Origin of the sequence: Rhodococcus ruber (assembly GCF_016804345.1) — a bacterium.
Lineage (GTDB): Bacteria > Actinomycetota > Actinomycetes > Mycobacteriales > Mycobacteriaceae > Rhodococcus > Rhodococcus ruber.
The window spans coordinates 5,328,505-5,439,673 of record NZ_CP044211.1 but is presented as its reverse complement, the minus strand read 5'-3'; the positions used below and the strand labels follow the sequence as shown (position 1 = coordinate 5,439,673).

The 111,169-nt window shown below is 69.7% G+C and carries 118 protein-coding genes, 1 tRNA gene and 1 pseudogene (2 of these 120 running past the window's edge); 61 read left to right on the top strand and 59 right to left on the bottom strand.

What is annotated here, in order from left to right; translation table 11 throughout:
• The 6 genes from F1734_RS24980 to F1734_RS24955 all read right to left on the bottom strand — a co-directional run.
• On the bottom strand, positions 1-337 hold the 5' portion of the coding sequence (locus tag F1734_RS24980) for a 1,6-dihydroxycyclohexa-2,4-diene-1-carboxylate dehydrogenase (protein WP_040271018.1). It extends 473 nt beyond the left edge of the window; 337 of the gene's 810 nt are visible here — the first part of the coding sequence; the start codon lies at positions 335-337; the stop codon falls past the left edge of the window.
• On the bottom strand, positions 334-1,941 hold the full coding sequence (gene benC, locus F1734_RS24975) for a benzoate 1,2-dioxygenase electron transfer component BenC (RefSeq protein WP_017679773.1): 1,608 nt from the start codon (positions 1,939-1,941) through the stop codon (positions 334-336). The genes F1734_RS24980 and benC overlap by 4 nt, the downstream gene beginning before the upstream one ends.
• 33 nt (positions 1,942-1,974) lie before the next feature.
• Positions 1,975-2,478, bottom strand: coding sequence for a benzoate 1,2-dioxygenase small subunit (gene benB, locus F1734_RS24970; protein WP_003934529.1), 504 nt, complete (start codon positions 2,476-2,478; stop codon positions 1,975-1,977).
• Positions 2,479-2,491: 13 nt separating this feature from the next.
• Positions 2,492-3,871: a benzoate 1,2-dioxygenase large subunit gene (gene benA / locus F1734_RS24965; RefSeq protein ID WP_203011195.1), complete on the bottom strand. Its 1,380-nt coding sequence runs from the start codon at positions 3,869-3,871 to the stop codon at positions 2,492-2,494.
• Between the two features lie 207 nt (positions 3,872-4,078).
• On the bottom strand, positions 4,079-5,077 hold the full coding sequence (locus tag F1734_RS24960) for a 2Fe-2S iron-sulfur cluster-binding protein (protein WP_010596894.1): 999 nt from the start codon (positions 5,075-5,077) through the stop codon (positions 4,079-4,081).
• Between the two features lie 26 nt (positions 5,078-5,103).
• Positions 5,104-6,315 carry a cytochrome P450 gene (locus F1734_RS24955; RefSeq protein WP_203011194.1) on the bottom strand — a complete coding sequence of 404 codons (1,212 nt, stop codon included), beginning with the start codon at positions 6,313-6,315 and terminating at the stop codon, positions 5,104-5,106.
• Between the two features lie 171 nt (positions 6,316-6,486).
• Between F1734_RS24955 and F1734_RS24950 the strand changes: the two genes are divergently transcribed.
• Positions 6,487-7,419, top strand: a complete 933-nt coding sequence (locus F1734_RS24950) for an AraC family transcriptional regulator (protein WP_454297260.1) — start codon at positions 6,487-6,489, stop codon at positions 7,417-7,419.
• A 69-nt stretch (positions 7,420-7,488) separates the two neighbouring features.
• Here the strand turns inward: F1734_RS24950 and F1734_RS24945 are convergent, their stop codons facing one another.
• The 3 genes from F1734_RS24945 to F1734_RS24935 form a co-directional block, all read right to left on the bottom strand.
• Positions 7,489-7,980, bottom strand: coding sequence for a hypothetical protein (locus F1734_RS24945; protein ID WP_010596897.1), 492 nt, complete (start codon positions 7,978-7,980; stop codon positions 7,489-7,491).
• A gap of 70 nt (positions 7,981-8,050) precedes the next feature.
• The gene (locus tag F1734_RS24940; RefSeq protein WP_203011193.1) at positions 8,051-9,670 is read right to left on the bottom strand and encodes a 4-hydroxyphenylacetate 3-hydroxylase family protein; all 1,620 of its coding nucleotides are present in this window, start codon (positions 9,668-9,670) and stop codon (positions 8,051-8,053) included.
• A gap of 47 nt (positions 9,671-9,717) precedes the next feature.
• Complete coding sequence (locus tag F1734_RS24935; RefSeq protein ID WP_010595767.1) at positions 9,718-10,281, bottom strand: flavin reductase family protein; 564 nt, start codon at positions 10,279-10,281, stop codon at positions 9,718-9,720.
• 317 nt (positions 10,282-10,598) lie between these two features.
• On the opposite strand from F1734_RS24935, the gene F1734_RS24930 reads away from it, so the two are divergent.
• Complete coding sequence (locus F1734_RS24930) at positions 10,599-11,549, top strand: AraC family transcriptional regulator (protein ID WP_064065619.1); 951 nt, start codon at positions 10,599-10,601, stop codon at positions 11,547-11,549.
• 6 nt (positions 11,550-11,555) lie between these two features.
• Here F1734_RS24930 and F1734_RS24925 read toward each other — a convergent pair whose 3' ends face one another.
• Positions 11,556-12,326: an IclR family transcriptional regulator domain-containing protein gene (locus F1734_RS24925; RefSeq protein WP_010595764.1), complete on the bottom strand. Its 771-nt coding sequence runs from the start codon at positions 12,324-12,326 to the stop codon at positions 11,556-11,558.
• A 197-nt stretch (positions 12,327-12,523) separates the two neighbouring features.
• Between F1734_RS24925 and catA the strand changes: the two genes are divergently transcribed.
• From catA to F1734_RS24900, 5 genes are all read left to right on the top strand, one after another.
• Positions 12,524-13,375: a catechol 1,2-dioxygenase gene (catA, locus tag F1734_RS24920; protein WP_010595763.1), complete on the top strand. Its 852-nt coding sequence runs from the start codon at positions 12,524-12,526 to the stop codon at positions 13,373-13,375.
• A 127-nt stretch (positions 13,376-13,502) separates the two neighbouring features.
• Complete coding sequence (locus tag F1734_RS24915) at positions 13,503-14,630, top strand: muconate/chloromuconate family cycloisomerase (protein WP_040271007.1); 1,128 nt, start codon at positions 13,503-13,505, stop codon at positions 14,628-14,630.
• A gap of 70 nt (positions 14,631-14,700) precedes the next feature.
• The gene (gene catC / locus F1734_RS24910; RefSeq protein WP_010595761.1) at positions 14,701-14,988 is read left to right on the top strand and encodes a muconolactone Delta-isomerase; all 288 of its coding nucleotides are present in this window, start codon (positions 14,701-14,703) and stop codon (positions 14,986-14,988) included.
• A gap of 24 nt (positions 14,989-15,012) precedes the next feature.
• Complete coding sequence (locus tag F1734_RS24905; protein WP_010595760.1) at positions 15,013-16,146, top strand: alkaline phosphatase family protein; 1,134 nt, start codon at positions 15,013-15,015, stop codon at positions 16,144-16,146.
• Positions 16,147-16,211: 65 nt separating this feature from the next.
• Complete coding sequence (locus tag F1734_RS24900; protein WP_026137545.1) at positions 16,212-17,189, top strand: alpha/beta hydrolase; 978 nt, start codon at positions 16,212-16,214, stop codon at positions 17,187-17,189.
• A 145-nt stretch (positions 17,190-17,334) separates the two neighbouring features.
• On the opposite strand, the gene ygiD is transcribed toward F1734_RS24900, so the two are convergent.
• From ygiD to F1734_RS24885, 3 genes are all read right to left on the bottom strand, one after another.
• Complete coding sequence (ygiD, locus tag F1734_RS24895; RefSeq protein WP_010595757.1) at positions 17,335-18,177, bottom strand: 4,5-DOPA-extradiol-dioxygenase; 843 nt, start codon at positions 18,175-18,177, stop codon at positions 17,335-17,337.
• A 25-nt stretch (positions 18,178-18,202) separates the two neighbouring features.
• Positions 18,203-19,039 (bottom strand): alpha/beta hydrolase, encoded by an 837-nt coding sequence (locus tag F1734_RS24890; protein ID WP_010595756.1) that lies wholly within the window; start codon positions 19,037-19,039, stop codon positions 18,203-18,205.
• Between the two features lie 97 nt (positions 19,040-19,136).
• Positions 19,137-20,039 (bottom strand): LysR family transcriptional regulator, encoded by a 903-nt coding sequence (locus F1734_RS24885; RefSeq protein WP_119700131.1) that lies wholly within the window; start codon positions 20,037-20,039, stop codon positions 19,137-19,139.
• A 142-nt stretch (positions 20,040-20,181) separates the two neighbouring features.
• Here F1734_RS24885 and F1734_RS24880 point away from each other — a divergent pair, with 142 nt between their 5' ends.
• The 18 genes from F1734_RS24880 to F1734_RS24795 all read left to right on the top strand — a co-directional run bounded on the left by F1734_RS24880 (position 20,182) and on the right by F1734_RS24795 (position 35,651).
• Positions 20,182-21,552: an NAD(P)/FAD-dependent oxidoreductase gene (locus F1734_RS24880; protein ID WP_010595754.1), complete on the top strand. Its 1,371-nt coding sequence runs from the start codon at positions 20,182-20,184 to the stop codon at positions 21,550-21,552.
• Positions 21,553-21,675: 123 nt separating this feature from the next.
• Complete coding sequence (locus F1734_RS24875; protein WP_010595753.1) at positions 21,676-22,428, top strand: isocitrate lyase/PEP mutase family protein; 753 nt, start codon at positions 21,676-21,678, stop codon at positions 22,426-22,428.
• 80 nt (positions 22,429-22,508) lie between these two features.
• Entirely contained in the window at positions 22,509-23,030 is a 522-nt protein-coding gene (locus tag F1734_RS24870; protein WP_017679763.1) for a MarR family winged helix-turn-helix transcriptional regulator, read from the top strand.
• 241 nt (positions 23,031-23,271) lie between these two features.
• On the top strand, positions 23,272-24,831 hold the full coding sequence (locus tag F1734_RS24865; protein WP_203011192.1) for an aldehyde dehydrogenase: 1,560 nt from the start codon (positions 23,272-23,274) through the stop codon (positions 24,829-24,831).
• A complete protein-coding gene (locus F1734_RS24860) occupies positions 24,828-25,199 on the top strand; it encodes a RidA family protein (RefSeq protein ID WP_010595750.1) in 372 nt (123 codons plus the stop codon). The genes F1734_RS24865 and F1734_RS24860 overlap by 4 nt, the downstream gene beginning before the upstream one ends.
• Before the next feature lie 29 nt (positions 25,200-25,228).
• The gene (locus F1734_RS24855; RefSeq protein WP_010595749.1) at positions 25,229-25,741 is read left to right on the top strand and encodes a cupin domain-containing protein; all 513 of its coding nucleotides are present in this window, start codon (positions 25,229-25,231) and stop codon (positions 25,739-25,741) included.
• Between the two features lie 105 nt (positions 25,742-25,846).
• Entirely contained in the window at positions 25,847-26,734 is an 888-nt protein-coding gene (locus F1734_RS24850; RefSeq protein WP_238424063.1) for a PDR/VanB family oxidoreductase, read from the top strand.
• Between the two features lie 17 nt (positions 26,735-26,751).
• On the top strand, positions 26,752-27,753 hold the full coding sequence (locus F1734_RS24845; RefSeq protein ID WP_010595747.1) for a VOC family protein: 1,002 nt from the start codon (positions 26,752-26,754) through the stop codon (positions 27,751-27,753).
• The gene (locus tag F1734_RS24840) at positions 27,750-28,520 is read left to right on the top strand and encodes an alpha/beta fold hydrolase (protein WP_119700128.1); all 771 of its coding nucleotides are present in this window, start codon (positions 27,750-27,752) and stop codon (positions 28,518-28,520) included. Before F1734_RS24845 ends, F1734_RS24840 begins: the two co-directional genes overlap by 4 nt.
• A complete protein-coding gene (locus F1734_RS24835; protein WP_119700127.1) occupies positions 28,520-29,257 on the top strand; it encodes an SDR family oxidoreductase in 738 nt (245 codons plus the stop codon). Before F1734_RS24840 ends, F1734_RS24835 begins: the two co-directional genes overlap by 1 nt.
• Positions 29,258-29,296: 39 nt before the next feature.
• Positions 29,297-30,082 carry an SDR family oxidoreductase gene (locus tag F1734_RS24830; RefSeq protein ID WP_048771479.1) on the top strand — a complete coding sequence of 262 codons (786 nt, stop codon included), beginning with the start codon at positions 29,297-29,299 and terminating at the stop codon, positions 30,080-30,082.
• A gap of 30 nt (positions 30,083-30,112) precedes the next feature.
• Positions 30,113-31,798 carry a thiamine pyrophosphate-binding protein gene (locus F1734_RS24825; protein ID WP_203011190.1) on the top strand — a complete coding sequence of 562 codons (1,686 nt, stop codon included), beginning with the start codon at positions 30,113-30,115 and terminating at the stop codon, positions 31,796-31,798.
• Entirely contained in the window at positions 31,795-32,259 is a 465-nt protein-coding gene (locus F1734_RS24820; protein WP_010595741.1) for an alpha/beta fold hydrolase, read from the top strand. The genes F1734_RS24825 and F1734_RS24820 overlap by 4 nt, the downstream gene beginning before the upstream one ends.
• Complete coding sequence (locus F1734_RS24815; protein ID WP_003934497.1) at positions 32,256-32,498, top strand: recombinase-like helix-turn-helix domain-containing protein; 243 nt, start codon at positions 32,256-32,258, stop codon at positions 32,496-32,498. The genes F1734_RS24820 and F1734_RS24815 overlap by 4 nt, the downstream gene beginning before the upstream one ends.
• Position 32,499: 1 nt before the next feature.
• Positions 32,500-33,594 (top strand): Rieske 2Fe-2S domain-containing protein, encoded by a 1,095-nt coding sequence (locus F1734_RS24810; protein WP_010595740.1) that lies wholly within the window; start codon positions 32,500-32,502, stop codon positions 33,592-33,594.
• The gene (locus F1734_RS24805) at positions 33,591-33,914 is read left to right on the top strand and encodes a hypothetical protein (RefSeq protein ID WP_017679754.1); all 324 of its coding nucleotides are present in this window, start codon (positions 33,591-33,593) and stop codon (positions 33,912-33,914) included. Before F1734_RS24810 ends, F1734_RS24805 begins: the two co-directional genes overlap by 4 nt.
• A complete protein-coding gene (locus tag F1734_RS24800) occupies positions 33,911-34,315 on the top strand; it encodes a RidA family protein (protein ID WP_048771485.1) in 405 nt (134 codons plus the stop codon). The genes F1734_RS24805 and F1734_RS24800 overlap by 4 nt, the downstream gene beginning before the upstream one ends.
• A gap of 52 nt (positions 34,316-34,367) precedes the next feature.
• Complete coding sequence (locus F1734_RS24795; protein WP_010595736.1) at positions 34,368-35,651, top strand: MFS transporter; 1,284 nt, start codon at positions 34,368-34,370, stop codon at positions 35,649-35,651.
• A 54-nt stretch (positions 35,652-35,705) separates the two neighbouring features.
• Here F1734_RS24795 and F1734_RS24790 read toward each other — a convergent pair whose 3' ends face one another.
• Genes F1734_RS24790 through pcaH form a run of 6 tightly spaced genes read right to left on the bottom strand, consistent with a single transcriptional unit; the run spans position 35,706 to position 41,563 of the window.
• Positions 35,706-36,917: an acetyl-CoA C-acetyltransferase gene (locus tag F1734_RS24790; protein WP_191902676.1), complete on the bottom strand. Its 1,212-nt coding sequence runs from the start codon at positions 36,915-36,917 to the stop codon at positions 35,706-35,708.
• A gap of 26 nt (positions 36,918-36,943) precedes the next feature.
• Positions 36,944-37,735: an IclR family transcriptional regulator gene (locus F1734_RS24785; protein ID WP_371851024.1), complete on the bottom strand. Its 792-nt coding sequence runs from the start codon at positions 37,733-37,735 to the stop codon at positions 36,944-36,946.
• Between the two features lie 2 nt (positions 37,736-37,737).
• Positions 37,738-38,904 (bottom strand): bifunctional 3-oxoadipate enol-lactonase/4-carboxymuconolactone decarboxylase PcaDC, encoded by a 1,167-nt coding sequence (gene pcaDC / locus F1734_RS24780; RefSeq protein WP_203011189.1) that lies wholly within the window; start codon positions 38,902-38,904, stop codon positions 37,738-37,740.
• On the bottom strand, positions 38,901-40,241 hold the full coding sequence (locus F1734_RS24775; protein WP_203011188.1) for a lyase family protein: 1,341 nt from the start codon (positions 40,239-40,241) through the stop codon (positions 38,901-38,903). Before F1734_RS24775 ends, pcaDC begins: the two co-directional genes overlap by 4 nt.
• A gap of 13 nt (positions 40,242-40,254) precedes the next feature.
• Positions 40,255-40,851, bottom strand: a complete 597-nt coding sequence (gene pcaG, locus F1734_RS24770) for a protocatechuate 3,4-dioxygenase subunit alpha (RefSeq protein WP_010595731.1) — start codon at positions 40,849-40,851, stop codon at positions 40,255-40,257.
• Positions 40,844-41,563, bottom strand: a complete 720-nt coding sequence (gene pcaH, locus F1734_RS24765) for a protocatechuate 3,4-dioxygenase subunit beta (protein ID WP_010595730.1) — start codon at positions 41,561-41,563, stop codon at positions 40,844-40,846. The genes pcaG and pcaH overlap by 8 nt, the downstream gene beginning before the upstream one ends.
• A 169-nt stretch (positions 41,564-41,732) precedes the next feature.
• Between pcaH and F1734_RS24760 the strand changes: the two genes are divergently transcribed.
• Positions 41,733-42,479: a CoA transferase subunit A gene (locus F1734_RS24760; RefSeq protein ID WP_010595729.1), complete on the top strand. Its 747-nt coding sequence runs from the start codon at positions 41,733-41,735 to the stop codon at positions 42,477-42,479.
• The gene (locus tag F1734_RS24755) at positions 42,476-43,129 is read left to right on the top strand and encodes a CoA transferase subunit B (protein WP_010595728.1); all 654 of its coding nucleotides are present in this window, start codon (positions 42,476-42,478) and stop codon (positions 43,127-43,129) included. The genes F1734_RS24760 and F1734_RS24755 overlap by 4 nt, the downstream gene beginning before the upstream one ends.
• A 49-nt stretch (positions 43,130-43,178) precedes the next feature.
• Here the strand turns inward: F1734_RS24755 and F1734_RS24750 are convergent, their stop codons facing one another.
• Complete coding sequence (locus F1734_RS24750) at positions 43,179-43,790, bottom strand: carboxymuconolactone decarboxylase family protein (protein ID WP_026137541.1); 612 nt, start codon at positions 43,788-43,790, stop codon at positions 43,179-43,181.
• A 63-nt stretch (positions 43,791-43,853) separates the two neighbouring features.
• On the opposite strand from F1734_RS24750, the gene F1734_RS24745 reads away from it, so the two are divergent.
• Positions 43,854-44,321: a MarR family winged helix-turn-helix transcriptional regulator gene (locus F1734_RS24745; RefSeq protein ID WP_010595726.1), complete on the top strand. Its 468-nt coding sequence runs from the start codon at positions 43,854-43,856 to the stop codon at positions 44,319-44,321.
• Between the two features lie 101 nt (positions 44,322-44,422).
• Positions 44,423-44,974, top strand: coding sequence for a peroxidase-related enzyme (locus tag F1734_RS24740; RefSeq protein ID WP_010595725.1), 552 nt, complete (start codon positions 44,423-44,425; stop codon positions 44,972-44,974).
• Between the two features lie 4 nt (positions 44,975-44,978).
• Here the strand turns inward: F1734_RS24740 and F1734_RS24735 are convergent, their stop codons facing one another.
• From F1734_RS24735 to F1734_RS24720, 4 genes are all read right to left on the bottom strand, one after another.
• The gene (locus F1734_RS24735) at positions 44,979-46,118 is read right to left on the bottom strand and encodes an AI-2E family transporter (protein ID WP_010595724.1); all 1,140 of its coding nucleotides are present in this window, start codon (positions 46,116-46,118) and stop codon (positions 44,979-44,981) included.
• A gap of 204 nt (positions 46,119-46,322) precedes the next feature.
• Positions 46,323-46,399 (bottom strand) — tRNA-Met (locus tag F1734_RS24730).
• Between the two features lie 12 nt (positions 46,400-46,411).
• A complete protein-coding gene (locus F1734_RS24725) occupies positions 46,412-47,164 on the bottom strand; it encodes a FadR/GntR family transcriptional regulator (protein WP_017679745.1) in 753 nt (250 codons plus the stop codon).
• A gap of 107 nt (positions 47,165-47,271) precedes the next feature.
• A complete protein-coding gene (locus F1734_RS24720) occupies positions 47,272-48,939 on the bottom strand; it encodes an L-lactate permease (RefSeq protein ID WP_203011187.1) in 1,668 nt (555 codons plus the stop codon).
• A 187-nt stretch (positions 48,940-49,126) separates the two neighbouring features.
• Between F1734_RS24720 and F1734_RS24715 the strand changes: the two genes are divergently transcribed.
• Genes F1734_RS24715 through F1734_RS24700 form a run of 4 tightly spaced genes read left to right on the top strand, consistent with a single transcriptional unit; the run spans position 49,127 to position 52,258 of the window.
• Complete coding sequence (locus F1734_RS24715; protein ID WP_010595721.1) at positions 49,127-49,891, top strand: (Fe-S)-binding protein; 765 nt, start codon at positions 49,127-49,129, stop codon at positions 49,889-49,891.
• Positions 49,888-51,390 carry a LutB/LldF family L-lactate oxidation iron-sulfur protein gene (locus F1734_RS24710; RefSeq protein WP_010595720.1) on the top strand — a complete coding sequence of 501 codons (1,503 nt, stop codon included), beginning with the start codon at positions 49,888-49,890 and terminating at the stop codon, positions 51,388-51,390. Before F1734_RS24715 ends, F1734_RS24710 begins: the two co-directional genes overlap by 4 nt.
• The gene (locus F1734_RS24705; protein WP_010595719.1) at positions 51,387-52,010 is read left to right on the top strand and encodes a LutC/YkgG family protein; all 624 of its coding nucleotides are present in this window, start codon (positions 51,387-51,389) and stop codon (positions 52,008-52,010) included. Before F1734_RS24710 ends, F1734_RS24705 begins: the two co-directional genes overlap by 4 nt.
• Positions 52,007-52,258 (top strand): WhiB family transcriptional regulator, encoded by a 252-nt coding sequence (locus tag F1734_RS24700; RefSeq protein WP_010595718.1) that lies wholly within the window; start codon positions 52,007-52,009, stop codon positions 52,256-52,258. Before F1734_RS24705 ends, F1734_RS24700 begins: the two co-directional genes overlap by 4 nt.
• Before the next feature lie 202 nt (positions 52,259-52,460).
• Here F1734_RS24700 and F1734_RS24695 read toward each other — a convergent pair whose 3' ends face one another.
• From F1734_RS24695 to F1734_RS24650, 10 genes are all read right to left on the bottom strand, one after another.
• Positions 52,461-52,829 (bottom strand): hypothetical protein, encoded by a 369-nt coding sequence (locus tag F1734_RS24695; protein WP_203011186.1) that lies wholly within the window; start codon positions 52,827-52,829, stop codon positions 52,461-52,463.
• Complete coding sequence (locus tag F1734_RS24690; RefSeq protein WP_010595716.1) at positions 52,826-54,046, bottom strand: hypothetical protein; 1,221 nt, start codon at positions 54,044-54,046, stop codon at positions 52,826-52,828. Before F1734_RS24690 ends, F1734_RS24695 begins: the two co-directional genes overlap by 4 nt.
• Complete coding sequence (locus F1734_RS26360; protein ID WP_225222978.1) at positions 54,046-54,882, bottom strand: DUF8017 domain-containing protein; 837 nt, start codon at positions 54,880-54,882, stop codon at positions 54,046-54,048. The genes F1734_RS24690 and F1734_RS26360 overlap by 1 nt, the downstream gene beginning before the upstream one ends.
• Before the next feature lie 108 nt (positions 54,883-54,990).
• The gene (locus F1734_RS24680) at positions 54,991-55,611 is read right to left on the bottom strand and encodes an LON peptidase substrate-binding domain-containing protein (RefSeq protein ID WP_010595714.1); all 621 of its coding nucleotides are present in this window, start codon (positions 55,609-55,611) and stop codon (positions 54,991-54,993) included.
• On the bottom strand, positions 55,611-56,084 hold the full coding sequence (locus F1734_RS24675) for a DUF309 domain-containing protein (RefSeq protein WP_124259077.1): 474 nt from the start codon (positions 56,082-56,084) through the stop codon (positions 55,611-55,613). Before F1734_RS24675 ends, F1734_RS24680 begins: the two co-directional genes overlap by 1 nt.
• Positions 56,077-56,835, bottom strand: a complete 759-nt coding sequence (locus F1734_RS24670; RefSeq protein WP_010595712.1) for an ESX secretion-associated protein EspG — start codon at positions 56,833-56,835, stop codon at positions 56,077-56,079. Before F1734_RS24670 ends, F1734_RS24675 begins: the two co-directional genes overlap by 8 nt.
• Positions 56,832-58,127: a WXG100 family type VII secretion target gene (locus F1734_RS24665; protein ID WP_237211308.1), complete on the bottom strand. Its 1,296-nt coding sequence runs from the start codon at positions 58,125-58,127 to the stop codon at positions 56,832-56,834. The genes F1734_RS24670 and F1734_RS24665 overlap by 4 nt, the downstream gene beginning before the upstream one ends.
• A 283-nt stretch (positions 58,128-58,410) precedes the next feature.
• Positions 58,411-58,737 carry a hypothetical protein gene (locus tag F1734_RS24660; protein WP_203011185.1) on the bottom strand — a complete coding sequence of 109 codons (327 nt, stop codon included), beginning with the start codon at positions 58,735-58,737 and terminating at the stop codon, positions 58,411-58,413.
• Between the two features lie 9 nt (positions 58,738-58,746).
• A complete protein-coding gene (locus F1734_RS24655) occupies positions 58,747-59,319 on the bottom strand; it encodes a DUF3558 domain-containing protein (RefSeq protein ID WP_228287230.1) in 573 nt (190 codons plus the stop codon).
• Positions 59,320-59,488: 169 nt separating this feature from the next.
• Positions 59,489-60,091: a TetR/AcrR family transcriptional regulator gene (locus tag F1734_RS24650; protein WP_010595708.1), complete on the bottom strand. Its 603-nt coding sequence runs from the start codon at positions 60,089-60,091 to the stop codon at positions 59,489-59,491.
• A 109-nt stretch (positions 60,092-60,200) separates the two neighbouring features.
• Between F1734_RS24650 and F1734_RS24645 the strand changes: the two genes are divergently transcribed.
• From F1734_RS24645 to fabG, 4 genes are all read left to right on the top strand, one after another.
• On the top strand, positions 60,201-61,346 hold the full coding sequence (locus F1734_RS24645; protein ID WP_003934461.1) for an acyl-CoA dehydrogenase family protein: 1,146 nt from the start codon (positions 60,201-60,203) through the stop codon (positions 61,344-61,346).
• Between the two features lie 36 nt (positions 61,347-61,382).
• The gene (locus F1734_RS24640) at positions 61,383-62,600 is read left to right on the top strand and encodes an acetyl-CoA C-acetyltransferase (protein WP_026137538.1); all 1,218 of its coding nucleotides are present in this window, start codon (positions 61,383-61,385) and stop codon (positions 62,598-62,600) included.
• Between the two features lie 148 nt (positions 62,601-62,748).
• Positions 62,749-63,510, top strand: a complete 762-nt coding sequence (locus F1734_RS24635; protein WP_017679736.1) for an SDR family NAD(P)-dependent oxidoreductase — start codon at positions 62,749-62,751, stop codon at positions 63,508-63,510.
• Between the two features lie 27 nt (positions 63,511-63,537).
• Positions 63,538-64,299: a 3-oxoacyl-ACP reductase FabG gene (fabG, locus tag F1734_RS24630; protein ID WP_203011184.1), complete on the top strand. Its 762-nt coding sequence runs from the start codon at positions 63,538-63,540 to the stop codon at positions 64,297-64,299.
• An 81-nt stretch (positions 64,300-64,380) separates the two neighbouring features.
• Here the strand turns inward: fabG and F1734_RS24625 are convergent, their stop codons facing one another.
• The 3 genes from F1734_RS24625 to F1734_RS24615 form a co-directional block, all read right to left on the bottom strand.
• Positions 64,381-65,790, bottom strand: a complete 1,410-nt coding sequence (locus tag F1734_RS24625) for an amino acid permease (protein ID WP_010595704.1) — start codon at positions 65,788-65,790, stop codon at positions 64,381-64,383.
• The gene (locus tag F1734_RS24620; RefSeq protein ID WP_203011183.1) at positions 65,783-67,048 is read right to left on the bottom strand and encodes a Glu/Leu/Phe/Val dehydrogenase dimerization domain-containing protein; all 1,266 of its coding nucleotides are present in this window, start codon (positions 67,046-67,048) and stop codon (positions 65,783-65,785) included. The genes F1734_RS24625 and F1734_RS24620 overlap by 8 nt, the downstream gene beginning before the upstream one ends.
• Positions 67,049-67,257: 209 nt before the next feature.
• The gene (locus F1734_RS24615) at positions 67,258-67,767 is read right to left on the bottom strand and encodes an Lrp/AsnC family transcriptional regulator (protein ID WP_017679733.1); all 510 of its coding nucleotides are present in this window, start codon (positions 67,765-67,767) and stop codon (positions 67,258-67,260) included.
• Between the two features lie 184 nt (positions 67,768-67,951).
• Between F1734_RS24615 and hppD the strand changes: the two genes are divergently transcribed.
• Positions 67,952-69,157: a 4-hydroxyphenylpyruvate dioxygenase gene (gene hppD / locus F1734_RS24610; RefSeq protein WP_203011182.1), complete on the top strand. Its 1,206-nt coding sequence runs from the start codon at positions 67,952-67,954 to the stop codon at positions 69,155-69,157.
• A gap of 33 nt (positions 69,158-69,190) precedes the next feature.
• On the opposite strand, the gene F1734_RS24605 is transcribed toward hppD, so the two are convergent.
• Both F1734_RS24605 and F1734_RS24600 read right to left on the bottom strand, forming a co-directional pair.
• Positions 69,191-69,634 (bottom strand): SRPBCC family protein, encoded by a 444-nt coding sequence (locus F1734_RS24605; RefSeq protein WP_017679732.1) that lies wholly within the window; start codon positions 69,632-69,634, stop codon positions 69,191-69,193.
• Positions 69,635-69,773: 139 nt separating this feature from the next.
• Positions 69,774-70,217: an SRPBCC family protein gene (locus tag F1734_RS24600; RefSeq protein ID WP_010595699.1), complete on the bottom strand. Its 444-nt coding sequence runs from the start codon at positions 70,215-70,217 to the stop codon at positions 69,774-69,776.
• Between the two features lie 142 nt (positions 70,218-70,359).
• Here F1734_RS24600 and F1734_RS24595 point away from each other — a divergent pair, with 142 nt between their 5' ends.
• Positions 70,360-71,487 carry an NDMA-dependent alcohol dehydrogenase gene (locus tag F1734_RS24595; RefSeq protein WP_026137536.1) on the top strand — a complete coding sequence of 376 codons (1,128 nt, stop codon included), beginning with the start codon at positions 70,360-70,362 and terminating at the stop codon, positions 71,485-71,487.
• Positions 71,488-71,737: 250 nt separating this feature from the next.
• On the opposite strand, the gene F1734_RS24590 is transcribed toward F1734_RS24595, so the two are convergent.
• Positions 71,738-72,802 (bottom strand): cation diffusion facilitator family transporter, encoded by a 1,065-nt coding sequence (locus F1734_RS24590; protein ID WP_010595697.1) that lies wholly within the window; start codon positions 72,800-72,802, stop codon positions 71,738-71,740.
• Positions 72,799-73,209, bottom strand: coding sequence for an ArsR/SmtB family transcription factor (locus tag F1734_RS24585; protein WP_051009397.1), 411 nt, complete (start codon positions 73,207-73,209; stop codon positions 72,799-72,801). Before F1734_RS24585 ends, F1734_RS24590 begins: the two co-directional genes overlap by 4 nt.
• A 119-nt stretch (positions 73,210-73,328) precedes the next feature.
• Here F1734_RS24585 and F1734_RS24580 point away from each other — a divergent pair, with 119 nt between their 5' ends.
• The 4 genes from F1734_RS24580 to F1734_RS24565 all read left to right on the top strand — a co-directional run bounded on the left by F1734_RS24580 (position 73,329) and on the right by F1734_RS24565 (position 77,108).
• Entirely contained in the window at positions 73,329-73,949 is a 621-nt protein-coding gene (locus F1734_RS24580; RefSeq protein ID WP_203011181.1) for a TetR/AcrR family transcriptional regulator, read from the top strand.
• A gap of 164 nt (positions 73,950-74,113) precedes the next feature.
• Positions 74,114-75,331 carry an acyl-CoA dehydrogenase family protein gene (locus F1734_RS24575; protein ID WP_203011180.1) on the top strand — a complete coding sequence of 406 codons (1,218 nt, stop codon included), beginning with the start codon at positions 74,114-74,116 and terminating at the stop codon, positions 75,329-75,331.
• Complete coding sequence (locus F1734_RS24570; RefSeq protein WP_203011179.1) at positions 75,328-76,359, top strand: phosphotransferase family protein; 1,032 nt, start codon at positions 75,328-75,330, stop codon at positions 76,357-76,359. The genes F1734_RS24575 and F1734_RS24570 overlap by 4 nt, the downstream gene beginning before the upstream one ends.
• Complete coding sequence (locus tag F1734_RS24565; RefSeq protein WP_003934447.1) at positions 76,356-77,108, top strand: SDR family NAD(P)-dependent oxidoreductase; 753 nt, start codon at positions 76,356-76,358, stop codon at positions 77,106-77,108. The genes F1734_RS24570 and F1734_RS24565 overlap by 4 nt, the downstream gene beginning before the upstream one ends.
• Before the next feature lie 4 nt (positions 77,109-77,112).
• Here F1734_RS24565 and F1734_RS24560 read toward each other — a convergent pair whose 3' ends face one another.
• Positions 77,113-78,378, bottom strand: a complete 1,266-nt coding sequence (locus F1734_RS24560; RefSeq protein WP_017679727.1) for a GAF domain-containing protein — start codon at positions 78,376-78,378, stop codon at positions 77,113-77,115.
• A gap of 220 nt (positions 78,379-78,598) precedes the next feature.
• On the opposite strand from F1734_RS24560, the gene F1734_RS24555 reads away from it, so the two are divergent.
• Entirely contained in the window at positions 78,599-79,654 is a 1,056-nt protein-coding gene (locus F1734_RS24555) for a 2,3-butanediol dehydrogenase (protein ID WP_010595688.1), read from the top strand.
• 3 nt (positions 79,655-79,657) lie between these two features.
• Here the strand turns inward: F1734_RS24555 and F1734_RS24550 are convergent, their stop codons facing one another.
• A complete protein-coding gene (locus F1734_RS24550) occupies positions 79,658-80,290 on the bottom strand; it encodes a ribulose 1,5-bisphosphate carboxylase large subunit (protein ID WP_203011178.1) in 633 nt (210 codons plus the stop codon).
• Positions 80,291-80,600: 310 nt separating this feature from the next.
• On the opposite strand from F1734_RS24550, the gene F1734_RS24545 reads away from it, so the two are divergent.
• The gene (locus tag F1734_RS24545) at positions 80,601-81,059 is read left to right on the top strand and encodes a hypothetical protein (protein ID WP_017679726.1); all 459 of its coding nucleotides are present in this window, start codon (positions 80,601-80,603) and stop codon (positions 81,057-81,059) included.
• Between the two features lie 48 nt (positions 81,060-81,107).
• On the opposite strand, the gene F1734_RS24540 is transcribed toward F1734_RS24545, so the two are convergent.
• Both F1734_RS24540 and F1734_RS24535 read right to left on the bottom strand, forming a co-directional pair.
• Entirely contained in the window at positions 81,108-81,416 is a 309-nt protein-coding gene (locus F1734_RS24540; protein WP_026137535.1) for a hypothetical protein, read from the bottom strand.
• A 134-nt stretch (positions 81,417-81,550) separates the two neighbouring features.
• Positions 81,551-82,396: a ribonuclease H family protein gene (locus F1734_RS24535; RefSeq protein WP_203011177.1), complete on the bottom strand. Its 846-nt coding sequence runs from the start codon at positions 82,394-82,396 to the stop codon at positions 81,551-81,553.
• 183 nt (positions 82,397-82,579) lie between these two features.
• On the opposite strand from F1734_RS24535, the gene F1734_RS24530 reads away from it, so the two are divergent.
• The 10 genes from F1734_RS24530 to F1734_RS24485 all read left to right on the top strand — a co-directional run bounded on the left by F1734_RS24530 (position 82,580) and on the right by F1734_RS24485 (position 94,367).
• On the top strand, positions 82,580-84,652 hold the full coding sequence (locus F1734_RS24530; RefSeq protein WP_203011176.1) for a hypothetical protein: 2,073 nt from the start codon (positions 82,580-82,582) through the stop codon (positions 84,650-84,652).
• A gap of 2 nt (positions 84,653-84,654) precedes the next feature.
• Positions 84,655-86,268 carry a class I SAM-dependent DNA methyltransferase gene (locus F1734_RS24525; RefSeq protein ID WP_203011175.1) on the top strand — a complete coding sequence of 538 codons (1,614 nt, stop codon included), beginning with the start codon at positions 84,655-84,657 and terminating at the stop codon, positions 86,266-86,268.
• Positions 86,265-87,443, top strand: a complete 1,179-nt coding sequence (locus F1734_RS24520; RefSeq protein ID WP_124258464.1) for a restriction endonuclease subunit S domain-containing protein — start codon at positions 86,265-86,267, stop codon at positions 87,441-87,443. The genes F1734_RS24525 and F1734_RS24520 overlap by 4 nt, the downstream gene beginning before the upstream one ends.
• 112 nt (positions 87,444-87,555) lie before the next feature.
• On the top strand, positions 87,556-88,359 hold the full coding sequence (locus tag F1734_RS24515) for a PASTA domain-containing protein (RefSeq protein WP_203011174.1): 804 nt from the start codon (positions 87,556-87,558) through the stop codon (positions 88,357-88,359).
• Positions 88,360-88,467: 108 nt separating this feature from the next.
• The gene (locus F1734_RS24510) at positions 88,468-88,728 is read left to right on the top strand and encodes a type II toxin-antitoxin system Phd/YefM family antitoxin (RefSeq protein ID WP_203011969.1); all 261 of its coding nucleotides are present in this window, start codon (positions 88,468-88,470) and stop codon (positions 88,726-88,728) included.
• 194 nt (positions 88,729-88,922) lie between these two features.
• Positions 88,923-90,542 carry an alpha/beta fold hydrolase gene (locus tag F1734_RS24505; RefSeq protein ID WP_203011173.1) on the top strand — a complete coding sequence of 540 codons (1,620 nt, stop codon included), beginning with the start codon at positions 88,923-88,925 and terminating at the stop codon, positions 90,540-90,542.
• Between the two features lie 750 nt (positions 90,543-91,292).
• Entirely contained in the window at positions 91,293-92,540 is a 1,248-nt protein-coding gene (locus F1734_RS24500) for a hypothetical protein (RefSeq protein WP_203011172.1), read from the top strand.
• Positions 92,541-92,576: 36 nt separating this feature from the next.
• Entirely contained in the window at positions 92,577-93,383 is an 807-nt protein-coding gene (locus F1734_RS24495; RefSeq protein ID WP_203011171.1) for an acyl-CoA thioesterase domain-containing protein, read from the top strand.
• Positions 93,384-93,538: 155 nt separating this feature from the next.
• Complete coding sequence (locus F1734_RS24490) at positions 93,539-93,997, top strand: XRE family transcriptional regulator (protein ID WP_010595666.1); 459 nt, start codon at positions 93,539-93,541, stop codon at positions 93,995-93,997.
• Positions 93,998-94,106: 109 nt separating this feature from the next.
• Positions 94,107-94,367: a HepT-like ribonuclease domain-containing protein gene (locus tag F1734_RS24485; RefSeq protein ID WP_225223308.1), complete on the top strand. Its 261-nt coding sequence runs from the start codon at positions 94,107-94,109 to the stop codon at positions 94,365-94,367.
• A 151-nt stretch (positions 94,368-94,518) separates the two neighbouring features.
• Here the strand turns inward: F1734_RS24485 and F1734_RS24480 are convergent, their stop codons facing one another.
• The 3 genes from F1734_RS24480 to F1734_RS24470 form a co-directional block, all read right to left on the bottom strand.
• Positions 94,519-95,118, bottom strand: coding sequence for a DUF2510 domain-containing protein (locus F1734_RS24480; protein WP_048771555.1), 600 nt, complete (start codon positions 95,116-95,118; stop codon positions 94,519-94,521).
• Positions 95,119-95,299: 181 nt separating this feature from the next.
• The gene (locus tag F1734_RS24475; RefSeq protein WP_040274673.1) at positions 95,300-95,971 is read right to left on the bottom strand and encodes a DUF4352 domain-containing protein; all 672 of its coding nucleotides are present in this window, start codon (positions 95,969-95,971) and stop codon (positions 95,300-95,302) included.
• A gap of 32 nt (positions 95,972-96,003) precedes the next feature.
• Complete coding sequence (locus tag F1734_RS24470) at positions 96,004-96,486, bottom strand: hypothetical protein (protein ID WP_203011170.1); 483 nt, start codon at positions 96,484-96,486, stop codon at positions 96,004-96,006.
• Between the two features lie 187 nt (positions 96,487-96,673).
• Here F1734_RS24470 and F1734_RS24465 point away from each other — a divergent pair, with 187 nt between their 5' ends.
• A complete protein-coding gene (locus tag F1734_RS24465; protein WP_203011169.1) occupies positions 96,674-99,874 on the top strand; it encodes a type I restriction endonuclease subunit R in 3,201 nt (1,066 codons plus the stop codon).
• A 36-nt stretch (positions 99,875-99,910) separates the two neighbouring features.
• Here the strand turns inward: F1734_RS24465 and F1734_RS24460 are convergent, their stop codons facing one another.
• From F1734_RS24460 to F1734_RS26475, 4 genes are all read right to left on the bottom strand, one after another.
• Positions 99,911-101,272 carry a hypothetical protein gene (locus F1734_RS24460; RefSeq protein ID WP_203011168.1) on the bottom strand — a complete coding sequence of 454 codons (1,362 nt, stop codon included), beginning with the start codon at positions 101,270-101,272 and terminating at the stop codon, positions 99,911-99,913.
• Positions 101,273-101,365: 93 nt separating this feature from the next.
• Complete coding sequence (locus tag F1734_RS24455; RefSeq protein WP_017679713.1) at positions 101,366-101,533, bottom strand: hypothetical protein; 168 nt, start codon at positions 101,531-101,533, stop codon at positions 101,366-101,368.
• Positions 101,530-101,736, bottom strand: a complete 207-nt coding sequence (locus tag F1734_RS24450) for a hypothetical protein (protein WP_017679712.1) — start codon at positions 101,734-101,736, stop codon at positions 101,530-101,532. The genes F1734_RS24455 and F1734_RS24450 overlap by 4 nt, the downstream gene beginning before the upstream one ends.
• Before the next feature lie 31 nt (positions 101,737-101,767).
• A complete protein-coding gene (locus F1734_RS26475; protein WP_255325546.1) occupies positions 101,768-101,890 on the bottom strand; it encodes a hypothetical protein in 123 nt (40 codons plus the stop codon).
• 147 nt (positions 101,891-102,037) lie between these two features.
• Between F1734_RS26475 and F1734_RS26355 the strand changes: the two are divergent.
• Positions 102,038-102,184: pseudogene (locus F1734_RS26355) on the top strand (dienelactone hydrolase family protein); the annotation flags it as partial.
• A gap of 118 nt (positions 102,185-102,302) precedes the next feature.
• On the opposite strand, the gene F1734_RS24440 reads toward F1734_RS26355, so the two are convergent.
• Entirely contained in the window at positions 102,303-102,914 is a 612-nt protein-coding gene (locus F1734_RS24440; RefSeq protein WP_010595659.1) for a TMEM175 family protein, read from the bottom strand.
• A gap of 48 nt (positions 102,915-102,962) precedes the next feature.
• Positions 102,963-103,250, bottom strand: a complete 288-nt coding sequence (locus F1734_RS24435) for a hypothetical protein (protein ID WP_010595658.1) — start codon at positions 103,248-103,250, stop codon at positions 102,963-102,965.
• A gap of 292 nt (positions 103,251-103,542) precedes the next feature.
• Here F1734_RS24435 and F1734_RS24430 point away from each other — a divergent pair, with 292 nt between their 5' ends.
• Genes F1734_RS24430 through F1734_RS24415 form a run of 4 tightly spaced genes read left to right on the top strand, consistent with a single transcriptional unit; the run spans position 103,543 to position 105,950 of the window.
• Complete coding sequence (locus F1734_RS24430) at positions 103,543-104,040, top strand: methylated-DNA--[protein]-cysteine S-methyltransferase (protein ID WP_010595657.1); 498 nt, start codon at positions 103,543-103,545, stop codon at positions 104,038-104,040.
• Positions 104,027-104,518 (top strand): RNA polymerase sigma factor, encoded by a 492-nt coding sequence (locus tag F1734_RS24425; protein WP_010595656.1) that lies wholly within the window; start codon positions 104,027-104,029, stop codon positions 104,516-104,518. Before F1734_RS24430 ends, F1734_RS24425 begins: the two co-directional genes overlap by 14 nt.
• On the top strand, positions 104,515-105,096 hold the full coding sequence (locus F1734_RS24420; RefSeq protein WP_010595655.1) for a methylated-DNA--[protein]-cysteine S-methyltransferase: 582 nt from the start codon (positions 104,515-104,517) through the stop codon (positions 105,094-105,096). The genes F1734_RS24425 and F1734_RS24420 overlap by 4 nt, the downstream gene beginning before the upstream one ends.
• Positions 105,093-105,950 carry a DNA-3-methyladenine glycosylase family protein gene (locus F1734_RS24415; protein WP_203011167.1) on the top strand — a complete coding sequence of 286 codons (858 nt, stop codon included), beginning with the start codon at positions 105,093-105,095 and terminating at the stop codon, positions 105,948-105,950. The genes F1734_RS24420 and F1734_RS24415 overlap by 4 nt, the downstream gene beginning before the upstream one ends.
• On the opposite strand, the gene F1734_RS24410 is transcribed toward F1734_RS24415, so the two are convergent.
• The 5 genes from F1734_RS24410 to F1734_RS24390 form a co-directional block, all read right to left on the bottom strand.
• A complete protein-coding gene (locus F1734_RS24410; protein WP_238424058.1) occupies positions 105,929-107,473 on the bottom strand; it encodes a bifunctional 3'-5' exonuclease/DNA polymerase in 1,545 nt (514 codons plus the stop codon). The genes F1734_RS24415 and F1734_RS24410 overlap by 22 nt on opposite strands.
• Positions 107,474-107,522: 49 nt before the next feature.
• Positions 107,523-109,286, bottom strand: coding sequence for an oleate hydratase (locus F1734_RS24405; RefSeq protein ID WP_048771572.1), 1,764 nt, complete (start codon positions 109,284-109,286; stop codon positions 107,523-107,525).
• Between the two features lie 33 nt (positions 109,287-109,319).
• Positions 109,320-110,186 (bottom strand): 3-hydroxyacyl-CoA dehydrogenase, encoded by an 867-nt coding sequence (locus F1734_RS24400; RefSeq protein WP_048771574.1) that lies wholly within the window; start codon positions 110,184-110,186, stop codon positions 109,320-109,322.
• Positions 110,183-110,848 (bottom strand): TetR/AcrR family transcriptional regulator, encoded by a 666-nt coding sequence (locus F1734_RS24395; RefSeq protein WP_140188972.1) that lies wholly within the window; start codon positions 110,846-110,848, stop codon positions 110,183-110,185. The genes F1734_RS24400 and F1734_RS24395 overlap by 4 nt, the downstream gene beginning before the upstream one ends.
• Before the next feature lie 266 nt (positions 110,849-111,114).
• Positions 111,115-111,169: the 3' end of a YhgE/Pip domain-containing protein gene (locus F1734_RS24390; protein ID WP_048771577.1), read on the bottom strand. 1,280 nt of this gene lie beyond the right edge of the window; the window shows 55 of its 1,335 coding nt (coding positions 1,281-1,335); its start codon lies beyond the right edge, outside the window; its stop codon occupies positions 111,115-111,117.

Here is a 111,169-nt window from a genome sequence, read left to right as displayed (position 1 = left end):
ACTGCTCGTACGGCTTCGCCCAGATCGTCCCGCCGACGTTGTTGACGAGCACGTCGATGCGGCCGTGCTGCTGCCGGGCCTCGTCGATCGCGGACTGCGCTCCCTCGAACACCTCGAGGTCGGCGGTGACGGAGTGCGCCTGGAAACCCTTCTCGCGCAGTTCCTTCGCCACGTCGTGCACCAGCTCGGAGCGGTCGACGAGGATCACGGATCCCCCTTCGGCCGCGATGCGGGTCGCGACCACGAGGCCGATGCCCTGCGCGGCGCCGGTGACGGTGACGACCCGGCCGTCGAAGCGGCCCGGATACACGGTGCCCACGGGCAGGAGGACGCTCACGCGATCTCCGCCTTCGCGGAGTCCTCGATGGCGCGGCGCATCGTCGCCTTGGCGTGCTCGGCATGGCTGACGATGAGATCGCGGGCCGCCGCGCGGTCCTTGCGTTCGAACGCCCGCACGATCTGCAGGTGGTCGTGCGGAACCTGCTCGTCCACCCACTGCGCGGTGCGCAGCACCTTGCGCATCAGCTGCGTCACCTCGAGCCGGTTGTACGCCTCGAGCAGCACCGGGTTGCCGCAGCAGCGGAACAGGAACTCGTGGAAGGCGGCGTTGGTGTCGGTGAACGCGCCCGCATCGGTGAAGCGGTCGTGGTCGATCGACGCGGTCGACGCCTCGGCGAGAATCCGGAACTCCACGAGCTGCGCGTCGGTGAGCCGGCCGATGGTCAGCTCCAGCGCGCCGAGCTCGAGCGCCATGCGCGCGTCGAACTGGGCGTCGGACTCGGTGACGGGCGGGTGCTCCTCGCCGATCTCGTAGTTGTCCTGTGCCACGGGGTTCGCGGGCCCGAGCGAGACCGGCAGTCCGGTTTCGGCGGCGGCCTTCTCGGCCGCGATGCGCTCCGCCTCGGTGGGCTCGGGTGCCTGCCCGGCGGCGCCCGTCGCGGAGTTGTTGAACTTCTCGAAGAAGAAGTTGGCGGGCGTGAGACCCTCGCTGTCGAAGTGCGTGCGCACCGCCTCGACCATCGGCGGCGGCCCGCACAGGTACACGTCGACATCGCCGTCGTTCAGGTGCTTCGGCTCGAACAGCGACGTGACGTAACCCTTGTTCGCGGCCGAAGTGGCCGGGTCGGAGACGCAGTACTCGAACGTGAAGTTCGGCAGCGACCGCGTGTACTCCTCGAGCTTGTCGAGTTCGACGACGTCCTGATCGAACGAGGCGCCGTAGATCAGATGCACCGGCAGGCCGCTGTCCTGCTCCTGCATCCTGGCGAGGATGGCCAGGATCGGGGCGAGCCCGGTGCCGCCGGCGAGCAGCAGCGCGGGCCGCGTGCGCTCGCGCAGGAAGAAGCTGCCGAACGGACCGGTGAACTCCAGCGTGTCGCCGACCTGGGCGCGGTCGCGCAGGTACTCCGACATCAGGCCACCCTCGGTGATCTTCACCAGGAACGACAGGTGCGGATCGTTGGGGCCGGTGCTGAACGAGTACGACCGGGTCTGCCCGGTGCCGGGCACCGTGATGTTGACGTACTGGCCCGGCAGGAACACCAGCTCGTCGCGGTTCGGGATCTCGACGGTGAACCCGACGGTGCTGTCGGAGAAGCGGCGGATGTCGGTGATCGTCGCCGTGTAGGTCGCCGCCGCGGTCTTCGCGACGTCGGAAGTCGTGGCGATCTGCAGCACGAGGTCCGACTCGGGCGTCATCTGGCACGGCAGGCAATAACCCTGCTCGGCCTCGTCGTCGGTCAGCGCCTCCTCGATGTAGTCGCCGCCGTCGTAGGTGCCGGACTCGCACAGCGCCTTGCAGGTACCGCACGCGCCGTCACGGCAGTCGAGAGGAATGTTGATGCGCGCCTTGTACGACGCGTCGGCGACCGTCTCGTTCGGTCCGCACTTGACGAAGCGGGTCACCCCGTCCTCGAAGCTCAATGCCACCTGGAAACTCACGGCACGGGCCTCCTTTCGTGAATCGGGGGTGGATCAGACGACGTAGACGTCCACGATGTGGTGGATGTAGTCGTTCTTGAGCACGATCTTCTTCTTCTTGATCACCGGCTGGGCGCCCGAGACGTCGAGCGTGACGAACGTCGTGCCGAAATAGGTGTCGGTGGTGTTGTACCGGTAGTACAGCGAGAACCAGTTGTGGCGCAGGTCGATCTCCGTGCCGCGGCGCTCGAGGATCTCGACGTTGGTGATGTTGTGGCCGGTGCGCGGTTCGGGCAGCGACGTCGCGGACGAGCGGTCGGTGCGGATGCGGAACACCCGGTCCTCGAGGCCGCCCCGGTTGGGGTAGTAGATGAGCGAGATCTCGCGCTGCGGGTCCGTGGTGAGCTCACCGTTGTCGTCCCACGCCGGCATCCAGTACTCGGCCTGCGGGTGGTAGCACTCGAGCCACTTCTCGAACTCGCGGTCGTCGAGGAGACGGGCCTCGCGGTAGAGGAACTGCTCGATGTCGTTCTGGGTCAATTCCATTGCGGTGGTCATGTTCTCGTCTTCCTCAGCGCTCGTTCGCGGCGGTGGACTCGGCGGCGGCCTCGGCCGCGACGGCCTTGCGCATACTGTCGAGCCAGAAGCCGTGCTGGATCGGGTACAGGCCCTCGTCCTCGGTCTTCACCCCGCTCGACAGCACGTTCTTCATGCCGAGGTCGAGCGCGACCTGGTCCGGTCCGTTCAGCTGGTGGGTCGCGCCGCGGCTCAGGTCGTTCCACGGTGCGGCGGTGGCCAGGTAGGTCTTCTGGCAGGACCGGAACTCCTCGAGATCGTCAGGGGTGGCCATACCGGTGGCGTTGAAGAAGTCCTCGTACTGCCGGATGCGGTTGGCGCGGGACTCGGCGCTCTCCCCCTTCGGGGCGATGCAGTAGATGGTGACCTCGGTCTTGTCCACCGAGATCGGCCGGAAATGCCGGATCTGCGACGAGAACTGGTCCATCAGGTACACGTTCGGGTACAGGCACAGGTTGCGCGACGCCCCGACCATGAACTCGGCCTTCTTCTCGCCGAACTCGGCGGCGAGTTCCGCCCGGCGCGGGTAGAGCGGACGGTCCTGCGGGTTGCCCCACCACATCCACAGCAGCAGGTGGCCGTTGTCGAACGAGTGGTAGCCGCCGCCCTGCTTGCCCCAGGTGCCGGCGTCCATCGCCTTGGTCTCGTTGGCCGACTCGCCGGCGGTGCGGCGCGCGGTGGTGGCCGCGTAGTTCCAGTGCGTGGCCGACACGTGGTAGCCGTCGGCGCCGTTCTCGGCCTGCAGCTTCCAGTTCCCGTCGTAGGTGTAGGTCGAGGAGCCGCGCAGCACCTCGAGGCCCTCGGGGGACTGGTCGACGATCATGTCGATGATCTTGGTGGTGTCGCCGAGGTGTTCCTCGAGCGACTGGACGTCGGCGTTCAGGCTGCCGAAGAGGAACCCGCGGTAGCTTTCGAAGCGGGCGACCTTGGTCAGGTCGTGGCTGCCGTCCTTGTTGAACTGTTCCGGGTAGCCGGCGTCGCGCGGGTCCTTGACCTTGAGCAGCTTGCCGTTGTTGCGGAAGGTCCAGCCGTGGAAGGGGCACGTGAACGTCGTGCGGTTGTCGGTCTTGCGGCGGCACAGCATGGCGCCGCGGTGGCTGCACGCGTTGATCAGGCAGTGCAGCTCGCCCTCCTTGTCGCGGCTGATCACGATGGGCTGGCGGCCGATGTAGGTGGTGAAGTAGTCCCCGTTGTTCGGGATCTGGCTCTCGTGCGCGAGGTAGACCCAGTTGCCTTCGAAGATGTGCTTCATCTCCAGCTCGAAGATCTCTTCGTCGGTGAAGATGTTGCGGCGCACCTGGTATCGGCCGGTCTCCGCGTCTTCGACGAGGGCGCCGTCGAGTTCGGCGCGCACGTGGTCCAGGGTCTCGGTCATGGGGATCCTCCAGAAAGGGTGTCGGTCGGCCCCGGATGGCGAGCGGGGCTGTCTCCGCGTTGCCATTCAGACTGCCAGCATGTGGCCGTAGTCACACCAGGCAAATACCTAGGCCTACCTAGGACCCTCGGCAGGAGGGTAAGAGGTCCTCAATCGCCCGGTGCGTCCTTTGGGCTGCTGGGGCAGCCCAAAGGACGCACCGGTCGACTACGCCGCCGAGACGAACTTCTCCCGGTGGATCCGCCGCGGCGACATCCGTCGCCGCTTGAACGCCTTGACGGCGCTGTCGACGAACGCCTCGGAGCCGCAGATGTAGCCGGTGTACTCCTTCGCCGACGCCACATCCTCGACGAACGCGTCGGTCGCGTAGCCCTCGCGGTCGCCGCCGGTCTCGCGACTCAGGCACGTGACCAGCCGGAAGCCCGGGTACTGGCCTTCCCATTCCCGCAGCAGTGCGACGTCGTACAGGTCCTCGGCCGTACGCACCCCGTGGTAGACGGTGATCTCCCGGTGCGGTTCGAGCGCCAGTGCGTGCCGCACGATGCTCTTCATCGGTGCGAGTCCAGTCCCGCCCGCGAGCAGAACCATCGGTCCCGTCGACTCGGCGTCGAAGGTGAAGTCGCCGAACGGTCCCGTGACGTCGACCCGGTCCCCGACCGAGACGGTCCCGAAGATCCATCCGTCGCTGGCCACCCCGCCCGGCCGGCGCCGGATGTGCAGTTCGAGCAGCTTCGGCTCGCTCGGCGGGTTCGCGAGGGAGTACTGCCGCCGGACATCCGTGCCGGGCACCGTCACCTCGACGTACTGCCCCGCCGAGAACTCGAGCGGTGTGTCCAGGGTGAGCAGGACGCGCCGGGTGTCGCGTGCGATGTCGCGGACCTCGGTCACCGTGGCGACGAGATCCCGCAGCACGTGCGTGGCCGCGGTCTGCTCGCCCGCGGGAGGTTCGACGACGGTGTCCGCACCGACGGTCGCCTGGCAGGCCAGGGCGAATCCGTCGGCCCGCTCGGTCGGCGGCAGGGTGTCCTCGGGCGAGGCGTTGTGCTCGACCGAGCCGGAACGGACGCGGATCTTGCACGTGCCGCACGTGCCCTGGTTGCAGGAGTTGGGCATCCACACGCCGCCGCGGAGGAGGGCGTCGAGGACGGTCTGATCGGGTCCGCACGGCACGGTGGTGGTGCCGACGGTGACGGTGTGCTGGGTCATGGCAGTTTCCTGATCGCTCGACGAGGTCAGATTTCCCACGTGACGTGCAGCGCGGTGGGGCCGCGGAAACCCCAGCCCCAGAACTCGACGTCGGCGTCGGTGTCCCGCTCCAGGTTGGGGATGGTCTCGAGCAGCTCCTCGAGCCCGATGCGGCACACGTGGTTGGCGAAGTAGATGCCTGCGCACGCGTGCTTGCCGGCGCCGAACGCCAGGTGCGGCAGCGGGGGACGGGTCAGGTCGTACGCGGTGGGGGCGTCGTACTTGCCGGTGTCGTGGTTGGCCGAGCCGTACGACAGGATCACCACGGTGCCCTCGGCGATGTCGATTCCGGCCACCGTCGTGTCGCGGGTCGCGATGCGCGCGGTCGCGGACCAGATCGGCGACGTCCAGCGCATGCCCTCGGCGATCGCGCGGGGAATCAGATCCGGGTCGTCGACGACGGCCTCGAACTGCTCGGGCCGGGTGAACAGGCCGGTGAGGGTCGAGCCCATCGCGTGGCCCGGCTCCTGCATGGCGCCGAGCAGGAACACGTACAGCGTCGGGTAGATGTAGTCCCGGCCGCGGGTCTGTCCTTCCGGCATGCCGTCGTGCAGCCAGTGCGAGATCGCACTGTCGTCCGGGTGCTCGATCCAATGGTCGATCAGCGGGTCCACGACGGCCTGGATCTCGGCCTTCGCACGGTCGCCGTCCGCGAACCGCTCCTGGTTGGTGAACTCGCCGTTCTCGTCGACCGCGGCATTGGTGAACGACAGCGACAGCCGGTGGAACCAGTCGCGCAGCGTGTCGGAGGAGACGTCCTTCAGGCCGAGCAGGTCGCCGAGCGCGCGGACGCTGACCGGCTCGCAGAACTGGGCCATGAGGTCGGCCCTGCCGTCGGACTCGAAGGCCTCGACGTACCGGCGGGCGATCGGCCGGACCAGGTCGTCGATCCACCGGTCCACCTCGGCCGGCTGCAGCGCCGGCTCGACCATCGAGCGCAGATCCTCGTGGATGTCGCCGTTGACGCCGATGATCGCGGGATGCCCGAAGGTGCGGCCACCGGCGGGCGTGATGACGGCCTCGAAGTCGCCGCTGGTCGCAATGGCGTGGCAGGCCTCGGTGGTCGAGGCGACGTAGGCGCCGAGCACCGGCACGTAGGCGACGGGTGCCTCGGCGCGCAGCCGCTCGTACACGGGGTACGGGTTGCGTTCGAGCTGGGTCATGGTGATCTCGTCGATCCACGAAAGGGTGCTCGTCATGGGTTCTGCTCCTGGATGTGTCGTCGGCCGCGACGCACGCCCGGGTGGGTCGTCGTCGTGTGACCGGGAACATATGACGGGGGTCACGCCGGCGCCGAGACGATGTGCGCGGCGGCTGGACACATCGCGCGACTTTGTGTGATCGGGGTCTCCGATCCGTACTCTCGGGGTGTGAGCACGGCCGAGATCGGAGACTGGGACGCCGCGTCCCGGGCGGTGGCGGACGCGTACTTCCCGCACGAGCTGACCGATCTGTCGGGTACGGACCGGCCCGCGCTGTCGTTGCGGACCGTCGACCTGGGTGGGGTGACCCTCGGACGCCTGCACTGGGGTGCCGACGTCGCGATCGCGTGCGACTATCCCGGCGCGTACGAGGTGAACATCCCGCTCACCGGCCGGCTCGAGTCGCGCGGCAGCCACGGCGAGGTCGTGTCGGCGCCCGGTCAGGCCACCGTGTTCCGGGCCGACACGCCGAGCATGATCACCCGATGGGGCGCAACGTGTTCCGTTCTCGGTGTCAAGTTCGACCGGGACCACCTGGAGCGGGAGGCCGACCGGATCCTCGGTTCGCCGGTGCGCACGAAGCTGGTGCTGCCCGACCAGCTGGACCTGACCGGCCCGGCGAGCGAATGGCACGGGCTGGTACGGGCGCTGTCCGAACAGCTCGACGGCGGCCTGGAGATGGTGAGCAACCCGATCGTCGGTGCCCAGCTCGCCGGGGCGGTCACCGCGGCGTTCGTCCTCGCCGTCTCCCCGCAGGACGGGCCGGCCGCTCCGCCGCGGCCGGGCATGGTCCGCCGCGTCCTCGACGCCCTGAACGACGATCCCGCCCGGGCGTGGACCGCGGCCGACATGGCCGAGCTGGCCGGGACCAGCGTCCGGCGCCTGCAGGAGGCGTTCGCCGACTACGTCGGGGCCAGTCCGTCGGCGTGCCTGCTCGACATCCGGCTCAGCCGCGCGCACGACGACCTGGTTGCCGGCGCCGGGGCGGTCACGGTCGCCGACGTGGCCTACCGGTGGGGTTTCGGTCACCCCGGACGGTTCGCCACGGCGTTCAAGCGGCGCTACGGGACGACGCCGGCGCAGGTGCTGCGCGGCCGGTGACACAGCAGTCCCGGATGTCGACAACCGTCGCGAAGGCTGTCGATGTCCGGGACCGGTGTCGCTGTGGGCCTACCCGACCCAGAACTGCGGGGTGGGCCGGTCGAACGACAACTCCGGGAAGTCGTCGTCGCAGATCGGTACCCGGGCGCGGCGCTCGACGTAGTCGTGGCCGTAGTCGCGCATGTGACCGAGGCACGCGACGGTGTATCCCACGGGATCGGGGTGGGCGGTGGTGGCCGGCCGGAAGAGATTGGGAAAACCGTTCTCCGTCAACGTGATTGCCGTGCACCGCGCACCGTCGCGGCCGTGCAGTGGGAGGGTGCCGTCCCCGTCGACGACGAACTTGGCGCGCGCGACGACGGTCGCTCCGTCGACGATCTCCCAGCGGTGGTCGACCTCGTCGTAGCGGGCGGCGGTGGCCTCGTCCGCCTCCAGCACGGCCAAGCGCACCTCGTCGCGCAGGCGGGTGGCCGCCCGCCGGGAGGCGAAGGAGTGCCCGAGGACCACGGCGTCGAACTCCGGGACCGGGGCGGGGACGACGAACGTCGATGCGGTGGTCATCGCGGCACTCCTTCGCGGGTGGAACGCCGCGCGCGGGCGGCAGGGGATCGCCCGCGCGCGGCAGCTGGGGTTACTTGCGGTAGTAGGCGCTGACGTCGTCGTTGCCGATCAGGTCGGGCACGGTCCAGCCGTCGAGGTCGTACTCGCTCATGAACTGCTCGGCCAGGCCCTTCATGCCGGAGACGATGCCGCGGTTCTCGGCGGCGAACAGCAGCTCGGCCTTGACGTTCTCGTGGTTGCCGGAGTAGTTGCGCTCGTAGAGTTCGTGGCGGCCGCCGAATTCGGAGCCGATCGAGTCCCACAGCGCCTTCATCACCTTGACCCGGTCCACCGCGGTGATGCCGTCCGAGCCGCGGACGTACTTGTCCAGGTACGGGCGCACCTCGGGGCTCTTGAAGTCCGCGGCGGAGGAGGGCAGGTAGATCAGGCCCGACGCGACGTCCTGCTCGATGATCTCCTTGATGCGCGGGTAGCCCTGGATCATGAACATCCGGTAGGTCAGGCCGTATTCGAGCTTCGGGATGACGGTGTCCCCGATCCAGGGCTCGGGGTCGCGGGCCATCGACTCGGTCAGCGACCAGAACAGGTTGCGCCAGCCGATGACCTCGCCGACGCGGGTCTGCACGCCGCGGAACCCGCCGGCGCCGGTCGCGTCGAGGGCCTTCATCAGCAGGCCGGCGATGAAGTCGAGCTTGACCGCCAGACGGGTGCAGCCCTGGAAGGTGAACCGGGGCAGGAAGCCGGACTGCGGGAAGAACGCGTTGATCTTCTCCACGTCGCCGTACATGAAGACGTTCTCCCACGGCACCAGCACCTTGTCGAAGATGAAGATGGCGTCGTTCTCGTCCATGCGCGAGGAGAGCGGGTAGTCGAACGGCGAGCCGACGACGGCGGCGTTCTGGCTGTAGGAGGCCCGGGAGATGAGCTTGATGCCCGGCGCGTCCATCGGCACCGTGCAGATCAGGGCGAATTCCTTCTTCTTGATCGGCAGGCCGTAGTGGGCGATGAAGTTGTAGTTGGTGATCGCCGAGCCGGTGGCGACGACCTTCGCGCCGGAGACGATCAGGCCGGCATCCGTTTCCTTCTCGACCTTCATGAACACGTCACCCACCTGGTCGGGCGGGAGCTGACGATCCACCGGGGGGTTGATGATGGCGTGGTTCCAGTACAGGACCTTCTCCTGCGATTCGCGGTACCAGCGCTCGGCGTTGTCCTGGAACGGGGCGTAGAGCTCGCTGTTGGCGTTGAGCGTGCCGAGGAAGGACGCCTTGTAGTCGGGGGACCGGCCCATCCAGCCGTAGGTCATCCGCGCCCAGGTGGCGATGGCGTCGCGGTCGGCTCGCAGGTCGTCCGCGGACTTCGGGGTGCGGAAGAACGGCATCGTCACCCCGCCGTTGCCGGTGTCGGTGGGGGTGGTGAGGGTGCCGACGTGCTCACCGGTGTGCAGCGCGTCGTACAGCCGGGCGGTCATGCGGATGGAGTTGCGGAACGCCGGGTGGTTGGTGAAGTCCTTGACGCGCTCGCCGTGCAGCCAGATCTCGCGGCCGTCCTTGATCGACTCGATGTACTCGTCGCCGGTCATCGGTCGCGTGGCGAAGTTCTGCTGCCGGTTCGCCGGGGCGTCGGCGGCGACGTTGACCTCGGAACGGTCGATCGCGTTCTCGTCGGGACGGGACTCGAGGGTGGTCATGGCTGTCTCCTTGCGAATGGGACGTGACTGGGATGGAAGATGCGGGGTCAGCGGACGGCGGTGTCGACGTGCAGCGGGGTGAACCGGGTCCGGGCGTCGAACCAGCCGCTGTGCGGGTCGTCCATCGACCCGTTCCACGCCGCGGAGGCGCTCGGTGCGCCGAGTTCGTGGAAGGTGCTGCGGTAGAACAGCAGCGGCTCGGTGTCGCGGCACTGCGCGTCGACGATCTCGCCGATGTAGATGACGTGGTCGCCGCCGTCGTACTCGCGCCACGGAACGCAGGACAGGGTTGCCGCTGCTCCGGTGAGCACCGGTGCGGTGGGGCCGTCCTCGAACACCGGGCCGGGGGTCTGCGGCCGGCCGGCGAAGTGCAGGGCGGTGTCGACCTGGTCGGCGGCGAGGATGTTCACCGCGAACGGCGCGCCGGAGAGGAAGGCGCACGCCTTGGACGTCCGGGTCAGGGTGACCTGGCACAGGCGGGGCTCGAGGGAGACCGCGGTGAACGCGGTGACCGTTGCGCCGTGCGGGGTGCCCTCGTGGTTGGCGCAGGTGATCACGGTGACGCCACTTGCGAACTGTCCGAAGATGTTTCGGAGCCGACGCTGATCCATTTCGGCGCTCCTTGCCGGTCGTTCCGTCGTGATGTGATGTAGACCATAGGAGCGGTCGGACGGCCTTCGCGATCCGCTGAGCGCGGTCGCTATCCGTTCGACGCGGTCGTCATGACGAACGACGCTGTTTGCCCGGGGACGTGTTGCTCATCACACTGGGTAGTAGTGTTCGCGGACACGGGCTGAAAGCCCTCGGACGACACGGGCTGAAAGCCCTCGGACGACACGGGCTGAAAGCCCTCGGACGACACGGGCTGAAAGCCCTCGGACGACACGGGCTGAAATGCCCCGAGGATGCAGGGCCGAAGGTCCCGAGAATGCACACGGGAGGTGCACACGTGGTGTCGACGCCGGAGCCGGTCGACTGGGACGAGGCCGAGCATGTGGTGTCCGACGCGTATTTCCCGCACACCCTGACCCCGCTCGCACGAGGTTCGGAACCCCATGTCAACGTGCGGTCGCTGCAGCTCGGTCCGCTGCGGCTCGCGCGTATCGGCTGGGGGGCCGAGGTCGCGGTGGATTCGGATCATCCGGGTGCGTACGCGGTCAACATCCCGCTGTCCGGCCACATCGAGTCGGTGGCGGCGGGACTGGAAGTGAGTTCCGCCCAGGGGCAGGCCTCGGTGTTCCGGCCCGACACGGCGGCGCGGATCACCCGGTGGACCGAGGACTGCGAGATCGTCGGAGTCAAGCTCGACCGTGACTACCTCGACCGCGAGATGCACCGGATCCTCGGTCGTCCCGACCTCGGGCTGCCCGACCAGGTGGACCTGACGAGCGAGGCGGGGCGGAGCTGGATGGCCCTGCTGCAGTCGGTGGTCGAGCAGCTGCGGGCGGACGAGGGGCTGTGGCGCAACCCCCTCGTCGCCGACCAGCTTTCCGGGGCGCTGACCTCGGCATTCGTGCTCGCCGTGATGCCGAACGCGGGTGCCGGCACGGCGGCGCGGCCACGGATCGTCAAGCGCGTTCTCGACCGCATCCACGAGGACCCGGCGCAGCCGTGGACCACCGCGGACATGGCCGAGCTGGCGGGTGTGAGTGTGCGCCGGCTGCAGGAGGGCTTCCGCGAGTACCTCGGTGTCTGTCCCCGCGACTACCTGCTCGATCTGCGGCTCGAGCGGATCCACGAGGAACTCGCGGCCGGCGACCCGGCGACGACGTCGGTCACGGACGTGGCCCTGCGCTGGGGGATGACCCACACCGGCCGATTCGCGGCCGCCTACCGCCGCAAGTACGGGGTGGCGCCGTCGGCGACCCTGCGGGGTTGACGCGCCCTATCCGCGGTATCCGAGGTCGGCGCCGAGGGCGTGCGCGGACTTCATCAGGCATTCCGCGGCGAGCTCGCGGAACTCCCCGGGTGTGTGCCGGGCCGTCGATGTCGAGCAGGCGAGCACGCCGACCACGGTGCCGGTCGCGTCCCGGACCGGCGCCGCGGCCGAGATCAGCCCCTCCTCGAGCTCGGCGGAGGTGAGCGCGTAGCCCTGGGCACGCACGCGCGCGAGCTCGGCGCGCAATTCGTCGGCGTTGCGCACGGTGGCGGTGGCGAGCTTCTCGAAGCGGGTCGCGGCGACGACCTGCTCGACGAGTTCCTCGGGTGCCCACGCCAGCAGCGCCCGGCCCATCGACGTGGCGTACGCCGGGACCCGGGTGCCGACCGAGACGTTGATGCTCATGATGCGGCGCACGGGGACGCGGGCGGCGTAGACGACCTCCGCGCCGTCGAGCACCCCGAGGGAGGCGGATTCGCCGGTGTACTCGGCGATCTCCACCAGTCGCGGCATGGCCGCCTCGACCAGGGCGTGGGAGGCGGAGTAGTGCTGGCCGATGCTGAGCACGCGCGGGGTCAGCGACCAGCGGCTGCCGGTGCTGGTCACGTAGCCGAGCTTCTGCAGGGTGAGCAGGATGCGGCGCACCGCAGGGCGGGACAGGTCGGTCTTCGCTGCCAGTTCGGCGAGGGACGGGGTGGGATGCCGCTCGTCGAACGCGAGCAGCACCGCGAAGCCCCGTTCGATGCTCTGGACGAAATCCCGGTCCTGACTAGGCATTGTGGTCTCCTACCTGCGGTTTCGGGCAATCCGGGCGCCCGGGTGTTGACAATCACCTGTGACTGGACGCACAGTGTGTGTACGCACTGCGATACGGAAGTACGCACAGCGTACAACCCGAGTGGCGAGAGCGCCAGCCCCGCGATCACCACCCACAGCTTTCGCGACCACCGTTCGAGCCTCGCCGAGGAGGACACATGACCACCACCGAAAACCCCACCGCCCACGCCTCGGGCAACGCCGCCACCGACAAGTTCAAGAGCGAGCGGGTCTCGTCGGACACGTCGGTCGAGCGCGCCGCTGCCATCTACAAGGACGTGCTCGGTGCGTTCGCCGAGATCATCCACAAGCACCAGGTCACCTACGACGAGTACCGGGTGCTCAAGCAGTGGATGATCGACGTCGGCGAGTACGGCGAGTGGCCGCTGTGGCTGGACGTCTTCGTCGAGCACGAGATCGAGGAAGTGCACTACAACCGCAAGCACTTCTCCGGCACCAAGGGCAGCATCGAGGGCCCCTACTACGTGCCGGACTCGCCGAAGCTGCCGGCCAAGTGCACCATGCCGATGCGCGAGCAGGACAAGGCCGCCGAGGCGCTGATCTTCAAGGGCCAGGTCACCGACCTCGAGGGCAAGGGCCTGCAGGGCGCCACCGTCGAGCTGTGGCACGCCGACGAGGAGGGCTACTACTCGCAGTTCGCCCCCGGCATCCCCGAGTGGAACCTGCGCGGCACCATCGAGTGCGACGACGAGGGCAACTTCGAGATCACCACGCTCAAGCCCGCGCCCTACAAGATCCCGGCCGACGGCCCGACCGGCTGGTTCATCGACTCCTACGGCGGCCACCCGTGGCGTCCCGCCCACCTGCACCTCATGGTGAAGGCTCCGGGCAAGCGCGCCATCACCACCCAGCTCTACTTCCAGGGCGGCGAGTGGGTCGAGGACGACGTCGCGACCGCGACCAAGCCCGAGCTGATCCTGGACCCGCAGCCGAACGCCGACGGCGTCGACGAGGTGACCTACAACTTCGCGCTCGACCCCGAGGCCTGAGCACTCCTGTGAACCGGGTCCACGAGTGGTGACGAATGCCGGTGTCCGCCAAGGGCACCGGCATTCGTCGTCGCGGAGGCCCGGCTGTTGCCCGCATCACCGCCGAAATCCGATTGTGAGCTGTTCGATGTCCGACCCCGACCTGAAGATCGTCTCGATCGATACGACGATCGTCGACGTACCGCTCGTGCGTCCCCACAAGTTCGCCACCACCACCGCCGAGAAGCAACCCATCCTGCTCGTGGCGATCACCACCGCGGGCGGGGTCACCGGCCACGGAGAGGGCGTCGTCCCCGGCGGTCCGTGGTGGGGCGGCGAATCCGTCGAGACCATGAAGGCGATCGTCGACCGCTACATCGCCCCCTACATCACCGGCCGCGGCGTCGACGAGATCAGCGGCATCATGGTCGACATCGAACGCGTCGTCTCCGGCGCCCGTTTCGCCAAGGCGGCCGTCGATGTCGCCCTGCACGACGCGTGGGCCCGCGCCCTCGGCGTCGGGGTGCACACCCTGCTCGGTGGCGCCTTCCGCACCGGCGTCGACGTACGGTGGGCGCTCGGCGCGGCACCGGTCGAAGAAATCCTCGAGGAGGTCGAGGAGAAGATGGCGGCACGGCTGAACTTCGCGTTCAAGCTCAAGATGGGCGCGCTCGACCCGAAGGTCGACACCGAACGCGTCGTCACGATCGCGCAGGCCCTCGAGGGCAAGGCTGGCGTGAGCATCGACGTCAACGCCCGCTGGGACCGGTTCACCGCGCTGCGATACGTTCCGCAACTCGTCGACGGCGGTGTCGAGCTCATCGAGCAGCCCACCCCCGGCGAGCAGCGTGAAGTGCTCGCCGAGATCAACCGGCTCGTGTCCGCCCCGGTGATGGCCGACGAGTCCGTGCAGACCCCGCACGACGCCCTCGAGATCGCCAAGCTCGGGGCCGCCGACGTCATCGCCCTCAAGACCACCAAGTGCGGTGGCCTGCAGCGCAGCAAGGAGGTCGTGGCGGTCGCCAAGGCTGCCGGAATCCGCTGCCACGGCGCCACTTCGATCGAAGGACCCATCGGCACCGCGGCATCCGTCCACTTCGCCTGCGCCGAGCCGGGAATCAACTACGGCACCGAACTGTTCGGGCCACAGCTGTTCGCCGTCGAACTCCTGCAGACCCCGCTGGACTACTCCGAGGGTCAGGTGCACCTGCCCCAGGGACCCGGCCTCGGCGTCGAACTCGACATGGACGTCGTCAAGCACCTCGCCCGCGACTGACCACCCCCCGTGCGCGGTTCCGGTAGCACCCGCTACCGGAACCGCGCACGGCCCGAAAGGAGTACCGACCATGGCACTGTTCCACGTTCGCATGGACGTCGACATCCCCCGCGACCTCGACCCCGAGGTGCGCGCCGAGACCGTCGCGCGGGAGAAGGCATACAGCCAGGAACTGCAGCGCGAGGGCAAGTGGCGGGAGATCTGGCGCATCGTCGGCAAGTACAGCAACATCAGCATCTTCGACGTCGACTCCGCCGACGAACTCCACGAGATCCTGTGGAACCTGCCGCTGTTCCCGTACATGAACATCGAGATCATGCCGCTGACCAAGCACGGGTCCGACATCAAGGACCAGTGACGCCCGGCAGGCCATACTCGGGTAATGGACCTGCCGCTGCACGACGTCTACGCCGAACCCACCCTCGCGGATCTGATGCCGTCCGTCCTCGCGTCCGCGGGGGTGCCCGGTGAGGCCAACCGTCTCGCTCTCCCCGAGCAGTCCCGCACCGTCGTGCTGCTCGTCGACGGCATGGGGTGGAACCTCCTGCGACGAAATGCGGCCGCCGCCCCCTTTCTCACCGGCCTCGACGGCCGGCCGATCCGCGCCGGATTTCCCACCACCACCGCGGTGAGCATCGCCTCGCTCGGCACCGGCCTGGCCTCCGGCGCTCACGCCGTGACCGGCTACCAGTCCTACGTCGAGGAGATCGACGCCCCGTTCAACTGGCTGCGCTGGACCCTCGCGGGGACCGCCGTCGATCAGCGCGAGCGATTCGTCCCCGAATGGATACAGCCCCACCCGACGGTGTTCGAACGCGCCGACGCGGCCGGGCTGACGGTGACCACCGTCGTGCCCCGCAGTTTCGACGGCAGCGGCCTCACCCGGGCCGTGCTGCGCGGCGGCAACTTCGTCGGTGTCTCCGCCTACGGTGACCTGCTCGCCCACGTCGTCGCCGCCGTCACCGCCGACGACCGCACCCTCGTCTACTGCTACCTCGGCGAGGTCGACACGGTCGGGCACCTGTACGGACCCGAGTCCCCCTCCTGGACCGCGCAGCTGACCGTCGTCGACCGGTTCGTCGAGCAGCTCGTCGCCGCCCTGCCCGCCGGGACGCGGCTGCTGATCACCGCCGATCACGGCATGATCGACGCCTCCCGGGGCCGGCGCGTCGACTTCGACCATCTCCCCGCTCTCGCGGAGGACGTCGACGTGATCGCGGGCGAACCCCGCTGCCGGCATGTGCACACCCGGCGACCCGGCGCGGTGCTCGAGCGGTGGCGCAACGAACTCGGTGACGACCTGTGGGTCGGCACCCGCGACGACGTGATCGCCGGCGGACTGTTCGGCCCGGACCCCTCGCCCGCCGCGTGCCGGCGCATCGGTGACGTCGTCGCGATCGGGCTCGGCGAGTCCACGGTGATCCGTACCGACGGCGAGCTGGTCATGTCGCAGCTGCCCGGACAGCACGGTGCGCTGACCGACGAGGAGCTCCTGGTGCCGTTGCTGCAGGTCTGAGGCGGCGGATACGTGTGACGGAGAGTACCTCGACCGGGTGCCGGACCCGTCCTATCGTGGCGTACATGCGCACCCACGGATCGACGATCTGGCACTGGACGGTGAGCCTGCGGGCCATCCTCGTCTTCTGGTTCGTGCGGATCTTCGTCAAGCCGCTGTTCGCCTACTGGCCGGCCACCGACCGCGGGATCGAGGCCCTCAGCCGGCTCGACCGTCGCGTGGACAAGATGCTGCCCCGCCCGCGCAACGTCGACATCGATCCCCTCACCCTCGGCGGGGTTCCCAGTGAACGCATCGAACCGCCGCGTCCCGCCGCGGACTCCCTCGCCGGTGCGACGATCCTCTACTTCCACGGTGGCGCTTTCGTCTTCTGCGGGCTCGCCACGCACCGCACGGTGTGTTCGCTGCTCGCCACCGAATCGGGGGTGCCGGTGTACTCCGTCGCCTACCGGCAGCTACCTGTCGGTTCGATCGGGACGTCCGTCATCGACGCGATGGCCGCGTACACCGGGCTGCTCGAGACGGCCGAGGACCCCACGCGCATCGTCGTCGCCGGCGACTCGGCCGGAGGTTACCTGGCGATGAAGGTCGCCGAGATCGCCGCGCTGCGCGGCATGATCCGCCCGGCCGCGGTGATCGGCTACTCGCCGCTGCTCAACCTCGATCTCGAGGAGCACGATCCCGACTTCATGAAGCGCGACGCGTACCTGCCGATGCGGCAGGTGGAGAAGCTGCGCGACCGCTGGCTCGCCGGCCCCGATCACATCGAAGGCGCCCAGTCCCCGGTCCGCGCCGATCCGGCACTGTTCCCGCCCACGTTCTTCTCCGTCGCCGAATACGAGATCACCCGCCCCGACGTCGAGATCATGACCGAGGCGTTCGACGAGGTGGGCACGACGGTCGAGACGCACCTGTGGGCCGGTCAGGTGCACGCCTTCCCCGTCATCGGGCAGGTGCTGCCCGAGGCGCGGACACTGCTGCAGCACAGCATCGACTTCGCGCGGCGCACCGTCGTTGCGGAGGAGCGTCGCCACACGGCGTGATCCTGGGTGGCCGACCCCCTGGGTGGCCGACCCCCTGGGTGGCCGACCCCCTGGGTGGCCGACCCCCTGGGTGGCCGAATGTCACATTCGGTCGACTGCATCGACGCGATGTGACATTCGGCCACATCCACAACCACAACCACAATCACGCATTGGTGTTCACCGGGTCCGGGGTTGTGGGGAACCCAGCGGACGGGGGACCGTCGTCACCGGCCGCGCACGTGAGACCGAGGGTGTAGGCGCTCATCGACAGCGACCCGTACGCGAAGCCGTCGATCAGCGGTTCGACGAGGTCCTCGCCCACGCCCGCCAGGCCCGCGAAGTACAGCAGCGGCAGGAAGTGGTCCGGGGTGGGAACCGCGTGGTCGAAGTCCGCGTGCCCGTCGAGGGCTGCGACTCCCTCGGGGCGGTCCATGACCATGACCCGCGCGGCGGCGTCGAACCGGTGCGCCCAGTCGAACCCCTCGTCCGGGCGGCGACGATCCATGCCGGCCAGGTTGTGCACGATGTTCCCGCTGCCGACGATCAGCACGCCGCGGTCGCGCAGTGGGGCGAGCTTCGCGCCGAGCTCGAGGTGGTAGTCGAAGTCGCGGTAGGCGTTCAGGCTCAACTGCACCACCGGCACGTCCGCCTCGGGGAAGGCGTGGGTGAGCACCGACCAGGTACCGTGGTCGACACCCCACGAGTCGACGTCCGCACCCACCCACGTCGGATGGACGACGTCGGCGATCTCCTCGGCCAGCTCCGGCAGCCCGGCCGCGGGGTAGTCGACGTCGAACAGCTCCTGCGGGAATCCGTAGAAGTCGTGGATGGTGCGCGGGTTCGGCATCGCGGTCACCGCGGTGGCGTTGATGTACCAGTGCGCCGAGATCGCGAGTATCGCCCGGGGCGTCGGCACCGCGGAACCGAACGCCCGCCACGCCCTGGTGTAGCGATTCGACTCGAGCGCGTTCATCGGGCTGCCGTGGCCGACGAACGCGGCCGGCATGCGCGCGGACGGAGCGGCTGTCACCTCAGCCGAGCCTCGGTCGGAGCCATTCCACCAGGTCGTCGAGTACCTGCTTCTTCTCCGGCTCGTTGAACACCTCGTGGTAGAGGCCCTCGTACAACTTGAGCGTCACGTCCTGCGACCCGACCAGGTCGGCGACGAGCCGGCTGCCGGACGGCGCGGTGAGCCGGTCCTCGGTGCCGTGCTGCAGCAGGATCGGCAGATCCAGCGCGGGGAGCCGGGCCGGCAGGCTCTCTCCCGTGGTGACCAGTGCGCGGGCGATGCCGGCGGGTACGAGACCGTGGTGCACGAGCGGATCGGCTTCGTACGCGGCGACGACGTCGGGGTCGCGCGAGATGCCCGCCGAGTCGAGCTTCTGCACCGGCAGCTGCGGTAGGACGCGCCCGATCACCTTGCCGAGTGCGACGACGGGCCGCGGCGTGCCGGAGGTGACGTCGACGGCGGGACCGGACAGTGCGAGGGCCGTGAGCTCGTCGGGGTGCTCGAGCGCATAGGCCAGGGCGATGGCTCCGCCCATCGAATGGCCCAGCAGGACCCGCGGCAGGCCGGGCTGATCGAACGCGGCGATGCCGACCAGGCGATGCACGTCGCCGGTGAACTGGTCCATGTCCCGCACGAACACCCGTCGGCCGCCCGAGCGGCCGTGCCCGCGGTGGTCGAGGGCGTAGACGACGAGACCCAGCTCGCCGAGGCGCTCGACCACGTGGTCGTACCGGCGGGCGTGCTCACCGAAGCCGTGGCAGAGCACCAGCACGCCTGCGGGGTCGCCGTCGGGCGACCACACGTCGTACACGACGCGGGTGCCGTCGGCACTGGTGAACGAGGTCTCGGTTCGCTGCATGATCGCTCCTCACCGCGTGGGTCCGCCGCCGGCTCGGGCCATCCTTCCACGAAACGGCACCGGATCGGTACGCATTGCGACGACCGCGCGGCGGTGTTCAGCTCTCCGGTCCCGGTGGTGTCCGGCTGGTCATCGACTGGTGCAGCGCGTGGATCAGGCTCGACATGGCTGACGATCGGGGCGCGTCGTTGCGGAGTACCCCGCACACGGGGATGCTGAGCCGGTTGCGCGCCTCGCGCATGTAGGCCAGGCCGGTCCGGGGGGTCTCCGCGGCGGTGCTCGGGTACAGAACCGTCCACGCCCGCGGATTGGTGATGACGTCGAGGGTGGCGGTGTGGTCGCTCGCGATCGACGGCCCGAGCTGCACCCGGCGTCCCACCGCCCGGAAGGCGTCCTCGATCACCGTGTGGATGAGCACCTGGCTGTGCCGGGGCGGCAGGAGCAGCGGGTAGGGCGCGAGATCGCCGAGGTCGACGGTGGAGAACGCGGAGAGCGGGTGCCGGCTCGACGTGACGATGACCAGATCCTCGATGCCCAGGTCCACGGTCTCGAGTCCGGGGCGGTCGACGCCGCCCCTGATCAGGGCGATGTCGGCGTCGCCGCCGGCGACGGCGTCGATCCGGTCGGCGAAGCTCTTGATGACGAACTCGATGTCGACCGCCGGGTACTGCTCCCGGACATGCGCGATGGCGTCGAGGCTCTGGGACGCGAAGGTCATGTTCGCGGCGATCCGGATGCGGTTGCGCGGCTCGCGCGCCACCGAGAACGCCTGCGCTTCGAGGCTCAGCACCTGCTGGGCGATGGGGACCAGGCGCGAGCCGGCCGGGGTCAGCCGCACCATCCGCGTCGACCGCTCGAACAGCGACGCACCGAGTTCCTTCTCGAGCCGAGTGATCTGATGGCTGATCGCGGACTGGGAGATGAAGCACTTCTGGGCGGCCTTGCTGAAGCTCAGCTCCTCGCTGACGGCGAGGAAGTACCGCAGCTGCCGGAAATCCATACCCCCATCCTACTTATGAGCGATCGAGATAAGAGCTCCCCGAATTCGGCAGGTTGGTGGCCTCGACGGCCCCCCGTCCATACGGTGGGTGTCATACATCGACTTCAGTGTGGAGGTAGAGGTAATCGTGAGTAGCACAGCAGTGACCGACCGGACCGAGGTCGTCGTCGTCGGTTCGGGCTTCGGCGCGCTGGCGACGGCGAAGAAGCTCGCCAAGGCCGGGACGCCGTTCGTCCTGATCTCCGAGACCACCGAACATCTCTTCCAGCCCCTGCTGTACCAGGTCGCCACCGGTGTCCTCTCGGCCGGGGAGATCGCTCCGTCGATCCGCTCCATTCTCGCGAAGTACCCGAACGCGGACGTGCGGCTCGGCCGCGTCGTCGACGTACGGCCCGACGAGCACGAGGTCGACTACGTCGCCGGTGGCACCGTGCACACGGTCGGCTACCGGTCGCTCGTCGCAGCGACGGGCGCCCGGCAGGCGTACTTCGGCCGCGACGAGTTCGAGAAGGTCACCTACGCCCTCAAGACCGTGGAGGACGCCGAGCGGCTCCGCCGGCAGATCCTGCGGTGCTTCGAGGAGGCGCACACCACCACCGACCCGGAGCGCCGCCGCAACCTGCTGAGCTTCGTGGTCATCGGTGCCGGCGCGACGGGCGTCGAGCTCGCCGGCCAGATCAAGGAACTCGCGGGCCGCTACTTCGAGCAGTCGTTCCACGACATCAGCGCCGACGACGTGTCCGTCACCCTCGTCGAGGGCGCGGGCGAGGCCCTCCCGGCCTTCGGTGGCAAGCTCAGCGAGTACACCAAGCAGTCGCTGCAGAAGTCGGGCGTCGACGTCGTGCTCGACACGTTCGTCACCGACATCGACGAGCACGGTGCCACCCTGAAGGCGAAGAACGACGAGGAGCGCCGGATCACCGCCGAGACCATCATCTGGTCGGCCGGGGTGCGTGCCAACGACTTCGCCGGCGTCCTCGCCGAGCGCACCGGCTGCGCCACCGACCGCGCGGGCCGGCTGCTGGTCAACCCGGATCTCACCGTGGGCGGCTACGCCGACGTGTACGCCATCGGCGACATGACGTCGCTGAACAACCTGCCGGGGCAGTCGCCCGTCGCGATGCAGGGCGGCCGCCACGTCGCCCGGACCATCCTCGGCAAGCAGGGCAAGGGCACCCCGTTCAAGTACCGGGACAAGGGCAGCATGGCCATCATCAACCGCTTCCGCGCGATCACCCGCGTCGGAAAGATCGAGCTGAGCGGCTTCGTCGCCTGGGTGCTGTGGCTGGCCGTGCACCTGGTCTACATGGTGGGCTTCCGCAACCGCTACGTCGCAGTGATGTCGTGGTTCGGATCCTTCCTCGGTCACCGTCGCCCCCACTTCCACTACGCGCAGGAAGCGGTGAGGCTCGACGCGGACGTCCCCGACGACATGACCGTCTCCGCTGTACCGACCCGGGTGGACCGCGCTCCCGAGAAGAAGCCGGAACCCGAGAAGGTCAGCGTCCGGTAGGACGACTCGACGAGACACCGGGCCCCGTGCCGTTCACCACGAACGGCACGGGGCCCGGTCTTCTCGCGCCCGGGAGTGGTCCGTTCGCCGGAAAGGCGGCGGGTGGATGTGGTTGGATGCGGCATGACGACTCTCGCCGAGAAGGCCGTAGCGCTGAAGTCCCTGCACGTCCCGGGTGACCCGGTGGTGCTGCCGACCGTGTGGGACGCCTGGTCGGCGAATCTGGCCGTGCAGGCCGGTTTTTCCGCGTTGACGATGGGCAGTCATCCGGTCGCCGACTCGGTCGGCAAGCCGGACAACGAGGGGATGACGTTCGAGGAGCTGCTGACCCGGGTCCGGCAGGTCACTGCGGCGGTCGACGTCCCGATCTCGGTGGACGTGGAGGCCGGCTACGGTGAGGTCCCTGCTCGCATCGTCGAGGGGCTGCTGGGTGCGGGTGCTGTCGGGTTGAACATCGAGGACACCGTGCACAGTGAGGGCGGCCGGCTGCGCGAGCCGGCCGAGCACGCCGAGTACGTGGCTGGGTTGCGTGCCGCCGCCGACGCCGCGGGGGTGCACCTGGTGGTCAATGCCCGCACCGATCTGTTCGTCAAGAAGGTCGGGGCCGAGTCGGACCGGGTGGACCGGGCGATCGACCGTCTGAAGCTGGCCGCCGACGCAGGCGCCGATGTGCTCTATCCGGTCGGCTTCCACAGCGACGAGATACAGCGGCGCCTGACGTCGGAACTGCCGTTGCCGGTCAATGCGATCGCCCACCCGGCGAAGAACGATCTCGCGTCGTTCGCTGCTCTCGGCGTTGGCCGGATCAGCTTCGGGCCGTTGCTGCAGGCCACTTTGGCCGAGCGGACGGGCGAGCTGCTGGGGCGGTGGCGCTGACCGGTTCCGCAGCGCGCGTTCACCGACCGCGCCGCGGGTAGACTCCCGGCATTGTGGGAGAGCCTGGAGAACGCGACGCCGTGGACGCCATCGTCGCGCACTGGGCGGTGGCCCGTCCCGAACTCGACGTCTCGGGGCTGAAGGTCTTCGGGCGTCTGCATCGGAGTTTCCTCGTCTACAAGGCCCGGATCGCGCCCACCTTCGAGGAGCACGGGATCAACGATTCGGGATTCGACGTCCTCGCCTGCCTGCGCCGCGCAGTGCCCCATCATCGGCTCACCGCGGGGGAGCTCGCCGAGCAGACGCTGGTCACCACCGGTGGGCTGTCGCTGCGGGTGAACCGGCTCGAGGAGGCGGGCCTGGTGACCCGATCGAAGGACAGCCAGGACGCCCGCGTCGTGTACGTCGAGCTCACCTCTGCCGGCGCCGCGCTCGTCGACTCGGTCGCCGACGCGCACTTCGCCAAACTGCGCGCGATGCTCGGCGACCTCGACGCGAGCGAGCGCGAGACGCTGGCGCGTCTGCTCGCCCGTCTGGAGCGCTCTGCCCGCGCGGCCGAGTTCGATGCTCCTGCCGATTCGGGTGCCGATCGTCGGGTCTGACGGTCCGGCCGACAAAAAATTTCGAGAAGGGCTATGACGCCCGCCACACCGCTGTGACCTGCGTCTCCTTCGTTTCGAGGCCGTGAATGCGGCGTAACGACCGGCTGATCTGGGCGTTCGAGCCTTGACCTCTTTGCGCTAAGACGCTACAAATCTCTTAGTGCAAAGATATCGATTCGGCGCGCACCACCCACCGCGAGCACCGTGGTCCGCGTCCCTCCCCACCGAACGGACCTCCCTCATGCCCATTGCGTACGCGTCCCCCCTCCAGGCGGGAACCGCCGAGCACGCCGAGTCCGTCGACACGGTCGACGAGATCCTCGTCGCCGGCCGCTGGCGACGCGGCCTCGGAGAGCGCCTCGACTCCGTCGACCCCGCGACGGGCCGGGTCTTCGCCGGCTTGCACACGGCGACCGTCGACGACGTCGACCGGGCTGTCACCGAGGGACTTCGGGCCGCGCACGGCGGATGGTCGTCGCTGCTCCCGCACGAACGGGCCCGGGTGCTGCACCGCATCGGCAACGCCCTCGACGACGAGGCCGATCGCGTCGCCCGGTTGCAGACCCTCGACACGGGCAAGACCCTGGCCGAGACCCGGGCACTGGTTGCCAGCGCCGCCAACACCTTTCGCTACACGGCGGCCGCCCTCGAGACGATGGACTCGGCCGTGACCACGCCCCGGGGGCCGTGGCTGACCATGTCGACGTACCAGCCGATGGGTGTCGTCGCCGCGATCACGCCGTGGAACTCCCCGATCGCGTCCGACGCACAGAAGATCGCCCCCGCGCTCGCCGCCGGCAACGCCGTCGTGAGCAAGCCGCCGGTGTGGGCCCCGTGGGTGACCCTGCTCCTCGCCCGCATCTGCGAGTCGGCCGGTCTGCCCGCCGGCGTCCTCTCGGTCCTGCCAGGTTCGGGGCGCACGGTCGGCGAGGCGCTGGTCCGGCATCCCGATGTCGCCAAGGTCAGTTTCACCGGCGGCACCGACACCGGTCGCCACCTCGCGCACCTGGCCGCCGACAAGCTCATGCCGATCACGCTCGAACTCGGCGGCAAGTCCCCGACGATCGTGTTCGAGGACGCCGACCCCGAACAGGCCGTCGCCGGCGTGCTCTACGGCATCTTCTCCTCGACCGGGCAGAGCTGCATCGCCGGATCGCGGATCTTCGTGCACCGCAGCATCGCCGAGACCTTCACCGCCGAACTCGTCCGGCGCGCAGCGGCGCTGCGCCTCGGACCCGGCACCGACCCGCGCACCCGGGTGGCCCCGCTGGTCACCTTCGCCCACCGGGACCGGGTGGCCGCCATGGTCGACGACGCCGTCGCCGACGGGGCCCGGGTGCTGTGCGGGGGCGCGATCCCGACCGACGAACGGCTCACCTGCGGTGCGTACTACCCGCCCACGGTGCTCACCGGGGTCGACAACGCCGCGACGATCTGCCGCGAGGAGGTCTTCGGCCCGGTGGCCGTCGTGCTGCCCTTCGACGACGAGGAGGACCTGATCGCGCAGGCGAACGACTCGGTGTACGGGCTGGCCTGCGGCATCTGGACCGCGGACTACCGACGGGCGTGGCGCGTGGCCGGCGCGGTGAAGGCGGGCACCGTCTGGATCAACACCTACAAGCAGTTCAGCATCTCGACTCCCTTCACCGGTCTCGGCGACAGCGGTCTCGGCACCGAGAAGGGACGCGAGGGCATCCGTCAGTACTGCGACCAGAAGAGCATCTACCTCGACCTGTCCGGCGAACCGATCGCCTGGGCCACCCCCGACCCGACAGAAACCCGAAAGGACCCCTCCCGGTGACCGATTCGACGACCGCGACCCACGACCGCACCGCTCACCCGTACAGTCCCGCCTACGCCGCCGCCGGCTTCGGGTTCGTCTCCGGCGCCCTGTCGGTCGACGAACACGGCATCGCCGTCGACGGCACGACCGCCGCCCTCGACGCCGCGATCGCCCGCCTCGGCGAGCGCCTGGCGACCATCGGCATGACCCTGTCCGACGTCGTCAAGACGACGTACTTCGTGACCGACGTGACGCTCCGCGACCAGGCGAACCGCCACTACGAGAAGATCTTCGCCGCTCCCCGCCCAGCCCGCTCGTTCGTCGAGGTCGCCGCCCTGCCCTACGGCGCCACCGTCGAGATCGAAGCCGTCGCGTACCGCGCCTGAACCACCCACCGCACGAAAGGACCACCGACATGGCCGCACCCGAGAAGACCGATCTCGAAACCCTCATCGACTCCTGCATCGCCAGCCGTGACAGCCGCTACGAGGACTGGGACACCCTCGGCTTCCAGGCCGCCAAGGGCGGAGACCGCTTCAAGCGCGCCCAGATCCGCTACATCGGGTCCGGTGCCACCGGCAACCACGAGGGCGACGCCCGCACGCTGCCCGCCGAGCACTTCACCCTGTCCAACATGCGGCTGCCCGCCGGCGCGGTGGGGCCCGAGCACACCCACCACGACGTCGAAGAGGTGTTCTTCGTGCTCGAGGGCGAGCTCGAGGTCGCGGTCCACGACGTCGAGGACGGCACCCGCAAGGCCGTCCGCCGGCTCGGTTACCGCGACATGATCCGCGTGCCCGCCGGAGTGCCGCGCAGCCTCGCGAACGTCGGCGACACCGACGCGCTGTTCTGCGTGATCATCGGCGCCGCCAAGCCGCAGCTGCCCACCTACCCGCCGAGCTCGGAGATGTACGGCGTCACCCGCTGACGCCACCGAGAAGACCCGCCGACAGGGAGATCCCCGATGGAGCAGTCCGTCCGACGTCGCCTCCGCGTCCACCAGAAAACCTGGGAGGCAGACGGAGTCACCAGCGTGACGTTCGTCGATCCGACCGGCGCCGCGTTGCCGCAGTGGCAGCCGGGTGCGCATCTCGCCCTGCACCTGCCGAACGGGGTGGTGCGCGAGTACTCGCTGTGCTCGGATCCGCAGGACACCACGCGCTGGTCGGTCGCGGTGCTGCGCGCCGAGCGTTCCCGCGGCGGCAGCGCCTACGTGCACGAATCGTTGCAGATCGGCGCGGAGATCGACGTCGACGGACCGCGCAGCGCCTTCGCCCTCGACGACGCCGCGACCGAACACGTCCTCGTGGCCGGCGGTATCGGCATCACCCCGATCGTCGCGATGATGCGGCAACTGCGGGCCGAGGGACGGCCGTGGCGCCTGCTCTACGCCGGACGCTCCCGGGCGGCGATGGCGTTCGTCGACGAGATCGCCGCCGGACCCACCGGGCAGGTGACCGTCCACGCCGACGACGAGGCCGGTGGTCTGCCGGACCTCGCGGGGACGCTGTCGGGTCTCGCCCCGACCGCCGTCGTCTACTGCTGCGGACCGGCACCGCTCATCGATGCGGTCACCGCCGCGGTCCCGGACCCCGGCCAGGTCCGCACCGAGCGGTTCGCGGCCCCGGAACCGGCGCCGTGCACGGGGGAGGACACCGCCTTCGACGTGATCGTCGAGAGCACCGGCCGGCGCATCCCGGTGCCGCCGACCGTGTCGGTGCTCGACGCCCTCACCGCCGCCGGTGTGCCCGTGCCGAACTCGTGCACCGAAGGTATCTGCGGGACGTGCGAAGTCGGGGTGATCAAAGGCGACGTGGACCACCGCGACTTCCTGCTCACCGAGTCCGAGCACGCCGCCGGATCGACGATGTTTCCGTGCGTGTCCCGGTGCCGCTCTGCCGAACTCGTGCTGGATCTGTGAGAAGGGAACCGGAACGCATGTATCACCACCAACTTCCGCGCTACAGCGACTCGCCCGTCTGCCGGCTGCGCGCCCTGCGCTCGGTCACCCTGTCGGTGCCGGATCCGGCCGCCTCGCGGGACTTCTACCACGAGGCCTGGGGGCTGACGACCGTCGAGGCCGACGGGGATCGATTCTGGTTGCGCGCCACCGGCCCCGAGCACCACGTGCTGACGGTCGAACGGGGGGAGACCAACGCCCTCGGGCGCATCAGCCTCGCCGTCGCCACCCCGCGTGAGATCGACGACGCCGCACTGGCCCTCGACCGGCTCGGCATCCCGATGCTGCGCACACCGGGCCCCCTCGACGACGCCGGCGGCGGCTACGGGCTGCAACTGGTCGATCCGGAGGGACGCTGCCTCGAGCTGTCGGCCGATACCCACGCCGTCACCGAGCAGGAACCGGCGGGACGCCGCGCCGTTCCCCGCAAGATCGCCCACGTCGTGCTCAACACGACCGACATCGAACGCACCACCGCCTTCTACACCCAGGTGCTCGGCATGCGGGTCTCCGACTGGTCGGAGCGGCAGATGTCCTTCCTCCGCTGCAACTCCGACCACCACGTCATCGCGCTCAACCGGGCGCCGTGGCCCTCACTCAACCACGTGGCGTACGAGATGCAGAGCCTCGATCACTTCATGCGCGGCATCGGCAGCCTGAAGGCCCACGGCATCGCGCCGCAGTGGGGCCCGGGCCGGCACGGTCCCGGCGACAACACCTTCTCCTACTTCACCGACCCTGCAGGCCTGGTGTGCGAGTACACCTCCGAGGTCGCCCAGATCGACGAGGACGCCTGGCTGTGCCGCACCTGGAAGCGCACCCCGGAACTGTCCGACCAGTGGGGGACGGCCGGACCGCCCACCACGACCGTGCGTTCCGCCATGGCGGGCAGCCCCGACCCGGGGCACCGCGACCGTGTCGAGGCCCGCGACGCCGGCTACTTCTACGGGGCCGCCGTCGCGGCCGGGGCGCTGTCGTGACCCCCGCGCACCTGCACGTCGAGCGTCTCGGGACGGGAGATCCGGTGCTGCTGTTGCACGGCATCGGCGGGAACGCGAACTCCTGTGCACCGCTCGCGGCGGAACTCGCGGCCCGCGGACATGCGACCTACCGGCTCGATGCCGCGGGGTACGGTCGCTCCGCCGACCCGGCCGACGTCCACCACGACCACGCGAGGGACGTCCTGACCGTCCTCGACGACATCGACCCGGACCGGCCCGTTCACCTCGTCGGAACGTCCTGGGGTGGTGTCGTCGCGCTCGAGGTCGCGCGCCGCCGGCCCGGCCGGGTCCGCACGCTCGTCCTCGCCGACAGCACCCGGGGCTCGGGCACGTCGCCCGCCCGCGCCGCCGCCATGCGCGACCGTGTCCCGGCGCTGCGCGCCGCCGGCCCCGAGCGCTTCGCGGCCGAACGCGCACCGAAACTGACCGCACCGGACGCGGCCGAGCACGTGCGGGCTCGCGTCGCCGCCGACATGGCGGCCGTCCGCCCCGCCGGGTACGCGGCCGCCGCCGAATGCATGGCGTCGACCGACCACGGGCCGATCCTGCACACGTTGGCCGTCCCCACCCTCGTGGTGGTCGGCGAGCACGACCGCGTCACCGGCGTCGTCGAATCGCAACTCCTGGCGGACGCCATTCCCGGGGCGCGGCTCACCGTCGTCACCGGTGCGGGTCACGCCGCGATCCAGGAGCAGCCCCGCGTGGTCGCCGGCGAACTCGTCCGATTCTGGGAAGAGGTGGCGTGATGAGCGGAACCGTCGTGGTGACCGGTGCCGGGCGCGGACTCGGCTACTGCATCGCCGAACGGCTGTGCGCCGAGGGACGGCGCGTGGTGATCGCCGAGCGCAACGCGGCGAACGCCGAAGCCGCCGCCACCGCCCTGCGCGACCGCGGCGGCGAGGCGATCGCGGTGGTCACGGACATCGCGGACGCCGCGTCCGTGCGCGCTCTGGCGGCGCGCGTCGCCGAGGAGGGGCCGCTGGTGGGCCTGGTCAACAACGCCGCCGTCGCCGACGGTGTCGGCGGGGACGCCTTCTGGGAACTGCCCGAACCCGAGTTCGACCGGATCACCTCGGTCAACGTGCGCGGCACCTGGCTCGTGACCAAACACCTGTGGCCGCTGCTCGCCGCCGCCGGCGGCGCGATCGTGAACATGGCATCCGACGTGGCGTTCTACGGATCACCGCGGCTCGTCCACTACGTCGCCTCCAAGGGCGCAGTCGTCGCGATGACCCGTTCGATGGCCCGGGACGCCGGCCCCCACGGGGTGCGGGTCAACGCCGTCGCCCCCGGGCTCGTCCGGGTCGAGGCCACCGAGTCCGTTCCCGCCGCCCGCTACGCCACCTACGCGCAGGGCCGCGCCCTCCCGCGCGACCAGACCCCCGAGGACGTCGCCGGGGTCGTCCGGTTCCTCCTGTCGGAGGACGCCGCCTTCGTCACCGGCCAGACCGTCGTCGTCGACGGCGGATTCGTCCTGAACTGACCTGCTCGCCCGGCGAGCACCCGAACCCACGGAGAACCCATGGACCTGCACCTCACCGGACGCACGGTGATCGTCACCGGCGCGAGTTCCGGGGTCGGCCTCGCCACCGCCCGGATGCTCGCCGCCGAAGGCGCCCGCGTCGCACTCTGCGCCCGCGACCTCGCACGCCTGCGCCGCGCCGCCGCCACCCTGGCGGCCGACCCGGCCGACGTCCTGACCGCCGCGTGCGATGTCACCGACCGGAACTCCGTGCAGGCCTTCGCCGATGCGGTCGTCGACCGGTTCGGCGGCATCGACGGAGTGGTGTGCAACGCCGGGCGTTCACTGATGTCGACACTCACCGACACCACCGACGAGCAGATCCGGGACGAGTTCGAGCTCAAGATCTTCGGCGCGCTGCATCTGATCCGCGCGGCCCGGCCGGCGCTCGCGAAGTCCGATGCGGCCTCCGTGGTGGTCGTCAACGCGATCCTCGCGCGGCAACCCGAACTGCGGCTCGCCGTCACCTCGGCCGCCCGTGCCGGACTGCTCAACCTGGCGCAGTCCCTCTCCGGGGAACTCGCCCCCGACGGCATCCGCGTCAACTCGGTGCTGCTCGGCCTCGTCGACACCGGCCAGTGGCAGCGCCGGCACGCCGAATCCGGCGCCGGCCGCGACTTCGACGAGTGGAGCGCCGAGATCGCCGCCGACCGCGGAATCGGACTGGGCCGCTTCGGAACTGCGGACGAGGTCGCCTTCCCCGTCACCACCCTGCTCTCACCCCGCAACAGCTACGTGACCGGCGCGACCGTCGACGTCGGCGGCGGAGTCGGACGCTACGTCTGACCCCCAGCGGTCATCTGCAACGGAGGAACCATGGACACCCCCTCGACCGAGCCGGCCCGGCGCACCACCGGCGGCGACGTCCTCGTGTCGGTCATGCGCCGGCACGGCATCGACACCGCGTTCGGCGTCGTCAGCATCCACAACCTGCCCCTCGTCGAGGCCGTCGCCCGCGACCTGAACTTCGTCGAGGTGCGGCACGAGGCCGCGGCGGTCAACGCCGCGGACGGGTACGCCCGCGCCTCGGGCCGCATCGGCGTGGCACTGACGAGCACCGGAACCGGCGCCGGCAACGCCGCCGGATCGATGATAGAGGCGCTCACCGCCGGCAGCCGCGTCCTGCACGTGACCGGCCAGATCGAAAGCGAATTCCTCACGCCCGAACCGGCCTCGTCGAGCCGCGGCGTGATCCACGAATTCCCCCGGCAACGGCAGATGCTCGATGCCGTGTCCGCCTACGCGGCGACGATCACCGACGCCAAGGACGCCGAGGCGGAACTCGAGGCCGCGATCGGCCGCGTCCTGTCGGCACCGCAGGGGCCGGCGAGTGTCGAATGGCCCACCGACCTGCAGTATCTGGCGTCGCCGGACGAGCAGCGGGCGGCCGATACCCGGATCGCACGGCCACCGGCCCCCAACGCTGCTGCGCTGGACCGCGCCGCCGCGGTGCTCGCCTCCGCCGAGCGGCCGCTGCTGTGGCTCGGTGGGGGTGCCGCCGGCGCCGGCGACGAACTGCGTGCCCTCGCGCACCGGCTCGGGGCCGGGATTCTCACCAGCAACTCCGGACGGGGCATCGTGTCCGAGGACGACGACCTCGTCGTCGGGAACTTCGCGGCCTCCCCCGAGGTCGCCGGGCTCCTCGCCGACGCCGACGTCCTGCTCGCCGTCGGAACCCACTTCCGGTCCAACGAGACCAAGAGCTACCACCTCGCACTGCCGGCGACCCAGGTGCAGATCGACGTCGATCCCGCCGCGATCGGCCGGGTGTATCCGGCCACGGTCGGCATCGTCGCCGACGCCCGCACGGCACTGCGCGGCATCCTCGACGCGCTCGACGGCGCCGGCCGGCGCGACGACTGGGCGGCCCGGGTCCGAACGGTGCGCGAGCGCAGCCGGGCCGCACTCACCGAGTACATCGGCGGCTACGCCGAGATCTGCGAGGGCATGCGCCGCGTGCTGCCCCGCCGGTCCGTGGTCGCCCGCGACGTGACGATCCCGTCCAGCCAGTGGGGCAACCGCCTGCTGCCGTTCTACGAGCGGGAGACCAACATCTTCCCGCTCGGCGGCGGCATCGGGCAGGGCCTGGCCATGGGACTCGGTGCGGCCCAGGCCCGCCGGGACGTGCCGACGGTCGTGATGGCCGGGGACGGCGGTCTGGCCGTGCACCTCGGCGAGCTCGCCTCGCTCGCCGGCACCGACGCGTGGTGCGTCGTGCTGGTGTTCAACGACGGCGGCTACGGCGTTCTCCGGAACATGCAGGAGGCCAACGGTTTCTGTCGGTCCGGGGTGGACCTGCACACGCCGCGGTTCGATCTGCTCGCCGCGTCGATGGGCATGCCGTACACCCTCGTGCACCGGCCCGGCGTCTTCGAGGCCGCATTGGCCGAGGCGGTCGCGGCGCGCCGGCCCGCCCTCGTCGAGGTCGACGTGACCGCCCTCGACCCCCCGCCCGGACCGTTCGTCCCACCGGTGCACGTGCCGACGGGAGGTGCGCGATGAACTCGCCGGCCGAGGCGCTCTGGTGGGCCGGCGGGCAGGCCGAGACGGCGTTGCGCGACGGCCGCGCGGTGCACCTGTGCGCCGCGGGTGCCGATGCCGAACCCGCCCTGCGCGCGGCGGGCCGTCACGAATCCCTGCTGCGCAGCCTGATCCTCGCCGATCCCGTGCTCGACGTCGACACCGTCGCCGGCGTCCTCGGCCGGATCACCGTCCCCACCCTGGTGGTGGCCTCCGCGCTCGGCGACGACACCGATCTGTCCGTACCGCAGCGCCTCGCCGGCGAGATCGACAACGGAGTCTTCGTCGTCGTCGACGGATGTCCGGCGCCCGTCCACCTCACGCGGCCCGAGTCGTTCGCCGAATGGGCGAGCGCCTTCGCCGCCATCGCCGAGGGACTCGCCGCCCGCTACCGCTCGGGGCTCGCCGCCCCCACCCCCCACATCGAAGGAGTTCTCGCGTGAACCGCACCGCGACGGCACGATCCGCCGAACCGTACCTGGAACCCCGACAGACCCATCCCGATCCGCTGACCCCCTACGAGGACAAGCTCGCCGGTTCCCTGATGGAGATCTTCGGGACCGGCACCCACGACCTGCCCGGTGTCGTCGAGGGACTCAACGGCCTGGGGCTGCACGGCCCCGACGGCCGGCCCTGGACCGAGGACACCTTCCGCGCCGAGATGCGACGACTGGGGAGATGACATGACCACCTTCGAGACCACACACACCACCACCGGGGGCTCGCGCCCGACCGGACCCCGATTCGCCGTCGGCACCCGCCGGCCGATGGACGCCGACGAGATCGCCGCGACCGGCCTGCGCGACCGCTGGTACCCGATCCTCCCGTCGCGCATGGTCGAACCGGGCGCCATGATCAAGGTCACCCGCCTCGGCGTGGACTGGCTGCTGTTCCGCGACGCGCGGGGCGCAGTCCACATGCTCGAGGACCGGTGCCCGCACCGCAGCGCGCCGCTGTCCGTCGGCCAGCACCTCGGTGACCGCGTCGCCTGCCTGTACCACGGCGTGCAGGTCGACGGCACCGGCACCGTCGTCTCCGTGCCCGGCATGCCCGGATGCGCGCTCGAGGGCAAACGCGCGACCGCGTCGCTGTCGGTGGTCGAAGCCGCCGACACGATCTTCGCGTTCGTGCCCCTGACCCACGACTCCGTGCCCACCCCGTTCGTGCTGCCGGACCGGCTCGCGGACGACGAGGTGTCGTGGTTCCCGAACTACGCGGAGTGGGCCGGGCCGTGGCGGTTCTACATGGACAACGTGCTCGATCCGATGCACGGGGCGTTCCTGCACCGCAATTCGCACTCGATGTTCGGCGGCGACACGTCGGCGCGGTTCCGGATCCGCGAGACCGGCCGCGGGTTCTTCTTCGAGAAGACCGACCAGCGCGGCGTGAACTTCGACTGGGTGGAATTCGTGCGCGGATCGATGGACTACGTGGACCTCGAGATCCCGTACGCCCCCAACGCCGGTCCCGGCGGGGTCTTCGGCATCGTCGGGATGTGCACCCCGATCGACCGGGACCACTCCGCCATCTTCCACTGGCGCACCCGGCGGGTGTCGGGCTGGGAACGGGAGGCGTGGCGCTTCCTGTACCGGACCCGGCTCGAGGAACGGCACTGGGAGGTCCTCGAACAGGACCGCGCCGTCCTCGAGGCGCTGGCCGCGGACGCCGACGTCGAGGAACACCTCTACCAGCACGACCTCGGTGTCTCCCGGATCCGCCGGATCTACCGGGCCGACGCGAAGCAGCAGGCGGCCGTGCTCGCGGGTGTGCCGGCATGAGCGGCGGGACCCTGATGCTCACCGTCGTCCTGCGGCACGACCAGAGCCGGAACCTCGAACAGTTGCAGGGCCGGCTCGACGACGCGGACTGGTGGCACGGGTTCCCGCCCGAGGGGTGCGAGGTCGTCTCGTGGGTCGTCGCGATGGGGATCGGCCAGATCGTGACCCTGCGGCTGCCCGCCGAGCGGCTGGCCGCCGTCAACGTCGAACTCGAGCGTCGCGCGTGGGGCGTGTTCCGCACCGAGTGCTACCCGACCTACGACTTCGTGCCGGTACGCGAGCGGTTGACCCGCGAATCCGACGCACGGGTGGTCCGATGAGCCGCGTCGGCCACCCGTCCGTCCCGGAACCCCCGCGGCCGGGCATGTTCAGCAACGCCCGCGTCTTCGGCCGGCACTTCTTCGTCTCCGGTATGCACGCCGGCACCCCCGACGGTCCCGTCGGCGGCGGCGACGTCTACCGGCAGGCGCGGGAGGCGTTCCGGCGCACCCGCGTCCTGGTCGAAGCCTGCGGGGCGCAGGTCGACGACATCCTCGCCCTGCGCATCTACGTCACGGACATCGCGGACAAGGCCGCCGTCGGGCGGGCCCGGGCGGAGGTGTTCCACGGCGACTTCCCGTGCTCGACCCTGGTCGAGGTGTCGGCCCTGGTCGAGGCCGGCCTCGGCGTCGAGGTCGAGGCACAGGGCATCATCTCAGCGACCGCGACGGCGGACGCGTAATCTTCCGTTTCGACGCCCGTGGCAGGGCATCGACCGACCCGAGGACGCCATCATGCGCGGAACCGACAGCACACCGTCCCTCACCCGAACCGATGAGGACTCGCCCAACTGGCTGGTCCTCGTCCTGACCTTCGTCGCCGTCGTCCTCGACGGCTACGACACGATCGCCCTGGGCCTGTCGGTCCCGGCACTCGCGAGGGACTGGGGCGTCGCCCCGTCCCACTTCACTCCCGCGCTGTCGCTGACCAGCGCCGGCGTCGCGCTCGGCTACCTCGCCTGCGGCCGGCTCGTCGCCCGGTTCGGTGCCCGCCGCGTCGTGCTGGCGGCCGTGGTGGTGTTCACCGTCGGTTCGCTGCTGACCGCGTTCGCGTCGACGATCACCGAACTGACGGCCCTGCGGGTGCTGACCGGACTCGGTCTCGGCGCGGTGCTGCCCGCCGCCGTGTCGCATGCGACGGTGCTCAATCCGCCCCGGCTGCGGCAGTCCATCGCGGTGTTCGTCACGATGGGCATCTCGCTCGGTGCGCTGCTCGCCGGCCTGGTCGGCACGCGCCTGATCGCCGCGTTCGGCTGGGAGTCGGTGTTCCTCGCCGGCGCCGCCGCATCCGCCGTCCTGCTGCCGCTGCTGTGGATCGGACTGCCCGACGGCCGCGCCGCCGCCGGTGGGCCCGCACCGGAGGCCACGACGTCGGCGGTGCGGCAGGCCTCCGTCGCGCGCCTGTTCGACCCCGGTCTGCGCAGCCGCACGCTGCTGCTGTGGGGCTTCTCGTTCCTGATGTTCACCGTGTACTACGTCTTCTCGTCGTGGCTGCCGACGCTGCTGACGAGCTACGGGTTCTCGGCGAGCCTCGCGCCGCTGGGGTCGGCGGCGCTCGGTATCGGCAGCATCGTCGGCGCGGCGGTCCTGATGATCGGCGCGCTGCGGTTCCGGATGTCGTCGGTGCTCGTGGTCACGACGTCGCTGGCGATCGTCTTCCTCGTCGTGTCCGCGTTCCTCGGCGCCGACAAGGTGCTGCTGCTGATCGTCTTCGGTGGAGTGGGGCTCGGCGTCCAGGCGGGCATGATCGGCCAGACCGCACTGTCGGTCTCGATGTATCCGCAGGCCACCGCGACGACGGCGGTGGGCTGGTCGGCGTCGATGGGCCGGCTCGGCTCCGTGGTCGGGCCCGTCCTGGGCGGCGCACTGATCGGCCTCGGCGTCCCCACCGGCACCATCGTCCTCGTCGCCTGCGTCCCGGTCCTGGCCGCCCTGGTCCTCATCGCGGTGCTCGGCCGGATCACCGCGCCGAACGCGCTCTCGAAGACGGAACCCGCCGTCGTGCCCGCCCGCCGCTGACGCGGCCGGTGTGTCCTTTGGGCTGCCCTGGCAGCCCAAAGGACACACCGGCGGCTACGCCGCCTTCTCGAACACCGCGGCCAGGCCCTGGCCGCCGCCGATGCACATCGTCTCGAGGCCGTAGCGCCCCCCGCGACGGTCCAGTTCGCGCAGCAGGGTCGCGAGGATGCGGCCGCCGGTCGCGCCGACCGGATGGCCGAGGGAGATGCCGGAGCCGTTGGGGTTCAGGCGGGTGTCGTCGGGCTCGAGGCCCCAGCTGCGGGTCACGGCGAGGGTCTGCGCGGCGAACGCCTCGTTGAGCTCGATCACGTCCATGTCGGCCAGGGTCAGGCCGAGCCGGCCGAGGGCCTTCTCGGTGGCCGGCACCGGGCCGATGCCCATGGTGCGCGGCGGCACTCCCGCCACCGCCCAGCTCGCGAGCCGGGCCAGCGGGCGCAGTCCCAGCTGGGCCGCCTTCTCGGCGGTGGTGACGATCGCGACGGCCGCACCGTCGTTCTGGCCGCTGGCGTTGCCGGCGGTGACGGTCGACTCCGGGTCGATCCTGGCCCGGATCGGGCGCAGCGTGGCGAGCGATTCGATGCTGGTGTCGGCGCGGGGGTGCTCGTCGGTGTCGACGACGAGCGGTTCACCTTTGCGCTGCGGCACCGCCACGGGAACGATCTCCTGCGCGAAGACGCCGTTCTTCTGCGCGGCGACGGCCCGCTGGTGCGACTGCACCGCCAGGGCGTCCTGGTCCGCCCGGCTGAGGGAGAACTCGGCGCGCAGGTTCTCCGCCGTCTCGATCATGCCGCCGGGCACCGGGAAGTCGCGGCCGCCGGCGGTGACCCGCGCGCGGGCCAGCCGGTCGGACAGGGCCACGGCCTCGCCCTTGACGCCCCACCGCATGCCGGTGGCGTAGAACTCGGCCTGGCTCATCGACTCGGCGCCACCGGCGAGGATCAGGTCGCTGCCGCCGGACTGGACCTGCATGACGGCCTGCAGGATCGCCTGCAGCCCGGAGCCGCAGCGCCGGTCGACCTGCAGTCCCGGAACCTCGACGCCCAGACCGGCGTTCAATGCGGCGACGCGGCCCAGCGCGGGAGCTTCGCCGTTGGGCGAGGCCTGACCGAGGATCACGTCGTCGACGTCCGTGCCGGCGAGGCCGGTGCGGGCGACGAGCTCGCGGATCACGGTGGCGGCCAAGTCTTCCGGAGCGACGTCCTTCAGGACGCCGCCGAAGCGACCGACGGGGGTACGGAGGGGTTCGCAGATCACGACGTCGCGCATGGCACTTCCTTGTCGGGGAATCGGGGTCAGTGGTTCTGGGTCCGGGCGAGGTCGGACGAGATCGCCGCCGCGGTGTCGACCACAGCGGGCACGAGGTCGCTGTGGACGGCGTCGAGGCTGTAGCGGGCGGCCTGGGTGGAGATGTTCACGGCCGCGACGACGGCACCCGAGGCGTCGCGGATGGGTGCGGCCAGCGACCGCAGGCCCTCCTCGAGCTCCTGGTCGACGATGCAGTAGCCGTCCCGCCGGATCCGGTCGAGCTCGGCGCGCAGGTCGGCGGGAGTGACGAGGGTCCGCGACGTGAGGGGCTCGAGCGTCGCGGTGGCGAGGTAGGCGTCGAGGTCGGCGGGGGACAGGCCGGCCAGCAGCACCCGGCCCATCGACGTGGCGTGCGCCGGGAAGCGGGTGCCGATGGTGATGGAGACGGTCATGATGCGGCTGACCGGCACCCGCGCGACGTACACGACGTCGCCGCCGTCGAGCACGGACACCGACGTCGACTCGTGCACCTTCTGGGCGAGCGCCTCGAGGTGCGGGCGGGCGACGTCCGGCAGCGTCAGACTCGACAGGTAGCTGTAGCCGAGTTCGAGCACGCGCGGCGTCAGCCAGAACTGGGAGCCGTCCGTACGTACGTATCCGAGCTCGACCAGGGTGAGCAGGAACCGTCGCGCGGTGGCCCGGGTCAGGTCGGTGGCCTTGGCGACCTCGCTCAGGGTGCGGCGCGGATGCTCGGCGTCGAATGCCTTGATGACGGACAGTCCGCGGGCGAGGGACTGCACGTAGTCCGGCGACGCCGCGATCGGTTCGCCGTGGGTCATCGTCATGTGGTGCTCCCCTCGCCGTCTGCGAGTGCCTGCCGGCCGAGCGCGAAGGCCCGGTTGCTGTTCGGCACTCCCGCGTAGATCGCGGTGTGCAGGAATACTTCCACGAGCTCGTCGGGGTCGGCTCCGGCGCGCAGCGCGGCCCGGATGTGCATGTCGAGTTCGTGTTCGTTGCCGACGGCGGTGAGGATCGCCAGGGTCAGCAGCCGGCGGATGTGGTGGTCCAGGCCCGGCCGCGACCACACATCGCCCCACGCGGTGCGGGTGATGAAATCCTGGAACGGCCGGGTGAACTCGGTGGCCGACGCCACGGCCCGGTCGACGTGGGCGTCGCCGAGGACCGTGCGCCGCACCCGCATGCCCTGCTCGAACGCGGCGGTGCGCTGCGCACCGGCGGGCGTCGCACGGGTGATGTGCTCGCGGATGAGGGCGGTGATCCGGCCGGCCTGCTCGACGTTGGCCAGGTGCGCGCCCGGGCCGACGACGTGGAAGTCGGCGCCGGCGATGCCGTCGGCGATGAGCTGCATGGTGGCCGGCGGGGTGGCCGGATCCTGCTCGCCGGCGACGACGAGGGTGGGCGCGACGATGCGGGCCAGGTCGGGGCGCCCGTCCCACGTCGCGAGCGCCTCGCAGCAGGCGGCGTATCCCTCGTCGCTCGTGCCGGAGACCATCTGCACGTGCCGTGCGACGAGTTCGGGGTCGCGTTCGGCGAGTTCGGGGGTGAACCAGCGGCCGACGATCGACTCGGCGATCGATGCCAGCCCGTCGGCGCGGACGGTCGCGGCGCGGTCGAGCCACGGCTGGGCCGGGGCGAACGCGGCGGACGTGCACAGCAGCGTCAGGGTGCGGATGCGCTCGGGACGGTGCGCGGCGAGCCACTGGCCGACGGCACCGCCGAGCGACAGGCCCACGAAGTGCACCGAGTCGAGGCCGAGGGAATCGAGGAGCGCGACGACGTCGCCACCGAGATCGGCCACCGTGTAGGGCCCGTCGACGACGGGTGACTTGCCGTGCCCGCGGTGGTCGACGGCGACGACGTTCGCGATCGGGGACAGCGCGGTGATCTGCGGCGTCCACATCGACCGGTCGGAGCCGAGGGAGCCGAGCAGCACGACCGGCGGGGCCGCGGGGTCGCCGTACTGTTCGTAGTCGAGCGTGACTGTCATGCTTGTCCTCCGAGGAGCCGGTCGTGGTGGGCGAGGGCACGGTCGACGAGATCGCCGGCGTGGCCGAGGTAGCGGGTGGGGTCCAGCAGGGCGCGGACCCGGTCGGCACCGAGGTGTCCGGTGATCGCCGGGTCGCGGTCGAGGGGGGTGCCGGTCTGCGCGGCGGCGGTGACGATGTCGCGGGCCTCGTCGGTGTGCTGGGCCAGGGCGGCGGTGACCTTCTCGGCGAGGATCGCGCCGCCCGTGCGGTCGAGGTTGCGGGCGAGTGCGTCCGGGTGGACGTGCAGTCCGCCGAGGCTGGTCGAAAGCTGATGTGCCGCACCGCCGGTCAGGCGCAACAGGTCGGTGAGCGGCTCCCATTCGGCGTGCCACGAGCCCGCGGCGCGGGCGAATTCGTGGTCGGTCGATGCGAGCACGGTCGCGACCAGGCCGGGTACCCGGCGGGCGGCGGCACGGGCGGTGATCGCGGCGACCGGGTTGCGCTTGTGCGGCATCGCCGACGAACCGCCGGGCGCGTCCTCGCTCACCTCGCCGACTTCGGTGGCGGCCATGAGCACGACGTCGGTGGCGGGTTTGGCGACAGCACCGGCGGCGACGCCGAGCGCCGTCGCGAGCCGGGTGACCGGGGTGCGGGCGGTGTGCCACGGCACGAGGGGCCGGGCGAGGCCGAGCAGGTCGGCGAGGGTGTCCGCGAACGCGAGTCCGTCGGGGTGCACGGCCGCGAGAGTTCCTGCTGCTCCGCCGTATTGGGCCGGCAGATCGCCGAGGGCGCGGTCCAGTTCGGAGGTGGCGTCGTCGAGTGCGACGAGCCACGTCGCGGCGAGGGCGCCGAACGTGGTGGGCAGCGCCTGCTGGCCGAGGGTGCGGGCGACCGTCGGGGTGTCACGGTGCCGGCGGGCCAGGTGCGCCGCGGCGTCGGCGGCGTCGCGCAGCTCGGCGACGACGCGCCGGCCGGCCTCGCGGGCGAGCAGCATCAGCGCGGAGTCGAGGACGTCCTGGCTGGTGGCCCCGACGTGCACCGCGGCGGCGGGGGCGTCCGCGCGCGCCCGCAGGATCTTCACCAGCGGGATCACCGGATTGCCCCCGGCCGCCGAGAGCCGGCCCAGTTCGGCCGGGTCCAGGTCGCGGCCGAGGTCGTCGGCCGCGGCGGCGACGGCGACGACCTCGGCGGGGGTCGCCCGACCGTGCTTCTCGGCGGCGCGGGTGATCGCCACCTCCACCTCGAGCAGGGCGGTGATCCACGCGCGGTCGGACAGCAGCGGCGCGAGGTCGGCGGCGCCGAACACGGGGTCGAAGAGGGCACCGCGGGTGGGGTCGGACTGCGCCGGCACGGTCAAGACACGCTCCCGTCTAGATCGCGAAGAACGGCGTCTCCACACCGTTCGGATCGAGGTCCTGAACGTACACGGTCCAGACGTACCCGTCGTCGGACTTCTCGGCGATCAGCTTGCGCCGCTGCGTTTCCGGCAGCGCGGCGAGCACCGGGTCGGTCGCGTGCGCGGCGAGATCCTCCGGGAAGTACAGGCGGGTGCAGAGACGATCGAGCATGCCGCGGGCGAAGATCCCGACGTTCAGGTGCGGCGCCTCGTCGGCGTCCGTGTCGGACTCGTGGGCGCCGGGCTTGATCGTGTAGACGGTGGCGGTGCCGGTCTCGTCGGCGGCGCTGCGGGCGAAGCCGCGGAAACCGTCGGTGCCGAACCGGCCGTCGGCGTCGGCCTGCCAGGTCTCGACCATCGCGTCGGCGATCGGCGTACGGTCACCGTCGATCACGGTGATCCGCACGGTGATCCGGCCGGGCGTGTCGGCGGGGACGACGTTCTCACCGTCGGCGCCCCAGTCGAGGCCGATCTTCCAGTACGGGCCGACGGTCTGCGACGGCGTGGGGCCGAAGGTGGCCGTGCTCTGGTCGCCGGGGGTGACGGGGTAACGAGGAGCGAACTCACTCATCGTCGTCCTCCTCGTTCTCGAAGGGGGTGGCCTCGCGGCCGCGCAGGACGATGTCGAAACGGAATCCGAGGGCCCAGTTGTCGACGGTGGCGTCGTAGTCGAAGACGCTGACCATGCGGTGCCGTGCCTCGGCGGGCACCGAGTTGTAGATCGGGTCCTGGAAGAACATCGGGTCGTCGGGGAAGTACATCTGGGTGACGAGCCGCTGGGTGAACGCCGTGCCGAACAGCGAGAAGTGGATGTGGGCGGGGCGCCACGCGTTGTGGTGGTTGCGCCACGGGTAGGCGCCGGGCTTGATCGTGGTGAACCGGTAGTTGCCCTGGGCGTCGGTGACGCACCGGCCGACGCCGTCGAAGTGCGGGTCGAGCGGGGCGGGCCAGTTGTCGTTCACGTGCCGGTACCGGCCGGCGGCGTTGGCCTGCCACACCTCGAGCAGCGTGTGCGGGACGGGCTTGCCGTCGCTGTCGAGCACCCGGCCGTGCACGATGATGCGCTGCCCGGCGGCCTCGCCGCCGTGGGCGAGGGTCAGGTCGGCGTCGCCCTCCTGCACGCGGTCCTCGCCGAAGACGGGTCCGGTGAGTTCGCCGAGGCGCTGCGGGATCAGCGTCAGCGGCTGGGCCGGGCGGCGCAGCGCGGTGGTCCGGTAGTCGGGGAAGTCCAGCGGCGGGTGTGCGCCGTCGGGGCGCGCAAAGCGGGGCGGCAGATGAAGCATGAGACCTCGGTGTTCGGCGCGTGTTCGCGATATGGACGGAGGGACGCTATGCGTACAAGGCTAGTGGGTCACCCGGCACGAATCAATATTCGAAACTGAAACAGTATCGAAATGGTTCGCATGACGGACGAGGGTTCACATTACGTACGACTGGCGCTATCGTAAGGGCATGGACAAAGTCGTTGCCACCGCCGCCGAGGCCGTAGCCGACATCCCGAACGGCGTCACCATCGCCGTGGGCGGATTCGGCCTGGTCGGCGTCCCGGAAATCCTCATCAACGCGCTGCTCGACCAGGGCGCCACCGACCTCGAGACGGTCAGCAACAACTGCGGCACCGACGGCTTCGGCCTCGGCGTACTGCTGGAGAAGGGGCGCATCCGACGCACCATCTCCTCCTACGTCGGCTCCAACAAGGAGTTCGCCCGCCAGTACCTCTCCGGCGAGCTCGAGGTGGAACTGACCCCGCAGGGCACCCTCGCCGAGCGGCTGCGCGCCGGCGGCGCGGGCATCCCCGCGTTCTTCACCCCGGCCGGCGTGGGCACCCAGGTCGAGGAGGGCGGGCTTCCGCTGCGCTACGACGGCAACGGCGGCATCGCGGTCGCGTCGCCCCCGAAGGAGGTCCGCGAGTTCGACGGCGAGACCTACGTCATGGAGCGCGGAATCGTCGCCGACTACGCCCTGGTGCACGCCTGGAAGGGCGACCGGCACGGCAACCTCGTCTATCGCGCGAGCGCCCGCAACTTCAACCCGCCCGCCGCCACGTCGGGCCGCATCACCATCGCGCAGGTCGAGCACCTCGTCGAACCGGGCGAGCTCGACCCCAACGAGATCCACACCCCCGGCATCCACGTCCAGCGCGTCGTGCCCGTCGGACCTGTCACTGTCGGCATCGAGAATCGGACGGTTCGTTCATGACCCAGACCGCCACCACCGTGAAGAAGCTGACCCGCGAGCAGATGGCCGCGCGTGTGGCCCGGGAACTCTCGGACGGGCAGTACGTCAACCTCGGCATCGGCATGCCGACCCTGGTGCCCAACTACCTCGATCCGGGCGTCGAGGTCATCCTGCACTCGGAGAACGGCGTGCTCGGCGTCGGCCCGTACCCGACCGAGGACGAACTCGATCCCGAACTGATCAACGCCGGTAAGGAAACCATCACCACCATTGCGGGTGCGTCGTTCTTCGATTCGGCGCAGTCGTTCGGGATGATCCGCGGCGGCCAGATCGACGTCGCCGTCCTGGGCGCGATGCAGGTCTCCGCGAAGGGCGACATCGCCAACTGGATGATCCCCGGCGCGATGGTCAAGGGCATGGGCGGCGCGATGGACCTCGTCCACGGTGCCAAGCGCGTCATCGTGATGATGGAACACGTCACGAAGAAGGGTGAACCGAAGATCTTCGACGAGTGCACCCTGCCGCTGACCGGCAAGCGCTGCGTCCAGCGGATCATCACCGACATGGCCGTCATCGACGTCACCGACGAGGGCCTGAAGCTCGTCGAGACCGCGCCCGGCGTGAGCGTCGACGACGTCGTCGCCGCGACGGCCGCGACCCTTCTCGTCTGATCTCACCGTCTCCGAAAGGCTCACGGGCCGAACACTTACGGGCCGAATGTCACACCGCGTCGATCTGACCGACCGAATGTGACATTCGGCCCGTCGGCGTCGGAGCCGGTGCGGGGTGCCACGCGAACGAAGCGAGCGGCGGGTCCAGTTCGGCACCGGTGAGGCGGTTGGCGAGCGTCGAGAGGGTGAAGGTGCCGACGCCGAGGACGACGTCGAGTGCATGGCGGGTGGTGAAGCCGGCGGCGGTGAACGCGGCCCACCGGTCGGCCGGGACCGCGCCCGCCGAGTCGAGCACGGCGACGGTGAATGTCCGCAGGGCCTCGAGTCGGGGATCGGTGAGCGGTCGGCCGGCCCGCAGGGCGTCGACGAGGTTGCCCGGCGCACCCATCCGCGTCAGCACGGCGGTGTGCAGTGCGACGCAGACGTGGCATTCGTTGCGCGTGGCGATCGTCAGCACGAGCACCTCGCGTTCGAGTTCGTCGAGGCTGCTGCGCTCGAACAGCGCACCGGCGCGGGTGAAGGCGGACAACAGTTCGGGGGATTCCGCCATGAGCGCCACGGCTGCCGGCACGTAGCCGAACTTCTGCCGGATCGCTTCCATGGTGGCCCGCGACGCCGGGGGTGCAGTCTCGGGTCGATGGTGGAGGAATGCTGTGGACACGGGACGGCCTCCGATAAGATAGACAATGTGGTTGACGAAATAGTAAACCGAGTTGTCGAAAATGTGCAAGACCCGACCCCGGGCTACGAGCTGCCCCTGCTCCTGTTCGCCGGATTCCGCTCGCTCGTCGACGCGCTGCATCGCCGGCTGGCCGAGGAGGGTCACCCGGACGTGCGTCCGGCCCACGGGTTCGCGATGCAGGCCGTCGGAGCGACCGGCGCGTCGGCGAGCGAGATCGGACGCCGCCTCGGCGTCTCCAAGCAGGCCGCCGGCAAGACCGTCGACCGGCTCGAGCGTCTCGGTTACGTTCGGCGCGAGCCGGATCCGTCGGACGCGCGGGCGCGGATCGTCGTGCTCACCGACCGGGGCCTCGACTGCCTGCGGCGGTCGGCGGTGATCTTCGACGACCTGCGGGCGGAGTGGGGGCGGACGCTCGGTGCGGACCGGCTCGAGCGCCTCGAGGTCGACCTGCGCGCCGTCACGCACGGTCAGGACGTCCGGCTCGACGCGCAGGCGTGGTTCGACCGGTAGCCGGGGCGGCTGGGGGATCTGGACAACTCGGTTAACAGCGATTAACTTCGAGACTCGTTGCCGACGGACCAGGAGGCCCCGTGAGTACGCGCTTTCCCGCCATGGAACTGAAGGATCTGCCCGAGGACATCGCCGCGCGCGTGCTCGAGGTGCAGGAGAAGTCGGGCTTCGTGCCCAACGTGTTCCTCACCTTCGCGCGACGTCCCGCCGAGTGGCGGGCCTTCTTCGCCTACCACGACGCGATCATGCTGCGCGAGGACTCCGGCCTCACCAAGGGCGACCGCGAGATGATCGTGACGACGATCTCCGCCGCCAACAACTGCCTGTACTGCGTCGTCGCGCACGGGGCGATCCTGCGGATCTACGAGAAGAAGCCGACGGTGGCGGATCAGGTGGCGATCAACTACCGCACCGCGGACATCACCGCGCGCCAGCGCGCGATGCTCGACTTCGCCACCAAGGTCAACGAGCGGGCATACGAGATCGACGACGCGGACTTCGAGGCTCTGCACGCACACGGCTTCACGGACGAGGACGCCTGGGACATCGCCTCCGTCACGGCGTTCTTCGGTCTGAGCAACAGGATGGCCGGCGTCGCCGGCATGATGCCCAATCCGGAGTTCTACCTGATGGGCCGGGTCCCCCGCGCGTAGCCGCTCAGCCGTCGCCCGGTTCGGGGCCGGGCGCGGCGGTGGCGTCCGTGTCGCCGGTGTCGATGACGAGTTCGTAGCGCCGGCCGTACGTTTCCACGAGAGCCTGGAGGACGGCGACGACCGGGACCGACACCAGCGCACCGATCGCACCGAACAGCGACGCCCCGACGATCACCGACCCGAACGCGACGGCCGGATGGATCGACACGGTCTTCGACGTGATGCGCGGGTGCAGGACGTAGTTCTCGACCTGCTGGTAGGCCGTGCCGAACAGCACCACCCACAACCCGTCGATCGGCTGGTTGGCCGCGGCGATGATCGCGGGCAGCGCGATCGCCAGGTACGTCCCGAGGGTGGGCACGAACTGCGAGACGATTCCGGTCCACAACGCGAGCGGCAGCCAGTACGGCACGCCGATGATCATGAGGAAGATGCCGGTGCCCACGGCGCTGACCGCACCGAGGATGAGGCGGGAGACGACGTAGCCACCGGCCTTCTCGACGGAAATCTCCCACACGGTCGAGATGACTCGTTGCTGCCGGGCCGGGAACCAGCTCGAGATCGTGCGGCGCATCGCCGGGCCCTCGGCCGACATGTAGAACACGAACAGCAGCATGGTCATGGCCTGGAAGACCACGCCCACCACCGACGACACCACGCCGAGCACGCCGGGGGTGAACCGCTGAACCAGATCGCGCACCGTCTCGGGGGTCAGTCGCAGCAGTTCCGGACCCGTGGTGAAGTTCGTGTCGAAGACACGATTGGCCCATTCGGTGACTGCGGTCAGCGCGTCCGGTAAGGCTTTCAGCAACTGGCCCAACTGTTCGGCGAGCAACGTCCCGAACAGAGCGACGAATCCGACGGCGAACGCCAGCAGTCCGAACAGCACCAACCCGGTGGCCGCTCCCCGGCGCAGCCCGTGACGCTCGAGCCAGTCGACGACGGGCTCGAGCGTGATGCTCAGCAACCATGCGAGAAACAGCAATCCGAGGAAGCCGCGCAGGTTGTGGAACAGCCAACCGGACAGCTGGTAGGCGGCGACGGCAAGGAGGACGTACAGGATCGCCGGGCGAAGCCACTGTGGAGCCCGGGGTCCGTTGCGTTTGCGGTGTGCCGGCAGCGGGGCCGGCCCGTCCTCGCTCATCGCACTCTCCGCGGTCGCCCGACAGATCCGTTCACAGCCGGAATCTACCCGTCCGCGCCGCCCGGGCAGAGCGAATGTATCGGTCGCCACCACTATCGAGACGGACGATGCCTTCGCTCGACGAGGCCGGGACGAGCGCGAGGCGAGCCGGACGAGGCCGATACGACGAAACCGGCCCGGACTCGTGAGAGTCCGGGCCGGCGGTGGTAGCGGGGACAGGATTTGAACCTGCGACCTCTGGGTTATGAGCCCAGCGAGCTACCGAGCTGCTCCACCCCGCGTTGCATCACCGACTATACACGAGGCGGAGAGTGCTCCGTTCCGGGGTCGTCCGGACGGGTGTGGTCACGCCCGAGGCTCTCCGCGTAGTAGCCGCGAATGTGATCGACGATGCGGGAACGGGCGAGGTCGGCGTCGCCGGCGCGGACCGCCTCGAGCAGTCCCCGGTGCTCGCACCGCAGCCGGGCACACGTGGTGGGCCAGGTACCCAGCGGAGCGCCGGCGAGCACGTAGCTCTCGATGGAGTCGCGCAGTCCGGTCATCATCGCCGCGATCACCTGGTTCCCGGCTGCGTCCGCCATCGCGATGTGGAACCGGGCGTCGAGCACCAGGAACTCGTGGGCCGCGAGCCCGGCGTCGTCCATCGCGTCGAGCAGTTGCTCCGCGTGGGCAAGGTCGGGCGCCGGATCACTCTCGGCCAGGGCGCGCATCACCTCCGTCTCGAGGACGAGCCGGGTCCGGACCACGTCCGCCACCGGGAAGCTCTGCGCCGCCACCTGCATGCGCATGAGCATCGACATGCCCCCGGTGGGGCGCGAGACGATCATCGCGCCCGCCGTCGGCCCGGATCCGGTCTGTGCGCTGAGCAACCCGAGCGCCTCCATGACGCGCAGGGCCTCCCGCACCGACGAGCGGCCCACGCCGAGATCGGCGGCCAGGACGCGCTCCCCGGGCAACCGCTGGCCGGGCGCGAGTTGTCCCGAGACCAGTTGCTGCTCGAGGTGGTTCAACACGGTCTCCCATGCGCGGGGCTCGGAGTGCGGCATGGTGTGAGCCTATGCCGGTCGCCGGACGGGCCGGACGCTCGGCGGCCGGGCGCGACGTTCCGGGTGCGGCAGAGGAGATCCCGTGCCGCGTCCGCCCGGGGGACGGCTCACGGCAGCATCCACGACAGCACCGGCGTCGACTGGAGGTAGACCAGCACGCACAGCAGGGCCAGCATGCCGACGCTGTAGCCGACGACCTTGCGCAGCAGCAGCGGCTCGCTGCCCGGCCGGCCGACAGCGGTCGCCGCGATGGTGAGGTTCTGCGGGCTGATGAGCTTGCCCACGACACCGCCCGAGGTGTTCGCCGCGACCAGCAGCGTCGGATCGATGCCCGCGGCCTGCCCCGCGGTCTGCTGCAGCCGCGCGAACAACGCGTTCGCCGAGGTGTCCGAGCCGGTCACCGCGGTGCCCAGCCAGCCCAGGATCGGCGACAGCAACGCGAAGATCGCGCCGGTTCCGGCGAGCCACGTGCCGATGGCGACGGTCTGCCCGGAATGGTTCATCACGTAGGCCAGGCCGAGCACCGTGGCCACGGTGGCGACGGAAAGCCGCATCTTCCACAGTGTCCCGGGGAAGGTGCTGAGGGTCAGGCGCACGGTCATCGGGAACCGGTCGCCGCCGCTGAACACCGTGTACACGAGGCCGACGACGATGCCCGAGAACAGCAGGAGGGTACCGGGATTCGACAGCCACGGCAGCGTGTAGATCGCGCCCGTCGACGGATCTCCGCTCGCGGTGAGCAGATTCCCGTACAGGCCCGGCCATTCGACCTTGATATCGGTGCCCGCCAGCCACTTCGGCACGTCCACGCCGAGCGTCCACAGCTTGGCGATGCCGAACACGACGATGACGAGCAGGTACGGGAACAGCGCCATCGCCGTGCGTGCGGCACCGATCGGTTCCGCGGTGACGTGCGAGTGCTGGTCGTCGGGGGTGCTCGGACGCCAGAACCGCAGCATGACCACGGCCGCGGCGAGGCCGACGAGGGAGGCGACGACGTCCGTGAGCTCGTACGAGAAGTGGCTCGAGCACCAGTACTGCGCGATCGCGAACGCGAAGCCGGTGACCAGCGCGATCGGCCACACCTGGCGGACGCCGCGCCGGCCGTCGACCAGCAGCAGCAACAGGATCGGCACGAACCAGGCGAGCACCGGTGTCTGCCGGCCGACGACGGCGGCGATCTCGGTCGCCGGGATACCGGTGAGGTTTCCGGCGGTGGTGATCGGAATTGCCATGGCGCCGAACGCGACCGGTGCGGTGTTCGCGACGAGTACGGTGACGGCGGCGCGGATCGGGGGCATGCCGATCGCGATGAGCATCGCGCCGGTGATCGCGACCGGTGCCCCGAAACCGGCGAGCGCCTCGAGCATTCCGCCGAAGCAGAAGGCGATGAGCATCGCCTGGATGCGCATGTCGCCGTGACCGACGGAGTTGAACACGTGCCGCAGGTCTTCGAAACGTCCACTGACGACGGTGAGTTCGTAGAACCAGATCGCGGTGACGACGATCCACATGACCGGGAACAGGCCGAACGTGAAGCCCTGCAGGGCGGACAGTCCGGCCAGCGGCGCCGGCATCCCGAAGCCGACGACGGCGACGACGAGGGCCACGGCGAGCGCGCCGAGCCCGGAGTACCAGGCCTTGAGTTTGAGGCCGGCGAGGAGCACGAAGAAGGTCAGGAGGGGGACCAGGCCCAGCAGGGCCGTCGCGGTGAGGTTGCCGGCGACGGCGGTGGTCGACGGTGTGTACGTCACCGCGAGCAGTTCGGTTTCCACATGAAACTCCAGGTTTGCGTCGCGGACCGCGACGGGATCTGTGGTCAGACCACAGGACCGTACACCATGACCTCGGTCACAATCCAGAACCGGAGGGAATTCGCAGAAAATCCGGACAGGGGGTGACGCAGGGCACCGACCATGGGTTACTGTGGTCTGACCACATAGACCCGATGCGGAGATCCACATGCGAATCGCCCTGTTCGCGACGTGCCTCGGGGACACGATGTTCCCCGGCGCCGTCTCGGCCACCGCCCTCCTCCTCGCGCGGCTCGGCCACGACGTCGTCTTCCCCGACGGCCAGACCTGCTGCGGCCAGATGCACGTCAACACCGGCTACCAGCCCGACGCGTTGCCACTCGTCGAGAACTACGCCGACGCCTTCGGCGACAACGGCATCGACGCGGTCGTCGCACCCTCCGGATCCTGCGTCGGGTCCGTGCGGCACCAGCACGAGATCGTCGCCGGTCGCTACGGTTCGCCGGCGCTGTGCAGCCGCGTCGACGAGGTGAAGGCCAAGACGTACGAGCTGTCCGAGTTCCTCGTCGACGTCCTCGGGGTCACCGACGTCGGGGCCTACTTCCCGCACCGCGTGACCTACCATCCCACCTGCCATTCGCTGCGCATGCTGCGCGTGGGGGACAAGCCGCTGCAGCTGCTGCGCGCCGTCCGCGAGATCGACCTCGTGGAGCTGCCGGAGGCCGACTCCTGCTGCGGATTCGGCGGCACCTTCGCGCTCAAGAACGCCGAGACCTCCACCGCGATGCTCGCGGACAAACTGTGCAACATCACCGCAACCGGTGCCGAATACTGCAGCGCCGGCGACTCGTCGTGCCTCATGCACATCGGCGGCGGACTGTCACGTCTGCGCACCGGAACCCGCACCATCCACCTCGCCGAGATCCTCGCCTCGGTAGAACCGGCCGTCTCTCCCAAGGGGGTGCCCGCGTGATCGCTCTCGGCATGCCGCCCGTCCCGCCGCGCGGCTCCGGAAATCTGCGGGGTGTCGCGGCGTTTCCCGCCGCGGCGCACCAGGAACTCGCAAACACCCAGCTGCGCCGCAACATCGGCAAGGCCACCCACACCATCCGGGCCAAGCGCCTGAGCGTGACCGGCGAGCTGCCCGACTGGGAGCAGTTGCGCGACGCCGGTGCCGCCGTCAAGACCGACGTGCTGAACCGGCTGCCGGAGCTGCTCACCCAGTTCGAGGCCGCGGTGACCGCCCGTGGCGGCGTCGTGCACTGGGCGGCCGACGCCGCCGAGGCCGATGCCATCGTCACCGACCTGATCCGCGCGACGGGCTCCGACGAGGTCATCAAGGTCAAATCGATGGCCACCCAGGAGATCGGGCTCAACGAGCACCTCGAGGAGCAGGGCATCACGGCCTACGAGACCGACCTCGCCGAGCTGATCGTCCAACTGGGCCACGACAAGCCCTCGCACATCCTCGTTCCCGCCATCCACCGCAACCGGGCCGAGATCCGTGAGATCTTCCTGCGCGAGATGCCGGGCGTCGACCCCGATCTGGACGACAATCCCCGGCATCTCGCGGCTGCGGCGCGGAAGTTCCTGCGCCACAAGTTCATGACCGTGCCGGTCGCGGTGTCGGGCGCGAACTTCGGAATCGCCGACACCGGCACGCTCGCGGTCGTCGAATCCGAGGGCAACGGTCGCATGTGCCTGACGCTGCCGCAGACCCTGATCACCGTGATGGGCATCGAGAAGCTGCTGCCCACCTACCGGGATCTCGAGGTGTTCCTGCAGTTGCTGCCGCGCTCGTCCACGGGCGAGCGGATGAACCCGTACACGTCGATGTGGACCGGCGTCACCCCCGGCGACGGTCCGCAGGAGTTCCATCTCGTGCTGCTCGACAACGGACGCACCGCGGCGCTCGCCGACGAAATGGGACGCGAAGCGCTGCACTGCATCCGATGTTCGGCGTGCCTGAATGTGTGCCCGGTGTACGAGCGCACCGGCGGCCACGCCTACGGCTCGACGTACCCCGGCCCGATCGGCGCCGTGCTCAGCCCGCAACTCGCCGGCATGGATGCCCCGGGGGATCCGAACGCGACCCTGCCCTTCGCCTCGAGCCTGTGCGGGGCGTGCTACGACGCATGCCCCGTCAAGATCGACATCCCCTCGCTGCTCGTCGAACTGCGGCACCAGAAGGTCGAGCACGCGTCGTTCGGGATCGAGGCGGCCGCGATGAAGGCGGCATCACTGGCGATGTCGTCGTCGCGTCGCTGGACGACCGCGCAGAAGGCGGCCGGACTCGGCCGGCTCCTCGCCGGGAAGAAGGGGAAGATCACCTCGCTGCCGGGTCCGCTCGCCGGCTGGACGGAAGCCCGCGACATCCCGGCGCCGCCGAGACAGACCTTCCGGCAATGGTGGAACTCCGACGAGGGACGTGCCGCGCTGGCACAGGCGCGCGAGAAGGGACGGCAGCAGTGAGCACCCGCGACGTGATCCTCGGCCGGATCCGCGACGCCCGGACACTTGCCCCACCGGTACCGGTGCAGGTACCCCGCGAGTACCGCACCGGGCGCACCCTGCCGGACGCACAGCGGCGGGAACTGCTCGTGGACCGGCTCGTCGACTACAAGGCGCACGTGCACGAGTGCGCGCCGGCCGACCTTCCCGACGTGCTCGCACGGGTGCTGACCGAGCACGGCGTGCGCCGCGTGGGGGTCCCCGCGGGATTGGACCGGTCGTGGCTCGCACGGTTCGACGGCGACGTGGTGGTGGACTCGTCCGAGATCCCCGCCCCGGACCTCGGCGACCTCGACGGCGTCGTCACCGCCTCCGCGGTCACGTGTGCCGAGACGGGCACCATCTTCCTCGACGGCGGCCCCGACCAGGGCCGGCGCGCGCTGACCCTCGTGCCGGACCTGCACGTGTGCGTCGTGCCCCTCGCCGACGTCGAAGTCGGGGTGCCCGAGGCGCTGATGCGGCTGGTGCCGGAACGCCCCACCACCATGATCAGCGGCCCCTCCGCGACGTCCGACATCGAACTCGAGCGGGTCGAGGGCGTGCACGGGCCACGAACCCTGATCGTGGTGATCGTCGGATGACCGCCACCCGCACCCGGTCCGGGTTCGGGTGGCAGTTCCGCGGCAGTTGCCGCTCCCTCGGCGAGTTCTACTTCTTCGCCCCGGACGGCGAGGAACCGGTCGTGCGGCGACGGCGGGAGGCAGCTGCGAAACGGATCTGCGCGAGCTGCCCGGTGCTGACGGAGTGCCGGACCCACGCGATGCTCGGCCGCGAGCGGCACGGGGTGTGGGGCGGGCTGTCGGAGCGGGAGCGCCGCGCCCGGTGCTGACGGCGAGGCGCTCCCGGTCCGCTCGGACGAGGAGCGCCCCGCAGCAGCTTCACCCCACGGCCGCGAGCGGTGTCGCAGTCCGGCCGGTGGCGGCCGGCACCGACTTCAGCGAAATCGAGCGCCTGGCCCTCATCGGCCGCTGACGCGGCCGGTGTGTCCTTTGGGTTGTCCTGGCAGCCCAAAGGGCACACCGCTGGGGGCGTTACGACTGCCAGGGGATCCGGTACGGCTCCTGGTCCTGCCCGGCCGCAGGCGTGGTACGCGGCGAGGCCGGGAACCACCGGAACCGCGGATTCGCCTTCAGTTCGGCGACCTCCGGTGGAACCGGATGTGCCACCGCCTCGATCTCGGACCAGCGGCACTGTCCGGCAGCGACTCTCGACGCGTACTGCCGCAGTGCCGGAGACGCCTCCCCACTCGCCGCGAGTTGTTCCATCACCGCATCGTCGACCTGAATGCATCGGTTCGCGCCGGCGAACCGCTGTGCGCGAATCACGGCGGTGTCGAGGTCGGTCACGGCTCGGTGGATGCGGTCCAGTGGACCGTCGAGATGCGAGGGCACGTCCCTCACGGCGCATCCGCCCAGGGGTTCTCGCCGACCGAGTACGGTTCGGAGGGCTTGTTCACGGGGCCGCGGACGTCTGCGACGCCGGCGAGATCGACGGCCACCGCCGCCCGGTGCTCGGTGCGCTCGTACGCCTCGGTCAACGGCGCCAGCGTGTGATCGACCTGCTCCTGCAGGGCGTTCGCCGGCGACGCCAGAGCATCGAGGAACGCCCTCAGTGCGTCCGTGAGCGCGCGGATCCGCGTCACGACGTCGTCGACGAATGCGATCGTGTCCCGAACGATCCTGGCGAGGGTGAGGATCTGTACGGCCGTGCCGGCGAACGGGACCTTCTTCAGCGCGAACTTCAGCGTCTGCATCCCGTCGTCGAACGCCACCTCTTCCTCGAGCATCTCCTTCAGCGACCGAACCGCGGTGACGATCGCTTCCCGGATCTTCTCCGCAACCAGGTTGCACGTCTCCTCGACCACGCGTCCGACCGGTCCCTCCCACCGGAGCGCGTCGACGATCCGGCCGGCGTAGTCCGTGAACGCCCGGGCAGCCTGCCCGTTCCAGTGGGGATCCAGAGCCCGCACCACGGCGTCGAGATTCTCCCCGCCGGCCTCCACCGCCTCCCCGGCGATGCGGTACGCGTTGCCGAGTCGCCGCAGTTCGTTCCAGTTTCCGTCCAGCGGTTCGATCACCTGGGCGATCGGGCTCCACTCGGTCAGCATCTCGATTGTCTTGTCGACGTCGCCGAGCCAGCCGGCCGCCTCCGCGACGATCTCACGGACGTCCTCGTCGGGGGCTTCGGGGTGAGGGAGTTCGGTCCTGCCCGCAACCCCGGTCCGGACGGGATCGGGGTACGGTCGCGCCGGGCCGGCGGCCGGTGTCTCCGGATCGTATGCGTCGATCGACTCCGGAAAGAGGAGGTTGGCATTGAGCCGTTCGTAGTTGCGTTCCTCCGTGTCGTAGTAGATCCACGCGCAGCGGTTCAATTCGATGCCGGTCTTCAGGCAGAGATCGGCAAGGACGAAGTATCGAGACTGTGCCGACGGCAGAACTGCCCGGAACCCGTCCTGGATCGTCCGCAACAGTGCACCGTCCAGTGTGCCGGCCGGCTCACCGTGGACGGCGAGGTACCGGTTGGCCCACAACACATCGTTGCCGATCTCCTGCGCAGCGACGGCAGCGCCGGCGATCTGATTCGCGGTGGCGCTGAACCTCTCGTATGTCTCGGACATCACGACCTCCTCAGCGACTCGACGAGGCCGTCGATGGAATCGTCGTCGAGCTGGCCGGCCACACCGCGATCCGCCTGCACGACGAAGACCGCGACCTCCGCTGAGGCCAGGCCGGTGGTGGCCACGAAGTCCCACCGTGCTGCCGGCGGGGCACATTCGTGGATGTGCGGGATGTCGGCTACACGCGCCGTGATCCGGACCGCCGGATTTCCGTCGATGTCGAAATGGACCGGGGCCGAATACTCGACCGTCGGCGACTGTTCCCGGCCGGAGTACATCCACTCGACTGCTCGAACCTCGTGAGCAGCCACGGTCAGCAGGTCACCGGCGGGCCGCCCCGTGATACCCACGGACGCCAGCGTGGACGTGTCTTCCGCGGCGCAGTACCCATTCCCGAAGGAGGATGCCGAACCGATCACCATCATTTCACCGCCACGGCCGTTCCACCCCATAATGGACTCTCCCCCGAACCAGCCGGGTGGCGTGGTGTACGTGAGCCCGAACTTCGTCGGTACCGGTTGCGGTGCGCCCTCGGGAACGTCGGGCAGTTTCGGAGCCCGCTCCATCGTTGGGAATCCCGGTGGCAGTTCACGTCGTGGTGTTGTGGCAGTAGGTGACTCGGCACGTGACGTCGTGACCGGTGGGGCCCACTCCGGCGCCGCATCCGGAACATCCGGCGCCAGCAGGCTCCCTGCTGCCGATATCCCGCCGATGGCGAGCGCGCCCCCCACGCACCACAACACCACTTTGCCCAGCTCGAAGACGACGACGCCCCACTTCGACATTTCTCGACCCCCCTTGTCGACAGCGGAACCATACCAGTTGATCTGGTCCACAGGGTTTTCCGCGCCCCGAGGGTGTGGAGAACCGGGACCGCCGAACGAGCAACGGCCGCCGGGACGTGGGAGAACGGGGTTCTGCGCGGTCCGCGGGATCGGTCGATCTCACATGCTGTCGAGGCGCCACTGGGCGAGCTGGACTGCGTTCGAGACGCATTCGGTCACCACCGCCGATCGTTCGGCGGGTCCGGGCGCCGTGAGCACCTGCAATCGGTCCGCCTCGCCGATCGGAACGAACCGCGCCAGTGCGAACAGCCGCGCGCCCGGCTCGTCGGGCAGTTCGGTGATGCTCGGCGGTTCGATCCGACCGTTCGACAGCCGGTCGAGCAGACCGTAGAGCCGGCCGAGCCCCACGCTCAGTTCGGCGAAATCCACCGGGCCGGAAACCGTGTCCGGCCACGGCTCGACCTCCGCGCGTGGGTACGGGTCGTCCGGAAGCCAGTTCTTCACCCGGATCCGCTCTTCCCCGATGCACTCCAGGACGTATCGACCGTCGTCGAGTTCGGTGTCCATCACGATCCGCGCGATCGTGCCGACGTCGTGGCGGGTCTCCCCGCCCCCCACCTCGTGCCCTCGCTCGATGAGCACGACGCCGAATCGTGGCCCGTCCGGATCTGCGAGGCAGTCCCGGACCAGGCGGCGGTAGCGCGGCTCGAACACATGGAGCGGAAGCGCGTCGCCCGGCAGCAGCACGGTTCCCAGCGGGAACATCGGGAGCACGGGCATCAGGGCAGCCGCAGCCGGGGAATCGGCGGTTCCGGAATCGGCTCGCCGCGTTCGATCTCGGTCAGCAGGTGCTCGGCCCACGCCGCCAGACCGTCGATGTCCAGCCCGTGCGGCGGCTCGTCCTCGTAGTGCCGGATCCGCGCCTCCCCCTGCCGCAACAACGACGCCGCACCCGCCGGATTGCCCCGCAGCAGATGCGTCAGCCCCACGGCGAGCTGCGCCAGCCCCTGCCACAGGGGCCGCTCCTCGGCCGGCGCCGATTTCCACGTGCTCTCCAGCACCTCGTGCGCATGAAACGGATGGCCGTGGTCGAGCAGTCGCTGGGCCTCGGTGATCGCCTCGTCGGGCTCGAGGTCCAGGTCCTCCGGGACCCGTTCGACACCCTCCTCGCCGTAGGGGAGGGGACGCCCCAGCGCGTCGCGCGGACGGGCATTCTGCGGCCTACCGTCGACGGTTCGATCCCGTTCAACCATGAACCCAGCGTAAACCGGTATCGCCGACCCGACCGCGCTTCTCGCGAGCCCCGTCGACGGCGCGGGCCAGCTCGTCGCGCAGCAGCTCCGGCGACGCGGGACAGACGTGGGTGTGGCGGCCCGTCCGGAACAGGTACCGGCCGTCCCCGACGACGTCGAACCAACCGAGATCGGTGACCGGCGTGAAGGTCAGACCGTCCGGTGAGGACAGTACCCGCAGGTTGCCCGTCCCGGACCGGGGATCGGTCAGCAGCCGTCGCAATCGGACTGCGGGCGGCGCCTGCGCGGTCCGCAGTACCTGCGTCGGGGTCGAGAACTCCGCCACCTCCGCGGTGGGCGCGGACAGCGCCGGCGCCGTGCCTGCGGGTGCGTCGGGCAGACACTGCACGACGGCGTCCGCCAAGGTGTACGCCGACGTGGTCGTGACGACGAAGTCGCCGGCACGCCCCGGTTCCTGTCGCACCAGGACCGCGGAGTCGTGCCTGATGCAGCCCCGCAGCCGCAGCTCGGAGTCGGCCGAGGTCTGCCCGTACGCCTCGACGGTGACCTCCGCGTGCCGCATCGTCGCCATCGCCGCCGCGAGCTGCTCGTCGGGATTCATGCGCCGCCACCGGTGGGCCGCCTCCACGTTCGCGGCGTGTTCGTCCTCCCACAGCGCGGTCGAGCGGTAGCGCAGGGGAAACGGGACCTCGTCGAGTCCTGTCGCGGTCCACAGCGCGAGGAACCGGTCGGGTGTGAGCCGCCACGTCATGCCGGATCGACCCCCAGTACCGGCGGCGCGGTGAGCGGCATCGGACCGATCAGCTCGTTCCCGTTGTCGATGCCCACGAGGTAGCTGGGCACCGTGCGGGCGGCGTCGTCGTCCCGTGCCGGGCGTGCGGGGGCGCCCAGCATGCCCGGGTACATGCCGCCCGCGCGGCCGGAGCCGGCGCGCGCGCCGGGACCCGACGTCGCCGAACCGGTCGTTCCGTTCGCCATCGGCACGCCGCCGACGGGACCGGGTCCGCCGAGTCCCGGAGCGCCGGCGCCGGTCCCCGCGCCGGCGCCTCCCGCGCCACCGCCCCCCGACGTCGCTCCGCCGGTTCCGCCCGGGAATCCCCCAGGGGAGCGCTCCGGGGTCGTGGTCGCGCCGGCCGCCGTCGTCGCGGCCGGGACGGTCGTCGAGGGCTCGGCAGCACCCGTCGTCGGGTCGCCCGGTGCCGCGTGACGGTCTGGGGCAGGGGCGTCTGGGGCTGGGGCGTCGGGGGCTGGGGCGTCGGGGGACGCGGTGTCCGTGACCGGTCGGCCGTCGCTGCCGGCTCCCGCGGGCCCGGAACCGCCACCTCGGCCGTTCGCACTATCCGCGGGGCGCTCCGCTGGGCTCGGTCCGAGCGGTCCCGATCCTGCCGTCGCCTCGTGCGGGGACGGCAGGATCGGGACCGCCGTGCCGGATTCGCGGTAGTGCGGGACGTAGAGCGACTCCATGACGCGCACGGCCTCGGTGCGTGCAGCCTCCGCCGCCCGCGCGAACTCCGCCGTGTCCTGTGGCACCACCACACCCGACGGCATCGGGATCCGTATCGGCGGTGGTTGCACATTGGTTCGGACGGCGGTGGCGATCTCCGATGCCGCAGCCAGCTTCGTCGACACCGCCAGCAGGGCGGCGACCAGTTGTTCGGCCGACGTCGCGAAGGAGCGGGTCGCCGCCACGGCCTGCTGTGCCGCCTCGCCGTCCCATCCCTCGGCAATCTTGTTGCAGATCATCTGGGTTCCGAAGATGAAGCCGATGCTCATGTCGGTCGCGATCGCGCGCCAGCTCTCCGCCAGGCTCCTCATCGCACCCGGGTCCATTCTCTGGACGTCCCGGTAGATGGCGTCGTGCTCCATGCTGTGGAAGTTCTCGAACACGGTGGCATAGTCCGGATCGAAGCTGCCGTCGAGCCGTGCAACGAGGCTGGTGTGCCAGTTCGTCAGGGCGTCGACCCGCTCCGGCACCGCGGGATCGAGCAGCGGATCGAGCATCGACCGGATCGGATTCTCGTTGTACGACAATTTATTCGGCACTTCCGCTCACGACCGCGACGTGTCGCGCCGCGCGTCTTCCGGTGCCGTGTGAAGCCTCGACTGACATGCCCATGGAGTCCCCCCGATTCCGTGGTAGTGCGCAGGATCGTAGCGGACCGGACAGTCCTGTGGCGAGTCGTGCCGGGCCGTGCAGGTGGTGCCGCGATCGCCCTCGTCGCATCCGCGCGGTCCCCAGTCGTCCGCGCCCTCGATTGAGTTCGCGGATGACTGCCGCCCGCGCGGATATCGCGCGACTCGTCGACCGGCGCAAAAGTGCTGGCGTTCAGGCAGAGTCGGTCGTGCCGAGGTGCCGGGCCCAGTCGTACTCGGCGTCGAGGAATCCCTGCCCGCCCGCGGCGAAGGTCTCGCGCATGCGGGCGAGGACCTCGTGGAACTGGGTGAGCCGCTCGTAGGCGGACTCCGGGGTGCCTCTGGCCTTGATGAGGAAGCCTCGGCGAAGTTGTTCCGCGGACTCGAATCCGCCGAAGCTTCCGACCGCGGTCAATTCGTCGGTCCGATCGATCGCGTGCCGGAGTATGGCGAGCAAGTTGTCGCAGACAGCGACGATCTCGTCGATCGTGTGTGGGTCGAGTCGCAACGGGTTGTTCACATCGCTCCTTCAGTTGGCGAGCGGGGCGGTAAGCCGTGCCGTTGTGTCTTCGATTCCCGTGCATAGTTCGTGTCGCGGCGCTTCAGCGGAGTTGTCCGGGTGATGGACACGGGAAACGATGAGGACGCCGAAGGAGGTCTCGACGTTGACTGCGCACGACCATGGCCGGCCGGGGTCCAGTTCGAGCAAGGCGCGACGACCATTGACCTCGGTGAAGGTGGAGTACTCGGCGATCTTCTCCTGCACCTCGGCGAAGGTGATGTTGCCGGCCATCACGTTGAGCCCGTACCGGTGCAGGACGCCGGGGATGTACAAGGTGCCCTCGTAGCGGCAGGTGAGGAATGTGTAGTGCGTCGCGGCGAAGTCGCTGACCTCCTCCGACTTCGGGTCGTAGCCGGCGTCGCGGAGTACCTGGTCGGGGATGTCGAGGCAGGGGTCGAACGTGACCGGGGGCCGGTCGGATTCGTCGACGATGCGCGGCACACGGGTGGTCGACGTGGCCGGCGGCTCCGCGGGTGCTGTGGGTTCCGGGGGTGCGACGGAGGTGCACGCGCCGGCCGTCGCCGCCGCGACGGCGACGATCCACCCACGCGTGCGTACCCGTCGTCGTTCTCGGTAGGTCGCGGCGCGAGCGTGTGGCCGACGCGCTCTCCGGTCACCCGCGACATCCGTTGCGTGCGCAGTCGGCCGATCGCCGCGCGAAGACGTCCCCCCGATCATGGACCCCCCGATCCGTCGTGTGGGGCAGATCCTAACGGACGGCGCCGACGAGGCGCAGGGCCAGATCGGAGTAGAGGTTCGCGATGGCGTGGGGCTCGTTGTAGCGGCCGGAGGGGTACCAACGGCAGATGTCGACGCACAGCGACATCAGGGCCAGGGTGACGCCCTCGGTGTCGGGGACGGTGAACTCGCCGGAGGCGACCCCGGCGTCGACGATGGTGCGGACGACCTGGGTGGTGCGTCGGCGCAGGCCGGTGATGACGCGGTAGTGCTCCGGGGTGAGGGCGGTCAGTTCGTACTGGACGACGCGGGCGCGGCGATGGTGCTCGGCCTGCCACTCGGCGAACCGGGCGATGACGGTGGACAGACGCGTGGTGGCGTCCTCGTCGGGCAGGTCGGCGGTGCGCACCACCTCGAGGGCGAGATCGTGGCCCTCGTAGCTGATCGCGTAGAGCAGTTCTTCCTTGGACTTGTAGTGCGGGTACATCGCGGCCGGGCTCATGTCGAGGCGGGCGGCGATCTGGCGGGTGGTGGTGCCGCCGTAGCCGTTCTCGGCGAACACCTCGACGGCTGCCTCGCGTAGCCGGGCCGCGGCCTTCGATCCGCTGATCACCGCGTCCCTGGATGTGCTCACGTCGTGCTCCCGTTCCTGCTGCGGCCTGGTTGACAAGATAGCGGCCGCGGTTCACTATAAGCGCACGCTTAGAAAATAAGCAGATGCTTACAGATTTGAGGAGCGGTTGATGCGACGCACCCTGTACGGCCCCGATCACGAGGCGTTCCGCGAGTCGGCGCGCGAGTTCGTGAACCGGTTCGTCATGCCCCGTGCGGAGGAGCTCATCGAACGTCACGAGATCCCGCGTGACATCTGGATCGAGGCCGGTAAGGCCGGCTTCCTGGGGCTCGAGATCCCGGAGCGCTTCGGTGGCATGGAAGCGAACGACTACCGTTTCAACGCCATCCTCGGCGAGGAGTTCGCCCGGGCCAACATGGCGCTGTCCTCGTCGATGGGTATCCACTCGGACATCACCGTCCCCTACATCGTCCACCTGGGCAACGAGGAACAGCGCGAGCGCTGGCTGCCGCGCTGCGCCACCGGCGAGCTCATCTGCGCCATCGGCATGACCGAGCCGTCCGGCGGCTCCGACCTCGCCAACCTGAAGACCACCGCCGTGCGCGACGGTGACGACTGGATCCTCAACGGCGCCAAGACGTTCATCACCAACGGCTACAACTGCGACCTCGTCGTCGTCGCGGCCCGCACCGACCCGTCGAAGGGCGCGAAGGGCATCTCCCTGTTCGCCGTCGAGCGCGGGATGGAGGGCTTCGAGAACGGCCGCAAGCTGGACAAGGTCGGTCAGCCCGAGGCCGACACCGCAGAGCTGTTCTTCAAGGACGTTCGCGTCCCGCACGCCAACCTCATCGGCGAGGAGGGCATGGGCTTCATCTCGATGATGAAGATGCTGCCGCAGGAGCGACTCGGCTCCGCGGTCAACAATGTGCACCACGCCAAGCACATCCTGCTCGAGACCATCGAGTACGCGAAGGAGCGCAAGGCGTTCGGCCAGGCCATCGGCGCCATGCAGTACAACAAGTTCCTGCTGGCCGAGCTGGTCACCAAGATCGAGGTCGCCGAGGCGTACGTCGACCAGGCCGTCGAGGCGCATGCCGACGGCAAGCTCACCGCCGTGGACGCGGCCAAGGCGAAGTGGTGGAGCGCGCAGACGCAGTCCGAGGTCCTGGACGCGTGCGTGCAGATCCACGGTGGCTACGGGTTCATGAACGAGTACCGTGTGGCTCGTGCATGGAAGGACGCCCGCGTCACCAAGATCTGGGCCGGCACCAACGAGATCATGAAAGAACTCATCGGCCGCGATCTGGGCCTGTAGAGACTCGAAGCGTCAACACCGAACAAGGAGCGCGTGATGCCCGAAGCTGTGATTGTCTCCGCCGCCCGTTCCCCCATCGGGCGGGCAATGAAGGGGTCGCTCAAGACCGTGCGCCCGGACGATCTGGCCACCCAGATGGTCGCCGCCGCCCTGGCGAAGGTGCCGGAGCTGGACCCGACCCAGATCGACGACCTGTTGCTCGGCTGCGGCCAGCCCGCCGGCCAGTCCGGGTTCAACATCGCCCGCGTCGTCGCGGTGCAGTTGGGCTACGACTTCCTGCCCGGCGTGACCGTCAACCGCTACTGCTCGTCGTCGCTGCAGACCACCCGCATGGCGCTGCACGCGATCAAGGCCGGCGAGGGCGACGTGTTCGTCTCCGCCGGTGTCGAGTCCGTCTCGAGCTTCGTCACCGGCAACGCCGACGGCCTGCCGAACACCAAGAACCCGCTGTTCGCCGACGCCGAGGCCCGCACCGCCACGCTCGCCGAGGGCGGCACGGCGTGGACGGACCCGCGCAGCGAGGGTCTGCTGCCCGACGTGTACATCGCGATGGGTCAGACCGCGGAGAACGTCGCGTCGATGACCGGCATCTCCCGCGAGGACCAGGACCGGTGGGGCGTGCGGTCGCAGAACCGGGCCGAGGAAGCCATCAAGTCCGGCTTCTTCGAGCGCGAGATCAGCCCCGTCACCCTGGCCGACGGCACCGTCGTGACCACCGACGACGGCCCCCGGCCCGGCACCACGTACGAGGCCGTGAGCCAGCTCAAGCCGGTGTTCCGCCCCGACGGCACCATCACCGCGGGCAACGCCTGCCCGCTCAACGACGGCGCCGCGGCCCTGGTGATCATGTCCGACACCAAGGCCGAGGAGCTGGGCCTGACCCCGCTGGCACGGATCGTCTCGACCGGCGTGTCCGGCCTGTCGCCGGAGATCATGGGCCTGGGCCCGATCGAGGCGGTCAAGAAGGCCCTCGCGAACGCCGGCAAGACCATCTCCGACATCGACCTGTTCGAGATCAACGAGGCGTTCGCCGTGCAGGTGCTCGGCTCCGCCCGTGAGCTCGGCATCGACGAGGACAAGCTGAACGTCTCCGGTGGTGCGATCGCCCTCGGCCACCCGTTCGGCATGACCGGGGCGCGGATCACCGCCACGCTGCTCAACAACCTGCAGACCCACGACAAGCAGTTCGGCGTGGAGACGATGTGCGTCGGCGGTGGTCAGGGCATGGCGATGGTGCTCGAGCGCCTGAGCTGACCCCTCTCGACCGGAACGCGAACGAGGCGCGGTCGCGGGCCCGAAAGGGCTTGTGACCGCGCCTTTTTCGAAAAAACAATCTTGAACTCGAGCGCGAATTCAACTATACAAGTCGCGTAGGTACCAATTTTCGGAGGAGACTACCCCCATGTCCGTACTCGACAAGTTCCGACTCGACGACCGCGTCGCGATCGTCACCGGCGCGTCCTCCGGCCTCGGCGTCGCCTTCGCTCAGGCCCTCGCCGAGGCCGGAGCCGACGTCGTGCTCGCGGCCCGTCGCGCGGACCGGCTCGAACAGACCGCCGAACTCGTCCGTGCGGCAGGTCGCCGCGCGCTGAGTGTCGAGACCGACATCGCCGAGCCCGAGCAGGCGCAGCGGATGGTCGACGCCGCGGTCGAGCACTTCGGCAAGGTCGACATCCTCGTCAACAACGCCGGTATCGGCACGGCCGTCCCGGCCACCAAGGAGACTCCGGAGCAGTTCCGGCGCGTCATCGACATCAACCTGAACGGTTCGTACTGGGCAGCGCAGGCCGCCGGGCGCGTCATGCAGCCGGGCAGCGCCATCGTCAACATCTCCTCCGTCCTGGGCCTCACCACCGCGGGACTGCCGCAAGCCGCCTACGCCGCGAGCAAGGCCGGCGTGATCGGTCTGACCCGCGACCTGGCCCAGCAGTGGGGGGCTCGCAAGGGCATCCGCGTCAATGCCATCGCGCCGGGATTCTTCGAGACGGAGATGACCGACGAATACCAGCCCGGCTATCTCGACAGCATGAAGCCGCGAATCGTCCTGGGCCGCACCGGTGATCCCGCCGAGATCGCCGCCACCGCCGTGTGGCTCACCTCGGCGGCCGCCGGTTACGTCACCGGACAGACGATCGCGGTCGACGGCGGCCTCACCATCAACTGAAGTTTCCAACCACACCGGAGGTAAGCAGTGAGCGAAGCAAGCACCCGTACCGCCATCGTCACCGGCGCCGCGCGCGGTATCGGCGCCGCAGTGGCCAAGCGTCTCGCCGAGGACGGATTCCAGGTCGCGGTTCTGGACCTCGACGAGTCCGCATGCGCCGACACCGTCTCGGCCATCGAGTCGGCCGGCGGCAAGGCCCTCGCCGTCGGTGCGAACGTCGCCGACGAGCAGTCCGTCGCCGCGGCCGTGGAGAAGGTCGCGAGCGAACTGGGCGATCCCACGGTGCTGATCAACAACGCCGGCATCACCCGCGACAACCTGCTGTTCAAGATGACCGTCGACGACTGGGACGCCGTGATGAACGTGCACCTGCGGGGTGCGTTCCTCATGTCCCGTGCGACGCAGAAGTACATGGTGGAGGCCAAGTTCGGTCGCATCGTCAACCTGTCGAGCACCTCCGCGCTGGGCAACCGCGGCCAGGTCAACTACTCCGCGGCCAAGGCCGGCATGCAGGGCTTCACCAAGACCCTCGCGATCGAGCTCGGCAAGTACGGCGTGACCGCCAACGCGATCGCCCCCGGTTTCATCGAGACCGAGATGACCGCGGCGACGGCCGAGCGGGTCGGGATGTCGTTCGAGGACTTCAAGGCCGCCGCGGCGTCGCAGATCCCCGTCGCCCGCACCGGAAAGCCCGAGGACATCGCGCACACCGCGTCGTTCCTCGCGAGCGAGGGCGCGGGCTTCGTCTCCGGCCAGGTCATCTACGTCGCCGGTGGTCCGAAGGACTGACGGCGGAGACCGAACCACGACGACGCCGTGCGTCCTTCCCCCCTGCGGGAGGACGCACGGCGTCGTCGTCTGTACGGTCGGTTACGGCTGCCGGACCGCCTGCCGGCGGTGCAGGAGCCAGCACGCGCCCGCGATCGTCGCGGTGAGGGCACCCGTCGCGACGAGCTGGGTGCGCGCGGCCGAGTCGAACAGTGCGAGCACGGCGATGCCGGCGAGCAGGCCGAGCGTCGCGTACGACAGGTACGGGAAGCCCCACATCTTCAGCGGCAGAGCGTCTTCGGTGCCTTCGCGGCGTGCCCGCTTACGCAGCACGAGGTGCGAGACCGCCACGAACGTCCACAGCACGAGGATGGTCGAGCCGACCGCGTTGAGAAGCAGCGGCAGGACCTTGTCGGGACGCACGTAGTTGAGTGCGACGGTGACGAATCCGAACGCCACCGAGGCCAGGACCGCGTTGCGGGGCACGCCGTTGGCGGCCACCCGGCCGAACACCGGGTACGCCGAACCGCGTTGCGAGAGCGAGTAGATCATCCGTGAGGCGCTGAAGAGCATCGCGTTGAGCGAGGACAGCAACGCCACCACGACGATCACGGTCATCACGGCGGCGGCCCCCGGCACCGAGCCGGCGTTCAGCACCGCGACGAACGGTCCCGTGACGAGATCCTCGGAGGTCCACGGCAGCACCGTCACCATGATCAGCACCGAGCCGATGTAGAAGACCAGGATGCGCCAGATCAGCGTGCGCACCGCGCGGCCGACGTTGCGGCGCGGATCCGAGGTCTCGGCGGCTGCGATCGCGATGATCTCGGTGCCGCCGAACGCGAACACCACGATGAGCAGTCCGGCGGCGATGCCGGCGATACCGGTGGGGGCGAAGCCTCCGTGTGCGGTCAGGTTCGCGAACCCGGTGCTGTCGAAGGCCGGCACCCAGCCGGCGATCATCGCGACGCCGATCGCGAGGAAGGCGACGATGGCGACGATCTTCAGTGCCGCGAACCAGAATTCGACCTCACCGAACCGGCGCACGCCGACGAGGTTCACGCCGGTGAGGACGACCATGAAGAACAGGGCCGCGGCCCACTGCGGGATCCCGGGGATCGAGGCGGCGGTGATGGCGGCGGCGCCGGTGGCCTCCGCCGCGATCACGATGACCACCTGGATCCAGTACAGCCAGCCGATGGTGCGACCGGCGACGGAACCGAGGGCGTTCTCCGCGTGCACCGAGAACGCACCGCTGGCGGGGTTCGCGGCCGCCATTTCGCCCATCATCCGCATGATGAGGACCACGAGGGCTGCAGCGGCGAGGAACGAGACGAGGATGGCCGGGCCGGCGACCGCGATGCCGGCGCCGGAGCCGACGAACAGGCCCGCGCCGATCGCGCCGCCGAGGCTCATCATCACCAGTTGCCGCGGTCGCATCGCCTGATGCAGCATCGCCCGTGGGGCGGGCGCGGCCGTGGTGGCCGGTGGGGTGGCCAAGGTGTCAGTCATCGATGCGCTCCCCCGCCGGCACCAGCTGGTCGAGGGCGATCTCGAACGCCGTGGCCGCGACGCCCGTATGGTCGGTGCTGCGCTCGTGGCAGCGCTGCAGCGCCCCGGCAACGGTGTCCGAGACGTCACCGAAGATCGCGGCGTCGGAGACCTCGACGTCGCCCTCCATGAGCTGCGCGAAGGCGCGGGCCATGCCGCTGTTGGCGATGAAGTCGGGGATCACCGAGACGGACTTGTCGGCGTGCTCGTAGGTGGGACCGTAGAAGATCTCGTCGTCGGCGAAGGGGACGTTCGCGCCGCTGGCGATCACCTCGAGGCCCGCCGCGACCATACGGTCGACCTGCTCGCGGGTGACCAGCCGGGACGCGGCGCACGGGAGGAAGACCTCGGCGCCGAGATCCCAGATCGCGTCGTGCACCTCGGTGAAGGGACGCATCCGGTCGCTGCGGAGCGCGTTGCCGTTCTTGGTCAGCAGCAGGGTGCGCACCTCGTCGAAGTCGAGTCCGTCCGTGTCGAGGATGCCGCCGTCGCGGTCGATGATGCCGACGACGCGGGCGCCGGCCTGTGCCAGGTAGTAGGCCGCGGCCGCCCCGACGTTGCCCCAGCCCTGGACGAGCACGCGCTTGCCGGTGAGCTCGCGGTTGCCGGCCGCGTCCCCGTAGATGCGGTAGTGGTGCCGCACCGACTCGGCGACGCCCCAGCCGGTGATGAGATCGGCCACCGTGTACTTCGCGTCCGGGGCGGGGGTGAAGCGGGTGTCCTCGACGACCTTGGCCACACCGAGCCGCAGCTGCCCGACCCGCTGGATGCGCTCGCGCTCGTCCGCGGCGAAGTGCCCGTTGACGACGCCCTCCTGGGGATGCCACAGACCGTTGCTCTCGGTGAGCGGCACGACCTCGGTCATCTCGTCGACGTTGAGGTCGCCGCCGGTGCCGTAGTAGGCGCGCAGCAGCGGCGCGACGGCCGCGAACCAGCGGCGCAGCACCCCGTCCTTGCGCGGGTCGGACGGATCGAAGTCGATGCCGGACTTGGCGCCGCCGATGGCCGGACCGGAGACGGTGAACTTGACCTCCATGGTCTTGGCCAGGGACTCGACCTCGCGGCGGTCGAGGCCGCGGCGCATGCGGGTGCCGCCGCCGGCCGCTCCACCGCGCAGGGAGTTGATGACGACCCAGCCGCGGGCAGTGGTCTCGGTGTCGTGCCACTCGAAGACGATCTCGGGGGCCTTGTCCTCGAAACGGGTCAGCAGGTTCTTCATGTCTTCTCTCGGGAGTCGGGACGGTGCGGTGCCCGGGTGCGGGCGAATGAAGAAGACTGTGACCGTGGTTACAAACGCCACGCAAGTGCGGCCTGCGCTACTGATCAGCCTGAAGAGCTGTAGCGCAGCGGGATGCCGATTTTCTGTGCAGTGTGCAGAGCTGTGCCGCCGTTTTCTGCGGGGGAGGGCTGGTGGGCCGGTCGTCAGCTCTACCGGCGGTAGGCGGGCGCTTTGGCGGTTCTGCCCGGCTGGAGGGTGCGCAGCAGGGGCATGGCCCGGTAGCGGACCACCTCCGACAACACCATGACGCTGGTCGACCGGGCGACGATCGACGAGCGGTTCAGTTCGATCAGCGTCTGTTGCAGCCCGAGGTGGGAGTCCGCGGCGATCCGGCACAGGATGTCGCCGGCGCCGGTCGTCGCGAACGCCTCGAGCACCCCGGGAATCGCTTCGAGGACATCGGTGATGGCTTCGAGCGCACCCTGGACGATCTCCATCGTCACGAAGGCCTGGACCTCGAATCCGGCCGCCGCCAGGTTCAGGCGCGGTTCGTAGCCGGCGATGACGCCGGACTCCTCGAGCCGGCGCACCCGTGCCGAGACCGTCGCGCGCGCCACCCGCAACCGCCGGGACAACTCCAGCGCACCGATCTTCGGATCCGTGTGCAGCGTTTCCAGGAGCGCGAAATCCAACTCGTCCAGCTGCACGGCGTCACGCATGGCCGTTCCTTCCGAAGAGGCGGCGGAAACTGTACCGATTGTATAGCGGTGCGCCCGGCATCCCTCGTATTCCAGTCAGGTGGGCCAGCTGAAAAGGGGGAGATTGCGCCGTCCTTGCGACAGGTTTTTCCTGGTGACACACGACACACCGATGGCGCCGCGTCCGGCGGCAGGAGGAATCGCCATGACTCTCGAGTTCACCCTTACCGACAGCGAGAAGCTCGCCCAGCTGAACGCCGAGGAACTGCGGCAGCTCGTCGGCCTCGTCGAGTACGACGCCGATCGGGACCCGTTCCCCGTCAGCGGCTGGGACGCGGTGGTGTGGGTGGTGGGTAACGCCACGCAGGCCGCGCACTACTACCAGTCCGCGTTCGGAATGGAACTGGTCGCCTACTCCGGTCCCACCACCGGCAACCGCGACCACCACGCCTACGTCCTGCGGAGCGGTGCGGTGCGGTTCGTCGTCAAGGGTGCGGTGGATCCGGACAGCCCGCTCGTCGACCACCACCGCCGGCACGGCGACGGCGTCGTCGACATCGCGCTGCAGGTGCCCGACGTCGACAAGTGCGTCGCGCACGCCCGGGCCCAGGGCGCGACGGTGCTCGAGGAGCCGTACGAGATCAGCGACGAGCACGGCACGGTGCGTCTCGCCGCGATCGCCACCTACGGCGAGACCCGGCACACCCTCGTCGACCGCTCGCGGTACTCCGGCACGTATCTTCCCGGCTACGTGGACAAGTCGTCGACCTACCGCAAGCGCGACGGCGCTCCCAAACGGATCTTCCAGGCGCTCGACCACGTGGTCGGCAACGTCGAGCTCGGCCACATGGACGAGTGGGTCGACTTCTACAACCGCGTCATGGGATTCACCAACATGGCCGAGTTCATCGGCGACGACATCGCCACCGACTACTCGGCCCTGATGAGCAAGGTGGTCTGCAACGGCAACCACCGCGTCAAGTTCCCGCTCAACGAGCCGGCCGTGGCGAAGAAGCGCTCGCAGATCGACGAGTACCTCGACTTCTACCGCGGTCCCGGCGCACAGCACCTGGCGCTGGCCACCAACGACATCCTCACCGCCGTCGACCGGCTCCGTGAGGAGGGCGTGGAGTTCCTCGCCACCCCGGACGCCTACTACGAGGACCCCGAGCTGCGGGCCCGGATCGGCGAGGTGCGGGTGCCGATCGAGGAGCTGCAGAAGCGCGGCATCCTCGTCGACCGCGACGAGGACGGCTACCTGCTGCAGATCTTCACCAAGCCGATCACCGACCGGCCGACCGTCTTCTTCGAACTGATCGAACGGCACGGTTCGCTCGGCTTCGGCAAGGGCAACTTCAAGGCCCTGTTCGAGGCGATCGAGCGGGAGCAGGAAGCGCGCGGCAACTTCTGATCTCTTCCGCGCTGCGGGATCAGGGCTGCGGGATCAGGCGTTCCGGACGACTTGGTCCCGCAGCGCGTTCTCGGTCCGCCGCACGATCGTGCCCACCAGGGGCTCGATGAGCAGCCCGGCCGCACGCCCGGCCGGGCCGCCGGGCAGCTGGTAGCCGAAGTCGACGGCGAGCCGCATGTCGCCGTCGCCCAGGTCGTCGAACTGCCACGCCGAGCGGGTGCGGAAGCCGGAGATCGAGCTCAGCACGATCCGGTGGTTGTCCTCCCACTCGACGATCTCGAGCCGGGAGGTGAAGGCGGCCGGACCGATCCGCATGCACGCGTCGAACACCGCGCCCACGCCGCGGACCTGCTCGCCCACGGGCTCGAAGCGGGTCACGCCGTACATCCACTCCGGGACCGTGCGGTGGTCGGCGACGTATGCGAAGGCGGTGTCGAGTTCGACGTGGGCCACCCCGTCGTGGCGCACGTGGATCATGCGGCGATCGTCAGTCATACGGCGGAACCTCCGCCGGGAACCTAGCGGACTTGCTCGCACCTTCGGAATCCGCCCAGGCAGCAGTGCGGGCGGATTCCGGACGAGCGCGCGAATTGCCCCGCCCGGGGCCGGCGCGCGCTCAGGCGACGTGGCCGAGATTCGAGCGCAGCGCCTGTTCCGTCTGGCGGATCGCGGTACTCACCACCGGTTCGATGAGCTTGCCCAGTGCCCGCCCGGCCAGCCCGCCGGGGAGCTGGTAGGCGAAGTCGACGTCGAGACGGACCCGGCCGTCGCCGAGGTCGGCGAGTTCCCACCACGAGGAGGTGCGGAATCCGGCGATGGAGTCGAGGACGATCCTGCGGTCGAGTTCCCAGTCGACGATCGCCAGGCGCGAATCGAGGCCCTTCGGCCCGATCTGCATGGTGGCGTCGAAGATCGCGCCGATGCCGTTGACCTGTGACCCCACCGGTTCGAAGCGGTGGACGCCGTACATCCATTCGGGGACCGTGCGGTGGTCGTCGAGGTAGGCGAACGCCACGTCGAGGGGGACCTCCGCGACGGCGCTGTGGCGGATGTGGATCATCTGTACCTCCGTGGGGACATTTCTGTTACCCAAGGTATCAGGTAACTCGCGTCCTGGGGAGATCCTCAAAGTCGTCCGTTCGGACGCTCGTCCTGCTCTACTCATGGTGACACAGTTCACAGTGGATCCGGTGGGAGGGTTCGTGAAGACCAAGGCTGCGGTGATCAAAGGGCTCAATCAACCGTGGGAGATCGAGGAGATCGACCTGGGCGATCCGGTCGCCGGCGAAGTGCAGGTACGTCTGGCTGCGTCCGGGCTGTGCCATTCCGACGAACATCTGCGCACCGGCGCGACGCCGATGCCGTCCTTCCCCGTCCTCGGCGGGCACGAGGGCGCCGGCGTGGTCACCAAGGTCGGGCCCGGAGTCACCAACATCCGGGAGGGCGACCACGTGGTGCTCGCCTTCATCCCGGCCTGCGGGCGGTGCCGCGCGTGCGCGAAGGGCCTGCAGAACATCTGCGACGAGGGGGCGAACCTCCTCACCGGGCAGGCGATCGCCGACAAGACCCACCGGGTGACGCTCAACGGTGACCCGGTGATCCAGATGTGCCTGCTCGGCACGTTCGCGCCGTACGTCACCGTGCACGAAGCGTCGGTCATCAAGATCGAGGACGACATCCCGCTCGACAAGGCCGCCCTGCTCGGCTGCGGCGTCGCCACGGGCTGGGGCTCCGCGACGGCGATCGGCGGCACCAAGGTGGGTGACTCCGTCGTCGTGATCGGCATCGGCGGCGTGGGCATCAACGCGGTACAGGGTGCCGCACACGCGGGTGCCCGGCACGTCGTGGCCGTCGACCCGGTGGAGTTCAAGCGCGATCAGGCCAAGAAGTTCGGGGCGACCCATACCTTCGCCTCGATCGAGGAGGCGCTGCCGGTGATCGGCGAGATCACCTGGGGGGCGATGGCCGACGTCACGATCATCACCGTCGGCGAGATCCACGGCGACATCATCGCCCCGTCCATGGCGCTGACGGGCAAGGGCGGTCAGGTGGTCGTGGTGGGGATGGGCAGCGCCGCCGACACCCAGGTGACGCTGAGCCTGTTCGAGCTGACCCTGCTGCAGAAGCGGCTGCAGGGTGCGATCTTCGGTGGCGTCGGACCGCGCTCGCAGATCCCGAAGCTGCTCGACCTCTACCGCAGCGGGCAGCTCGAACTCGACAAGCTGGTCACCAAGACGTACCGGCTCGAGGACATCAACGACGGCTACGCCGACATGCACGAGGGCCGGAACCTGCGTGGCATGGTGCTCTACGGCGACGACGACTACTGAGTGAGCGGGCGAACGAGCGGCGGATCCCACGACGGATCCGCCGCTCGTTCGGTCTTCCGGCGTCGTCGCATGCCACCGGTCCGGACTGTCGAGCGGACGTCGCCGACGCGCGGCCGGAACGTCCCGGAGGGGCCGCACGCGAACCGCACCCTCGACCTGTGCGACCCCCTGCGTCCACGGGCAACCCGGAACCGGCGTGTCCTGACCGGGGTTCGGTCCGTACTGCACGACGCAGGTCGAGCAACGGGCCTCAGGTGGCGTGCAGTTCCGTTTCGTGAGGAGGATAGGCGTGCACCAGTGCCGTGGTGAGGTGCGGGACCGCGGAGATCAGTGCCTGCTCGGCTTCGTGAGCGACGGAGTGCGCAGCGCTCAGACTGAGCCCCGGATCGACGTCGAGCTCGACATCGGCGTGCAGACGGTGACCGATCCAGCGCATCTGGAGGCTGCGAACGCGGTCGACGCCGACCCGGCCCGACAGGACGCGTTCGGCTGTGGTGACGAGCTCCGGATCGACGCCGTCCATCAACCGGCGGAAGACGTCCCGGGCGGCGGTGCGCAGAACCAGCACGATGGCGACGGTGATGAGGATTCCGATCACGGGATCGGCGACAGGGTGACCCAGTGCGACCCCGCCGGCGCTGAAAAGAACTGCCAGAGAAGTGAATCCGTCCGTCCTGGCATGTAGGCCGTCCGCGACGAGGGCCGCCGAGCCGATGTGCCGGCCCACCCGGATCCGATAGACCGCGACGAGTTCGTTGCCGATGAACCCGACAAGCCCGGCCAGTGCGACCCAGCCGAGGTGTTCGATGGGGACGGGATCGATCAGGCGCCGAATCGACTCGGTGCCGGCGATCACCGCGGACAGGGCGATCATTGCCAGCACGAACAGCCCGGCGAGGTCTTCGGCCCGGCCGTACCCGTAGGTGAATCGCCTGGTGGCGGCCCGACGTCCGAGCACGAACGCGATCCACAGGGGCACGGCGGTCAGTGCGTCGGAGAAGTTGTGCACGGTGTCTGCGGCGAGCGCGACGGAACCGGACGCGGCGACGATGACGACCTGTAGTGCCGCCGTCACGGCCAGGGCGACCAGGCTGATCTTCACGGCACGGATGCCGATGTTGCTTGATTCCAGGGCGGAATCGACCCTGTCGGCCGAGTCGTGGCTGTGCGGCGCGAACACATCCCTCAGGGCGCCGACGAGCCCCGAACGCCTGTGGCTGCTGTGCTCGTGGCTGCTGTGCTCGTGGCTGCCGTGCCCGGGGTCGCCGTGGCCGTGCCCGTGGTCGCCGTGGCCGTGGCCGCGCCGGGAGGTCATGTGGCCTCCTGCTGCAGGCCGGCTCGACCGGAGCCTTCGTGCAGGGTGCGCAGTCCGGCGTCGGCGCGGTGGTGCCCCGGCACACCCGGGCCGGCGTGTTCCGCGTTGAACACGGCATCGGTCACCAACTGCTTGATGTGCTCGTTCTCGAGGCTGTAGTAGATGGTCGTGCCCTCGCGCCTGGTCCGCACCAGTCGCGCCATCCGCAGCTTGGCCAGATGCTGCGACACCGACGGGGCGGCCTTACCGACATGCTCGGCCAGTTCGGTCACCGACAACTCCCGGTCGACGAGGGCCCACAACAGTCGAACCCGGGTCCCGTCGGCAAGCATGCGGAACACCTCGACGACCAACCCGACCTGGTCGTCGTCGAGTCTCCGCCGACATGGTCCATTGTCTGCATGCATACGCAGATAATAGACCTTCTCCTGTGGTCGGCGGGAGGGGTGGGAAGTTCGGACCGGCAGCGGAAGTGCGAGAGCACGACTGGTGACGACGGCGCCGGGGGGTCGCCTACGGTGATGCCATGGAAACGCGTGAGGAAGCCGTCGAACCGGGGACGTGGCGGCAGTACGGGCCGTCGACCCTGCCGAAGCCCCTCGAGGCCGCCCTCGAGGCGTTCGCCGAGCGGGGGTACGACGGCACCTCGATACGGGAGGTCGCCGCCGGGGCCGGGCTGTCGGTTCCGGGTCTGTACCACCACTACCCGTCCAAGCAGGCACTGCTGGTGTCGTTGACGACGCTGGTGATGCGCGACCTGCTCGACCGGAGCAAGCAGGCCCTGGCGGAGGCCGGACCGACACCGTCCGAGCGGTTCGACGCCGTTGTCGAGTCGCTGCTGCGGTTCCACATGTTCCGGCGCAACCAGGCGTTCGTCGCCTCCACCGAGATGCGCAGCATGGAACCGGGTAACCGGAAGGCGTACATCGCGTTGCGTGACGAGCAGCAGCGGATGCTGGACGAGATCGTCCGGGACGGGGTGGCGAAGGGGGAGTTCGGCACCGCGTTCCCGGAGGATGCGAGCCGGGCGGTGACCACCATGTGCGTGGCCGTCGCCTCGTGGTACCGGCCGGACGGACCGCTGTCCCCCGACGAGGTCGTCCGCCGCTACCTCGCGATCGCACGCTGCGCGGTAGGCGCTCGGTAGGCCCGGCGCCGCAGACGCCCGGTAGGCACGGCGCGGCAGACGCCCGGTAGGCCCGGCGCGGCAGACGCCCGGTAGGGCGCCCTGGGTTGACCCGGCGGGGTGGGGTATGTCACGGTTGAAGCAACCGAGCGATCGATCGGTCGGGGTGAGGAGGAGGAATCGCGATGGCTGTCGATCTGTCGTACCCGGAACACGTCCAGGCGCTGGTGGCGAAGACCGAGGAGTTCGTCCGGGAGCACGTGCTGCCCGTCGAGGACGCCCACAACGGTGACATCACTGCCGCGGGCGGCGACGACCTGCGCGTGAAGCTGCAGCAGGCGGCCAAGGAGGCCGGTGTCTTCGCGCCGCATGCGCCCGTCGAGTACGGCGGCCACGGCCTCGGTATGGTCGACCGCGCCCCGGTGTTCGAGGCGGCCGGGTACTCGCTGTTCGGGCCGATCGCACTCAACATCGCCGCGCCGGACGAGGGCAACGTGCACATGCTCGCGCACATCGCCAGCCCGGAGCAGAAGGAGCAGTTCCTCGCGCCGCTCGCCCACGGCGACGTGCGGTCCGGCTTCGCGATGACCGAACCGGCCCCCGGCGCCGGATCCGATCCCAACGCCCTGACCACCCGCGCCGAGAAGGCCCCCGGCGGCTGGAAGATCAACGGCCGCAAGTACTTCATCACCGGCGCCGACGGCGCAGGGTTCTTCATCATCATGGCCCGCACCTCCGGCGAACCCGGGCAGCGCGGCGGGGCGACGATGTTCCTCGCGCCCGCGGACGCTCCCGGCCTGACCGTCGGCCGGCACATCGACACCATCGACCGCGCGATGATCGGGGGCCACTGCGAGGTCTTCTTCGAGGACCTGTTCGTGCCGGACTCCGCCGTCCTCGGCGAGGTCGACCAAGGCTTCGCCTACGCGCGGGTGCGGCTCGGGCCCGCCCGCATGACCCACGTGATGCGCTGGCTCGGCGCCGCCCGTCGCGGCCACGACATCGCCGTCGCCCGCGTCGCCGAACGCGAAGGATTCGGGAGCAAACTCGGCGACCTCGGCATGATCCAGAAGATGGTCGCGGACAACGAGATCGATATCGCCGCCACCCGTGCTCTGCTGACGCAGGCGTGCTGGGAACTCGACCAGGGCTCCCACGCGTCGAACTCCACGTCCATCGCCAAGACCTTCGCCGCCGAGGCGGTGTTCCGGATCGTCGACCGCTCGATGCAGATGTGCGGCGGCCTCGGCGTCTCCGCCGATCTGCCCGTCGCGCGCCTGGCCCGCGAGGTCCGCCCGTTCCGCATCTACGACGGACCGTCCGAAGTGCACCGCTGGGCCATCGCCAAGCGGGCTGTCGGCGCCGCGAAGAAGGCCGCCGCCGCGAAGGAGGGCCGGGCATGAAGACCGCACAGCACGAGGGGCTCGACCTGGGTGCCCTGCAACGCTACCTGGAGGACTCGGGCATCGCCCTCGACGGGGAGCTGCGCGCCGATCTCATCTCCGGTGGCAAGTCGAACCTGACGTACGCGATCTCCGACGGCACGTCGCGGTGGGTGCTGCGGCGGCCGCCGACGGCGGGACTCACCCCGTCCGCCCACGACGTCGCCCGCGAATTCCGCATCACCTCGGCGCTCCAGGGCTGCGGTGTGCCGGTCGCCCGCACGGTCGCCCTCTGCGAGGACGACTCCGTGATGGGCGCCCCGTTCACCGTCGTCGAGCACGTCACCGGGCGGGTGATCCGCACGACCGACGACCTCGCCACCCTGAGTGACACCGAGATCGAAGCGTGCACCGGCGAACTCGTCCGTGTGCTCGCCACCCTGCACTCGGTGGACTACGAAGCCGTCGGTCTCGGGAACCTCGGTCGCCCCGACGGGTACGTCGCGCGTCAGGTCAAGCTGTGGGCCGGTCAGTGGGGCCGGGTCAAGACCCGCGACCTCGACGACCTCGACCGCCTGCACGCCGCTCTCGCCGACTCGATTCCGGCATCGTCCGCGGCGTCGATCGTGCACGGCGACTACCGCATCGACAACACGATCCTCGATCCCGGCGACGCGGGAAAGATTGCGGCGGTAGTGGATTGGGAGCTGTCGACGCTCGGCGACCCGCTCACCGACGTCGCCCTGATGTGCGTGTACCGCAACCCCGCGCTCGACCAGGTGCTCGGCGAGTCCGCCGCATGGACCAGCCCGCGCCTGCCGTCGGCCGACGACCTCGCCCAGCGCTACGCGGTCGCGACCGGGCGCGAGCTCGCCCACTGGGACTTCTACATGGGACTGGCGAACTTCAAACTCGCCGTCATCGCCGAGGGCATCAACCACCGCTGGCGCGTCGGCGCGACCGTCGGCGACGGCTTCGACAAGGCGGGGGAGGCCGTACCGGTCTTCGCAGCCGCCGGACTCGCCGCGCTGCGGGGAGGCGTCGCATGACAACCGATCTCGCCAACCCCAGTGCGCTCGTCACGGGCGCGTCCCGTGGCATCGGGCTCGGTGTCGCCACCCGCCTCGCGCAGCAGGGCTACGGTCTGACGCTCACCGCGCGCGACGAGGCCCGGCTCGACGCGGTCGCGTCCGACCTTCGCGACGCGGGCGCGCCCGAGGTGCGCGTCGTCGCCGCCGACCTCGGCGATCCCGAAACCGCGAGCCGCGTCGTCGCGGCACACGAGGAGACGTTCGGCAGCATGCGAGCGCTCGTCCTCAACGCGGGCGTCGGCACCGCCGGCACCATCGCCGAGTTCCCGATGCGGCGGTTCGGCAAGACGGTGTCGGTGAACTTCGAGACTCCGTTCGCGTTCGTCCAGTCGGCACTGCCGCTGCTGCGCAAGGCCGCATCGGCCGCTCCGCGTCGTGGGGCGAAAGTGGTTGCGCTGTCGTCGATCACCGGCGTGTATGCCGAGGCCGGCCTGGCCGTGTACGGGGCGACGAAGGCCGCGCTGATCTCCCTCGTAGAGACCCTCAACGCCGAGGAGTCCGGCAATGGCATCAGCGCGTCCGCGATCGCGCCCGCCTACGTCGACACCGACATGTCCGACTGGATCAAGGACCGCATCCCCGCCGAGGAGATGCTCGAGGTGAACGACGTCGTCGAACTCGTCGACGCGGTGCTGCGGCTGTCGTCGCGCGCGGTGCTGCCGCGCCTGGTGCTCAGCCGCGCCGGAACGGACGCCTACCGGGCGTGAGCTCTCACCGGCCGTCCGCCAGCGCGCGGACGGCCGGGCTCGCGCTGTGCCGGACGAACGCGCAGTCCGAGAGTCGCTCGGCCGCACCGAGGGTGAGCGTCAGGTCGACCGAGTCGGCGAGCCGGTAGGGTCGGCTCTCGACGACGGAGCCGAGTGCGCGGCGCAACCGGGACACCTCCGCCCGCACCGCGACGGCGTGGTCCGGGTCGCCGTAGATGCCGTTGCTGAGCTCGGTGACCGTCATCCCCTCGCGGCCCCGCAGGTGCAACATCAGCAGGATCTCCGCGTGCCGCGCGGACAGCGCGCTGCGCCACGTCGAGTCCGCGCCGCTGACGACCACCGTCGGCGCGCCGGACAGGTCGAGTTCCATCGTGATCCGCGCCGGACCCCCGGCGGGCCGGATCAACCAGCCGTGCGCGAGCTGCTCCGGGACGCACATCCCCAGGCCCGGCACACTCAGGGTGCGGTCGGCGGTCGGTGCCGCCACCCGCTTGGTGGCCGCGACGCCCGATGCGTGCGCCACCCATCCGTGTTCGTCGACGAGCAGCAGCGGACCGCTCATCGAGGCGAGCACCGGCGCCGCGACCGTGCGCAGCCGCTCGAGCCGGTTCTCGTGCAGCCGCCACAGCTGCGCCTCGGCCAGCCGCACCGCCGTCTCCACCAGCGCGCTGATCGTGGGATGGATCGTCAGCGCCGGGCCGCTGACGTCGACCACGCCGAGCAGCTCCCCGGTGCGGGGATCGTGGATCGGGGCGGCCGTGCAGTACCAGGGATGCTGGGACTGCTCGAAGTGTTCGGCGGAGAACAGCTGCACCGGGGCGGCCTCGGCGAGCGCCGTGCCGATCGCGTTGGTGCCCACGGTCGACTCCGTCCACCGGGCGCCCTCGCTGAACCCCAGGCTGTCCGCCCGGCTGCGGACCTTCGCCGACCCGGCCCGCCACAGCACGATCCCGTCCGCGTCGGTCACCACCATCAGCATGTGCGACGCCTCGGCCACCGAGCACACCACCTGCTCGAGGTCGCCGATCACCCCCGACAGGGGCGAGGCGCGGCGCCGGCGTTCCACCTCGGCGAGCGGCAGCAGGGCGCGGGCGTTGCTGCCGTCGGGGGCGAGACCGGCGCCGAGCACCCGCGTCCACGACCGCGCGACCACCGACCGCGGCCGCAGCGGCGAGCGGCCGCCACCGATCACCGCGTCGTGCATACGCGCCAGCTCGCGCGCGTATCGGTGCAGGTCGGTGCCCGGTTCGATGGCGCTGAAGTTGCCCACGGTCTCCGTCTCTCGTCGGTCGAGTTGTCGCGAGCATATGCCCTCGGGTGTGTCCGGCACCACACCCGGCGGTACGCGCAACGCGCTGCAACGTTTGCCGCGGCGGCGCGCTCGATGTGTGCTGGATCACGCGCCGACCTCGGCAGCGGCGCACCCGGATGATCCCGCGTCGGACTCGGCCGACCAAGATCCGACGCCCGTACAGCGAGGAGATCGACCCATGAAGGCAGCCCGCTTCCACGGCCCCGGGGACATCCGGGTCGAGGACATTCCCGAACCGGCCACCCGCCCCGGCACCGTCAAGGTCGAGGTGGAGTGGTGCGGCATCTGCGGCACCGACCTGCACGAGTACCTCGAGGGCCCGATCTTCGCCCCGCCCGCCGACGCACCGCACCCCATCACCGGCGAGACCGTGCCGATCACCCTCGGGCACGAGTTCGCCGGCGTCGTCGCGGAAGTCGGCGAGGGCGTCGACGATCTGCGCGTCGGCGACCGGGTCGCGGTCGAGCCGTACATCATCTGCGGACGCTGCGACGCCTGCCGCAACGGACGCTACAACGTCTGCGGCACACTGGGATTCGTGGGACTGTCCGGCTACGGCGGCGGGTTCTCCCAGTACGTCGTGGCCGAGCGGCGCTGGATCCACCCACTCGGCGAACTCGGCACCGACGTCGGCGCACTCGTCGAACCCCTCGCCGTGGCCTACCACGCCGTACGCCTGTCCGGAGCGCGACCGAGCCACTCGGCGCTCGTGTTCGGCGCCGGGCCGATCGGGCTCGTCACCACGTCGGCCCTGCGCGCCGCCGGTGTCGACCAGATCATCGTCGTCGAACCCGCCGACGTGCGGAAGAAGAAGGCCGAACCGGCCGGCGCGGACCACATCATCGACCCGCGCGACGGCGACGTCACCGAGCAGGTCCTCGAGCTGACCGGCGGACGCGGCGCCGACGTCTCCTTCGAATGCGCCGGCATCGACGCGGTGCTGAAGTCCGCGATCCTGTCCACCCGGGCGGGCGGCACGTGCGTCAACGTCGCGATCTGGGGCCACGAGGCGTCCGTCGCGATGAACGACCTGGTCTTCCGCGAGGTCAACCTGCTCGGCAGCCTGGCCTACGCGAACGACCATCCCGCGACGATCGAGATGATCGCCTCCGGCAAGGTCGACCCCTACCAGTTCATCACCGGCCGCATCGACCTCGACGACATCGTCGCCCACGGGTTCGAGGAACTGATCTCCAACAAGGAGGAGAACGTCAAGATCCTCGTCCGGCCGTGACGGTCAGTCGTCGTCGCCGTTCTCCTTGTCCTCGCCGCGACGGCGCAGGAAGTCGAACCCCGGCACGCCGACGATCGCCTGCCGCACATCCTTCGCCACTCCGAGCAGCTCGTGGATCTCCGGGGCGACGGTCTCGAGCGTGCCGAGGATCGGCATCAGCGCCGTCATCCGGTCCGCGAGCTCGGGCAGCTGATCGAGCAGCACGACCGCCGCGTGCACCTCCTCGGCGCTGAGCTCGTCGATGAACTGGCCGGCGAGCGGCGCCGCCCGAGTCGCCATCGGGGCGTACGTGTCGAGCAGTTCGCCCGCCGAGTCGGACGTGCGGCCGGCCGACGCCACCACGTCCTGTGCGCGGCGGGCGGTGGTCGCCGCCTCGCCGACCACCGCCGAACTGCTGTCGACGACCTCGCCGACCCGCCCGACGGTCGCGCGGGCCTCGGTGACCACGTCGTCGATCCGCGCGACGATCTCGCGGGCATCGGTGACGACGCCGTCGATGCGCCCCACCAGGGCCTCGGTCGTCTCGAGCAGGTTGACGACCCGGCCGGGGACGGACACCGCGAACTCGGCGACCTCCACGGTCCGGTCCAGGACGAGGCGGGCGGCTCCGACGGGCGCGGCGAGAAGCGACATCATGTGCTCATCCTGCCGGACCGAGGTACGTGGGCCGCGCGGGGACCGGCGAGAGTTCAGGGCGCGGTCGAGCCCCGCCGGCATCCTGGGGGAACGCCGATCGTCGGGGTGTGACATCGCGGTGGCGGACGCCGTATCGTTTGCGTCACCAGGTCTCCGGGCGAGCATCGGCCGTGTCGACCGGAGATCCGGGAGTGTGTCTCCGCAAGTGGCATTCGAACCTGCCGATTCCGAGCCCGGCCGCTGCGGTCGCGCGACACCGCGGTCGGGGGCAACCCGCGACGCATTTCGCTCGGATCGGGAGGTAGCAGTGATGAATGTCCTCGACAAGACCGCGCAGGCGGTCGTCGGCGTGGCAGACGCCACCACCCGCGCCGCCGGCGCCGTCGGCGGCGCCGCGCTGGGCGCACTGACAGGCAGCGTGCGCGGCGCCGCCGAAGGAGCTCGCTCCGGTCTCGGCAGCGGAGCCGAGTCGACGCCGACGGCAGCGGCAACGATCGTCGTGCTGGGCGCTACCGGCCTGGCAACCGGTATCGCCGCCGCGCCCGTGCTGGCCGGACTCGGCGCCACGGCCCTGGCCATCCGGCTGCTCACGCCTCGTCCCACCCCCACGCCCGGCGCTCCCGCGACCGAGCGTGCGCCGGCGCCGACCCCGGACACCGCACCCACGAGTCCCGGTGCGCCCCCGATCGCGGCAGCGGCGAAGCCGTCGGCGGGGAAGTCGACGACGGGGGAGCCGCCGACAAAGAAGGCCCCGGCACGGAAGCGGTGATCGGAGGCTCGAGTGCACCGCCGCGAGGCCGGCGTCCGGTGCGCTCGACTACGTCGCAGGGACGACCGCGGCGCCCGCGTTGCCGTTCGTCGCCGCTCCCGGCGAGCCAGGACGTTCGGCGGCGGACTTGGCATGCTCGGTGACCAGGACCTGGCCCACGCCGATCGCCACCGCCACGGGCCACTCGATCAGATCCAACGCCACGAGCAGGCCGAGGCCGGCGAAGTAGGCGAGTTGTTCGGGCCGCGGGATGTCGAGCCGGCCCACGAGGGGCAGGCGCACCGCGAAGCGTTCGGCGTCGCGGGCCACACCGGCAAGGGTGCGGTGGGACTGCCAGAAGGACTGTTCGTCGGCCATGGCCATCTCTTTCGTGAGCTGTGCGCCATCGGACGCACTCCAGGCTTCCACCATCGATCCTAAGGCGATCCCGTTCCGGCCGGCCTCGACCATTTCCCGGTTCGGCCGATTTCGCGCGTATAGGCGAGGGCGGCTCAGGCTGCTGCGGACGTAGGGGTGAGCAGCGAGGCGACGATGTTCGTGGCAATCGTCTGCCGGGCCGCGGAAGGAACCTGGGCCTCGTGAGCGCGCCGGGCGGCCACGGCGAGGCGATCGGCGACCTCGTTGAGCGGGTGCCCGCTGTGGCCGCGCACCCACGAGTAACGGATCGGCAGGCCGCGGGTGCGGTGCCGGATGCGGTCGGCGATCACCGTCGCTTCGGTGGTGAGCGGGGCTTCGCCGCGCAATCCCGCGAGCGCGTGCCGACTGTCACTGAGGATGTGCAGGGGCCGGTTCCGGTAGGTGGTGACGGCCAGTTCGATGGCGAGGAGCTCACCGGCCAGGATCGAGCGCGTGTCGGGGAAGATCTTCTGCCGGAAGTTGCCGTCGGCCCGCACACACGCCACTCCCACGCCGCGACGCGAACCCTTCGACGCGTCGGTGGCCACCGTCTGCTCGACCAGAGGGTTGGTCTCTGCCTCGCGGGCGGCGTCCTCGGCGGCCAACCGCTCGGCGACGTGGCGGCCGATCGCCTCGGCGGCGGCGCGGGCCAGCTCCCCCAAGGGGCCGTAACCGATGTCGATCAGGGTGATCGAGGGGAAGGAGCCCGCGACGGCGTGCAGTTCCCGGCGCAGGTCCGCGTCGGTCAGGTGCAGCCGCACGGACGTGTCGGCGGTACGGGCGCACAGTTCGGCGAAGGCGTCGAGGCCGACGGCGAAGCGGGCCTCGGCGCTGTGCTCCGGGCGGACGAACAGGGCGATGCCCGTGCCGGTGGCCAGTGCCGCGCAGCTGAGCGGGCCGGTGGCGGTGGTGGTCTGCCTGATGTGGATCGCTGCGAGCATGACGTCCTCCTCGTCCGAATCGGGTACGGACGAGAATGCCGCGACTGAGCCGCCATTCGCCGAGTGCATATTGATAACCGGGGTTATCGATCTTTGTGAAGGGCGTGTCGGAAACGTCGTCTAGATTGGGGAAACCGCGCCGATCGCGGGCGTCGAGGCAAGAGTAGAGGGGAGGGCCGACACGTGAGTACCGGTTCTGCGCTCCTGCTGTCCAAGGCGGACATCGCGGCACTCGCCCGCGTGCAGCGGCCCGTCGTCACCATGTGGGCGAAGCGGTATCGCGGCCCGGATCGGCCGTTTCCCGAGCCGGTGCGCGCCGACGGCCGACAACACCGTTACCGTGCGGACGACGTAGTCGCCTGGCTGTCGAGCCGCGGACTCGGCAACAATGCGTCCGTCGCCGAGGACCTCGCCGCGCACGCAGCCTTCGAGGATCCCGCCGGTGCGGACGCGGCCACAGCGTTCGCGGCGCTGACCGCCCTGCTGTGCGTCAAGGCCCGCACCGGGGAGCAACTCGCGGACCTCGACGGCGACGACCTGCTCGACGAGGCCGACGACCTCGACCCCGACGACGCGTACCTCTACCGCGAGATCGAGGCGCTCGGCGGGCGGCTACCCACTTACGCCGCGCACGCCGACCGCATGGCCGACGCCGCCTACACCGTCGAGCACGCCTTCGAGACCCTCATGGCGCAACGGTTCCGCCTGCCCCTCGACGCGCTGGCCGATACGGCGCTCAGCCCTGCCGCGCTCGAGATGTGCGCGCAGGTCGTCGGCGCGCTGGCACCCGACGACCGGGCCGTCTTCGTCGATCCGTCGCCGGACGGCAGCGACCTGTTCGTCGCGCTGCGGCAGCGCCTGCCGGAGTTCGTCGAGCCGATCGCGATGACCGGCCACGCCGACACCCCGACGGCGCGCCTGGCGCGGCGCCGGCTTTCTGTGCACCGATGGCGTCGCCGACCCACGCCGGCAACGGGATTCGACGAGGACTTCTCGATCGACGGGCCCGCTGTGTTTCTCACCCAGTATCCGTCGCCGTCCACCCTCGGCTACTCCGATGCCCGAATCCTCGCGGAGATCGACAACATCACCGTGCAGATGGGCGCCGAGCACCTCGCGGTGATCGTCGGGCCGGCATCCGCGCTGACCGATCCTCTGCGCGACCGGGAGGCTGCCGCCGTCCGGGCCGACCTGCTGCGGTCGGACCGGTTGCGCGCCGTATTCCGCCTCCCGGAGGGACTGCTCGTCACCAAACCGGGGTCGTCGATGGCGTTGTGGGTGCTCGGAGCGCCCGACGACTCCGTCGCACCCACGGACCGGTGGACGGTGCTGGCGGACCTGCGGACCAGGGCGCTCGACGCAGCGGTGACCGACGGAATCGTCGCCGACGTGACCGCCGCGATGGGGTCGCGCGAGCACCTGCGAGCCCACGCATTCGAGTTCGCCTCGGTGCACCGCACCTCCACGCTGCTCGCCGAGGACCGTCGCGGCCTGCTGCCACCCGCGCCCCGGCGCCGGCGTCGCCGCATCGCGGGCAACGAGACCGCGGCCGAGGCGGCCGAACTGGTGGGCGCGGCGAACCGGGCGGCGCGTGCGGTGCGGGACGACCTGCACCTCGGCGTCGAATACCGGCAGGCTCCGCGCCCGGCGCCGACCGCCGGCCGGCTCGCCGATGCCGGAGTGCTGAAGGTGATGCCTGGCAACCGCATCGACGACGATGATGTCGAAGCCGGCGGCGACGTGCGCGTCATCGGCACCGACGAGCTGCTCGGCCGCGCGCGCATCGGCGACCGCGGCATCGACCGCCTCGTCCTGGCGACTCGCTACCCGAGCGGACGCTACACCGAGCCGGGCGACATCGTCTTCTGCACGGCACCGGAATTCGGCGTCGTCGTCGACCACGAGGGCGCCGCGGTCGTGCTGTCACCAGCGCGCGTGCTGCGGGTCGCCGACCCGCACGCCTCGGGAGTCCTGCCGGAACTCGTGGCGCGCACGCTGCGTCGCATGCCCGTCGCACCTAAGCCCGCCGGGGCCATCCGGTCCGGGCAGGTGTGGCGGGACTGGCCGATCCCGGTCGTGGAGGCCGACCGGATTCCCGCGGTGAGCGCCGCACTGGAGGAGCTGCGCGCGCGACGCGAGGCCGCACGGCAGCTGCTCGACACCCTCGACCGACTCACCGATACCTTGACCGACGGTGTGGGCCACGGCGTCCTCACCGTCACCGCAGGAACCCGGCCCGGCCGGGAGGAAGGTTGACCATGCCACCGAGGAAGAAGGCGGCGCCCACCGCGCCGTCGACGATGAAGGAACTGAAGGACACGCTGTGGAAGGCAGCGGACAAGCTGCGCGGCTCCATGGACGCCTCCCAGTACAAGGACGTGATCCTCGGTCTGGTGTTCCTCAAGTACGTCTCCGACGCGTTCGACGAGCGCCGTGAGCAGATCCGTGCCGAGCTCGTCGCCGACGGTCTCGACGAGGACGGCATCGCTTCGCTCATCGACGACCAGGACGAGTACCTGGGGTCGGGTGTGTTCTGGGTGCCGGAGCCGGCGCGGTGGTCGTACCTGGCGCAGAACGCCAAGGGCATCCAGGAGGCGGCCGGTGTCGAGGCCCGCACCATCGGCCAGCTGGTCGACGCGGCGATGCGGGAGCTGATGAACGCCAACGAGACCCTCGTGGGCACCCTGCCGGTGATCTTCAACCGCGACAGCGTGGACCAGCGGCGCCTCGGCGAGCTGATGGACCTGCTCGGCGACACCCGCTTCACCGGTGAGGGCGCCCGCAAGGCGCGCGACCTGCTGGGGGAGGTGTACGAGTACTTCCTGGAGAAGTTCGCTCGCGCCGAGGGTAAGCGCGGCGGCGAGTTCTACACCCCGGCCGGTGTGGTGCGGGTGCTGGTGGAGGTGCTCGAGCCGTACAACGGGCGGGTGTACGACCCGTGCTGCGGGTCGGGCGGCATGTTCGTGCAGACCGAGAAGTTCATCGAGCACCACGGCGGCAACCCGACCGACGTCGCGGTGTACGGGCAGGAACTCAACGAGCGCACGTGGCGGATGGCGAAGATGAACCTCGCAATCCACGGCATCACCGCGAATCTCGCCGACCGCTGGGAGGATACGTTCGCCCAGGACAAGCACCCGGATCTGCTCGCCGACTACGTGATGGCGAATCCGCCGTTCAACATCAAGGACTGGACGCGTAAGGAAGACGACAAGCGCTGGAAGTACGGCGTTCCGCCGGCCGGCAACGCGAACTATGCGTGGATCCAGCACATTATCTCCAAGCTCGCCGAGAAGGGCAGCGCGGGCGTGGTAATGGCGAACGGGTCGATGTCGTCCAACTCCGGAGGCGAGGGCGAGATCCGGGCGCGGCTCGTCGAGGCCGACCTGGTCTCGTGCATGGTGGCGTTGCCGACGCAGTTGTTCCGCAGCACCGGCATTCCGGTGTGCGTGTGGTTCTTCGCGAAGGACAAGTCGGCCGGTGTGAAGGGCAAGGTCGATCGTCGCGGCCAGGTGCTCTTCATCGACGCCCGCAACCTCGGCTACATGGTGGATCGCGCCGAGCGCGCGCTGTCGGACGACGACATCGCCAAGATTGCCGGCACCTACCACGCTTGGCGCGGAACGGAATCCGCATCCGGTGAGGAGTACGCGGACGAGCCGGGCTTCTGCTACTCGGCGACGCTCGCGGAGATCAAGGAAGCCGATTACGCACTCACGCCGGGTCGGTACGTCGGTGCGGCCCCGATCGAGGACGACGGCGAGCCGATTGAGGAGAAGATCGCGCGGCTGACGAAGGAACTGTACGAGCAGTTCGACGAGTCGGCGCGGTTGGCGGCTGTGGTGCGCGAGCAGTTGGGGAGGGTGGAGTGAGCGAAATTCCCGAGGGATGGCGCCAAGTCAAGTTGGGTGACATGGCTCAGGAAGTGACTGTAGGGCATGTCGGTTCAATGGCCCGCGAGTATAGTGAAGGCGGCGTGATCTTCCTTAGATCGCAGAACGTCGTACCTCATGGATTCGACCTGACGGATGTTCGTTACATCCCAGTGGAGTTTCACGAGACGTTGAGAAAGTCCTCCTTGCGCCCGGGTGACGTCGTTACCGTCCGCACTGGAAAACCGGGCGCAACTGCTGTAGTCCCGCAAGAATGGACCCTCGCGAACTGCGCAGATTTGGTCATTACCCGTCCCGGTCCAAGTATTAACGCACATTGGCTGAGCTACTTCATCAACAGCGTCGTGGAAGGATTCGTAAGTTCCCGTCTCGTCGGAGCCGTGCAACAGCACTTCAACGTTGGCGCAGCACGAGATATGGACCTCTTGCTTCCCTCACTCGACGAGCAGCGCGCCATCGCTGATGTCCTAGGCGCCCTCGACGGCAAGATCGTTGCAGATCGTAAGCTCATTGAGACTGCGCGGAAACTTGCTGTTCTGTGGTTGCACGGCGCCGCATCGGCTCCTTTGGCAGACCTGGTCGAACATCGGCGAACCTCTCAGGATCCTGCTGAGTGCGATGCCGGATCAGTTGCGCACTTCAGTCTTCCCGCATTCGATGAGCGACAGCGCCCCGAGCGTGTGAGTCCCGGCGAGATCAAGAGTGCCAAGTTCCGGATTACGGCACCGTCGGTTCTCATCTCCAAACTGAATCCACGGTTTCCGCGTGTGTGGGACGTGATGGACCTACCGAATGTGCCGTCGTTCGCGTCGACGGAGTTCCTCGTCCTGGAGCCGAAGTATTCGTCCACGTCCGTCCTGTGGGCTGCGTTGAACCAACCCGTCGTCGGACACCAACTGGAGTCGATGGTCGCAGGCACGTCCGGGAGTCACCAGCGAGTGAAGCCGGCAGACATCCTCAAAGTGCAAGTTGCAGATCCTCGTCGGCTCGACTCAGCAATAGCCGAGCGGATCACGAATCTGGCAAGGGTCGTCCACAATGCCCGCGAGGAGTCGGAGACTCTCGCCGCGCTCCGCGACACCCTCCTCCCGCGCCTCATGTCCGGTGAGCTCCGCGTCAGGGACGCCGAAGCAGTCGTCGCCGACGCCGTCTGACCGAAGCTGCCACAGTCGAGTCCCATCGCGCGGATAACGCGCACACCGATTCGTGCGATGGGACTCGTGCAGCATGCACATGGACACCGGTGCGATCCGAGAGAGGTCACCCATGAAACGCATCGCGCCCTACCTGCGCGTCGTCGCAGGCATGTTCGCCGCCATCTTCGTGTGGATGGCGTTTCTGTACGTCATCCACGGCGACGTCGCCGGCTTCCTCCTCGTGCTCGGCATCGGGGTGGGGCTCGGCTACTTGGCTGTCGGGAAGCTGATCCGCGACCGTCGCGCCCGGCTCGAGGCCGAACGGTCCGCCCTGGCGGCCAGGGCCGAGGCCGGCCACCAGGCCTACCTTGCCGGGGATCCGGCAGCCTTCGCGCCGCCGCCCGAGCCGACGCCCCGACCGCCGGTCCGCAGGGGAGTGGTCATCGCGGCCGCGGTCGCCGCGCTGTTCGTGGTCTTCGGAATCATCACCGACATACAGAACGGACTCGAAGACCCCAGCGAGCCGGACGTCACGAACTCGGCGACACCGCCTGTCGCTGCGCCGGCGTCGCGAACCACGCCGACGACCCCGGCTGCCCCGTCGACCACCGTCGCGGCGCCGGCCACCACAACGACGCCCGTGCCGTCTCCGACCACGTCAGCGTCGGCACCGACGACGAACGTCGCCGACACCGCGCCGACCGCCGTCATGCCGGACGTGACGTGCATGGACCTGCAAGCCGCGCAGGACACCATCCAAGCCGCCGGGATCTTCTATTCCCGCAGCGTCGACGCAACCGGACGGGGACGGGCACAGATCCTCGACCGGAACTGGGTGGTGGTATCCCAAGCGCCGGCCCCGGGCGTGCTCATCGGTGAAGGCGACGCAGTGCTGTCCGTCGTCAAGGACGGGGAGCCGGGCGACTGCTCCTGACGACGGATTCGTGGCGTGGCTGGGAGCAACGTGGATTCGTCGACCGCTTCGGACAGACAACCCATCTCGGCTGGGACGTACGATTTCTGTAGAAAGACGGAGGTCGTCATGCGAACCATGAATTACAGCGAATCGCGCGCCCGGTACGCCGAGGTTCTGGACTCTGTCGTCAACGACCGGGAGGAGATCGTGATTACCCGCTCGGGCCACGAACCGGTCGTGATCGTCTCCCTGGCGGACTTCGAGTCGCTACGTGAAACGGCCTACCTCATGCGTTCACCGGCGAACGCTCGACGTCTACTCGATGCGATGGAACGGCTCGAAGCAGGCGAGGGGCAGGTGCACGAACCGATCGACGGTGATGACTGACCGTGCGGCTGGGTGCGGGACGTCGATGCCTGCATCGCCGCGTGCCGGTATCACTACGGCCGGTAAGAGGCCTCGGCGAGATCGTCGAGCCAGGGTCTTCGAGACGCGGCGGCCGGGTGGTCGGCGGCTGAGTTGCACTGACGAGGGCCAGTGGTCCCTTGTGGAGCACCAGGGACCCGGCGCACGCTGGACACATGGTAGTCGCACCGAAGGTAGCGGTGGCGGGCGCGGCGGCAGCCGTGGTCTACGGACGCTTCGTGCGCCCGCGGCTCGTGCGGTGGGGCGCCACCGACGAGGAGGTCCGCGGACCGTTCCCCGGTGCGGATCTGGTGCCCGACGGGGAGAGATCGGGCGCGATGGCTGTCACCATCGACGCGCCGCCCGAGCAGGTGTGGCCGTGGCTGGTGCAGATGGGCTGGGACCGCGGCGGCTGGTACTCCTGGGATCACCTGGACAACGCCGGTCGTCCGAGTGCCCGGGAAGTGCACCCGGAATGGCAGGACATCCGGCCCGGCGACCAACTGAAGTACTGGGCGCCCGGGGCGGGACCTCTGGACGCGTACAAGGTCGCGCGGATCGAGCCGAACCGGTTCCTCGGGCTGTACGGGCTGATCGATCTGCGGGGCGGCACCCTCGACCCCGGTCAGCCGCGCCCGTCCGCCTACCTGGAAGGACTGTGGGGCTTCCAACTGAAGGAGCTGCCCGGCGGGCGCACCCGCCTCGTCGTCAGCGGGTATCAGGCGGGTCGACCGCGATGGCTTACGCGCCTCGTCTACTCCGGGATCTTCCCGCCGGTCGTGTGGATCATGCAGGCGCGCATGCTGGCAGTCCTCAAAAGCAACATCGAAAATGACTCGCAGGCAACGGGTTCGAACACGGCGACAGGCGAGGTGCGACGACGCGACTCTCGTGGTCCGTTGTCGGCGGCGGTGACATGGCGCGGCAGCCTGCACCGCGTCCGGCCCGGCCGGGTCCCGATCCGGGACACCTCCCTCTACGTCGACGTCGTCGGGCAGGGGCCGCCGCTCGTGCTCATGCACGGCGGACCGTCGGCGGACATGTGGACGATGCAGGCCTTCCGGCAGTGCGCGGACCGGTTCACCCTGGTGTTCTACGACCACCGCTGCAACGGGCGCTCGATCGGTGCGCCCGTCGACTCGATGACGTGGGAGAACCTCACCGCGGACGCCGACGCCCTGCGGGAGCGCCTCGGGTTCGACCGGTGGGCGGTGCTCGGCCACTCGTTCGGCGGGCAGGTCGCGCTCGAGTACGCCCTGCGCTTCCCCGAGAGGGTCTCGCACCTCGTGCTTCTCGACACCGGCGCCGACAGTCACTGGGAGCGGCAGAACGCACCGAAGGTGCTCCTCGAGCGCGGCTACGGCCGGGAGAAGGCGGAGCTGGTGCGGCGGTGGTTCACCGGCGAGTTCACTGCCCGCGAGTACTTTCCGATCTTCGCGCAGATCGGGGACGCATACTTCTACCGTTCCGGCCTCGACGTACTGGCGCGCGAGCTGAGCAGCGGCGCGTGGCGTTCGCGGCTGCGGCCGGCGCCGCTCATCTTCGCCGGCCGGCATCTGCTGAAGGACTGGACGGTCACCGATCGGCTCGGCGAGATCACCGCTCCCACGCTCGTCGTGGCCGGGCGCGACGACTTCGTGTTCCCCCCGGAGTGTCAGCGGGAGCTGGCCGCCGGCATTCCCCGTGCGCGCCTTCGGATCATCGACCGGGCCGGGCACAACCCGCACGACGAGCAGCCCGCCGAGGTGATGGAGGCGGTCACGGACTTCCTCGGTGGTGGCGTTCCCGCCGGATGACGAACGTGCCGGGGTGGGAGGCGTGTCGAGGAGGCGGACGCCCTGCGGGCGGCTGTCCCCGACCGAGCGGAGACCCTGCGGGTCCCTGTGTTCTTCGGCCCCTTCCCCGACGCTGCCCGGTCGCCATACCCCGATAGACCGTCTCGGCCAGCACTTTCGGCCCCACGTCGCGGGCGACGTGCGGCTGTACTGGACCCGAACGAACGTGTCGACCCGCGCGATCAGGTGCCCCGCCACCAGCTACGGGGACAAAGGTACTGGTGCCCAGTCGGTTTCGAGCGCAACGAACTCGCACTCGCAGCGTCCGTGCGCTGACGTCGGACCACGGGAGAGTAGCGACGTAGACCGGTGTGCCTCGGTTGCCCTCGCGCACACCGGGAGCAGCGATGCACGACGAGCCCCTCGATGCCGAGGGGCTCGTGCGTCAGGACGCCGGCCGGGTGCAGCGGTGTGGGATCGGCGCGACGGAACGTGCGCGCGGTTGCGGGTACACGCCCCTGCCGGGCGTGTGGATAGACTCCACCCTACGGTGCATGACAGCTCTTTCTGTCGTGTGCCCAGACCCCGGTGCGGTGCTGCAACACCTGCCGGGGTCGACCTGTTTTCAGGCCAATGGAGGGATGGTGGCACGGCCGGCGCCCACCGTCAACTCGAACGCGCGTTCGGATGCCTCGGGCGTGCGTGACGAAATCCGAAGAGAGTCCGGCGCGTCGAGCACGCCCGAGGTGAGCCGCCCGGCGATGGTAGGGCGTGGCGTCAATTTTCCGATATGTCCTACTCGTCGTCGGCGGCTTCACCGCCGGCCTGGTGCTGGCCACCCCGAGCGTCGACACCTATCCCTTGGCCGACGGGTTGCTGCCCGGCCCGGTGTTCACCTCCGACGTCGCCGCCGCAGCAGCGGGAGCGCTTACGGCGCTGGCCGCGGCGACATCGATTCGTCGGCGCGTGCTCGCGGCCGCCCTGGTGGGGGCGATGGCGGTGGCCGTCGTCGCGCTGCCGGGAGGGTGGCGGTTCGACGTGTACGTCGCGACGATCGGCGCGGGCCTGCTGCTCGGCGCGCTCGTCGTGCTGGGCGCCGAGAAGCTGCACACTGCGCTGGCCGGAGCGATGGTCGCCGGGCTGCTGACGGCCGAGCCGCTCGCGCAGTTCCGGGAGCTGAACTCGGCGCCTCAGCGGTACGCGTCCTACCTTGCAGCGAGCGTTCAGCCGGTCGATGCCGTGTGGCTGTCGCTGGCGATCGTCACCGCCGTCGCGGCAGGGGTGGTGGCGCTGACCGCCGGAAACGACACGGCGCCGGTCGCCCGGGCGCGCGGGCGGGAGGTGGCCGTTGGCATCGGTGTGCCGATCCTCGGGGTGGGGCTGTACTGGTCGTTCCACCACGCGCTGTTCTCCCTGGACGACCTCGGGGAGGTTCGGTGGCTGTGGGGTCTGGTGGCGGTGCCTGTGCTCATCGCCGCGGCGCTGTGGTTGCGGGGACGGACGGGGGTGGTGCTCCTGGCAGCGACGGCGGTGGTCGTCGCCGTGGGCGGCACCGTCTCGTGGTCGCCGGCCGCGTGGCCGGCGCTGCTGATCGGGCCGGTTCTCGTGGCTGTCGGTGTGTGGCTGGGTCGCCGCAGGCCGATGCCCCTGGTGGGCGTGGGGCTGCTCGCGCTCGTCGCGGCTTCCGGGATCTTCGATCGTCCGCCGTGGGACAACGTGAACTTCGCGGCGACGGTCCTCGTGGTGTCGTTCGCCGCCGCGTACACGATCGTCGCGTCACTGCCGTCGACGGCGCCCGTGACCGTCACCTCGCTGACCCTGCCGGCGGTGCTGGCGCTGCCGTTGCTCGCGCAGTTCGGGTGGACGGCCTACACCCCGCTCACCGACGACCCAGCCGGGTGGAGCCCGAGTGCGTGGGTGTGGACGTCGGTGGGTGCGTCGACCGCCGCCGTCCTGGCCTGCGGTGCGGCGATGGCACGGCTCGGGCATCGCAGGGCGAGTGAGGACGCCGGAACCTGACGCAGCCGCGGAAACGGACACTGCGAGAATCCGACCATGCCTGACTCCACGTGCGGATACTTCACCGAATCCGACGGCACGTACCTTCCCACGAAGTACGCCGTCAGCCCCTGGTCGTCGACCATGCTGGCCGGGCCGTGCGTGACCGGCCTGCTCGCCCGGGAACTCGACAAGGATCACGGTCCCGACGGGTTCGTCCCCGCACGGCTCACCGTCGACCTGTTCCGCCCGGTGCAGAACGCGCCCGTCCGGTTCGAGACGACCCGCGTGCGCGACGGCAACCGCATCCGCGTCGCCGACGCCTACCTCATCCAGGGCGACGACGTCACCGCCCGCGGAACCGTCGTCTACCTGCGCCCGTCCGAGCAGCCGCCGGGCACGGTGTGGACCCGGGACGAGCACCCGACGCCGCCCGCCGAGGCGTTCGACGGCCCGGAGACCGGATTCGCGCGCACCTGGTTCGGCAGCGACGCGCACCCCGAGGGCTGGTCGCAGGTGCGGGCCGAGCACCAGAACGCGAGCCGGAAACGCATGTGGTCCCGGCAGATTCCGGTGCTCGTGGGGGAGGAGATGTCGCCGTTCGTGCGGACCGCGGTCGTCGGCGAGGGCACCAGTTTCATGGCCAACTGGAGCGACGAGGGCGTCGGCTTCATCAACGGCGATCTCACCCTGACCCTCTCGCGGCTGCCCGTCGGCACCGAGGTCGGCGTCGAAGCCGACCACCACCTCAGCGCCGACGGCGTCGCGGTGGGCACCTCGGTGCTGTTCGACCGGCTCGGCCCGTTCGGGACGGGCGCCGTCACGTGCCTGGCGAACGCTCGTCGTCAGGTGAACTTCGGTTGAGCGGCACTGTGCCGAGCGTGCAGTTCTCGTGGGCGTTGCCCGGCGTGTCGCCACGAGAACTGCACATTCGAGCGAACCCGTGACTGCCCGGGGGGCATGGGCCGCATCCGGCCCACATCGCTTCAAGTGATAACAACACCTGTTATCGTGATGTCGTGGCTGTCGGCTTCGGTGACTTCGTTCGCATCCGGCGGGGGATTCTGGGTCTCTCGCAGCGGGAGCTCGCCGAGCGCTCCGGCATCAAGCAACCCCTGATCGCCGCGATCGAGACAGGACGACGGCAGCCGTCCGAGCCGGCTCGTTCGGCGCTGACGGCAGCCCTGCCCGTTCGTCCCTCCGAGGCTCTGGCAGCCCGACGTGGAGAAGTGTGCGAGCTCTTCGCCGAGGCAGGGCTGCCGAACCCGAGGGTGTTCGGATCTGTGGCGCGCGGCGACGACGACTTCGCCTCGGATATCGACCTCATCGTGGATTTCAGCGATCGCCACGACATCGTCGATCTGCTCGAGTTGCAGCAAGCTTTGGAAGACCTGCTCACCGTGCGGGTCGAGATCGTCGACGGGCGAGCCGGGGGGCGCGTGGGGGACCGCGCCCGAAAGGAAGCCGTGGCGCTGTGACGTCGGAGAACTTGTGACGCCGGAGAAATATGCGGATGAGCGCGTTCGCCGTCGTTTGCAGGACCTCGCCGATTTCGCGGCAGACGCGTCCTACACGGTGGGACTCGGCTTGGAGGCCTACCTGGAGGACAGTCCCCACGGGCGCGTGCTGCGGAACAACGGTCGGCACATCCTGATCCAGGTGGCCACGGTCGTCGAGAAGTTGCCGGAGACGTTCAAGTCCGAGTTCCCCGGCGTCGACTGGGTTGCGATCGGACGGATGCGAAACCTGATCGCACACCACTACGACAAGGTGAACGACCGTCTCGTGTACTCGGCCCTGGCGACGCGGATTCCCGAGCTGAGCGCCACGCTGGGACTGCGCCACTGAGCTCGGCCCTCTGCCGCTCGCCTCGCAGTCTGGACGGCGCCGTACATCGACAACCGTCGCTTTCGTTGTCGATGTACGGCGCAGGTGTGGAGGGACGGGCGTAACGTCCTGAGGTGCGACAGGACGCCGAAGCGTGCGGCTGTCGTCGTCGCTACGGCGCCCCGAACCCGTAGGTGAAGCTGCCCGTCGTCCAGTTCATCGTCGCGTGGTACTTGTACCCGCTCATCGTGCCGTCGCCGTTGTCCTCGGTCGCCACGAAGCACTCGAACACCGTCGTCGTCTCGGTGAGGTTGTCGGTGGACCCGCCGTTGACGGGTGAGCAGGTCACCTCGATCACCGGCCCGTCGAACATTCCGTTGTCGATGTGCTTGTTCGCCATCTGCTCCACACTCGACTCGATCTCCGAGACGGAGCGCGCGCGGGAGGCGCGCTCGGCGTTGTCGCGCTGCTGCTGCGCCGCCTTCTCTGCGGCCTGACGTTCCGCTTCGCGCTGTGCAGCTTCCTCTGCCGCCGCGACCTGTGCCGCAACCTGGGCGTCGTGATTCAGCTTCCAGGTGAGCGCCCCACCACCCACGGCGAGCAGCAGGACTGCCAGCATGATCAGGAGCGGCTTCTTCCTGATTCGGCGCTTCTTGCCGTCGTCGGCGCCGGAGCCGGGGAAGTCCAGCCACCGGGTGCCGTCCCAGTAACGCTGTCCCCCGTTCGGATCGGGGTACCAGCCGGCGGGTGCGGGCGTCTTGTCGTCCGACATCGTCTTGCCCTTCGTCTGAGAATCGACCGCAGGAGCGAGTGAGTGTGCCGCTCCTGAGGTGGTGAGCGATGCTTTCGCTCGGGATGGGAGGGGGCCGGACGAGCGATACATTCGCTCGCTCCCCGAGCCGGGAAAGTGGCGGTGCGCCCGACCCCTCGCGGGCGCACCGGCCCCGGGGACGTCACCGCAGGGAGACGGTGACTCCGCCGGAGAACATGGAGTCGTGCAGTTCGATCGAGGCGGGAACCGCATCGACCGGCATGTCGAACACGACCGGCATCGTGACGGTGTTGCCGGGGTTGATCTCGTCCCAGAACGCGACGTCGGTCTCCAGGTTCAGCGCGGCGGACGTGTCCGGGCTGAACGTGCGGCCCTGGGAGTCGATCAACTTCTGATCGCTCGGGCTCAGACCCTTCGGCTGATCGGAGATGTTGGAGACCGTCATCGTCACGATGACGAACTGGCCCTGGGCTTCCTCGGCCAGGAACTGGTTGTCGCCCAACGTGGTCAGCCCGGTCTGCACCTCGGTGACGACGAACTCGAACTTGCCGTCGCGCACCGGGGTGTCGAGCCCCGCGGCCGGCTGCTCGGCCTGGGTGGGGCGGGACGGTGCCGACTCCCGATCTTCCCGGGTCTGCCCGGCCGACGGCGCGGTCGCCGCGGAGGAGTCCTCTTCGTCACCGCCGGACACGCCGGCAATCACGAACAGCGCGACGACGGCTCCGACGACCCACGGCCACTTCTTGCGCTTCTTCTGCGGCGGCTGCGGCTGGGCAGCCGAGTTCTGCCAGCCCGGGTACTGCGGGGCCTGGAAGCCCTGCGGCGGCTGGATACGCGGATCGTTCTGGTTCACGACAAACCTGCTTTCGAATGGAAGATGGGTGATCAGTCGCCGAGGCTGAGGGAGATGCCGTCCTCGGCTTCGGACGCGGTGAACGAGATGCCTCCGCGGTGGGAGATCTCCACCTCGTAGAAGGCGGCCCCACGCGGGACGTCCGCGACGGCGAACGTGAAGATGCAGCTGTCGCCCATGTCGATGCTGCCGTCGAGCCGGCCTTTGGCGAGGAGGGTGCCGGACTGGTCCGAGACAGTCACCGCCGCCGCGGGGGACATGTCGGAGTAGCCACCCTCGCCCTCGCAGTCGAACTGCGTCGCGGAACTGGGGGTGAATCCGTCCTGCAGCGTCATCGTGCCGCCCACCGTGAACGAGTCCGGGCCGGCGATGTTCCGCACCACGAGCACGACCCCCGTCACCAGCGCACCGACGGCGAGGGCGGCGGCGACGCCGGCGGCGAAACCCCGACGGAAGGCGCGCCGGGACGAATCGACCTCGGCCGCAGGGGCGGGATGAAGGCTCGGGTACGTCACAAGATCTCCTCGATCGAGCGGTGCGGGACGCTCCCAGCTTCGACCCGAGTAGCTCAATCGCAGTACCTTGAACGCGATAACGCGGGTTATCAATCGACTGATAGCGCCCCGTGCAATCGACGACAAGTCTCGACAGATCACCGCCCGCCTGCTCGCTCGACGCGAGCCGACCTCTTAAGTTGGTGCCATGGCAGACATCCTGGATTTCACGGGCCACAGCCTGAACGAGTCGGTGTGGGAGCAGCTCGCGCTCGACACCCTCGGCGAACTGGGCTGGCGTCCCGTGTCCGGAGTGGACATCGCCCCTGGCAGCGGGGAACGCTCGTCGTGGGACGACTTGGTGATCGAGCCGCGCCTGCGCACGGCGCTCGCCCGGCTGAACCCCGACCTGCCGCCCCAGGTGATCGAGCAGGCCGTGGACGTGGTCACCACCGCCGGATCCACCGACGCGATCTCGGAGAATCGCGCCGTGCACGCATACCTCACCGAAGGCTTGCGCAAGATCAACTATGTCGACGACAGCGGCGTGGAGGTCACACCCACGATCCGCCTGATTTCCGTGGACCCGGACGACAACGACTGGCTCGCCGCGCGTCAGGTGACCGTAATCCGCGGCGACCATGAGCGCCGCTTCGACGTGGTTCTGTACCTCAACGGGATGCCCGTCGCGGTGATCGAACTGAAGAACGCCGGCAGCGAGCATGCCGGGCTCAACGGTGCCCACGCCCAGCTGCACACCTACCTACGAGAGTTCCCGCTCGCGTTCCGCTTCGCCGTCGTCGCGCTCGTCTCCGACGGCATCACCGCCAAGTACGGGACGCCCTTCACCCCGTACGAACACTTCTCCCCCTGGAACGTCGACGACGACGGCCGCCCGATCGAACCCACCGGCGACCACACAGCCCTAGACGTCGCCCTGTACGGGCTGTTCAACCTCGAACGGTTCCTGCAGCTCGTACGCGACTTCACGGCGTTCGATCAGAGCGAGGGCGGGCTGATCAAGCGCATCGCCAAGCCGCACCAGTACTTCGCCGTCACCAAAGCCGTCGCGTCGACCGTGCACGCCGTCGACTCCGAGGGCAAGGCCGGCGTCGTCTGGCATACCCAGGGCTCCGGTAAGTCGATGGAAATGGAGCTGTACGCGAACCAGGTGATCCGCCACCCCCGGCTCGCCAACCCGACCGTCGTCGTCATCACCGACCGCAACGAACTCGACGGCCAACTCTACGAGACGTTTCTGCGCTCCCAGCTGCTCCCCGAGAAGCCGCGGCAGATTCGGCGCCGTGACGAACTCCGACAGGAACTGTCCGGCCGGACAACCGGCGGGATCTACTTCACGACCCTGCAGAAATTCGGGCGCAGCCGTGACGAACGCGAATCCGGCCACAGCCACCCCCTCCTCTCGGCCCGGCGCAACGTCATCGTCATCGTCGACGAGGCGCACCGCAGCCACTACGACAACCTCGACGGCTACGCGCGCCACCTGCGCGACGCGCTGCCGCACGCGACCCTCATCGCCTTCACCGGCACGCCCGTCTCGTTCGAGGACCGGGACACCCGGGCGGTGTTCGGCGACTACATCGACGTCTACGACCTCACCCGTGCGGTCGAGGACGGCGCCACCGTCCCGGTCCACTTCGAAAGCCGGCTGGTCAAGGTCGCGTTCGCCGGCGACGTGACCGAGGAGCAGATCGACGCGTCCGCCGACGAACTCACCGTCGGACTCGACGACACCGACCGCGACCGCATCGAGAAGTCCGTCGCGGTCGTCAACGCCGTCTACGGCGCGCCGGCCCGGCTACACAAGCTTGCCGCCGACCTCGTCGAGCACTGGGAGAGTCGCCGCGAGCAGATGGCCAAATTCGTCGGGTCCGACGACAACCCCACCGCGCCCGGCAAGGCCCTGATCGTGTGCGCGACCCGCGAGATCTGCGCCAATCTCTACGACGAGATCGTCGCACTGCGCCCGGATTGGCATTCGGACGAGATCTCCAGTGGGCGAATCAAAGTCGTCTACTCGGGAACCGCGGCCGATCAGCCGCCGATCGACAGGCATGTGCGCCGCGACTCGGCTAACGCCGCGATCAAGAAGCGGCTCAAGGACATCGACGACGAGCTCGAAATCGTCATCGTCAAGGACATGCTGCTCACCGGCTTCGATGCGCCGCCGCTGCACACCCTCTACCTCGACCGGCCGTTGAAGGGTGCGCTGCTCATGCAGGCCCTCGCCCGGGTCAACCGCACCTTCCGCGGCAAGCGCGACGGGCTGCTCGTGGCTTACGCGCCCGTCGCCGACAACCTCGCCGAGGCGCTGGCCGAGTACACGGCGACCGATCAGGAGACCAAACCGCTGGGCCGGCCGATCGAGGAGTCCGTCGACGCCGTCAAGAACCTGCTCACGGTGCTCGCGAACATGCTGCACGGTTTCGACTGGCGGTCGCGCCTCCGGTCCGCCACCGGACCGCGCGGCTATATCGAAGCTGTGCTCGCCACCGTGAACTACCTGCGCGACCCGAAGCTTCCGGAGAACCGGGTGCCGGAAGGGGACGAGACTCTTGCGGCCCGCTTCCGGAAATTCTCCTCCCAACTGTCCCGTTCCTGGGCGATCTGCGGCACCCATCCCGATCTGGGAGGGCTGGCCGCCGACGCGAAGTTCTTCGAGGAAGTCCGCGTCTACATGGCGAAGTTCGACGCCGAGGATCGGCAGGCGCGGGGGCTCGCTGTTCCGGAGGACGTGCGGCGCGCCTTGCGTCAGCTCATGGCCGCCTCGGTCGAATCGGGCGAGGTACTCGACATCTACGACGCCGCCGGCATTCCGCGGCCCTCGCTCACCGAACTCAATGCGGAGTTCCTGGCACGGGCCGAACACGCGAAGAACCCGAACCTCGCGATCGAGGCGCTTCGCAAGCTCATCAACGAGGAGGCGCGAAAGGTCGCACGGCACAATCTGGTACGTCAGCGAGCGTTCTCACAACGCCTGCAGGAGCTGATGAACAAGTACACCAATTCGCAGCTCACCTCGGCGGAGGTGATCGCCGCGCTGGTCGAGGTCGCGCAGGAGGTGCAGGCCGAGGGCGACCGCGGCCGCCGCTTCGATCCGCCGCTGGACTGGCACGAACTCGCCTTCTACGACGCCGTGGCCCAGAACGAATCCGCCGTCACCGAGCAGGGCGACGATGTGCTCGCCCAGATCGCCCGGGAACTCGTCGCCGTCATGCGTCGCGACGTCAGGACCGACTGGCGCGTGCGGGCGGACGTCAAGGCCAAGTTGCGCTCGCAGATCAAGCGGCTGCTCACGCGGTACAAATACCCGCCGGATCGGCAGGCAGGCGCGATCAAGCTGGTACTCGAACAGATGGAGGCGATCGCTCCGACGATGGCGGCGTGAGGGTGCGTTCTGCGCGCGCGTACTGGAGGGTGGCACTCACCGGCGGTCGCGACGTCGTCGCTTCGGCGCCCGTCGGCGTTCGAGGGACTCGACGAACCCCATGGCCGCACCGGCGGCCACGGCGACGATCGCCGCACCGGCCAGCACCTGCGTCGACGCCGCGAACGCGGTGACCGCAACGACGAACACCACCCAGGTCGCGGCGGCCGCCATCGCCTTCGGGTCGGCCCACCACGACCGGCGAGTCGAGCGCAGGTGCAGGCGCTGCCACAGCACCCGCTCGGCGGCGGCGCACAACTCCTCCACCGCCGCCCGCACCGCGGTGACCTCCCCGGCGCCGGACGACACGAGCAGGGTGCGTGCCCACTTCGGGTCGTCGTGCGCCGGCCGAGCCTCGGCGGACAGCACGGCGAGTTCGACGAGTCGCACCCGTGCCCGCGCGACATCGCCGAGGGCGGTGCGGATCTCGTCGGGGTCGAGCGTCTCGTGCCGCCGGAGCGCGGTCAGCAGGCGACGGTGATCGGCATGCAGCTGTGCGCGCAGGCCCGTCCAGCCGAGCAGGTGGTACAGCGTCTCCCGGCTGTCCGCGCCGACATATCCGCCCCCGAGGTCGAGCAGCAACGCCCGGCCGTCCTTGCGCACGGCCACGTCCGTCGCGGCCGGCCGGTGCCAGGCCTGCAACCGTCCGCACGAGCGCGCCGCTGCCTCGGCCAGTACGCCGGCGGGTGGGCCGTCGACCAGACGGCGCGCCGCCTCGCGTGCGTCGCCGGCGACCTCGACCACCAGTCCCTCGATCGACGGTTCGTCGGTAAGGGGAGGCGCGGTGCGGACGGCGACCTGCGCGAGGGGGCGGTACACCTCCGTGTCGGGCAGCCGGGTGTCCAGTCGCGGGAACAGGTCGACCAGGCTGGCGTCGGCGGTGATCCCGAACGGGGCGAGGAAGGCGTCGAGGGTCCGCCGGAAGCCCGTCTCGGCGCCGTCGAACAGAGGGTCGCTGTGCCAGGTGAGCACGGCACCCGGTGGATCGGCGGACAGGATCTCGCAGACCAGTACCGGTCCGGCGCCCGGCACCTCCCACAGCGACGCACATGCCCCCGCCGGTCCGTCGTACGGGCGTGGGTGCGCGGCGGGGGTCGGCGCCCCGAAGGTCAGCCGGGTGCCGGGTTCGGTGCGGTGCCGGAAGGCCAGCAGGGCAGCGGGGCGTTCGAGGTAGCCGGTGCGGCCGGCGATCCGGGCCGGCAGGAACGGCTCGGCGTAGGGCACGGCGGGTACCGGGGGTGGTACGGGCCGTTCGCCGATGTCCAGGGGTAGGAACATCACCTTCAGCACGGCGGCCCGCACGGGTGTGCTGCCCGACTCGAGCCGGGCGCCGGGCGCGCTCACAGGGATGCGCATCATGGTTCGGTCATCGCTTTCGACACCGGCCACACCGGGCCGAGACGACGCTCCGTCCCGGGTGCATCGGCCGGGACGGAGCGAGGGGAGAGGTTTTCAGTGCGGTGTGCGCGCGTCGGTGGTGTCCTGCAGGGCGACCACGTGCGCCAGGGCGTCGTGGAGCCCGCGGCGGTAGCCCCGGGTGTGGGTGGACGATCCGACGGTCGCCAGTTCGTTTTCCAGATTGCTGCGAATATTCTGCAGCGCATGCCTGGTGATTTTCATGCGGCTCGTGCCTTCTTCTCTGCGCTGTCCTTTCTCGCCATCGAAAAAGCGGAGTATCGGGCCAGTTCGTCGAGTACGTACAGCCGGGCGGTTTCCAGCCCTTGGCGGTATCCCGGAAAGTCGATTTCGAGATTCCGGTCTCGCGTCATCATTTCGCCGATGTTCCGGTAGAGGGTCTCCAGAGTCGTTGTCGTGGAGTGCATTCGAGTGTGTGTCCCGGCTTTGATCGAGTGGTCAGCTCTTGCGCTTGCGGATGAGCTGACCCGCATCCTGAGCCTTGGCTCGTTTTTCCGCGCGGCGCTCCTTCAAAGCGCGGGCGGACTGTTTGGAACTTTTGACGGCGGACTTGGCAGCCATTGTCAATCCTTTCCGAATCGGCAATCGCGAACTCGGCTCGACCATACCCAAAAGAAAAAATAAGTCCACTTCGGAGGGGTTGCGTTCCCACATCCGCGTGCCGCCCGGTCGTCTGCGTCGACAATCGTCGCCGCGGATGACTGGCCGGCGCGCGGCTGTTGCCGGTGGACAGGCGACTGCACCGGCAAGGTCGGCGTGATCGGATTCTGCACGGGCGGAGGGTTTGCGGTGCTCGCCGCGGCACCGAACTACGGGATGCTGCCGAGGAACGCGACCGAGGTACTGCGGGGCGCGGCCGGGAAGCTCGAGCGGGTGCTGTCCGAGCGGGTACCCGCTCTCCGGCCGGTCATCCGCTCTGACGATCGTCGCCGCGGATGACTGGGCGGCGAGCGGCTCCCATCGGTGACCTGACTCACGCGCCGGACGGGTGACGGCCGCGCCGCACGAGCCCGGTCAACGGACCCGACAGCAGCAACAACAGCAGGGGGTAGTACGACAGCGGCGGGACGGTCACGCTCAGGACCAGTGCCACCACCATGAGCGCCGTCAGCACGACAGTCCCCGCCAGATCCGGTGGCTCGGCGCCCGCCGTGACGGCCGGGTGCCGGCCGGCGGCCCACGCCGACAACATCAGCGCCGCCCCGCTGGCCGCCATGGTGCCGATGTACAGCGCACGGGTCGCGGTCTCGTCGGAGTTCGTCGCCACCAGCGCGGAGGGGAAGGGCAGGAAGACGATGGTGAGTGCCCACAGGAACAGCGCCCGATCGACCCAGGGATCGTCGGCGACGATGTCGCGGACCAGCCGGTGCTGCCCCCACCAGAACCGGAAGATGACGACGAAGCTCAGGGCGAACGCCCCGATCGCTCCGGTGGCGTCGTGCAGCAATTCGATCGTCGTCCCCTCGTGATCGGAGGCTCGATCGACGAGCGGCAGCACCAGCAGGGTGATCGCGATGGCCACGATCGCGTCGAGGAACGTCAGATACCGTTCGAAGCTCCGGTCCCGCTCTCTCGGTTCCGCCATGGCTTCACAGCATGGCATCGCGCGTCCCGGCGCGGAGCCGAACGGCGGTCACGGCCGGGGGTCCGTGCGGGTCCACCGGGGCCGATCGTGGCGCGTGGCCGCGGTGCAGCGGCGGCACGGTACGACACCGTGTTCGCCGGTGTCCGCCAGGTACAGCGCCTCGCTCCACGGCACGTGCGGGAAGCGGGCGAGGCGGGCGCGGGAGAGCGGGAGTCCGCACAGGGTCTGATTGGTGCCGGGCGTCCAGGCGTGCGTATCGCCGCGCGGGTATCGGATTCCGTCGTCGTCGATCCACTGGCTCGACGCCGCGACCGCGGGTTCGGTTCGCCTGGCCATGAGTCCGGGTTCCCCGGCCGGGGCGGGGCCACGCCCCCCGACGAAAGATGAAGGACCGGCACGCTCGGTCGCCTCACGGCGAAAGGCGCAATGCAGCTCCAGCCGGACGGAACTCTGCAAAGGCAGAAATATTGAGCCCGGGGGACACGGAGCGTGCCGATCCGAACTCTTCAACACCGACCCGTTCCCGGGTATTCCGGCCACGGCCCGGTGAACTGCGTCACGGACCGATCTCACGTTTCCGCCCGTGGAGGCGTCTACCCCGTATACACCGGATGGAAGGATCGAACCCGTGAACGCGACGCGAACCCACACGGTCGTCGACTCACCGATCGGACCGCTGACTCTGGTGCGGACCGCCGGGGCCCTCAGCGGCCTGTACCTCGCCGAACATCGGCACCGACCCGGCCCGCACACCTTCGGGGATCTCGCGGCGACCGGTTTCGAGGAGATCACCGAGCAGCTCGACGAATACTTCGCGGGCCGGCGCACCGAGTTCACCGTGCCGCTCGGGCTGCACGGAACCCCGTTCCAGCGCCGGGTGTGGCAGGCGCTGCAGGCCGTCCCGTACGGCACGGTGTGCACGTACACCGAGCTCGCCGCCGCGGTCGGGCAACCCACCGCCGTGCGCGCGGTGGCCGCCGCCAACGGCCGCAACCCGGTGAGCATCGTGGTGCCGTGCCACCGCGTGATCGGCCGCGACGGCACCCTCACCGGGTACGCCGGCGGTCTCGACCGCAAGCGTTACCTGCTCGACCGGGAGGCGCAGGTGACCCGTGCCGTCCCGTGACCCGCTGCCCCCGTTCGAGCGGGTCGTCGCCGAGCACGGCGGCACCGTCCTGCGGGTGTGCCGCGCGCTGCTCGGTCCCGTCGACGCCGACGACGCCTGGTCCGAGACGTTTCTCGCCGCGCTGCGCGCCTACCCGGCGCTGCGTCCGGGCAGCAACGTCGAGGCGTGGCTCGTGACGATCGCCCATCGCAAGGCCGTCGACGTCCACCGGTCCCGGGCTCGCACGCCGGTACCCGTCGCCGTCCTCCCGGAGCGCCCGGCCGACGCGGGCATCCCCGCACCCGACGACGACCTGTGGTCCGCGGTCGCCGCGCTGCCGTTCACCCAACGCGCCGCCGTCGTCTACCACCACGTGGTCGGCCTGCCCTACGCCGAGATCGCCACGATCCTCGGCAACTCCACCGACGCCGCGCGCCGCGCCGCCGCCGACGGCCGGGCCGCGCTGCGCCGCCGCTATCCGACGGAGGAACCGTCATGACGCTCGAACCGTCCCCTGTCGCCACCGCCGATCTGACCCGCCTGCACGCCCGGCTGACCGTCGCTGCCGGCGCCGCCGACCTGCTCGACGTCGCCTACCGCATCGTGGACACCCCGGTCGGGCCGCTGCTGCTCGCCGCCACCCCCGCCGGACTCGTGCGGGTCGCGTACGCCGTCGAGAACCACGACGCGGTCCTCGATCGGCTCGCCGCCGACATCAGCCCCCGCATCCTTGCCGCACCCGCCCGGCTCGGCACCGCCGCCCGCCAGCTCGACGAGTACTTCCGCGGCACGCGCACCACCTTCGACCTGCCGCTCGACCTGACCCTGGCGCGGGGTTTCCGGCGCGAGGTGATCACGCACCTGCCCGGCTACGGCCGGACCGCGAGCTACGCCGAGGTGGCGGCCGTGGCGGGCAGCCCCCGCGCCGTCCGGGCGGTGGGCACGGCGTGCGCGAGGAATCCGCTGCCCGTCGTCCTGCCGTGCCATCGCGTGGTGCGCGGCGACGGCGACCTCGGCCGGTACGTGGGCGGGGTGGAAGCCAAGCGTGCCCTGCTCCGGCTCGAGACCGCGGCGTGAGCGTCGTCCTGCGGCCGACCGTGACGCCGCCGCTGGCCGCGGCGCCGATGCTCGCCGCGCTGCGCAGCCACACCGTCGCCGGTCTCGAACGGCACGACGCGGACACGGGCACGCACGTCCGGTCGGTGCGGGGGCGGTACGGTCCCACGGTGGTCGCGATCCGTCCCGGCTCCGAGCACGTGTCCGTCCGGATCGACGCGGATCGTCGCGATCTACCCGAGGTGGAGCAGACGGTCCGGCGGTGGCTGGACCTCGATGCCGACCCGGCCGTGATCGACGCGGCGCTCGGCGCCGATCCGTACCTCGCGCCGATGGTGGCGGCCCGGCCGGGACTGCGCGTGCTCGGGACGACGGACTGGTTCGACACCGCCGTCCAGACGGTGCTGGGACAGCAGGTCAGCGTCGCGGCGGCCGCCACGTTCGCCGGCCGCCTCGTCGCCCGCTACGGCGATCCGGGACGCGACGGCCTGCTCTGCTTCCCGTTGCCGACCGGGCTCGTCGGTGCGGACCCGCACGAACTGCAGGCGGCCGTGGGGCTGACCGGCGCCCGGGTGCGTACCGTGCTCGCGCTCGCCCGCGCCGCGGCCGACGGTCTCGATCCGTCCGACCCCGTGCGGTTCCGCCGGGACCTTCTCGGACTGCCGGGAATCGGGCCGTGGACCGTGGACTACCTCGCCGTGCGCGTGCTCGGGGACCGCGACGCGTGTCCCGTCGGAGATCTGGTGCTGCGCAGGGCCCTCGGCGTGGATACCGCCCGCGAGGTGACGGTCCGGACGCGGCGGTGGAGTCCGTGGCGGGCCTACGCCGCGTTCCACCTGTGGACGCACGCCGCCTACGAGTCGTCCGCGCCGTAGCAGTCGCGCACCGAGACCTGCATGGGGAAACGCACTTCGGTGGCTCCGAACAGCAACCGGGTGGCCGACTCCACCGCGGCGGACAGGTGTGCCGTCGCGGTCTCCGGCGTGCGGGTGTGCACCACGATCTCGTCGTGCTGGAAGAAGACGAGCTCACCGGCGTCGCCGGCGGCCAGGCGCAGGCGAAGATCCGCCAGCACGCACAGCGCCCATTCGGCGGCTGTCGCCTGGACGACGAAGTTGCGGGTGAACCGCCCCCGGGCCCGTGCGTCGCCGTGCACGAAGAAGCCGGCGTCGGGCGGCGGGCACGCGCGGCCCAGCCACGAATGCACCACCTCGCCGCGTTCCCCGGCTCGCGCGGCGTGCTCGACGAACTCCACCGCCTCGGGAAAACTCCGCCGCAGCATCGTGAGCAACGCCCGCGACTCACCGGACGTCGCACCGTAGAGCACGCCGAGCACGGCCACCTTCGCCTTCGCGCGGTCGCCGCCGAACGTCGCCGCCGCCACCGGCGCGTACAGGTCCTCGGCCCCCGCCGCCGTCGTCATCCGCGGGTCGCCGGACATCGCGGCGAGGATGCGCGGTTCGAGCTGGCCGGCATCGGCGATCACGAAAACGTGGCCGGGCTCGGCGATCACGCTCGACCGCAACGCCTTCGGAATCTGCAGGGCCCCACCGCCGCGGCTCGCCCAGCGCCCGGACACCACGGCACCGGGCACATAGACCGGGCGGAACCGGCCGTCGCGCACCCAGGTGTCGAGCCAGTGCCAGCCGTTGGTGCTGTGCAGCTTCGACAGATCGCGGTGCTGCAGGAGCAGCGGCACCGCCGGATGGTCGAGTTCGCGCAGTACCCATTTGCGGGTGGACGGCACCTCGATGCCTTCCCGCCGGAACGCGTCGAGCACCTCGGTGTGCGAGGCCGGGTTGAGCGCACGACCGAACACCGCACCGATCCGGGCGTTCAGTTCGGTTATCCGAGGCGGCAACCCGTCGTCGGTGGGGCGCGGGCCGAGGGTGCGCTCGAGCACCCGCCGGTGGGCGTCGGCGGAGAAGGGCAGCCCGTCGAAGCTCATCTCGGCGGCGGCCAGCGTGCCCGCCGATTCGGCGGCGACGAGCAGTTCGAGCCGGGCGCGGCCACCGAGTTCGGCCCGCTGCCGGGCGAACTCGGCGAGCACCGAGTCGAGGTCGGCGGTGGGAGCGACGTCGAACAGTCCCGGTCGCTGGTCGATCGGCTGTTCCGGAGGCGCGGGAATCCCGGCGCGTACGTTGAGGATTGCGCGGGTGGAGGCGAGGTCGTGGCATCGGCGCACGCGGGCCCCGCCGCGCAGCAGTGCGGGGTAGACGGAGGCGGTGCCGGTCCAGATCCAGCGCGGCGGGTTCGTCGCCTCGCACGTCCGCACGAATGTCGTCAGGTCGTCGTGGTGCTCGGCAGCGGCGAGCGGTCGTCCGTCGGGGTCGACCGGAACGGTCCACCCGCCGGGCGACTGCCCGCCGGCGGTGTCGGGAACCAGGACGGTGCGCACCTGTCCAGTCTGCACTGTCGTGCCGACACCGCCGACTCCGGACCCGCAGCTACTCGGAAAGCAGGCCGGACTCCTGAAGCAGGTCGGCGATCTCCGTCGCTTCGAGCTTTGCGATCAGGTTCTCGCGCAGCAGCTTCGGACCGGGCAGGTGCAGTTCCTTCCCGTCCCGCAGCCTGCTGGTGGCCGCGAGCAGTTCCCGGATGTCGTAGGTCGAGCCGAAGACCTCCGGAACACCGCGTTCGATGTCGAGCAGACGATACGCGGCCTCCATCCCGGTGCGCACCGAATATTCGGTGGTGAAGATGCAGTCGCGGGTCGTCTCGGCGAACTGCCCGATGAAGGCGAAGTTCACCGCGCCCTCCGGAACCACGTCCGGCCGGTCGCCCGCCTGACGGGGCATGAAGAACGACGTCACGTAGGGCATCATGACGGGCACGCACTTTGCGCCGTCCGCGGCGAGCTCGGGAATCTCGTCGACGGGAACGCCCATGTGGTAGAGCCATTCCTGCGTGATCTCCTCGCCGGTGCATTCCTGCATCGGCTTGTGCACGTAGTCTCCGGGGACGTCGACGAACAGCGAGTAGACCCAGACGACGATCTGGTCCGAGGGTTGCTGCTTGAAATGCGGCTGCCGGTTGACGGTCCAACTCATCAGCCAACTGGAGTCCTTGGCGGTGACGATACCGCCGGTGACCACCTTGCCGCTGAACGGGTCACGCTTGCAGATCTTCTCGATGTAGGAGGGGATGCGCTTGTCGAGCGTGGTGACAGTCGCCGATTCCCACTTCGTCCGGGGGATGTGGCCGCCGAACACATCCGGATGCCCGAAGGACGGATCCTTGGCGGCGATCCTGCGCCACAGGTCCCACGCCGGGGCCGGGCCCTCGTCGAGTCGGGCCGGGGTGTGGTGGTCACCGTTGTCGGAGTTCTCGGTCAGTGAACCGATGGTGGTGAAGAGCAGGTCGTTCTCGCCGAGGTCGACTCCGCCTGTGCCCTCCTCGGTGACCCAGTGGATGCGCGTGGCCTGCTTGCGGTCCGGGGTGATGTCGAAGTCGATGTCGGTGACCTCGGTGGCGAACCGGAAGGTCACGCCCTGGTCGAGGAGCCACTTGTACAGCGGTAGCACGAGGGACTCGTACTGGTTGTACTTGGTGAACTTCAGGGCGGAGAAGTCCGGCAGGCCGCCGATGTGGTGGATGAAGCGGTGCAGGTAGAGCTTCATCTCGAGGGCGCTGTGCCATTCCTCGAATGCGAACATCGTGCGCCAGTAGAGCCAGAAGTTGCTGTCGAGGAAGTCACGGCCGAAGACCTCGTCGATCCGCTTGTTCTCCATTTCCTCGCGGCTGGCGAGGAACACCTTGACGATGTCCTTCTGTGCCCGCTGGTTCAGGGTGAACAGGCCGTCGGTGTGTGCATCGCGGCCCTGCTTCTCCGTTGCCCGTTGCAGCGAGAAGTTGGGGTCGTCCTTGTTCAGCCAGTAGAACTCGTCGAGAACGCTCGCACCGTCGATTTCGATGGACGGAACGGACCGGAACAGGTCCCACAGACACTCGAAGTGGTCCTCCATCTCGCGGCCTCCGCGGATCACGAAGCCCTTCTCGGGTTCCTTGATGCCGTCGAGCGCACCGCCTGGCAGTTTCAGTCGTTCCAGGATGGTGATTCCGGACGCGGGCATCTGCCCGTCCCGGATCAGGAAGGCGGCTCCGGACAGGGAGGCGAGTCCGGCCCCGACGAACCATGCTGTCTTCTCGTCCACCCCTGCGGGCTTGCGGGGCCGGGCGAACGCTTCGTAGTTTCCGCTGCTGTAGTACATGACGCGTAGCCCTTTCGCCGTGGTCGGTCGTCGTTACTTGTCGTTCGAGTAGCGGTAGAACCCTTCGCCCGTCGCCACACCGAGCTTGCCGACGTCGATGTAGTTCTCTTTCAACCACGCGGCGATGGTCCGGTCCTTCTCGTCGCCGTGGGAGAGGATGTTGTACGGCGTGGTGAGCCCGATGATGTCGTAGATCTGGAAGGGCCCCATGGGTGCGCCGGTGGCGATCCGCCACACCTTGTCGACGTCCTGGGGGTCGGCGTAGCCACCGGCGGCGAGTTCACCCGCCGCGTTGAGGAACGGCACGAGCAGCGAGTTCAGGACATAGCCGGCCTTCTCCTTGTGGATCGGGATCGGAACCATACCGATGGCCGCGGCGAAGTCGACGACTTGATCGAACACCGCGGGGTCGGTGTCGTCGGTGCCCATGACCTCGGCCGTGTTGAACTTCCACACCTGGTTGGCGAAGTGCAGCGCGAGGAACTTGTCGGGACGGCCGGTGAAGTCCTTGATGTCGCTGGGCAGGAGCGTGGAGGAGTTGGTGGCGAAGATCGTCTCCGCGGGTGCGACGGCGCCCAGCTTCGTGTAGGTGTCCCGCTTGATGTCGAGGACCTCGGGCACGGCCTCGACGACGAGGTCTGCGTCCCGGACGGCGTCCGCGAGGTCGGAGGACAGGCGGATGCCGGTCGCAGCCGCCTCCGCCTTCCCGTCGCCGGCACCGGGAACCTCACGCTTGTACGTCTCGGCGAGCTCGCCGAAGCGCTTCTGCGCGTTGGTCAGGGCGTCGTCGCTGATGTCGTAGGCGGTGACGTCGAACCCGCTGTAGGCGGACTGGAACGCGATCTGCGCACCGAGGACACCGGTCCCGAGGACCGTCACCTTGCTGATCCGGCTGGTCATGATTCCTTCTTTCGTTGGGGTGAGGACGTGCCCGGTTGCGGCGTGCCGCGGGCCGGGCGGTCGTCGTCGAGTGCTGCGAAGAAGCCCGTGACGATCTGGTCGATCTGGGCGTGCAGGTCGGCTTCGGGGTCGTTGTGTGGATGCGCACCGGTGAACGCGCGCGCAAGGATCAGGTGCAGGATCGCGAAGATGCTCCGGCCGGCGTGCCGGGCCCGGTCCTCCGCCTGCCTCTCGTCCAGCCCGCGGTTGCGCGCGGCCTCGACGAGCCGGCACGCGACCGTCTCCTCGAAGAGGGCGACGAGATCGAGTCCCTCGAAACGGTATTTCTCGCTTGCGGAGCCGAACAGCAGCTCGCGTTGGTAATTCACCGTGTTCTCGACGTTGCTGTCGGCCGCCTCGAGAATGGGCCGGACGAGGGCCAGTACGGCGTCCACCGGGTCGCGCCGCGAGCGTGACTCGCGCTCGCCGATGCTCAGGGCCGCCCGGAACTGCTGGTTGTAGACCATCATCAGCAGTTCGCCCTTGGACGTCGCGTAGCGGAACAACGTTCCGGCCGCGACGTCCGCGCGTTCGGAGATCTGCTGTGTCGTGACCCCCGCGAAGCCCTTCTCCGCGAACAACGATGAGGCGGCAGCGAAGATTCGGCTCTGCTTGTCACGCATGTTCCGGTCTCGGCGACCCGGCGCTCCCGCCGATTCGACCATTTCGCGCCTCCCGGAATGAGTGGACTCATTAATGAGCATACTCCGCTATCGGTCCGCGGGCATCCGCTGGCCCGCTCGGTCACGCTGCTGCCGGCGACGCCGCAGCCGGGGACAGTTTCATCCCCCGTTTCACCCCGGCGCGGCTGGGCCGGGCGGAATCGGAACGCTACCTTCGAGACCCGGGACCCCGCTGCTCTGCCCTCGAGGAGCAGCGGGGTCCTGTCTCACGTGTCCTGCGCCGGAACGAGTGCGGGGTCGGCGTCGCTGCGGCGGTGGAAC

Excerpts from the sequence above, each read along its gene's own strand:
- F1734_RS24400 (WP_048771574.1), bottom strand. The coding sequence starts at position 110,186 with ATGACCAGCCGGATCAGCAAGGTGACGGTCCTCGGGACCGGTGTCCTC.
- F1734_RS24460 (WP_203011168.1), bottom strand. The coding sequence starts at position 101,272 with ATGATGCGCATCCCTGTGAGCGCGCCCGGCGCCCGGCTCGAGTCGGGC.
- F1734_RS24525 (WP_203011175.1), top strand. The coding sequence starts at position 84,655 with ATGCCACCGAGGAAGAAGGCGGCGCCCACCGCGCCGTCGACGATGAAG.
- F1734_RS24955 (WP_203011194.1), bottom strand. The coding sequence starts at position 6,315 with ATGACGAGCACCCTTTCGTGGATCGACGAGATCACCATGACCCAGCTC.
- F1734_RS24545 (WP_017679726.1), top strand. The coding sequence starts at position 80,601 with ATGAATGTCCTCGACAAGACCGCGCAGGCGGTCGTCGGCGTGGCAGAC.
- F1734_RS24440 (WP_010595659.1), bottom strand. The coding sequence starts at position 102,914 with ATGGCGGAACCGAGAGAGCGGGACCGGAGCTTCGAACGGTATCTGACG.
- F1734_RS24820 (WP_010595741.1), top strand. The coding sequence starts at position 31,795 with ATGAACTCGCCGGCCGAGGCGCTCTGGTGGGCCGGCGGGCAGGCCGAG.
- F1734_RS24575 (WP_203011180.1), top strand. The coding sequence starts at position 74,114 with ATGGCTGTCGATCTGTCGTACCCGGAACACGTCCAGGCGCTGGTGGCG.
- F1734_RS24555 (WP_010595688.1), top strand. The coding sequence starts at position 78,599 with ATGAAGGCAGCCCGCTTCCACGGCCCCGGGGACATCCGGGTCGAGGAC.
- F1734_RS24935 (WP_010595767.1), bottom strand. The coding sequence starts at position 10,281 with ATGGATCAGCGTCGGCTCCGAAACATCTTCGGACAGTTCGCAAGTGGC.
- F1734_RS24615 (WP_017679733.1), bottom strand. The coding sequence starts at position 67,767 with ATGCGTGACGCCGTGCAGCTGGACGAGTTGGATTTCGCGCTCCTGGAA.
- F1734_RS24675 (WP_124259077.1), bottom strand. The coding sequence starts at position 56,084 with ATGGTTGAACGGGATCGAACCGTCGACGGTAGGCCGCAGAATGCCCGT.
- F1734_RS24590 (WP_010595697.1), bottom strand. The coding sequence starts at position 72,802 with ATGACCTCCCGGCGCGGCCACGGCCACGGCGACCACGGGCACGGCCAC.
- F1734_RS24435 (WP_010595658.1), bottom strand. The coding sequence starts at position 103,250 with ATGGCCAGGCGAACCGAACCCGCGGTCGCGGCGTCGAGCCAGTGGATC.
- benB (WP_003934529.1), bottom strand. The coding sequence starts at position 2,478 with ATGACCACCGCAATGGAATTGACCCAGAACGACATCGAGCAGTTCCTC.
- F1734_RS24760 (WP_010595729.1), top strand. The coding sequence starts at position 41,733 with ATGGACAAAGTCGTTGCCACCGCCGCCGAGGCCGTAGCCGACATCCCG.
- benA (WP_203011195.1), bottom strand. The coding sequence starts at position 3,871 with ATGACCGAGACCCTGGACCACGTGCGCGCCGAACTCGACGGCGCCCTC.
- hppD (WP_203011182.1), top strand. The coding sequence starts at position 67,952 with ATGACTCTCGAGTTCACCCTTACCGACAGCGAGAAGCTCGCCCAGCTG.
- F1734_RS24825 (WP_203011190.1), top strand. The coding sequence starts at position 30,113 with ATGGACACCCCCTCGACCGAGCCGGCCCGGCGCACCACCGGCGGCGAC.
- pcaH (WP_010595730.1), bottom strand. The coding sequence starts at position 41,563 with ATGCTTCATCTGCCGCCCCGCTTTGCGCGCCCCGACGGCGCACACCCG.
- F1734_RS24865 (WP_203011192.1), top strand. The coding sequence starts at position 23,272 with ATGCCCATTGCGTACGCGTCCCCCCTCCAGGCGGGAACCGCCGAGCAC.
- catA (WP_010595763.1), top strand. The coding sequence starts at position 12,524 with ATGACCACCACCGAAAACCCCACCGCCCACGCCTCGGGCAACGCCGCC.
- F1734_RS24725 (WP_017679745.1), bottom strand. The coding sequence starts at position 47,164 with ATGCCGCACTCCGAGCCCCGCGCATGGGAGACCGTGTTGAACCACCTC.
- F1734_RS24625 (WP_010595704.1), bottom strand. The coding sequence starts at position 65,790 with ATGACTGACACCTTGGCCACCCCACCGGCCACCACGGCCGCGCCCGCC.
- F1734_RS24755 (WP_010595728.1), top strand. The coding sequence starts at position 42,476 with ATGACCCAGACCGCCACCACCGTGAAGAAGCTGACCCGCGAGCAGATG.
- F1734_RS24600 (WP_010595699.1), bottom strand. The coding sequence starts at position 70,217 with ATGATCCACATCCGCCACAGCGCCGTCGCGGAGGTCCCCCTCGACGTG.
- F1734_RS24645 (WP_003934461.1), top strand. The coding sequence starts at position 60,201 with ATGCGACGCACCCTGTACGGCCCCGATCACGAGGCGTTCCGCGAGTCG.
- F1734_RS24915 (WP_040271007.1), top strand. The coding sequence starts at position 13,503 with ATGTCCGACCCCGACCTGAAGATCGTCTCGATCGATACGACGATCGTC.
- F1734_RS24925 (WP_010595764.1), bottom strand. The coding sequence starts at position 12,326 with ATGCCTAGTCAGGACCGGGATTTCGTCCAGAGCATCGAACGGGGCTTC.
- pcaG (WP_010595731.1), bottom strand. The coding sequence starts at position 40,851 with ATGAGTGAGTTCGCTCCTCGTTACCCCGTCACCCCCGGCGACCAGAGC.
- ygiD (WP_010595757.1), bottom strand. The coding sequence starts at position 18,177 with ATGCCGGCCGCGTTCGTCGGCCACGGCAGCCCGATGAACGCGCTCGAG.
- F1734_RS24510 (WP_203011969.1), top strand. The coding sequence starts at position 88,468 with ATGCGAACCATGAATTACAGCGAATCGCGCGCCCGGTACGCCGAGGTT.
- F1734_RS24505 (WP_203011173.1), top strand. The coding sequence starts at position 88,923 with ATGGTAGTCGCACCGAAGGTAGCGGTGGCGGGCGCGGCGGCAGCCGTG.
- F1734_RS24875 (WP_010595753.1), top strand. The coding sequence starts at position 21,676 with ATGACGACTCTCGCCGAGAAGGCCGTAGCGCTGAAGTCCCTGCACGTC.
- F1734_RS24900 (WP_026137545.1), top strand. The coding sequence starts at position 16,212 with ATGCGCACCCACGGATCGACGATCTGGCACTGGACGGTGAGCCTGCGG.
- F1734_RS24565 (WP_003934447.1), top strand. The coding sequence starts at position 76,356 with ATGACAACCGATCTCGCCAACCCCAGTGCGCTCGTCACGGGCGCGTCC.
- F1734_RS24940 (WP_203011193.1), bottom strand. The coding sequence starts at position 9,670 with ATGACCACCCTCGAGTCCCGTCCCGACGAGAACGCGATCGACCGTTCC.
- F1734_RS24795 (WP_010595736.1), top strand. The coding sequence starts at position 34,368 with ATGCGCGGAACCGACAGCACACCGTCCCTCACCCGAACCGATGAGGAC.
- catC (WP_010595761.1), top strand. The coding sequence starts at position 14,701 with ATGGCACTGTTCCACGTTCGCATGGACGTCGACATCCCCCGCGACCTC.
- F1734_RS24605 (WP_017679732.1), bottom strand. The coding sequence starts at position 69,634 with ATGATCCACGTGCGCCACGACGGGGTGGCCCACGTCGAACTCGACACC.
- F1734_RS24620 (WP_203011183.1), bottom strand. The coding sequence starts at position 67,048 with ATGAAGAACCTGCTGACCCGTTTCGAGGACAAGGCCCCCGAGATCGTC.
- F1734_RS24455 (WP_017679713.1), bottom strand. The coding sequence starts at position 101,533 with ATGAAAATCACCAGGCATGCGCTGCAGAATATTCGCAGCAATCTGGAA.
- F1734_RS24405 (WP_048771572.1), bottom strand. The coding sequence starts at position 109,286 with ATGTACTACAGCAGCGGAAACTACGAAGCGTTCGCCCGGCCCCGCAAG.
- F1734_RS24855 (WP_010595749.1), top strand. The coding sequence starts at position 25,229 with ATGGCCGCACCCGAGAAGACCGATCTCGAAACCCTCATCGACTCCTGC.
- F1734_RS24800 (WP_048771485.1), top strand. The coding sequence starts at position 33,911 with ATGAGCCGCGTCGGCCACCCGTCCGTCCCGGAACCCCCGCGGCCGGGC.
- F1734_RS24480 (WP_048771555.1), bottom strand. The coding sequence starts at position 95,118 with ATGTCGGACGACAAGACGCCCGCACCCGCCGGCTGGTACCCCGATCCG.
- F1734_RS24450 (WP_017679712.1), bottom strand. The coding sequence starts at position 101,736 with ATGCACTCCACGACAACGACTCTGGAGACCCTCTACCGGAACATCGGC.
- pcaDC (WP_203011189.1), bottom strand. The coding sequence starts at position 38,904 with ATGACAGTCACGCTCGACTACGAACAGTACGGCGACCCCGCGGCCCCG.
- F1734_RS24960 (WP_010596894.1), bottom strand. The coding sequence starts at position 5,077 with ATGACCCAGCACACCGTCACCGTCGGCACCACCACCGTGCCGTGCGGA.
- F1734_RS24700 (WP_010595718.1), top strand. The coding sequence starts at position 52,007 with ATGACCGCCACCCGCACCCGGTCCGGGTTCGGGTGGCAGTTCCGCGGC.
- F1734_RS24670 (WP_010595712.1), bottom strand. The coding sequence starts at position 56,835 with ATGACGTGGCGGCTCACACCCGACCGGTTCCTCGCGCTGTGGACCGCG.
- F1734_RS24835 (WP_119700127.1), top strand. The coding sequence starts at position 28,520 with ATGAGCGGAACCGTCGTGGTGACCGGTGCCGGGCGCGGACTCGGCTAC.
- F1734_RS24890 (WP_010595756.1), bottom strand. The coding sequence starts at position 19,039 with ATGCAGCGAACCGAGACCTCGTTCACCAGTGCCGACGGCACCCGCGTC.
- F1734_RS24540 (WP_026137535.1), bottom strand. The coding sequence starts at position 81,416 with ATGGCCGACGAACAGTCCTTCTGGCAGTCCCACCGCACCCTTGCCGGT.
- F1734_RS24735 (WP_010595724.1), bottom strand. The coding sequence starts at position 46,118 with ATGAGCGAGGACGGGCCGGCCCCGCTGCCGGCACACCGCAAACGCAAC.
- F1734_RS24535 (WP_203011177.1), bottom strand. The coding sequence starts at position 82,396 with ATGCTCGCAGCGATCCACATCAGGCAGACCACCACCGCCACCGGCCCG.
- F1734_RS24930 (WP_064065619.1), top strand. The coding sequence starts at position 10,599 with ATGCACACGGGAGGTGCACACGTGGTGTCGACGCCGGAGCCGGTCGAC.
- F1734_RS24585 (WP_051009397.1), bottom strand. The coding sequence starts at position 73,209 with ATGCATGCAGACAATGGACCATGTCGGCGGAGACTCGACGACGACCAG.
- F1734_RS24805 (WP_017679754.1), top strand. The coding sequence starts at position 33,591 with ATGAGCGGCGGGACCCTGATGCTCACCGTCGTCCTGCGGCACGACCAG.
- F1734_RS24810 (WP_010595740.1), top strand. The coding sequence starts at position 32,500 with ATGACCACCTTCGAGACCACACACACCACCACCGGGGGCTCGCGCCCG.
- F1734_RS24570 (WP_203011179.1), top strand. The coding sequence starts at position 75,328 with ATGAAGACCGCACAGCACGAGGGGCTCGACCTGGGTGCCCTGCAACGC.
- F1734_RS24395 (WP_140188972.1), bottom strand. The coding sequence starts at position 110,848 with ATGCGTGACAAGCAGAGCCGAATCTTCGCTGCCGCCTCATCGTTGTTC.
- F1734_RS24635 (WP_017679736.1), top strand. The coding sequence starts at position 62,749 with ATGTCCGTACTCGACAAGTTCCGACTCGACGACCGCGTCGCGATCGTC.
- F1734_RS24740 (WP_010595725.1), top strand. The coding sequence starts at position 44,423 with ATGGAACTGAAGGATCTGCCCGAGGACATCGCCGCGCGCGTGCTCGAG.
- F1734_RS24785 (WP_371851024.1), bottom strand. The coding sequence starts at position 37,735 with ATGACCCACGGCGAACCGATCGCGGCGTCGCCGGACTACGTGCAGTCC.
- F1734_RS24420 (WP_010595655.1), top strand. The coding sequence starts at position 104,515 with ATGACGCTCGAACCGTCCCCTGTCGCCACCGCCGATCTGACCCGCCTG.
- F1734_RS24715 (WP_010595721.1), top strand. The coding sequence starts at position 49,127 with ATGCGAATCGCCCTGTTCGCGACGTGCCTCGGGGACACGATGTTCCCC.
- F1734_RS26475 (WP_255325546.1), bottom strand. The coding sequence starts at position 101,890 with ATGGCTGCCAAGTCCGCCGTCAAAAGTTCCAAACAGTCCGCCCGCGCT.
- F1734_RS24945 (WP_010596897.1), bottom strand. The coding sequence starts at position 7,980 with ATGACCACCGCATCGACGTTCGTCGTCCCCGCCCCGGTCCCGGAGTTC.
- F1734_RS24640 (WP_026137538.1), top strand. The coding sequence starts at position 61,383 with ATGCCCGAAGCTGTGATTGTCTCCGCCGCCCGTTCCCCCATCGGGCGG.
- F1734_RS24905 (WP_010595760.1), top strand. The coding sequence starts at position 15,013 with ATGGACCTGCCGCTGCACGACGTCTACGCCGAACCCACCCTCGCGGAT.
- F1734_RS24885 (WP_119700131.1), bottom strand. The coding sequence starts at position 20,039 with ATGGATTTCCGGCAGCTGCGGTACTTCCTCGCCGTCAGCGAGGAGCTG.
- F1734_RS24690 (WP_010595716.1), bottom strand. The coding sequence starts at position 54,046 with ATGTCCGAGACATACGAGAGGTTCAGCGCCACCGCGAATCAGATCGCC.
- F1734_RS24515 (WP_203011174.1), top strand. The coding sequence starts at position 87,556 with ATGAAACGCATCGCGCCCTACCTGCGCGTCGTCGCAGGCATGTTCGCC.
- F1734_RS24465 (WP_203011169.1), top strand. The coding sequence starts at position 96,674 with ATGGCAGACATCCTGGATTTCACGGGCCACAGCCTGAACGAGTCGGTG.
- F1734_RS24680 (WP_010595714.1), bottom strand. The coding sequence starts at position 55,611 with ATGCCCGTGCTCCCGATGTTCCCGCTGGGAACCGTGCTGCTGCCGGGC.
- F1734_RS24495 (WP_203011171.1), top strand. The coding sequence starts at position 92,577 with ATGCCTGACTCCACGTGCGGATACTTCACCGAATCCGACGGCACGTAC.
- F1734_RS24830 (WP_048771479.1), top strand. The coding sequence starts at position 29,297 with ATGGACCTGCACCTCACCGGACGCACGGTGATCGTCACCGGCGCGAGT.
- F1734_RS24580 (WP_203011181.1), top strand. The coding sequence starts at position 73,329 with ATGGAAACGCGTGAGGAAGCCGTCGAACCGGGGACGTGGCGGCAGTAC.
- F1734_RS24550 (WP_203011178.1), bottom strand. The coding sequence starts at position 80,290 with ATGATGTCGCTTCTCGCCGCGCCCGTCGGAGCCGCCCGCCTCGTCCTG.
- F1734_RS24845 (WP_010595747.1), top strand. The coding sequence starts at position 26,752 with ATGTATCACCACCAACTTCCGCGCTACAGCGACTCGCCCGTCTGCCGG.
- F1734_RS24790 (WP_191902676.1), bottom strand. The coding sequence starts at position 36,917 with ATGCGCGACGTCGTGATCTGCGAACCCCTCCGTACCCCCGTCGGTCGC.